This is a genomic window from Streptomyces sp. ERV7, assembly GCF_001653515.1.
Taxonomy (GTDB): Bacteria; Actinomycetota; Actinomycetes; order Streptomycetales; family Streptomycetaceae; genus Streptomyces.
In genome coordinates this window covers 840,338-952,306 of sequence record NZ_LYOY01000051.1, presented here as the reverse complement: position 1 = coordinate 952,306, position 111,969 = coordinate 840,338, and the positions used below count along the sequence as shown (strand labels likewise).

The 111,969-nt window shown below is 71.4% G+C and carries 103 protein-coding genes, 1 tRNA gene and 3 pseudogenes (1 of these 107 running past the window's edge); 29 read left to right on the top strand and 78 right to left on the bottom strand.

Annotation, left to right across the window (positions count from 1 at the left end):
- Positions 1-1,544: 1,544 nt before the first annotated feature.
- The 4 genes from A8W25_RS27210 to A8W25_RS27195 all read right to left on the bottom strand — a co-directional run bounded on the left by A8W25_RS27210 (position 1,545) and on the right by A8W25_RS27195 (position 6,570).
- Positions 1,545-2,588 (bottom strand): trypsin-like peptidase domain-containing protein, encoded by a 1,044-nt coding sequence (locus A8W25_RS27210; RefSeq protein ID WP_067166140.1) that lies wholly within the window; start codon positions 2,586-2,588, stop codon positions 1,545-1,547.
- Positions 2,589-2,796: 208 nt separating this feature from the next.
- Positions 2,797-5,019 carry an NADP-dependent isocitrate dehydrogenase gene (locus A8W25_RS27205; protein WP_067167301.1) on the bottom strand — a complete coding sequence of 741 codons (2,223 nt, stop codon included), beginning with the start codon at positions 5,017-5,019 and terminating at the stop codon, positions 2,797-2,799.
- Positions 5,020-5,199: 180 nt separating this feature from the next.
- Positions 5,200-5,276, bottom strand: a tRNA-Pro gene (locus tag A8W25_RS27200).
- A 109-nt stretch (positions 5,277-5,385) separates the two neighbouring features.
- Positions 5,386-6,570 carry a Gfo/Idh/MocA family protein gene (locus tag A8W25_RS27195; protein WP_067166138.1) on the bottom strand — a complete coding sequence of 395 codons (1,185 nt, stop codon included), beginning with the start codon at positions 6,568-6,570 and terminating at the stop codon, positions 5,386-5,388.
- Positions 6,571-7,179: 609 nt separating this feature from the next.
- On the opposite strand from A8W25_RS27195, the gene A8W25_RS27190 reads away from it, so the two are divergent.
- Entirely contained in the window at positions 7,180-8,385 is a 1,206-nt protein-coding gene (locus A8W25_RS27190; RefSeq protein ID WP_067166135.1) for an acyl-CoA dehydrogenase family protein, read from the top strand.
- 26 nt (positions 8,386-8,411) lie between these two features.
- Here A8W25_RS27190 and A8W25_RS27185 read toward each other — a convergent pair whose 3' ends face one another.
- The 11 genes and pseudogenes from A8W25_RS27185 to A8W25_RS35195 all read right to left on the bottom strand — a co-directional run.
- Entirely contained in the window at positions 8,412-8,981 is a 570-nt protein-coding gene (locus A8W25_RS27185; RefSeq protein WP_067166131.1) for a GAF domain-containing protein, read from the bottom strand.
- Positions 8,978-9,592 (bottom strand): GTP-binding protein, encoded by a 615-nt coding sequence (locus A8W25_RS27180; RefSeq protein ID WP_067166128.1) that lies wholly within the window; start codon positions 9,590-9,592, stop codon positions 8,978-8,980. Before A8W25_RS27180 ends, A8W25_RS27185 begins: the two co-directional genes overlap by 4 nt.
- Entirely contained in the window at positions 9,570-9,941 is a 372-nt protein-coding gene (locus A8W25_RS27175) for a DUF742 domain-containing protein (RefSeq protein WP_067166125.1), read from the bottom strand. The genes A8W25_RS27180 and A8W25_RS27175 overlap by 23 nt, the downstream gene beginning before the upstream one ends.
- Positions 9,942-9,943: 2 nt before the next feature.
- Positions 9,944-10,378 (bottom strand): roadblock/LC7 domain-containing protein, encoded by a 435-nt coding sequence (locus A8W25_RS27170; protein WP_067166122.1) that lies wholly within the window; start codon positions 10,376-10,378, stop codon positions 9,944-9,946.
- A gap of 147 nt (positions 10,379-10,525) precedes the next feature.
- Entirely contained in the window at positions 10,526-11,524 is a 999-nt protein-coding gene (locus A8W25_RS27165; RefSeq protein ID WP_067166119.1) for a TIGR03842 family LLM class F420-dependent oxidoreductase, read from the bottom strand.
- Between the two features lie 19 nt (positions 11,525-11,543).
- Positions 11,544-12,947 (bottom strand): dihydropyrimidinase, encoded by a 1,404-nt coding sequence (gene hydA, locus A8W25_RS27160; RefSeq protein WP_067166117.1) that lies wholly within the window; start codon positions 12,945-12,947, stop codon positions 11,544-11,546.
- Positions 12,948-13,073: 126 nt separating this feature from the next.
- Positions 13,074-14,354, bottom strand: a complete 1,281-nt coding sequence (locus A8W25_RS27155; RefSeq protein ID WP_067166114.1) for an aspartate aminotransferase family protein — start codon at positions 14,352-14,354, stop codon at positions 13,074-13,076.
- On the bottom strand, positions 14,351-15,193 hold the full coding sequence (locus A8W25_RS27150; RefSeq protein ID WP_067166111.1) for a nitrilase-related carbon-nitrogen hydrolase: 843 nt from the start codon (positions 15,191-15,193) through the stop codon (positions 14,351-14,353). The genes A8W25_RS27155 and A8W25_RS27150 overlap by 4 nt, the downstream gene beginning before the upstream one ends.
- A 118-nt stretch (positions 15,194-15,311) precedes the next feature.
- Positions 15,312-15,803 (bottom strand): haloacid dehalogenase-like hydrolase, encoded by a 492-nt coding sequence (locus A8W25_RS27145; protein WP_067166109.1) that lies wholly within the window; start codon positions 15,801-15,803, stop codon positions 15,312-15,314.
- Positions 15,804-15,849: 46 nt separating this feature from the next.
- Positions 15,850-16,299, bottom strand: coding sequence for a hypothetical protein (locus A8W25_RS35200; protein ID WP_067166107.1), 450 nt, complete (start codon positions 16,297-16,299; stop codon positions 15,850-15,852).
- Positions 16,226-16,735 (bottom strand): annotated as a pseudogene (locus A8W25_RS35195) (peptidoglycan bridge formation glycyltransferase FemA/FemB family protein); the annotation flags it as partial. The gene A8W25_RS35200 and the pseudogene A8W25_RS35195, both read right to left, overlap by 74 nt.
- Positions 16,736-16,957: 222 nt before the next feature.
- On the opposite strand from A8W25_RS35195, the gene A8W25_RS27135 reads away from it, so the two are divergent.
- Complete coding sequence (locus A8W25_RS27135; RefSeq protein ID WP_067161749.1) at positions 16,958-18,181, top strand: L,D-transpeptidase; 1,224 nt, start codon at positions 16,958-16,960, stop codon at positions 18,179-18,181.
- 17 nt (positions 18,182-18,198) lie between these two features.
- Positions 18,199-18,403: pseudogene (locus A8W25_RS33020) on the top strand (acyl esterase); the annotation flags it as partial.
- A 34-nt stretch (positions 18,404-18,437) separates the two neighbouring features.
- On the opposite strand, the gene A8W25_RS27130 reads toward A8W25_RS33020, so the two are convergent.
- From A8W25_RS27130 to A8W25_RS27050, 17 genes are all read right to left on the bottom strand, one after another.
- Positions 18,438-19,310: an amino acid ABC transporter permease gene (locus A8W25_RS27130; protein ID WP_067161751.1), complete on the bottom strand. Its 873-nt coding sequence runs from the start codon at positions 19,308-19,310 to the stop codon at positions 18,438-18,440.
- Positions 19,307-19,951 carry an amino acid ABC transporter permease gene (locus tag A8W25_RS27125; RefSeq protein ID WP_067161754.1) on the bottom strand — a complete coding sequence of 215 codons (645 nt, stop codon included), beginning with the start codon at positions 19,949-19,951 and terminating at the stop codon, positions 19,307-19,309. Before A8W25_RS27125 ends, A8W25_RS27130 begins: the two co-directional genes overlap by 4 nt.
- Before the next feature lie 8 nt (positions 19,952-19,959).
- Positions 19,960-20,865 carry a glutamate ABC transporter substrate-binding protein gene (locus tag A8W25_RS27120; protein ID WP_067161755.1) on the bottom strand — a complete coding sequence of 302 codons (906 nt, stop codon included), beginning with the start codon at positions 20,863-20,865 and terminating at the stop codon, positions 19,960-19,962.
- A 19-nt stretch (positions 20,866-20,884) separates the two neighbouring features.
- Positions 20,885-21,628: an amino acid ABC transporter ATP-binding protein gene (locus A8W25_RS27115; protein ID WP_067161758.1), complete on the bottom strand. Its 744-nt coding sequence runs from the start codon at positions 21,626-21,628 to the stop codon at positions 20,885-20,887.
- 156 nt (positions 21,629-21,784) lie between these two features.
- The gene (locus tag A8W25_RS27110) at positions 21,785-22,219 is read right to left on the bottom strand and encodes a DUF6278 family protein (protein ID WP_067161761.1); all 435 of its coding nucleotides are present in this window, start codon (positions 22,217-22,219) and stop codon (positions 21,785-21,787) included.
- A 73-nt stretch (positions 22,220-22,292) separates the two neighbouring features.
- Positions 22,293-23,072 carry an exodeoxyribonuclease III gene (locus tag A8W25_RS27105; RefSeq protein WP_067161764.1) on the bottom strand — a complete coding sequence of 260 codons (780 nt, stop codon included), beginning with the start codon at positions 23,070-23,072 and terminating at the stop codon, positions 22,293-22,295.
- Between the two features lie 39 nt (positions 23,073-23,111).
- The gene (locus tag A8W25_RS27100) at positions 23,112-23,750 is read right to left on the bottom strand and encodes an MBL fold metallo-hydrolase (RefSeq protein WP_067166104.1); all 639 of its coding nucleotides are present in this window, start codon (positions 23,748-23,750) and stop codon (positions 23,112-23,114) included.
- Positions 23,751-23,802: 52 nt separating this feature from the next.
- A complete protein-coding gene (locus tag A8W25_RS27095; RefSeq protein ID WP_067167300.1) occupies positions 23,803-25,107 on the bottom strand; it encodes an alpha/beta fold hydrolase in 1,305 nt (434 codons plus the stop codon).
- A 243-nt stretch (positions 25,108-25,350) separates the two neighbouring features.
- Positions 25,351-25,566 carry a DUF6243 family protein gene (locus A8W25_RS27090; protein ID WP_067166101.1) on the bottom strand — a complete coding sequence of 72 codons (216 nt, stop codon included), beginning with the start codon at positions 25,564-25,566 and terminating at the stop codon, positions 25,351-25,353.
- Between the two features lie 242 nt (positions 25,567-25,808).
- Complete coding sequence (locus tag A8W25_RS27085) at positions 25,809-26,621, bottom strand: class I SAM-dependent methyltransferase (RefSeq protein WP_067166099.1); 813 nt, start codon at positions 26,619-26,621, stop codon at positions 25,809-25,811.
- 35 nt (positions 26,622-26,656) lie between these two features.
- On the bottom strand, positions 26,657-27,385 hold the full coding sequence (locus A8W25_RS27080) for an FAD-dependent monooxygenase (protein WP_234386626.1): 729 nt from the start codon (positions 27,383-27,385) through the stop codon (positions 26,657-26,659).
- A complete protein-coding gene (locus A8W25_RS27075; RefSeq protein WP_079126423.1) occupies positions 27,358-28,452 on the bottom strand; it encodes an ROK family glucokinase in 1,095 nt (364 codons plus the stop codon). The genes A8W25_RS27080 and A8W25_RS27075 overlap by 28 nt, the downstream gene beginning before the upstream one ends.
- 172 nt (positions 28,453-28,624) lie before the next feature.
- Complete coding sequence (locus A8W25_RS27070; protein ID WP_067166093.1) at positions 28,625-29,461, bottom strand: ATP-binding cassette domain-containing protein; 837 nt, start codon at positions 29,459-29,461, stop codon at positions 28,625-28,627.
- On the bottom strand, positions 29,458-30,507 hold the full coding sequence (locus A8W25_RS27065) for an ABC transporter permease (protein WP_067166091.1): 1,050 nt from the start codon (positions 30,505-30,507) through the stop codon (positions 29,458-29,460). The genes A8W25_RS27070 and A8W25_RS27065 overlap by 4 nt, the downstream gene beginning before the upstream one ends.
- Positions 30,504-31,517, bottom strand: a complete 1,014-nt coding sequence (locus A8W25_RS27060) for a sugar ABC transporter substrate-binding protein (RefSeq protein WP_067166088.1) — start codon at positions 31,515-31,517, stop codon at positions 30,504-30,506. Before A8W25_RS27060 ends, A8W25_RS27065 begins: the two co-directional genes overlap by 4 nt.
- Before the next feature lie 98 nt (positions 31,518-31,615).
- Positions 31,616-32,629 carry a sugar ABC transporter substrate-binding protein gene (locus A8W25_RS27055; protein WP_067166085.1) on the bottom strand — a complete coding sequence of 338 codons (1,014 nt, stop codon included), beginning with the start codon at positions 32,627-32,629 and terminating at the stop codon, positions 31,616-31,618.
- A gap of 137 nt (positions 32,630-32,766) precedes the next feature.
- Entirely contained in the window at positions 32,767-33,486 is a 720-nt protein-coding gene (locus A8W25_RS27050; protein ID WP_067167297.1) for a GntR family transcriptional regulator, read from the bottom strand.
- Positions 33,487-33,641: 155 nt separating this feature from the next.
- On the opposite strand from A8W25_RS27050, the gene A8W25_RS27045 reads away from it, so the two are divergent.
- Complete coding sequence (locus A8W25_RS27045; protein WP_067166083.1) at positions 33,642-34,640, top strand: Gfo/Idh/MocA family oxidoreductase; 999 nt, start codon at positions 33,642-33,644, stop codon at positions 34,638-34,640.
- A gap of 31 nt (positions 34,641-34,671) precedes the next feature.
- On the opposite strand, the gene A8W25_RS27040 is transcribed toward A8W25_RS27045, so the two are convergent.
- On the bottom strand, positions 34,672-35,883 hold the full coding sequence (locus A8W25_RS27040) for a cytochrome P450 family protein (protein ID WP_067166081.1): 1,212 nt from the start codon (positions 35,881-35,883) through the stop codon (positions 34,672-34,674).
- A gap of 94 nt (positions 35,884-35,977) precedes the next feature.
- Here A8W25_RS27040 and A8W25_RS27035 point away from each other — a divergent pair, with 94 nt between their 5' ends.
- Complete coding sequence (locus A8W25_RS27035; RefSeq protein ID WP_067166077.1) at positions 35,978-36,754, top strand: hypothetical protein; 777 nt, start codon at positions 35,978-35,980, stop codon at positions 36,752-36,754.
- A gap of 10 nt (positions 36,755-36,764) precedes the next feature.
- Here A8W25_RS27035 and A8W25_RS27030 read toward each other — a convergent pair whose 3' ends face one another.
- The 3 genes from A8W25_RS27030 to A8W25_RS27020 are packed head-to-tail and all read right to left on the bottom strand — an operon-like array spanning position 36,765 to position 39,886.
- The gene (locus tag A8W25_RS27030) at positions 36,765-37,949 is read right to left on the bottom strand and encodes a cytochrome P450 family protein (RefSeq protein ID WP_067166075.1); all 1,185 of its coding nucleotides are present in this window, start codon (positions 37,947-37,949) and stop codon (positions 36,765-36,767) included.
- Between the two features lie 27 nt (positions 37,950-37,976).
- The gene (locus tag A8W25_RS27025; RefSeq protein WP_199831838.1) at positions 37,977-38,657 is read right to left on the bottom strand and encodes a response regulator; all 681 of its coding nucleotides are present in this window, start codon (positions 38,655-38,657) and stop codon (positions 37,977-37,979) included.
- Positions 38,654-39,886, bottom strand: coding sequence for a sensor histidine kinase (locus A8W25_RS27020; protein WP_067166071.1), 1,233 nt, complete (start codon positions 39,884-39,886; stop codon positions 38,654-38,656). Before A8W25_RS27020 ends, A8W25_RS27025 begins: the two co-directional genes overlap by 4 nt.
- A gap of 159 nt (positions 39,887-40,045) precedes the next feature.
- Here A8W25_RS27020 and A8W25_RS27015 point away from each other — a divergent pair.
- A pseudogene (locus A8W25_RS27015) lies at positions 40,046-40,327 on the top strand (TIGR03086 family protein); the annotation flags it as partial.
- 53 nt (positions 40,328-40,380) lie between these two features.
- On the opposite strand, the gene A8W25_RS27010 reads toward A8W25_RS27015, so the two are convergent.
- A complete protein-coding gene (locus tag A8W25_RS27010) occupies positions 40,381-40,989 on the bottom strand; it encodes a TMEM175 family protein (protein ID WP_079126422.1) in 609 nt (202 codons plus the stop codon).
- A gap of 174 nt (positions 40,990-41,163) precedes the next feature.
- Here A8W25_RS27010 and A8W25_RS27005 point away from each other — a divergent pair, with 174 nt between their 5' ends.
- Positions 41,164-41,970 (top strand): chitosanase, encoded by an 807-nt coding sequence (locus A8W25_RS27005; RefSeq protein WP_420708534.1) that lies wholly within the window; start codon positions 41,164-41,166, stop codon positions 41,968-41,970.
- Between the two features lie 117 nt (positions 41,971-42,087).
- On the opposite strand, the gene A8W25_RS27000 is transcribed toward A8W25_RS27005, so the two are convergent.
- The 4 genes from A8W25_RS27000 to A8W25_RS34165 form a co-directional block, all read right to left on the bottom strand.
- A complete protein-coding gene (locus tag A8W25_RS27000; RefSeq protein ID WP_234386595.1) occupies positions 42,088-43,494 on the bottom strand; it encodes a nucleobase:cation symporter-2 family protein in 1,407 nt (468 codons plus the stop codon).
- Positions 43,495-43,814: 320 nt separating this feature from the next.
- The gene (locus A8W25_RS26995) at positions 43,815-45,200 is read right to left on the bottom strand and encodes an 8-oxoguanine deaminase (protein WP_067166062.1); all 1,386 of its coding nucleotides are present in this window, start codon (positions 45,198-45,200) and stop codon (positions 43,815-43,817) included.
- 168 nt (positions 45,201-45,368) lie between these two features.
- A complete protein-coding gene (pucL, locus tag A8W25_RS26990; RefSeq protein WP_067166060.1) occupies positions 45,369-46,286 on the bottom strand; it encodes a factor-independent urate hydroxylase in 918 nt (305 codons plus the stop codon).
- Complete coding sequence (locus A8W25_RS34165) at positions 46,171-47,577, bottom strand: hypothetical protein (protein ID WP_158942750.1); 1,407 nt, start codon at positions 47,575-47,577, stop codon at positions 46,171-46,173. Before A8W25_RS34165 ends, pucL begins: the two co-directional genes overlap by 116 nt.
- Before the next feature lie 242 nt (positions 47,578-47,819).
- On the opposite strand from A8W25_RS34165, the gene A8W25_RS26985 reads away from it, so the two are divergent.
- Both A8W25_RS26985 and A8W25_RS26980 read left to right on the top strand, forming a co-directional pair.
- Complete coding sequence (locus tag A8W25_RS26985) at positions 47,820-48,737, top strand: MurR/RpiR family transcriptional regulator (protein WP_067166057.1); 918 nt, start codon at positions 47,820-47,822, stop codon at positions 48,735-48,737.
- Positions 48,738-49,072: 335 nt separating this feature from the next.
- Positions 49,073-49,462, top strand: a complete 390-nt coding sequence (locus A8W25_RS26980; RefSeq protein ID WP_067166055.1) for a hypothetical protein — start codon at positions 49,073-49,075, stop codon at positions 49,460-49,462.
- Positions 49,463-49,487: 25 nt separating this feature from the next.
- Here the strand turns inward: A8W25_RS26980 and A8W25_RS26975 are convergent, their stop codons facing one another.
- The 5 genes from A8W25_RS26975 to A8W25_RS26955 all read right to left on the bottom strand — a co-directional run bounded on the left by A8W25_RS26975 (position 49,488) and on the right by A8W25_RS26955 (position 52,794).
- Complete coding sequence (locus A8W25_RS26975; protein WP_079126419.1) at positions 49,488-51,092, bottom strand: YfcC family protein; 1,605 nt, start codon at positions 51,090-51,092, stop codon at positions 49,488-49,490.
- Between the two features lie 5 nt (positions 51,093-51,097).
- A complete protein-coding gene (gene uraH / locus A8W25_RS26970) occupies positions 51,098-51,487 on the bottom strand; it encodes a hydroxyisourate hydrolase (protein WP_067166052.1) in 390 nt (129 codons plus the stop codon).
- Complete coding sequence (gene uraD / locus A8W25_RS26965) at positions 51,487-52,011, bottom strand: 2-oxo-4-hydroxy-4-carboxy-5-ureidoimidazoline decarboxylase (protein ID WP_067166050.1); 525 nt, start codon at positions 52,009-52,011, stop codon at positions 51,487-51,489. Before uraD ends, uraH begins: the two co-directional genes overlap by 1 nt.
- Before the next feature lie 157 nt (positions 52,012-52,168).
- Positions 52,169-52,546, bottom strand: a complete 378-nt coding sequence (locus A8W25_RS26960) for a helix-turn-helix domain-containing protein (RefSeq protein WP_067166047.1) — start codon at positions 52,544-52,546, stop codon at positions 52,169-52,171.
- The gene (locus tag A8W25_RS26955; RefSeq protein ID WP_079126491.1) at positions 52,543-52,794 is read right to left on the bottom strand and encodes a hypothetical protein; all 252 of its coding nucleotides are present in this window, start codon (positions 52,792-52,794) and stop codon (positions 52,543-52,545) included. The genes A8W25_RS26960 and A8W25_RS26955 overlap by 4 nt, the downstream gene beginning before the upstream one ends.
- 136 nt (positions 52,795-52,930) lie before the next feature.
- Between A8W25_RS26955 and A8W25_RS26950 the strand changes: the two genes are divergently transcribed.
- The 4 genes from A8W25_RS26950 (at position 52,931) to A8W25_RS26935 (ending at position 57,425) form a co-directional block, all read left to right on the top strand.
- Complete coding sequence (locus A8W25_RS26950; protein ID WP_067166042.1) at positions 52,931-53,764, top strand: TIM barrel protein; 834 nt, start codon at positions 52,931-52,933, stop codon at positions 53,762-53,764.
- 57 nt (positions 53,765-53,821) lie between these two features.
- Entirely contained in the window at positions 53,822-54,736 is a 915-nt protein-coding gene (locus tag A8W25_RS26945) for a 2-hydroxy-3-oxopropionate reductase (RefSeq protein ID WP_067166039.1), read from the top strand.
- A 207-nt stretch (positions 54,737-54,943) separates the two neighbouring features.
- Complete coding sequence (locus A8W25_RS26940; protein ID WP_067166036.1) at positions 54,944-56,401, top strand: catalase; 1,458 nt, start codon at positions 54,944-54,946, stop codon at positions 56,399-56,401.
- A gap of 676 nt (positions 56,402-57,077) precedes the next feature.
- The gene (locus tag A8W25_RS26935; protein ID WP_067166035.1) at positions 57,078-57,425 is read left to right on the top strand and encodes a hypothetical protein; all 348 of its coding nucleotides are present in this window, start codon (positions 57,078-57,080) and stop codon (positions 57,423-57,425) included.
- A 110-nt stretch (positions 57,426-57,535) separates the two neighbouring features.
- Here A8W25_RS26935 and A8W25_RS26930 read toward each other — a convergent pair whose 3' ends face one another.
- Positions 57,536-57,757, bottom strand: coding sequence for a hypothetical protein (locus A8W25_RS26930; RefSeq protein WP_067166032.1), 222 nt, complete (start codon positions 57,755-57,757; stop codon positions 57,536-57,538).
- 241 nt (positions 57,758-57,998) lie between these two features.
- On the bottom strand, positions 57,999-59,780 hold the full coding sequence (gene gcl, locus A8W25_RS26925) for a glyoxylate carboligase (RefSeq protein WP_067166030.1): 1,782 nt from the start codon (positions 59,778-59,780) through the stop codon (positions 57,999-58,001).
- Between the two features lie 457 nt (positions 59,781-60,237).
- Here gcl and A8W25_RS26920 point away from each other — a divergent pair, with 457 nt between their 5' ends.
- Positions 60,238-60,921: a hypothetical protein gene (locus A8W25_RS26920; protein WP_067166028.1), complete on the top strand. Its 684-nt coding sequence runs from the start codon at positions 60,238-60,240 to the stop codon at positions 60,919-60,921.
- A 36-nt stretch (positions 60,922-60,957) separates the two neighbouring features.
- On the opposite strand, the gene A8W25_RS26915 is transcribed toward A8W25_RS26920, so the two are convergent.
- From A8W25_RS26915 to A8W25_RS26890, 6 genes are all read right to left on the bottom strand, one after another.
- Positions 60,958-62,565 (bottom strand): AMP-binding protein, encoded by a 1,608-nt coding sequence (locus A8W25_RS26915; RefSeq protein ID WP_067166025.1) that lies wholly within the window; start codon positions 62,563-62,565, stop codon positions 60,958-60,960.
- Complete coding sequence (locus A8W25_RS26910; RefSeq protein WP_067166023.1) at positions 62,562-64,250, bottom strand: AMP-binding protein; 1,689 nt, start codon at positions 64,248-64,250, stop codon at positions 62,562-62,564. Before A8W25_RS26910 ends, A8W25_RS26915 begins: the two co-directional genes overlap by 4 nt.
- A gap of 142 nt (positions 64,251-64,392) precedes the next feature.
- The gene (gene dmpI / locus A8W25_RS26905) at positions 64,393-64,575 is read right to left on the bottom strand and encodes a 4-oxalocrotonate tautomerase DmpI (protein ID WP_067166020.1); all 183 of its coding nucleotides are present in this window, start codon (positions 64,573-64,575) and stop codon (positions 64,393-64,395) included.
- Between the two features lie 117 nt (positions 64,576-64,692).
- Positions 64,693-65,592, bottom strand: a complete 900-nt coding sequence (locus tag A8W25_RS26900) for a LysR family transcriptional regulator (protein WP_067166018.1) — start codon at positions 65,590-65,592, stop codon at positions 64,693-64,695.
- 85 nt (positions 65,593-65,677) lie between these two features.
- Positions 65,678-67,525, bottom strand: coding sequence for a cation acetate symporter (locus tag A8W25_RS26895; protein WP_079126418.1), 1,848 nt, complete (start codon positions 67,523-67,525; stop codon positions 65,678-65,680).
- A gap of 34 nt (positions 67,526-67,559) precedes the next feature.
- Positions 67,560-67,916 carry a hypothetical protein gene (locus tag A8W25_RS26890; protein WP_067166015.1) on the bottom strand — a complete coding sequence of 119 codons (357 nt, stop codon included), beginning with the start codon at positions 67,914-67,916 and terminating at the stop codon, positions 67,560-67,562.
- Positions 67,917-68,110: 194 nt separating this feature from the next.
- On the opposite strand from A8W25_RS26890, the gene A8W25_RS26885 reads away from it, so the two are divergent.
- The 3 genes from A8W25_RS26885 (at position 68,111) to A8W25_RS26875 (ending at position 71,991) form a co-directional block, all read left to right on the top strand.
- Positions 68,111-68,704 carry a TetR/AcrR family transcriptional regulator gene (locus A8W25_RS26885; RefSeq protein ID WP_067166012.1) on the top strand — a complete coding sequence of 198 codons (594 nt, stop codon included), beginning with the start codon at positions 68,111-68,113 and terminating at the stop codon, positions 68,702-68,704.
- Positions 68,697-69,554 (top strand): alpha/beta fold hydrolase, encoded by an 858-nt coding sequence (locus A8W25_RS26880; protein WP_067166010.1) that lies wholly within the window; start codon positions 68,697-68,699, stop codon positions 69,552-69,554. Before A8W25_RS26885 ends, A8W25_RS26880 begins: the two co-directional genes overlap by 8 nt.
- Positions 69,555-69,675: 121 nt before the next feature.
- Entirely contained in the window at positions 69,676-71,991 is a 2,316-nt protein-coding gene (locus A8W25_RS26875; RefSeq protein WP_067166008.1) for a glycosyl hydrolase family 18 protein, read from the top strand.
- 95 nt (positions 71,992-72,086) lie between these two features.
- Here the strand turns inward: A8W25_RS26875 and A8W25_RS26870 are convergent, their stop codons facing one another.
- Positions 72,087-73,625, bottom strand: a complete 1,539-nt coding sequence (locus A8W25_RS26870) for a beta-ketoacyl-[acyl-carrier-protein] synthase family protein (protein WP_079126417.1) — start codon at positions 73,623-73,625, stop codon at positions 72,087-72,089.
- A 191-nt stretch (positions 73,626-73,816) separates the two neighbouring features.
- Between A8W25_RS26870 and A8W25_RS26865 the strand changes: the two genes are divergently transcribed.
- Entirely contained in the window at positions 73,817-74,983 is a 1,167-nt protein-coding gene (locus A8W25_RS26865; protein WP_067167286.1) for a serine hydrolase domain-containing protein, read from the top strand.
- A gap of 12 nt (positions 74,984-74,995) precedes the next feature.
- Here A8W25_RS26865 and A8W25_RS26860 read toward each other — a convergent pair whose 3' ends face one another.
- The 3 genes from A8W25_RS26860 to A8W25_RS26850 form a co-directional block, all read right to left on the bottom strand.
- Positions 74,996-76,045, bottom strand: a complete 1,050-nt coding sequence (locus A8W25_RS26860) for a glutathione S-transferase family protein (RefSeq protein WP_234386594.1) — start codon at positions 76,043-76,045, stop codon at positions 74,996-74,998.
- A gap of 123 nt (positions 76,046-76,168) precedes the next feature.
- A complete protein-coding gene (locus tag A8W25_RS26855; protein ID WP_107470797.1) occupies positions 76,169-77,365 on the bottom strand; it encodes a glycoside hydrolase family 64 protein in 1,197 nt (398 codons plus the stop codon).
- Between the two features lie 215 nt (positions 77,366-77,580).
- Positions 77,581-79,131, bottom strand: a complete 1,551-nt coding sequence (locus A8W25_RS26850; RefSeq protein WP_067166003.1) for an FG-GAP-like repeat-containing protein — start codon at positions 79,129-79,131, stop codon at positions 77,581-77,583.
- 282 nt (positions 79,132-79,413) lie between these two features.
- Between A8W25_RS26850 and A8W25_RS26845 the strand changes: the two genes are divergently transcribed.
- Positions 79,414-79,923, top strand: coding sequence for an Asp23/Gls24 family envelope stress response protein (locus A8W25_RS26845; protein WP_067166001.1), 510 nt, complete (start codon positions 79,414-79,416; stop codon positions 79,921-79,923).
- A gap of 109 nt (positions 79,924-80,032) precedes the next feature.
- Complete coding sequence (locus A8W25_RS26840) at positions 80,033-80,749, top strand: flavodoxin family protein (protein WP_067165998.1); 717 nt, start codon at positions 80,033-80,035, stop codon at positions 80,747-80,749.
- Between the two features lie 112 nt (positions 80,750-80,861).
- Here A8W25_RS26840 and A8W25_RS26835 read toward each other — a convergent pair whose 3' ends face one another.
- The 3 genes from A8W25_RS26835 to A8W25_RS26825 are packed head-to-tail and all read right to left on the bottom strand — an operon-like array spanning position 80,862 to position 84,660.
- Complete coding sequence (locus A8W25_RS26835; RefSeq protein ID WP_067165995.1) at positions 80,862-82,091, bottom strand: cytochrome P450 family protein; 1,230 nt, start codon at positions 82,089-82,091, stop codon at positions 80,862-80,864.
- Entirely contained in the window at positions 82,088-83,347 is a 1,260-nt protein-coding gene (locus A8W25_RS26830) for a cytochrome P450 (RefSeq protein WP_067165993.1), read from the bottom strand. The genes A8W25_RS26835 and A8W25_RS26830 overlap by 4 nt, the downstream gene beginning before the upstream one ends.
- The gene (locus A8W25_RS26825; protein WP_067165990.1) at positions 83,344-84,660 is read right to left on the bottom strand and encodes a cation:proton antiporter; all 1,317 of its coding nucleotides are present in this window, start codon (positions 84,658-84,660) and stop codon (positions 83,344-83,346) included. The genes A8W25_RS26830 and A8W25_RS26825 overlap by 4 nt, the downstream gene beginning before the upstream one ends.
- Positions 84,661-84,871: 211 nt before the next feature.
- Here A8W25_RS26825 and A8W25_RS26820 point away from each other — a divergent pair, with 211 nt between their 5' ends.
- A complete protein-coding gene (locus tag A8W25_RS26820) occupies positions 84,872-86,026 on the top strand; it encodes an aromatic ring-hydroxylating oxygenase subunit alpha (RefSeq protein ID WP_067165987.1) in 1,155 nt (384 codons plus the stop codon).
- A gap of 12 nt (positions 86,027-86,038) precedes the next feature.
- Here A8W25_RS26820 and A8W25_RS26815 read toward each other — a convergent pair whose 3' ends face one another.
- The 6 genes from A8W25_RS26815 to A8W25_RS26790 are packed head-to-tail and all read right to left on the bottom strand — an operon-like array spanning position 86,039 to position 92,183.
- Entirely contained in the window at positions 86,039-87,280 is a 1,242-nt protein-coding gene (locus A8W25_RS26815) for a benzoate/H(+) symporter BenE family transporter (RefSeq protein WP_234386593.1), read from the bottom strand.
- Positions 87,277-88,455, bottom strand: a complete 1,179-nt coding sequence (locus tag A8W25_RS26810) for an acyl-CoA dehydrogenase family protein (RefSeq protein ID WP_067165984.1) — start codon at positions 88,453-88,455, stop codon at positions 87,277-87,279. The genes A8W25_RS26815 and A8W25_RS26810 overlap by 4 nt, the downstream gene beginning before the upstream one ends.
- Complete coding sequence (locus tag A8W25_RS26805) at positions 88,452-89,240, bottom strand: thioesterase II family protein (RefSeq protein WP_079126416.1); 789 nt, start codon at positions 89,238-89,240, stop codon at positions 88,452-88,454. The genes A8W25_RS26810 and A8W25_RS26805 overlap by 4 nt, the downstream gene beginning before the upstream one ends.
- Before the next feature lie 7 nt (positions 89,241-89,247).
- A complete protein-coding gene (locus tag A8W25_RS26800) occupies positions 89,248-89,520 on the bottom strand; it encodes a phosphopantetheine-binding protein (protein ID WP_067165981.1) in 273 nt (90 codons plus the stop codon).
- Between the two features lie 19 nt (positions 89,521-89,539).
- The gene (locus A8W25_RS26795; protein ID WP_067165978.1) at positions 89,540-91,174 is read right to left on the bottom strand and encodes an amino acid adenylation domain-containing protein; all 1,635 of its coding nucleotides are present in this window, start codon (positions 91,172-91,174) and stop codon (positions 89,540-89,542) included.
- A gap of 46 nt (positions 91,175-91,220) precedes the next feature.
- A complete protein-coding gene (locus A8W25_RS26790) occupies positions 91,221-92,183 on the bottom strand; it encodes a chlorinating enzyme (RefSeq protein WP_067165976.1) in 963 nt (320 codons plus the stop codon).
- A 516-nt stretch (positions 92,184-92,699) separates the two neighbouring features.
- Between A8W25_RS26790 and A8W25_RS26785 the strand changes: the two genes are divergently transcribed.
- From A8W25_RS26785 to A8W25_RS26775, 3 genes are read left to right on the top strand one after another with little or no spacing between them, the layout of a single operon-like run.
- On the top strand, positions 92,700-93,743 hold the full coding sequence (locus tag A8W25_RS26785) for a 3-oxoacyl-[acyl-carrier-protein] synthase III C-terminal domain-containing protein (RefSeq protein ID WP_234386592.1): 1,044 nt from the start codon (positions 92,700-92,702) through the stop codon (positions 93,741-93,743).
- An 11-nt stretch (positions 93,744-93,754) separates the two neighbouring features.
- The gene (locus A8W25_RS26780; RefSeq protein ID WP_067165973.1) at positions 93,755-94,987 is read left to right on the top strand and encodes an MFS transporter; all 1,233 of its coding nucleotides are present in this window, start codon (positions 93,755-93,757) and stop codon (positions 94,985-94,987) included.
- 13 nt (positions 94,988-95,000) lie between these two features.
- A complete protein-coding gene (locus tag A8W25_RS26775; RefSeq protein ID WP_067165970.1) occupies positions 95,001-95,300 on the top strand; it encodes a muconolactone Delta-isomerase family protein in 300 nt (99 codons plus the stop codon).
- On the opposite strand, the gene A8W25_RS26770 is transcribed toward A8W25_RS26775, so the two are convergent.
- The 4 genes from A8W25_RS26770 to A8W25_RS26755 form a co-directional block, all read right to left on the bottom strand.
- Positions 95,254-95,532, bottom strand: coding sequence for a phosphopantetheine-binding protein (locus A8W25_RS26770; protein ID WP_234386591.1), 279 nt, complete (start codon positions 95,530-95,532; stop codon positions 95,254-95,256). The genes A8W25_RS26775 and A8W25_RS26770 overlap by 47 nt on opposite strands.
- Positions 95,529-96,392, bottom strand: coding sequence for a hypothetical protein (locus A8W25_RS26765; protein WP_067165967.1), 864 nt, complete (start codon positions 96,390-96,392; stop codon positions 95,529-95,531). The genes A8W25_RS26770 and A8W25_RS26765 overlap by 4 nt, the downstream gene beginning before the upstream one ends.
- Positions 96,389-97,390 (bottom strand): FAD-dependent oxidoreductase, encoded by a 1,002-nt coding sequence (locus A8W25_RS26760; RefSeq protein ID WP_067165964.1) that lies wholly within the window; start codon positions 97,388-97,390, stop codon positions 96,389-96,391. The genes A8W25_RS26765 and A8W25_RS26760 overlap by 4 nt, the downstream gene beginning before the upstream one ends.
- 99 nt (positions 97,391-97,489) lie before the next feature.
- Complete coding sequence (locus A8W25_RS26755; RefSeq protein WP_199831837.1) at positions 97,490-98,530, bottom strand: ketoacyl-ACP synthase III family protein; 1,041 nt, start codon at positions 98,528-98,530, stop codon at positions 97,490-97,492.
- A gap of 215 nt (positions 98,531-98,745) precedes the next feature.
- Here A8W25_RS26755 and tsaA point away from each other — a divergent pair, with 215 nt between their 5' ends.
- Entirely contained in the window at positions 98,746-99,213 is a 468-nt protein-coding gene (tsaA, locus tag A8W25_RS26750; RefSeq protein ID WP_158942748.1) for a tRNA (N6-threonylcarbamoyladenosine(37)-N6)-methyltransferase TrmO, read from the top strand.
- Positions 99,214-99,228: 15 nt separating this feature from the next.
- Here tsaA and A8W25_RS26745 read toward each other — a convergent pair whose 3' ends face one another.
- Complete coding sequence (locus tag A8W25_RS26745) at positions 99,229-100,491, bottom strand: GNAT family N-acetyltransferase (protein ID WP_067165962.1); 1,263 nt, start codon at positions 100,489-100,491, stop codon at positions 99,229-99,231.
- Between the two features lie 54 nt (positions 100,492-100,545).
- Positions 100,546-101,808, bottom strand: a complete 1,263-nt coding sequence (locus A8W25_RS26740; RefSeq protein WP_067165959.1) for an MFS transporter — start codon at positions 101,806-101,808, stop codon at positions 100,546-100,548.
- A 55-nt stretch (positions 101,809-101,863) separates the two neighbouring features.
- On the opposite strand from A8W25_RS26740, the gene A8W25_RS26735 reads away from it, so the two are divergent.
- The 4 genes from A8W25_RS26735 to A8W25_RS26720 all read left to right on the top strand — a co-directional run bounded on the left by A8W25_RS26735 (position 101,864) and on the right by A8W25_RS26720 (position 104,834).
- Positions 101,864-102,850, top strand: a complete 987-nt coding sequence (locus A8W25_RS26735; RefSeq protein ID WP_067165956.1) for an ArsR/SmtB family transcription factor — start codon at positions 101,864-101,866, stop codon at positions 102,848-102,850.
- Between the two features lie 263 nt (positions 102,851-103,113).
- Complete coding sequence (locus A8W25_RS35190; RefSeq protein WP_234386590.1) at positions 103,114-103,671, top strand: DUF6879 family protein; 558 nt, start codon at positions 103,114-103,116, stop codon at positions 103,669-103,671.
- A 6-nt stretch (positions 103,672-103,677) separates the two neighbouring features.
- Positions 103,678-104,523 carry a helix-turn-helix domain-containing protein gene (locus A8W25_RS26725; protein WP_067165954.1) on the top strand — a complete coding sequence of 282 codons (846 nt, stop codon included), beginning with the start codon at positions 103,678-103,680 and terminating at the stop codon, positions 104,521-104,523.
- An 89-nt stretch (positions 104,524-104,612) separates the two neighbouring features.
- On the top strand, positions 104,613-104,834 hold the full coding sequence (locus A8W25_RS26720) for a hypothetical protein (RefSeq protein ID WP_234386589.1): 222 nt from the start codon (positions 104,613-104,615) through the stop codon (positions 104,832-104,834).
- A gap of 470 nt (positions 104,835-105,304) precedes the next feature.
- On the opposite strand, the gene A8W25_RS26715 is transcribed toward A8W25_RS26720, so the two are convergent.
- From A8W25_RS26715 to A8W25_RS26695, 5 genes are all read right to left on the bottom strand, one after another.
- Positions 105,305-106,456 carry an XdhC family protein gene (locus tag A8W25_RS26715; protein ID WP_067165951.1) on the bottom strand — a complete coding sequence of 384 codons (1,152 nt, stop codon included), beginning with the start codon at positions 106,454-106,456 and terminating at the stop codon, positions 105,305-105,307.
- Positions 106,457-106,517: 61 nt separating this feature from the next.
- Positions 106,518-107,975, bottom strand: coding sequence for an NCS2 family permease (locus A8W25_RS26710; RefSeq protein WP_067165949.1), 1,458 nt, complete (start codon positions 107,973-107,975; stop codon positions 106,518-106,520).
- A gap of 335 nt (positions 107,976-108,310) precedes the next feature.
- Positions 108,311-110,704, bottom strand: coding sequence for a xanthine dehydrogenase family protein molybdopterin-binding subunit (locus A8W25_RS26705; protein WP_067165947.1), 2,394 nt, complete (start codon positions 110,702-110,704; stop codon positions 108,311-108,313).
- A 5-nt stretch (positions 110,705-110,709) separates the two neighbouring features.
- Positions 110,710-111,303 (bottom strand): (2Fe-2S)-binding protein, encoded by a 594-nt coding sequence (locus A8W25_RS26700; protein WP_067165945.1) that lies wholly within the window; start codon positions 111,301-111,303, stop codon positions 110,710-110,712.
- Between the two features lie 2 nt (positions 111,304-111,305).
- Positions 111,306-111,969: the 3' portion of an FAD binding domain-containing protein gene (locus A8W25_RS26695; RefSeq protein ID WP_067165942.1), read on the bottom strand. The gene runs 227 nt beyond the window's last position; only the last 664 of its 891 coding nucleotides appear in the window; the start codon falls outside the window, past its right edge — the gene reads right to left on this strand; the stop codon is at positions 111,306-111,308.

Here is a 111,969-nt window from a genome sequence, read left to right as displayed (position 1 = left end):
GCTCCTGGGCCATCAGGACGAGCGCGTCGGCGGCGATGTCGTCGGGGTGCTTGGCCTCCCAGGCCTGGTCCACGTAGAGGCTCAGCGCCAGGACGTACTCCGCGAACCGGTCGTAGATGAAGACGACATTGCGGACGCCGATCTCCTCGTCGATGCTCTCCTCAAGGATGATCTCCTCGTCGATGACCCGGCTGTAGAGCGAGTCGCTGCTGTCGAGCTCGGCGGCGGTGGCCCGCAGGGTCGCGGCGACGGCGCTGCGCGGCACCGAGGTCGAACGGCTCTGCCGCATCAACCGGGCAACCTCCAGGACGAGTTCGGCCACCGCGCCCTTCCCCTTGAGCGAGGTGGCGTACGCGACCTGCGCGACCTTGCGCTCCCAGAACAGCTTGAAGAGGCGGAAGAGCCGGAAGTCCTCGACGACGCCGATGTCGCGGTCGCGGTACGCCTCGCACAGGATGCGCAGCACCAGCGCGTGCCGGCAGCGCTCGGCGGCCTCGCCGCGCAGCCGCCCCCGGATACCGAAGGCGCCGAAGTAGGCGGCGGCGACCTCGGGGAAGGAGTCGAGGGGGAAGAGCGGCACGTCCTCGACCCGGGTCGCGGGCGTGGCTCTCGGGCCGTGCTGCACCGGCTCGCGCTGCCAGACGTAGCTGGCCCAGAACGGGGCGCGGTAGAACTGCCAGAAGTCGGTGCGGCAGGTGACCACCACCTTCACCCCGGCGCTCTCGGCCTGCCGCAGCAGCTCGTGCAGCGCCGCCTTCATCGCCTCCGGCTTGGCCGGGGACTCGTTGATCGCGTCGAGGAGCAGCAGCGGCGGACGGCCGGGGGCGGCGGTGCGGGCGAGGTCGGCGAAGCAGCCGGGCCAGTCGGCGCCGTAGCCGAGGCGGGTGGCGACCAGGCTGAGCAGCCCGTGCGGCTCGGAGACCGGCACGCGCGCCGACATCAGCAGGACCAGCGAGTCCTCCAGGCGGCGCTCGGCGAGGGAGCAGAGCAGATTGGTCTTGCCCCGGCCGGGCTTGGAGACGACCAGCAGACAGGTGCTGTCGTTGGCCAGGAACTCCTCGACGCGGTCCTCCAGTTCGCGGTGGCGGAAGTAGAGCTCGCGCAGGTACTTGGAGCCGATCTCGGAGATCTCCCGCAGGGTGGTGCGCCGGGCCCGCTCGCGCAGTCCGGCGAAGGGGGTGCCGGTGGCGGTGAGCGCGTCGAGGTCGGCGGGGTCGAGCCCGGCGACCTCGTCGGCGAGCCGGGCCATCGCCTCCTGGCGGTCCACCCCGACGACCGCCACCGCGGCGAGCGCGCGGACGAAGTCCGCGAGGGCGCGCGGGCCTTCCCCGGCGACCAGGGCGATGACCGAGGTGAAGAAGGAGACGGTGGTGGTGTGGGAGGGGACGCGCTGGAGCATCTCGCCGTATCCGGCGCTTTCCAGGAGGAACGCCCGCTGCCCGGGCTCGTTCATACCGGGCAGCGTGGCGAAGCTCTGGATGAGTCTGCCGCGCAGCCCGGCGCGGTCCGAATCGGGCATGGCCCTCTCTCCGGGGTGCAATGGCTCAGCCGAGGCGGGAGCGGACGTCGGGCGGGAGTTCGCGCAGGATCCGGCTCAGCAGGATCCCCTCGTTGCGGTAGTAGTAGCTGCCGGTGGCGGGTTCCTGGAGATTGCCGCCGGCGTGGTGGACCGCGCAGACCCGCCAGTCGTCGGTGAGCACGGGGGCGCCGGAGGAGCCGGGCAGGGTGGCCGTGACGTACTGGACGACATCGGCGTCGGCGTACTCCACGAAGTTGCTCTGGAGCGCGATCTGCTTGGGCCGCCCGGCCGGGTGCTGCACGATGTTGACGCGGTCGCCCTGCCGGGGCGGCTCACCGGACATCTCCAGATGCCCCCACTCGCTGCCGGGGCTCTCCGCGAGCTCGACGAGCGCGAAGTCGTGGCGCTCGTCGGCCAGATGGAGCCGCCCGGTGGCGCGCACCTCGTGCACCGGGCGCGGCCGCCCCGACGAGTCGTCCTCGTAGTTGAAGAGGAAGCGGGCGCCGCCGAGCAGGTTCGCGTGCGGCAGTACGTGATGGTTGGTCAGCAGCAGGTCGTCCGCGATCAGGAAGCCCGTGCCGGTCCAGCGGCCGGCGCCGTGCTCCACCACGATCTGGCAGACCGGCCGGGCGGCGGCCAGGGCGAGCTCCAGGAAGTGGACCGGCCGCAGCGTATTGGCGGCGATGATCTTCTCCTCGACCCCGCCGGGGCTGGTGGCACCCTTCCAGACGGTGACCGCCGGGGCCGGGGAGACCGGGACCATCATGCGGTGGCGCAGCAGCAGGGCGGCGAGGAAGTCCTGCTGCTCCTTGCCGGTGAGGGTGGCGATCACGTTGAGGAGCAGACCGAGGGCCTCGTGGTCGTAGGAGACCCTGCCGTACGCGGAGAGGTGCGTGACGATGCGGCTGACCGCCACCAGCGTGGGACCTTCGAGGTCGATGTGCGGGACGAGGCCGCCCAGACCGGCCAGGGCCAGGATCTCGGCGCGCCCGGACGGGGAGCCGAGGACCGGCACGGCGGTCAGCAGGGTGACGAGCCGCTGACGCTCTTCCACGGACAGTTCGACCATCGCTCCCCCTGAAGCACCGCCGGAATTTCCCCATGGTGCCAGCGCGGGGGCGCTTTCGCGGCAGGTCGGCGAAGGTCGGCCGCGGAAACCTTCCGGGAGCGCGGGGAGAACCGGAAAAGCTCGGCGCGGCGACGGGAAAAGCCGGGGAAAAGGCGACCGCCCCGGCCGGGCGTGATGCCGGCCGGGGCGGTGGGGGTGCCGCCGCGGATCAGGCCAGGGTGGCGATGGCCTGGTTGAAGGTCGCCGACGGGCGCATGACCGCCGCCGCCTTCGCCGGGTCGGGCTGGTAGTAGCCGCCGATCTCGGCCGGGGAGCCCTGGACCGCGATCAGCTCGCCGACGATGGTCTCCTCCTGCTCGGCCAGCGTCTTGGCCAGCGGCGCGAAGGCCTCCGCGAGCGCCGCGTCGTCGGTCTGCTTGGCCAGCTCCTGGGCCCAGTACAGGGCCAGGTAGAAGTGGCTGCCGCGGTTGTCGATGCCGCCGAGCTTGCGGCTCGGGGACTTGTCCTCGTTGAGGAAGGCACCGGTGGCGCGGTCGAGCGTGTCGGCCAGGACCTGGGCGCGCGCGTTGCCCTTGGTCGTGGCGAGGTGCTCGAAGCTGACCGCGAGGGCCAGGAACTCGCCCAGGCTGTCCCAGCGCAGGTAGTTCTCCTTGACCAGCTGCTGGACGTGCTTGGGCGCGGAGCCGCCGGCGCCCGTCTCGAAGAGGCCGCCGCCGTTCATCAGCGGGACCACCGAGAGCATCTTGGCGCTGGTGCCCAGCTCCAGGATCGGGAACAGGTCGGTCAGGTAGTCGCGCAGCACGTTGCCGGTGACGGAGATCGTGTCCTCGCCGCGGCGGATGCGCTCCAGGGAGAACGCGGTCGCCTCGACCGGGGACAGGATCTTGATCTCAAGACCGTCGGTGTCGTGCTCCGCGAGGTAGGTCTTGACCTTCTCGATGAGCACGGCGTCGTGGGCGCGCTCGGCGTCCAGCCAGAAGACGGCCGGGTCGCCGGTGGCGCGGGCGCGGGTGACGGCGAGCTTGACCCAGTCCTGGATCGGCAGGTCCTTGGTCTGGCACATCCGGAAGATGTCACCGGCGGCGACCGGCTGCTCCAGGACGACGTTGCCCTCGGCGTCGACGACGCGGACGGTGCCCTCGGCGGCGATCTCGAAGGTCTTGTCGTGGCTGCCGTACTCCTCGGCCTTCTGCGCCATCAGACCGACGTTCGGGACCGAGCCCATGGTCGCCGGGTCGAAGGCGCCGTTGGCGCGGCAGTCGTCGATGACGACCTGGTACACGCCGGAGTAGCTGCTGTCCGGCAGGACCGCGAGGGTGTCGGCCTCCTGGCCGTCGGGGCCCCACATGTGGCCGGAGGTGCGGATCATGGCCGGCATGGAGGCGTCGACGATGACATCGCTGGGGACGTGCAGGTTGGTGATGCCCTTGTCGGAGTCGACCATGGCGAGAGCCGGGCCCTCGGCGAGCTCGGCCTCGAAGGACGCCTTGATCTCGGCGCCGAGGTGCGGCACGGAGTCCAGGCCCTTGAGGATGGTGCCGAGGCCGTCGTTCGGGGACAGACCGGCGGCGACCAGCGCCTGGCCGTACTTCGCGAAGGTCGCCGGGAAGAAGGCGCGCACCACGTGACCGAAGACGATCGGGTCGGAGACCTTCATCATCGTGGCCTTGAGGTGCACCGAGAACAGCACGCCCTCGGCCTTGGCGCGGGCGATCTGCTCGGTGAGGAACTCGCGCAGCGCGGCGACGCGCATCACGGAGGCGTCGACGACCTCGCCCGCCAGGACCGGTACGGACTCGCGCAGCACGGTGGTGGTGCCGTCCTGGGCCGCCAGCTCGATACGGAGCGAGCCGGCCGCGGAGACGACCGCGGACTTCTCCGTGGAGCGGAAGTCGTTCTCGCCCATGGTCGCCACGTTCGTCTTGGACTCGGCGGTCCAGGCGCCCATGCGGTGCGGGTGGGCCTTGGCGTAGTTCTTGACCGAGCCGGGGGCGCGGCGGTCGGAGTTGCCCTCGCGCAGCACCGGGTTCACGGCGCTGCCCTTGACCTTGTCGTAGCGGGCGCGGACGTCGCGCTCCTCGTCGGTCTGCGGGTCGTCCGGGTAGGCCGGCAGCGCGTAGCCCTGCGCCTGCAGCTCGGCGACGGCGGCCTTGAGCTGCGGGATCGAGGCCGAGATGTTCGGCAGCTTGATGATGTTGGCGTCGGGCGTCTTCGCCAGCTCGCCGAGCTCGGCGAGGGCGTCGTCGATGCGCTGCCCCTCCTGGAGGTACTCCGGGAAGTGGGCGATGATCCGCCCGGCCAGCGAGATGTCCCGCGTCTCCACAGTGACCCCGGCCGTCGAGGCATACGCCTGGACCACAGGCAGGAACGAGTACGTCGCCAGCGCGGGCGCCTCGTCAGTGTGGGTGTAGATGATGGTCGAGTCAGTCACCGGGTGCTCCACTCCACGTATGCAACATTGCTCGACATCAAGATATCTCGTGACGGGCCCGGGCCGGACAGGGCCCTGCCGTGGAGCGGCGGGCCGTGGAGCGGGCCGCGAAACGGGGTGAAAACGCACGGAAAGCCGCCTTCTCCGATGGAGAAGACGGCTTCCGACCTGCGAAAACGCTGGTCGGGACGACAGGATTTGAACCTGCGACCCCTTGACCCCCAGTCAAGTGCGCTACCAAGCTGCGCCACGTCCCGATGCCCCTCTGACCTGCGGGTTTCCCCCGGCCGAAGGTGCACGAGAACAATACCGCACTTCGACCGGTGGTCACGAACCCCTTTCGGCCGACGGGCCCGGCGGACCGTCTCAGCGAAGCTGACCCGCCGCGAAATAGGCCGCGAGCTCCGGATCGAGGGGTTCGACCCGGCGGGGCGTGCCGCCGTCGCGCAGGGACATGGTCGCCTCGTACCCCGCCGCCACCGCCATCCGCGCGGCCACCGGCGAGGTGTCCGTGCGGCCGCCCTCGCGCACGAAGCGCAGGAACTCGTCGATCAGGAGCGGGTCCGCCCCGCCGTGGCCGGAGTCGTCCCGGGCGGGCGGCACCTCGTGGACCTCGTCGGGCTCCTCCCGGAAGTGGGAGCGCCGGGCGTTCCACACCTTGACCCGGCTGCCCGGCCCGTCGCCGAAGTTCTCCAGCCGGCCCGCGTCCCCGATGACCGTGTAGTTGCGCCAGTAGTCGGGGGTGAAGTGGCACTGCTGGTAGGCGGCGAGCACACCGTTGTCCAGGCGCATGTTCAGCAGCGAGACGTCCTCGATGTCGATCACCGGGTTGAGGGCGCGCTGGGTGTGCGGCGGCCAGTGGCCGTCCTTGGTGTACCAGTCGTCCGCCTTGGGCTCGCCCTGAGCGCGCCGGTGCGGATTGTCCCCGTAGACCATGAGGTCGCCCATCGCCTGGACATCGCGCGCGTAGCCGCCGGCCAGCCAGTGCAGTACGTCGATGTCATGGGCGGCCTTCTGGAGCAGCAGACCGGTGGTGCGGGCGCGCTCGGCGTGCCAGTCCTTGAAGTACCAGTCGCCGCCGTAGCCGACGAAGTGGCGGATCCAGACCGTCTTGACCGTGCCGATCGCCCCGCGCTCGACGAGGTCGCGCATCAGGCGTACCACCGGCATATGGCGCATGTTGTGGCCGACGTACAGCCGCGACCCGGTCTCCTGCGCCGTGCGCAGGATGGTGTCGCAGCGCTCGACCGAGATGTCCAGGGGCTTCTCCACGAAGACGGGCTTGCCGCCGCGCAGGGCCTCGCAGGCGAGGTCGGCGTGGGTGTGGTCGGGAGTGAGGATGAGCAGCGCGTCGATCTCGGGGTCCTCGACGACCTTGCGGTGCTCGCCCGTCATGGCGGCGTCGGGGAAGGCCTCGGCGGCCCGCGCGCGGGCCCGGGGGTCGGGGTCGGCGAGCGCGGTGACGACGGAGCCTCGGCCGGGGCGGTGGGCGACGCGGGCGAGGCTGCCGCGCAGGCCGAAGCCGAGGACGCCGATACGGAGGTCGGTCATGGTCAACTTCCTTACGGTCTGGGCGGGGTGGCCCGGCACGCCGGAGCGGTCCGGTGCCCGATGATGACAGCGGCGCCCGGTCCGGTGCCGCACGCCGGAGTCCGCACCTGGGCCCGCTCTTTCGCGCTGCCACCACCTGGCCCACTCCAACGCGCCGGTCCGGAACAGCGCTTGGCCGTCGCATCGTGAAACGATCAGGTTCGCACAGGCGGAGGCCGTACGACGGGCGGCCTGCGGGCTTCCGAATGCGTTCACGCCCGGCGCCCAATCGCGCCCCGGGGTGCTCCTGGATGCCGTCCCTGTGCACATCCGGGACCGAAAGCTGTCCCTCAGTGCCGTATGCCCACGAAACCTTTGCCGTTGGCATGTGGCAAAAAGTGGGGACCGGGGAATGCCAACCGAGTGGAACCGAGGAGGCCAACCTCACAGAACACACCAGTAGTCAAACGTCAACACGCCGCCTTTCGGCCAAAGTTGACAAGTGCGTTGAAGCGCCACCGAATGATCAACAACATGATGAGGTCGGCCTCTTCGGGACGGGGACCACTGCCGATGCACCACCTGCTCGAACACCGTTACGAGCAGGCGTTTCGCGGAGGAGGGCTCGCCATGGACGGATACTTCAGCAGCCGCCCGCATCACCAACTGCGGGAGTGTGTACGGCAGTTCGCGGAATGCGAGATCCGGCCCCGGATAGCGGCGATGGAGGCGGCACGTTCCGTCCAGTACGACCTGTCCCGGCTGATCGCCCGGCAGGGCTGGATAGGCGCGACCGTCAGCCCGTCGTACGGGGGAATGGGCGTCGGACACCTCGGGAAGACCATCATCATCGAGGAGTTGTCCCGGGTCAGCGGCGCCATGGGCGCCATGGCGCAGGCCTCCCAGCTGGGGGTGGCCAAGATAGTCCACTTCGGCAGCGAGGAGCAGAAGAAGCACTGGCTCCCCGCCATCTCCGCCGGTGACTGCCTCCCGACGATCGCCGTGACCGAGCCCGAGTCCGGCGGTCATGTCCTGGGGATGACGGCGAGCGCGGTCCGCGACGGCGACGACTACGTCCTCAACGGCCGCAAAGTGTACGTCGGAAACAGTCATGTAGGAGATGTGCACGGCGTGGTCGTCCGCACCGGCCCCGGCTCGCGGGGGCTGACCGCGTTCCTCGTCGAGTCCGACCGGCCCGGGTTCTCGGTCGGCGCCGAGCGCGACACGATGGGGCTGCACGGCTTCAGCTTCGGCGAGCTCCACTTCGACAACTGCCGGGTGCCGGTGGAGAGCCGCCTCGGCGAGGAGGGCGACGGGCTCGCCGTGGCCTACTCCTCCAGCGTCCTGTACGGCCGGGCCAATCTCACGGCCGTCTCGCTCGGGATCCACCGGGCGATCCTGGAGGAGACCACCACGTTCTGCACGGAGCGGATCCGCTACGGCAAGCCGCTGTACGAACTGCCCAACATCAAGATTAAGCTGGGCCGGCTGCAGTCCCGGCTGATGACGGCCCGGCTCGCCGCGTACCACGCGGTGCATCTGCTCGACCAGGGCCTGCCGTGCGACGCCGAGCTGATGAACGCCAAGGTGGTCAATGTGGAGTCCACGCTCGACTCGGCGCGCAGCGCCATGGAGATCCACGCGGCGGCCGGTCTCTTCACCGACCGTCCGATCGAGCGCTATCTGCGCGACGCGCACCACATTTTCGCCCCGGCCGGCACCACGGACGTCCAGCTGCTGCGGCTGGCCGAAGTGGCACTGGGCACGACGAAGGGCCAGTGGTCACAGCGGCTCTCCGATGCCGTACGCATGGAGGAGTTCGCGGCGGCCCACTGACCGCGCGGGAGCCGGTGGGGCGGCGGTCAGAAGCCGCCGTCCTCCCGGCGATGGATCTGCTCGATCAGCTCGGCCGCCATCGACTTGATCGTCTCCAGGCCCGCCCGGCCCCACGGCCGCGGCTCGGTGTCGACGACGCAGATGGTGCCGAGCGCGATCCCGGTCCGGTCGATCAGCGGGGCGCCGAGATAGGAGCGGATGCCGATCTCGTCGACCACCGGGTTGCCCGCGAAGCGCGGGTAGTCGCAGACGTCCTCCAGGACCAGGGCTTTTCGGCGCACCACCACATGCGGGCAGTAGCCGTGGTCGCGGGCCATGAACCGGCTCACCCCGCCGGACGCGGCCACCGCGTTCAGATCGGTGTCCGCGTGCGCCCCCTCCGGGGTGTGCAGCCCGGCGAAGAACTGCTGGTTCTCGTCGATGAAGTTGACCATCGAATAGGGCGCCGCGGTGACCTCCGCGAGTTTATGGGCGAACTCGTCGAACGCCGGATCGGGATGCTCCCCCATACCGAGCTGGCGCAGCCGCTGCACGCGGACCGGTGCCTCCCGGTCGACCGGGGTGAGCAGCAGATGGCCGGTGGGGTCGTACGTCATGTGTGGGCTCCATGGCTGGTGGCGGCCGGAAAGGTGGACAGCAGATGCTGGACCAGGGTGACCAGGGTGCCGATCCCGGAGCTGCCGATACGGGCGTCGCACAGCACGACGGGAACCTCCGGCTTGAGGTCTATGGCGGACCGGACCTCGTCCGGGGTGTACCGGAAGGCCCCGTCGAACTCGTTGACCGCGACGAGGAAGCCGATCCCGCGCCGCTCGAAGAAGTCCACGGCGGAGAAGCAGTCCTCCAGGCGCCGGGTGTCCGCCAGGATCACCGCGCCGAGCGCACCCTCGGAGAGCTCGTCCCACATGAACCAGAACCGCTCCTGCCCGGGCGTGCCGAACAGGTACAGCACATGCTGCTCGTCGAGCGTGATGCGCCCGAAGTCCATGGCGACCGTGGTGGTGGTCTTGGACTCCACCCCTTCGAGGCTGTCGTGCGCCACGCTGACCGTGGTGAGCAACTCCTCGGTGGAGAGCGGTTCGATCTCGCTGACCGCGCCCACGAAGGTCGTCTTGCCGACCCCGAAGCCGCCGGCGACGAGGATCTTCAGCGCGGTGGGGAAGAGATCCACGGCAAGGCTGACGTCAGAGCCGTCGTCGTAGGCCATCGAGCACTGCCTCCAGCAGAGAACGGTCGGTCGGGGTGTGGTGAAAGCGGGGCGCACGGGCCGTCACCGCCCCGCAGTCCACCAGGTCGGACAGCAGGACCTTGGTGACGACGGCGGGCAGCCGCAGATGGGCCGCGATCTCCGCCACCGAGGTGGGCCCCTCGCACAGCCCGAGCGCCTGCGAGTGCTCGGGCCCGAGATGTGTCTGGGGCGGCTGCCCGGTCGCCATCACCTGGGAGAGCAGGTCCAGCGTGGCGGTCGGCCGGGTGCGGCCGTTGCTCACGGTGTACGGGCGGATCAGCCGCCCGGCCGCGTCGTCGAGCCACGGTCCGTCCTGCGGGGCCGGCACGCTCAGCGCCTCGTGCCGCTCGGTGTACCGGCACCTTGCCGGGCCGGTGTCACGAGGTAGGGCCGTACGCTCTTCACCAGCATCGCCATCTCGTACCCGAGCACCGCCGCGTCCGCCTCGCGCCCGGCGAGCACGGCGAGACAGGTGCCCGAGCCGGCCGTGGAGACGAACAGCAGCGTGGAGTCGAGCTCCACCACCACCTGGCGGACCTCGCCGCCGTCGCCGAAGCGCGCGCCCGCGCTGCGGCCCAGCGAGTAGAGCCCGGAGGCGAGGGCCGCCATGTGGTCGGCGCTGTCGACGTCGAGACCGTGAACGGACTTCACCAGCCCGTCGGAGGAGAGCAGGACCGCGTTGCGTGTGTAGGGCACCCGCTGGACAAGGCCGCTGAGCAGCCAGTCGAGGTCCGAGACGTGTCCGGTCGGCGCATCGCTCGCCATGGTGCATCTACTCCTTGGAGTGTTCGGCGTCAGTTTCTGCCTGGGGGTGGTGTAACGGCTGTGCGGGGTGGGGCGGGGCCGTGCGGGGCGGGGAGTTCCCCGGGTCGGGAGCGGGGCGCCCGCGGAGTCCGGGCGCCCCTGGACTCCTCAGCTCAGCGCCGGGATCACCCGCTCCCCGTACGCGTCGATGACCGACTCGCGCGCGTCGTGCATCGCGTACACCGCGAACTGGTCGACGCCCAGGTCGCGCAGCGCCTTCAGCTTCTCGATGTGCGCCTCGACGGGGCCCAGGAGGCAGAAGCGGTCGACGATCTCGTCGGGGACGAAGGCGGTGTCCGGGTTGTCGGTGCGGCCGTGGTGGCTGTAGTCGTAGCCTTGGCGCGCCTTGATGTAGTCGGTGAGCGCCTCGGGCACCAGGCCCGAGTGCTCGCCGTACCGGGCCACCAGGTCCGCGACGTGGTTGCCGACCATGCCGCCGAACCAGCGGCACTGCTCGCGGGCGTGGGCGAGGTCGTCGCCGACGTACGCCGGGGCGGCGACGCAGATGGTCACCGAGGCGGGGTCGCGCCCGGCCTCCACGGCGGCCGTGCGGACCGCCTTGACCATCCACTCCGTCAGGAACGGGTCCGCGAGCTGGAGGATGAAGCCGTCGGCCTGCCGACCGGCCAGGGCCAGCGCCTTCGGACCGTACGCCGCCATCCAGACGGGCAGTTTGCCGTCCCTGACCCAGGGCAGCTTCAGGCGCTGTCCGTCGACCTCGGCCTCGCGGCCCTCCGCGAGGTCGCGGATCACGCCGATGGCCTCGCCCAGGCGGGCCAGCGTGTTGGGCTTGCGCCCGGCGACGCGCATCGCGGAGTCGCCGCGGCCGATGCCGCAGACGGTGCGGTTGCCGTACATGTCGTTGAGGGTGGCGAAGGTGGAGGCGGTGACCTCCCAGGTCCTGGTGCCCGGGTTGGTCACCATCGGGCCGACGTGCATCTGCCGCGTGTGCTCCAGGATGCGGCTGTAGATGACGAACGGCTCCTGCCACAGGACCGCCGAGTCGAAGGTCCAGCCGTAGCGGAAGCCGTTGCGTTCCGCGCGGCGCATGAGGCCGACGACGGTCGAGGCGGGCGGGTCGGTCTGCAGGACGAGTCCGAAGTCCATGTGGTGCTGCTCCTGGTGACTAGCGGAGGTACTGGGAGGTGGCCCGCGGGGTGTAGACGCCGTGTCCGGCCCGTCCGGTGAACCGGCGCTCGTCGACGACGAGTTCGCCGCGCGAGAGGACCGTCTCGACCCGGCCGGTGATCCGCCTGCCCTCGTACGCCGAGTAGTCGACGTTCATGTGGTGGGTCTCGGCGGAGATGGTCTGCTCGGCGTGCGGGTCGTAGATGACCACGTCCGCGTCGGCGCCCGGCGCGATGGTGCCCTTCTTCGGGTAGAGCCCGAACATCCGGGCCGGACTCGCGCAGGCGATCTCGATCCAGCGGCGCCGGGTGAGGTGGCCGTCGAGCACGGCCTGATGGAGGAGGTCCATCCGGTTCTCCACGCCCGGCAGCCCGTTGGGGATCTTGGAGAAGTCGCCCCGGCCGAGCTCCTTCTGCCCCACGAAGCAGAACGGGCAGTGGTCGGTGGAGACCACCTGGAGGTCGTTGGTGCGCAGCCCCCGCCAGAGCGCGGCCTGGTGCTCCTTGGGCCGCAGCGGCGTCGAGCAGACGTACTTGGCGCCCTCGAAGCCGGGCTCGGCCAGGTTGTCCGTGGAGAGGAAGAGGTACTGCGGGCAGGTCTCGCCGAAGACGGGAAGTCCCTTGTCCCGGGCGGCGGCCAGTTCGGCGACCGCCTCCTCGGCCGACACGTGCACGACGTAGAGCGGGGCCCCGGCGACCCGGGCCAGCTGGATCGCGCGGTGGGTGGCCTCGGCTTCGAGCAGGGCGCGGCGCACCTCGCCGTGATGGCGCGGGTCGGTGCGGCCGGCGGCGAGCGCCTGCTCGACGAGGACGTCGATCGCGATGCCGTTCTCGGCGTGCATCATGATCAGCCCGCCGTTGGAGGCCGAGCGCTGCATCGCCCGCAGGATCTGGCCGTCGTCGCTGTAGAAGACGCCCGGATACGCCATGAACAGCTTGAAGGAGGTGATGCCCTCCTCCACCAGGAGGTCCATCTCCTTGAGCGAGTGCTCGTTCACATCGGAGAGGATCATGTGGAAGGCGTAGTCGATCGCGCACCGGCCGTCCGCCTTGGCGTACCAGGCGTCCAGGCCCTCGCGCACGGCGTGGCCCGGTGACTGCACGGCGAAGTCCACGATGGTGGTGGTGCCGCCCCAGGCGGCGGCCCGGGTCCCGGTCTCGAAGGTGTCGGAGGCGAAGGTCCCGCCGAACGGGAGCTCCATATGGGTGTGGGCGTCGACGCCGCCCGGGATGACGTACTTGTCCGTCGCGTCGATCGTCCGCTCGGCGCTCCAGCTCTGCGCCGCGCTCGACCCGTGCGCGGCGAGGGCGGCGACACGGCCGTCCTCGATCAGTACGTCGGCGTGGATTTCGTCGGCGGCGGTGATCACCAGGCCGCCGCGGATCAGTGTGCGGGTACTCATGGGTGGTGCCCTTTCGTACACGGCCGTTCTCGCTCCGCTCGGGAGCGTCGACTCTCGACTGCGGGCCGTCCCGGGCTCGTCGCGCGGTTCCCCGCGCCCCTTGACGGCACCTCCTGCGCGCGGGGGCTACACGCCCCTCAGTGCTCGTTCCAGGATTGCCGCGCCCTCCTCCGCCTCCGCGACCGTGAGGCTCAGGGGCGGGGCGACGCGCAGCACGCTGGTGTTGTGGCCGCCGCCCTTGCCGATCAGCAGGCCGCCTTCACGGGCCGCTTCGAGCACGGCGGCCGCGGCCTCCGGATGGGCTTCGTCGGTACCCGGCTTCACCAGCTCGATGCCCGCCATCAGGCCCCGGCCGCGCACCTCCCGTACGAGGGGGAGCTGGGCGGCGACGGCCCGCAGCCGCTCGATGAGCAGTCCGCCGACGCGGCGCGCGTTGCCCTGGAGGTCGTGTTCGAGCAGATACGAGAGGTTGGCGAGGCCCGCGGCCATGGTGACCGGGGAGCCGCCGAAGGTCGAGATCGAGTTGGCGTCCAGGCAGTTCATGACGCGGGCGCTCGCCACCACACCGCCGATCGACATGCCGTTGCCGATGCCCTTGGCGAAGGTGAGGATGTCCGGCGGGCCGTTCTCGGCGTGCGCCTGCCAGCCCCAGAAGTGGTCGCCGGTGCGGCCCCAGCCGGTCTGCACCTCGTCGCTGATCCACAGGATGCCGTGCCGGTCGAGGACTTCGCGGAAGGCGGCGTAGAGCCCGTCCGGGGGTGAGGTGAAGCCGCCGACGCCCTGGATGGGCTCGGCGATGAGCGCGGCGACCTCGCGGGTGTGCCCGAGCAGGTCCTCCAGGTCGGCCACACAGGCGTTGATGAACTGACGGTCACTCAACTCCGCGTAGGGGCCTCGGGACCGGACGCCGCCGTGCACGTACAGCGTCTGCAGCGGCGACAGGCTCGTCGGGGACCAGGCGTGGTTGCCGGTGATGCCGACCGCGCTGAACGAGCGGCCGTGGTAGCTGTTGCGCATCGCCAGGATCTGGTTGGAGCCGCGGTGGGCGGTGGCGAGCAGCAGCGCGGTGTCGTTCGCCTCGGTGCCGGAGGTGGTGAAGAAGACGCGGGCGTCCGGGATGCCGGAGAGGTGGGCGATCCGCTCGGCGAGCTCCACCATCGGGCGGTTGAGGTAGAGGGTGGAGGAGTGGATGATGCGGCCGGCCTGGTCGGAGACGGCCTTGGTGACCTCGGGCAGGGCGTGGGCGGTCATCGTGGTGAGGATGCCGCCGAAGAAGTCGAGGTAGCGGTTGCCCTCGGCGTCCCAGACGTGGCGGCCCTCACCGTGGGTGATCTCGATCGGGTGCCGGTAGTAGAGCGCGAGCCACTCGGGCAGGACCGCGCGGTGGCGGTCGAAGAGCGAGGTCACGGCTTCACCAGCCCTTCGTAGGCGTCGGGCCGCCGGTCGCGGTAGAACGCCCACTGCTGGCGCACCTCGTCGATGAGCCCGAAGTCGAGGTCCCTGACGAGGAGTTCCTCCTCCTTGTCGCTCGCGGTCTCGCCGACGAACTGGCCGCGCGGGTCCACGAAGTAGCTGGTGCCGTAGAAGTCGTTGTCGCCGTACTCCTCGCGGCCGACCCGGTTGATGGCGGCCACGAAGTACTCGTTGGCGACCGCGGAGGCGGGCTGTTCCAGCTGCCACAGATAGGCCGAAAGTCCACGCGAGGTGGCGGACGGGTTGTAGACGAGCTGGGCGCCGTTGAGACCCAACTGCCGCCAGCCTTCGGGGAAGTGCCGGTCGTAGCAGATATAGACGCCGACCCTGCCCACGGCGGTGTCGAAGACCGGCCATCCCAGGTTGCCCGGTTTGAAGTAGTACTTCTCCCAGAACCCCTTCACCTGGGGGATGTGGTGCTTGCGGTACTTGCCGAGGTAGCTGCCGTCGGCGTCGATCACGGCCGCGGTGTTGTAGTAGAAACCGGAGCCCTCGCTCTCGAAGACCGGGACGACGATCACCATCCCGGTCTCGCGGGCGAGCTCCCGCATCCGCTGCACGGTCGGCCCGTCCGGCACGGGCTCCGCCCACCGGTAGTGCTCGGGCTCCTGCACCTGGCAGAAGTACGGGGCGTTGAAGACCTCCTGGAAACCGATGATCTTCGCACCCTGCCGGGCCGCCTCGCGGGCGTGTTCCTCATGTTTGGCGATCATGGATTCGGTATCGCCGGTCCAACTGGCCTGGACCAGTGCGGCGCGGACAACAGTGGCCATGAGCTGCTCCTTAGACGGGCCGTCAGCCAGGCATCCACACGCGTAGATTGCGTGTGGAGAGACGGTAAAGCCCGTCACGCACCGTGGCAAGACCATCTCCATTACGCCACGAAGTCGATCACATTTCCCTCGGTACGGGGCCGGGCAGCCGGGCCCAGTTGCCCCGCCGGGCGTGCCTCAGCAGCACCGGGTCGTCGCCGACGACCACCGGGTTGCCCACCTCGGCGAGCAGCGGGAGATCGGCCGCCTCGTCCGCGTACGCGTAGCAGTCCGCGGCGAGCAGGGCGTGCTCGCGCAGCAGGGCGCGGGCCGCGTACCCCTTGCCCTGGCCGGCCATCGGGGCGCGCGGCCGGGCGCAGAGCACCGCGCCCGCGCCCAGCTCGCGGGCGACGGGCGCGACGGCCCCGGCCGACGACGGCGTCACCAGGACCACCAGGTGCCCCCGGGCGGCGTGGCCGTGCAGGGCCGCGAGGACGGGCGGGTGCCAGAGGCGGCCGAGCGGCGGCCCGGGGCCGCCGGGGGGCAGCTCGGGCAGCGCCAGGAGCGTGCCCTCGACATCGAAGAACGCGGCGACGGGGGGCCGGGATATATGGGCGTCGTTGTCCATCATCACTACGGACCCTGCCCAGCCGCGCCCTCACCTCAATCCAGCGACTTCAACGTTCTGTTGCAATTCTGGCCACCCGGAAGGCGTGGACGACGTCCCGCCGCCGCCCCTCGGAGACCGCCCCGGCGGCGGCGAGCAGCTGCGGGCCGAGGCGTGCCGGGGCGTGCGCGGCCAGATGCGCCGCGTCCTCCGGCGTGCGGACCCGGACGAAGGCGTTGAGGAGCGCGTCCGCCTCGCGCTCGCGCCCGGCGTCGCCCAGCGCGAGCACCGCGTCCGCGATCTGCTCGGCGGGCCGGGTCACGCCCTGGCGCAGCAGCCGGTGGCAGTCGGCGCTCTGCCCGGCGCCGGCGAGTGCGGCGGCCGCGGCGGCGAGCCGGTCGGGCGGCAGCGAGGCAGCCTCCCACAGCAGGGTGGCCCAGTCGGCGCCGCCGCCAGCCGCGCGCCCGCAGCCGCTCGGCGACGGCGCTGCCCAGCGAGTCCACCTCGGTGGCGAGCACATCGCCGACCCTGCGGCCGGTACCGGTCGCGGACTTCAGCAGGGCCGCGTCCCAGCGCCGGTAGGCGGGCGAGGGCCCGATGCGTACGGCGAAGGCGCCGGCCCGGCGCAGATGGCGCAGCAACGGCCCCATCCAGCGGTCGATTTCGGGGTCCGCCCAGTCCGCGACCGGCCCCTCGGGAAGATAGGCGAAGTACTTCCGGGTGCCCGGGAACTGCCGGTAGAGCACGAGCGCCGCGCCCTTCAGCTCACCCGTGTCAAGGTGCCAGCCGACCCGTTCCGCAGACCACTGGTCCTTCACCTCGGCCCATGAGGGGTGCTGCAGAAAACTCGCGCCGGAGCGGCCCGCGAGGAAGGACCGGTACTCGGCGACGGAGAGACCGCGCACCCGCAGGTCCTGGTCGCGGTCGCGATCGCCGGTCACTAGCAGTGCGGACACGTGGGTGACCTCCAAGTACGCCCCGTCATCGGTTCCACGGGGATGCACAGGATGCTCACAGCGGACCATGACCGGGCCGCGCGACGGATGTGACCGGACGGTGACAGTTCCTCTGCGGTCGTCGTCACAATCGAATCCCGGAGATTTCCCGCGCTTTGTGCAACCTAGAGTCGAGTGACCGACTCTCTCCTACGGAGAAGCATTGCTACGGAGGTTTTCCAGTTGAGCCGCATACGCCGTCACACCCCGCTCCGCCGCCGCCCGGTCCGTAACGCCGTCATCGCCGGCACCGCGGTCCTCGCCGCGGCGCTCACCGCCTGCTCCGGTGGCTCGGGCGGCTCCGGTGACGGCAAGGGGGGCGCCGACATCGCATCCGCCAAGAAGGCCGAGATCTCGGTGAACCTGACGGGGCAGCAGGCGAAGGCCGGCGAGCCCGTGAAGGTGACCCTGGCCGGGGGCAAGCTCCAGCAGGTCACGGTCACCGACGCCAAGGGCGGGAAGCTGGCGGGGAAGATAGCCGCCGACGGCAGGACCTGGACCTCGGACCGCAACGCCGCGCCCGGCACCACGTACGCCGTGGAGGCGAAGGACGACAAGGGCTCCACCGCCAAGGCCGGCTTCGCGACCGCCGCCGCGGACAAGGTGAACAAGCTGACCCTGGTCCCCGGCAAGAACTCCACGGTCGGCGTCGGCCAGCCGCTGTCGATCGTCTTCGACCACCCGGTCAAGGACAAGGCGGCGGTGGAGAAGCAGCTCAAGGTGACCACCTCGAACAACACCGAGGGGTCCTGGGGCTGGATGGAGGACTACTCGGGCAAGTCCCGTGTCGACTGGCGGCCCAAGGAGTACTGGAAGAGCGGGACCAAGGTCACGCTCAACGCGGACCTCAACGGCGTCGACTCGGGCAGCGGCTGGTTCGTGCGCGACTACACGACCAACGTGACCATCGGCAAGAACCAGGTCGTCAAGGTCAGCCTCGACAACCACCACCTCAAGCTGTACCGCGACGGCGCCGTGGTCAAGGACATCCCGGTGTCGGGGGGCACGCCCGGCGGCGACAAGGCGTCCTGGCGCGGCAAGGCCGTCCTGATGGCGAAGGAGGGCACGATCAACATGAACTCCGAGACGGTCGGGCTCGGCGACGCCTACAACAAGATGGTCGACTACTCGATGCGCCTCACCTGGTCCGGGATGTACGCGCACGCCGCGCCCTGGAACGCCGACTACTTCGGCAACACCAACCACAGCTCCGGCTGCATCGGCATGAGCGACGCCAACGCCAAGGAGCTGTACGGCATGGTGCAGCCCGGCGACCCGTTCGAGATCACCGGCGACGACGCCAAGGGCACCCAGGCGCTCAACAACGGCTACGGCGAGTGGAACCTCAGCTGGCAGCAGTGGCAGGCCAAGAGCGCCCTGAGCGGGGCTTCCACCACCGCGGGCTAGAGCCCCACCGGTGCACCACCAAGGAGAGCGGCACCCTCGTCGCATATCTGTACGACGAGGGCCCGCTCGGCCTCGGCAAGCCGGTCAGCAACGCCCCCTACACCTTCCGTGGACACCGTCGACCCGCTCTACAACGAGCGCAACCCGACCGGCGCGCAGCTGACCTTCTCCTCGCCCGCGTCAGACCCGTCGTATCTGACGGTCCCTCTCCGCGAGGAGTGATCACCGGCTGCTGCCGGGAGGGCTTGCCCCCTTGCTACTGCACTCCAGGCAGCAGCGTCCCTGGTTCGGCCGGGGCGACGTCCACGGCCTCCGTCTTGGGATTGCGCTTCTGTCTCCTGGCCATCCAGGTGGCGAACCAGGAGAGCAGCATGCACATCCCGATGTAGATCGGCGAGATCACCATCACCACGGGGATGAACGGCAAATCGTAGTCGAGATTCGAAGCGATGAGCTTCCCCGCGTGCAGGAACTCCTCATAGGTGATCAGATAGCCCAGCGAGGTGTCCTTCAGCGCGACCACCAGCTGGCTGATGATGGTCGGCAGCATCGCCCGGATCCCCTGGGGGACCAGCACGTACGTCATGACCTGCGTCTTGCGCATCCCGAGCGAGAATGCCGCCTCCTTCTGGCCGCGTTCCACGGAGTTGACGCCGGAGCGGAACACCTCGGCGAGCACCGAGCCGTTGTAGAGCGTCAGTCCGGCCACCAGCGCCGGCAACGGCTGCACCTTCAGCGCCACGAAGATGAAGAAGATCATGACCAGGACGGGCATGGCGCGGAAGAACTCGACCACCAGCGTGGCGAGCCAGCGGACCGCCCGGTGGTCCGAGAGCCGCCCGGTCGCCAGGACCGCGCCGAGCACCAGCGAGAACAGAGCCGCGAACCCGAAGGCCTTGAGCGTGTTGCCGAGCCCGCGCAGCAGCAGCCGCTGGATCCCCTCGTACTCGAAGGGCCGCCACTTGGTGACGGTGAACTGGTCGGTGTCGAACAGCAGATAGATGATCCAGCCCAGCAGGGCGAGGATCAGAAACGTGGAGCCGACCCCGTAGAGCAGATGCCGCTGCCGGGTCTTCGGGCCGGGGATGTCGTAGAGGGCGGTGGCCTCTCTGGCCAGTTGTGCGGTCATCGGGCGACTCCCCAGTACTTCTCCAGGAGGTTGAAGACGGCGCTGATGGTGAGCGTGATGATCAGATAGCCGACGGCGATCCAGATGAAGGTCCAGACGATGTCGTAGCCGAGCTCGTTGAGCGTCTTGTACGTGCCGAGCAGCTCGGTGACGCTGAACGCGCCCGCGATGGCGGAGTTCTTGGCCAGCGCGATGAGGGTGGAGCCGACCGGCGGGATGACCGAGCGGAAGGCCTGCGGCAGCACCACGCCGGACAGCGTCTGGCCGAAGGTCATCCCCAGGCTGCGGGCCGCCTCGCCCTGGCCGGTGGGCACGGTGTTGATGCCCGAGCGCAACGCCTCGCAGATGAACGCGGAGGTGTAGCAGCCCAGCGCGATCACCGCGAACAGCTTGAAGGGGAGCACCAGGCCGAAGCGCGGCAGCCCGAGCAGCACCGCGAAGAACAGCAGCGTGAGCGGGGTGTTGCGCAGCACGTTCACCCACACGGTGCCCAGCGCCCGGAACGAGCCCACCGGCGAGACCCGGAACGAGGCCATCAGGAAGCCGAGCACCAGGGCCACGGCCGAGGCGTAGACGGTGAGCTCGACGGTGCCGAGGAAGCCCTTGCCGTACAGCGAGAAGTTCTTGGTCAGTACGTCCATGCGGGGCCTCAGCTCGCCGGGTAGCGGTCGATGGGCGGAGCGGGCGCGGCCTTGCGTCCCGACAGACCGAGCGTCGCGTCGTACGCCTTCTGCCAGTCGCCGTTCTTCTCGTGGGTCTCGATGGCGTCGTCCAGGGCGAAGCGCAGGGCGTTGTCGCCGCGCGGCACACCGACGCCGTACGGCTCCTTGGAGAATGGCTTGCCGACGACCTTGAGCTCGTCGGGCACCTTGGCCGCGTACCCGCTGAGGATGGTGTCGTCGGTGGTGACGGCGGCCACCTGGAAGGTGAGCAGGTTGTCCACACAGACGGAGTACGTGTCGTACGCGACGAGTTCGGCCTTCGGGTAGTCCTTCTGGATGCGCTGGTACGGGGTGGAGCCCGCGGCCGAGCAGACGCGTTTGCCGTTCAGGTCCTGCGGCCCGTCGATGTCGTCCTCGTCGGTGCGCACGAGCAGGCCCTGGCCGGCCAGGTAGTAGGGCCCGGCGAAGCCGACCAGTTTCTTGCGGTTGTCGTTGATGGTGTAGGTGCCGACGTAGTAGTCGACCTGGCCGTTCTGCAGGGCGGTCTCGCGGTTGGCGGAGGCGATCGTCCTGAACTCGACGGACTTGGGGTCGAAGCCGAGCGAGGCGGACATCATCTTGGCGATCTCGATGTCGAAGCCGGAGTAGACGCCGGTGGCCGGGTCCTTCTCGCCCATGTAGGGCTGGTCCTCCTTGGCGCCGACGACCAGGTGGCCGCGGTTCTTCGCCCGCCGCCACACCGGTGAGTCGGGCAGCGTGAAGCCCGTCATGACCCGGTAGTGGGGCAGTTGGTCGGGCTGCGGGCCCTTGACCGGCGGGCTGCCCGACTTGCCGCACCCGGCGGCGGCCAGGAGCAGTGCGAGGGCGGCCAGCGCGCGTCGCGTACGCGTCATGGTTGCGTCCACTCCCCGTTCAGTGCTTGAGGATCTTGGAGAGGAAGTCCTTGGCACGCTCGCTGTGCGGGTTGGTGAAGAACTCGTCGGGAGTGCGGTCCTCGACGATCTTTCCGTCGGCCATGAACACGACGCGGTTGGCGGCGGAGCGGGCGAAGCCCATCTCATGGGTGACGACGACCATGGTCATACCGTCGCGCGCCAGCTGCTGCATGACTTCGAGCACCTCGTTGATCATCTCCGGGTCGAGCGCGGAGGTGGGCTCGTCGAAGAGCATGACCTTGGGGCTCATGGCGAGGGCGCGGGCGATGGCGACGCGCTGCTGCTGGCCGCCGGAGAGCTGTGCGGGCAGCTTGTCGGCCTGGGAGGCGAGGCCGACCCGGTCGAGGAGCTCGCGCGAGCGCTGGTCGGCCTCCTCCTTCTTGCGTCCCCGGACCTTGATCTGGGCGAGGGAGACGTTGGCGAGGACGGTCCGGTGAGCGAAGAGGTTGAAGGACTGGAAGACCATGCCGACTTCGGCGCGCAGCGCGGCGAGCCCCTTGCCCTCCTCCGGCAGCGGCCTGCCGTCGATGGAGATCGCGCCCGACTCGATCGTCTCCAGGCGGTTCATCGTCCGGCAGAGCGTCGACTTGCCCGAGCCGGACGGGCCGATGACGACCACCACCTCCCCGCGTCCGACGGTGAGGTTGATGTCCTGGAGGACGTGCAACTTCCCGTAGTACTTGTTGACGTCACGCAGCTCGATCAACGGATCGACGGCCATACGCTGTCCTGCCCACTCATCGCTGTGTCGAGGTCAGCGCAAACTATCCAGCCCGGAAAGGGACTTCACTTCGACACGCACGAACAGGACATAAACCGTATTTTGGGTTACCGGCGGGTTGGGTCAACGCCACGTTGACTTCCGTGTGCGCGACGGTCAGACCTCGGAGGCCTCCGCGTACACCTGCGAGAGCTCGGGCGTGCCGCTCGCCGCCCACTCGACGCCGGCGCCCACCACGTCGACTTCGCGCCCCGAGGCGAGCCGCACCACCGGCTGCCCGCCCGGCCACACCTGCCAGGAGGCGCCCTCGACCGTCCGCACCAGCACGGTGCCCAGATACAGGCCCGCGTCGTTGCCCAGCCAGGGCAGTTCCTCCGGGTCGTCCCGCCAGCGCGGCGGCAGCTGGTCGAGCGCCGCCAACGAGGCCGGGCTGTCGTCCAGTTCGAGCCCGGCCTGCTGCGCCCTGACCCGGAGCAGCTCGCACTCCGCCAGCAGCTCGCCCACACCCTCCGGATCGGTCTGCACCGCCTCGGCGAGGGCCGCCGTCCGCTGCGAGCCGTGCCGCTTGCGCCAGTTGTCCAGGATGTTCATGGCGTCAAGCGTCCCATTCGCACAGAGCCGCGCACCACAGGGCACGCGGGGTGCGATTCTCAGATCTCCCGTCTCAGATCTCCAGGTCGACGACGACCGGCGCGTGGTCGGAGGCGCCCTTGCCCTTGCGCTCCTCGCGGTCCACATAACTGTCCTTGACGGCCTTGGCGAACGGCTCGTTGCCGTACACCAGGTCGATGCGCATGCCCCGGTTCTTGGGGAAGGACAGCTGGCGGTAGTCCCAGTACGTATACGGCCGGTCGTACTTCAGGGGGCGGGGCACCACGTCGGAGAGGCCCGCCTCGCGCAGCGCGGCGAGCGCGGCCCGCTCGGCCGGGGTGACATGGGTCTGGCCCTCGAAGAACGCCACGTCGAACACGTCCTCGTCGGTCGGGGCGACGTTGAAGTCGCCGAGCACCGCGAACGGCCGCTCCCCCGCCGCGTCCTGGGCGACGGCCGCCTTCAACGCCTCGAACCAGGCCAGCTTGTACGCGTAGTGGCCGTGGCCGACCTCGCGGCCGTTCGGCACGTACACCGACCACAGGCGCACTCCGCCGCAGGTCGCCGAGACGGCGCGGGGCTCCAGGGTCTCCTCGAAGCCGGGGTCGCCGGGCAGACCGAGGACCACGTCCTCCAGGCCCACCCGGGAGACCAGCGCCACTCCGTTCCACCTCCCCGTCGCGTGGACCGCCGACTCGTAGCCCAGCTCGCGGAGCTCGGCGGCGGGGAAGCCCTCCAGGGTGGTCTTGGTCTCCTGGATGCACAGCACATCCGTGCCGGTGCTCTCCAGCCAGGCCAGGAGGCGGGGCAGCCGGGCGGTGATCGAGTTGACGTTCCAGGTCGCGATGCGCATGCGAGACAGCCTAACGGCGGGGTCCGACAGTCACCGGCGTCACAGGTCCGCCGAGTCCCCCGGGCTCAGCCGGGTGTGGTCGGCCCCGCCGAGATTGCCGAGGTGGGTGTCGTAGATCGGCCGGGCGAGGTCGGTCAGGAGCGCGTCGTGGATGTCGATGGCGCGGCGCGGCCCGACCTCCCGTACGTACTCGATCACCTCGGAGATCTTGCTCCACGGCGCCTGCACCGGAAGCATCAGGGTGTCCACCGGGTGGTCCGGGACGGTCAGCGCGTCGCCGGGGTGGAAGAGCGAACCGTCCACCAGGAAGCCGACGTTGGTGATCCGCGGCAGGTCCGGGTGGATCACCGCGTGCAGCTCGCCGTGGACCTGGACGTCGAACCCGGCCGCGCTGAAGGCGTCGCCGTGCCCGACGGTGTGGACGCGGCCGGGGAAGGCCGCCGAGACCTTCTCCGCGACGCTGCGCAGGGTCCAGATCTCGGCCGCCGGGTTGGCCTCCAGAGCGGCCCGCAGCCGGTCCTCGGCGAAGTGGTCCGGGTGCTCGTGGGTGACGAGGACGGCGTCGGCGCCGAGCGCGGCGTCTGCCTCGCTGAAGGCGCCGGGGTCGATGACCAGCGTCCGGCCGTCCTTCTCCAGCCGGACGCACGCATGGGTCTTCTTGGTCAGCTTCAGGCTCATGGCCCCATCCTGCTACGGCGGGCGCCGTGGCGCCCGGACGCACCCGGAGGGCTCAGGGCTGCGGGGTGGTCTCCTCGCGGATGACCGCGGCGGCCGCCCGGAAGGCCGCGCCCGCCGCCGGGAGGCCGCAGTAGACCGACGTCTGGAGCAGCACTTCCCTGATCTCGTCGGGGGTGAGCCCGGCCCGCAGCGCGGCGCGGGTGTGGGCCGCGACCTCGTCGAGGTGCCCGCCCGCCACCAGCGCGGCGAGCGCGACCACGGCCCGGGTGCGCCGGTCCAGCCCGTCGCGGGCCCACACCTCGCCCCAGGCGTAGCGGGTGGCGAGCTCCTGGAAGTCTCCGGTGAAGCCGTCCGCGTCGGCGGTCTCCTCGTCCACGCGCGCGTCCCCGAGGACCTCGCGGCGCAGCTTCATGCCCTGCTCGTACGGGTCGGGCCGCCCGGCGGGCGCGGGCGCCGGGGCCGGCGCGGGCTCGGCGGCCATGGGGACGGGCACGTGCAGGGTGTACGGGGCCTGCGGCGGCTGCGCGGCCGCGGCGACCGCGGGCGCGGCCGGTACCGGGATCGCCGGGAGCGTCTCGTGCCAGGCCGTCGAGAAGTGGTGGACGAGCAGGTCGGTGACGGCGGCGGGCTGCTCCACGGGCGCCAGGTGCGCGGCACCGGGCACCACCGCGAGCCGGGCGTCGGGCACCCCGGCGACCAGGGTGCGCGCGGCGCCGGGCCCGGTCACCCGGTCCTCGGCGCCGGCCAGCACCAGCGTCGGGACGCCGATACGGCCGAGGTCGGCGCGGATGTCGAAGGCGGCCAGCGCCTCGCAGGCGGCGATGTAGCAGCCGGGGTCGGTGGTGCGGACCATCTGGACGGCCCACTCCACGATGGCGGGCTGGGCCGCCGCGTAGGCGGGGGTGAACCAGCGCTCGGGCGCGCTGCGGGCCATCGGGTCCATCCCGTTGCTGCGGACGACCACACCCCGCTGGCGGAACTCGTCGGCGGTGCCGAACCGGGCGGAAGCGGCGACCAGCGCCAGCGAGGCGAGCCGCCCCGGGTGGCGCAGGGCCAGGTCCGCGCCGACGGCCGCGCCGATCGCGCTGCCCGCGTAGCCGAAGCGCTGCACACCCAGCTCGTCGAGGGTGGCGATCAGCCGGTCGGCGAGCTCGGACACCGAGGCCGCCGGGTGGGCCGGGGCGCCGCCGTGGCCAGGGAGGTCGAAGCGGACGATCCGCCAGCTCCCGGAGAGCTCGGGTATCTGGCGGTCCCACATGTGCCAGGTGGTACCAAGCGATGGGCCCATGACCAGAACCGGTGCGTCTTCTGGCCCGTCAGAGCGGTATTGCAGGGTGTTCGGCTTACTCTCACTCACCGGCTCACGCTCCCACATCTCGCCACAGGCCCTGGAGGCGGGGTCCTGGCCGTAGTGGTCCGGCCATGTGGCAGAGCTCCGGCTCCGTGGAGGGTCCGCGCGAGGCCGGATCGGGCGGGGAGTGCGGTGCTCGGCCGAAGAGCTGAGCGGGACCGGCCGCGCCCGGTACGGCAAGCGGGGCCCGGTCCGCGCCTCGCGGTCCGGGCCCCGCCCCGTGCGGTGCCGCCCTGCGGCGGCGGTGCGTCAGCTCTGTGCGGTGTCGTCGCCCGTCTGCCCGGCGCCCTTGGCCGCGGCCGCCTTCTCGCGCATCTTGCGCACCAGCTCCGCCTTCTTGTCGGCGGCACCCTGGCGGTCGAGGTTGCGGTACGGACCGTTGTTCTGCCGTTCGGCGCGGGACTGCTTCTTGCGCTGGCCGCCGCCCTGGCCCACGGGGTTGTTGACGTTCTTGCTGTCGGTCACGGGTTCTCCCGATGGTGATGTGTGGTGATGTGCGGATTCATCGGTGGGGGACGGGCGCGGCGACGTCAAAGGACGTCAGCGGGGGCCCGTCACGCTCTCACTCGTAAATCGGCGTCTGGAAGAACATGACAAAGACGTTACCCGCTTCCGTCGGCCCCACACACCAGGTTTTCCCCGTGCCGAGGGGCCCCACCGGAGATCTCCGACCGGTGGGGCCCCTGATTCGCAGTGGTGCGAGGGCGTCAGCTCAGCACGGCGGTGAACAGGAAGTTGCGCGGGACGTCCGTCACATGGCGCGGCAGGACGAGGTACGGCCACCGGCCGGACCCCTCCTCACCCGGCTGCTTGATCTCCTGGACGCTCCAGCCGCACTCGGCCAGCAGGTCCTCCGGGGTGTCGGTGCCGAAGAGCCACGGGGCCCCGTCCTCCTCCAGCGCCTTGATGAAGGGGCGGGCCACCGGGTTGCTGAGCGCGGCCGTGCTGATGAGGTCGCCCGCCACCAGCGCGCCGGGGCCGGAGAGCCTGGCCAGGGATTCGAGGAGCCCGCGCACCGCGCCCTCCTCCAGGTAGTACAGCAGGCCCTCGACGATCCACAGCGTGCGCGCCTCGGTGCTGAAGCCCGCGTCGAGCAGGGCCGACTGCCAGGAACCGGCGAGATCGACGCCGACGGTGGTGCGGGTCAGGCCCTCGGCCGGCTCCGCGTCCGCGAGGAGTTCGCTCTTGACGTCCAGCAGGGCGGACCGGTCGAGTTCGAACACGGACACCTTGCGGCCCCAGCTCAGCCGGTAGGGGCGGGTGTCCATGCCGGCGGCGACCAAGACCACCTGGTCGATCTCGTGCGCCTCCAGCGAGTTCAGCAGCACCTGGTCGAGATAGGCCGTGCGCAGCGCCAGGTACGCCACGGTGACCGGGCTCGCGTACCGCTCAAGGAGCTTGAAACCGGCCTCGCCGGCCACGGCGCGTGCGTAGGGGTCGCTGAACAACGCGTCGTCGCGCTCCGTTTCGAGGGCGCGGGCTGCGGCGGTCCACTGGGCGGTGTAGGAAACGGCTTCCATGACGGTGTGCTCCTCCGAAAGGGGCGTATCGGGTGTCACTGTGCACCACGGGTTCGTTCGAGGCCGGGGCGGTCGAGCACCGCCGAGAACACGTCGGACAGGGTCCGGCCGGGGTCGGCCGCGGCCTCCTCGGCACGCCAGGCGACGAAACCGTCGGGCCTGGCCAGCAGTGCGCCATCGGCACCGGTGCCGGCCGCTCGGGCCCAGTCGGCCGTCGGGTCGTCGATGTCCGCGCCGGCTCCGCCGATCCGGTGCACGGCGAGGTCGAGACCGGCCTCCGCGGCGATCTTGGCGGCCGTCTCGCACCAGACGGCGCCGTCCGGCCCTGCCAGCAGGGTCCAGCGGGCCGCCGCCAGGTCCAGGGTCGAGACGCGGTCGCCGGCCCGCGTCACCCAGTGGTGCGGCAGGCGCGAGCCGGGGGCGCCGTCGAGACTGGCGGCGACGTCCTCGGTGGAGGGGATCTCGGTCCTGGCGTCCACGACGGCGGCCGAGTCGTACCGGTATCCCAGGTGCACGACGGGGGTGTTGGCCATCCCCGCCTCCTGGCGCTGGGCCCCGGCGAACGGGTTCCAGTGCAGGCCCGGGTTCTTCAGCCGGAGCAGGGCCTGGCGCATGGTGAAGGCGGCGACGGGGTGGCGCTCGGCGTGGTATGTGTCGAGCAGCCCCTCGCCCGCCGTGCCGCGCAGCACCTGGGCGAGCTTCCAGGCGAGGTTGTGGGCGTCCGCGATGCCGGAGTTCATCCCGAAGGCGCCGAGCGGCGGGATGGTGTGGGCCGCGTCGCCCGCCCCGAAGACCCCGCCCCCCCCCAGGCGAGGTCCGCCGCGCCGACCATGCCCGCCTCCGGGCCCAGCTGCGCCTTGGCGATCCGGGCCTCGGGCCGGTAGCCGCGGCCGGTCAGCTGGCGCTTGAAGGCGTCCCTGGCCGGGCCGATCAGCAGGTCGTCGGCCGCGCTGACGCCACCGCCGATGACGAAGCAGGACGGGTCGAGGGCGGCCGCGAGGTTGGCGATGCCGACGCCGAGCCACTGGCCGATGTCCTGGAGCAGCTCGACGCACATGGCGTCGCCCTCGCGCGCGAGCTCGGTGATCAGCGGCCCGGTGATGTCCGGGATGTTGCCCTTGACCCGCTCCAGGATGTTGTACGCGACCGGCGAGTCCGCGACCGCCAGCTCGCGGGCCTCGCGGACCAGGGCGTTGCCCGAGCTGTACTGCTCCCAGCAGCCGCGGTTGCCGCACGGGCAGCGGTGGCCGCCGGGCACGACCTGCATATGGCCGAACTCGCCGGCCACGCCGTACTTGCCGCGCTTGACCCGGCCGTCCTCCAGGATCGCGCCGCCGATGCCGGTGCCGAGCGTGATCATGACGAGGTGGTCCTCGCCGCGGCCCGCGCCGAACCGCCACTCGGCCCAGGCGGCCGTGTTGGCGTCGTTGTCGACCATGACCGGGACGGCGAGCCGGGACTGCAGGGCGTCCCGCAGCGGCTCGTTGCGCCAGGCGAGGTGCGGGGCGAAGAGGATGGTGCTGCGGTCGGCGTCGACCCAGCCGGCCGCGCCGATGCCCACCGCGTGCACGTCGTGGCGGTCCGAGAGGTCGAGGACCAGCTCGGTGATGGTGTCCTCGACGACCTTGGGGCTCTTGGACTTGTCCGGCGTCTCGGTGCGGATCTTCTCCAGGATGGTGCCGTCGGCGTCGACGACGCCCGCCATCACCTTGGTGCCGCCGATGTCGATGCCGACGGTGGGGACACGGGGTGCGGTCAGGTGCGAGCGGCGCTCGCGGGTGCCGACGGTGCGCAGGACGGTGGCCCGGGCGGAGCCTCGGTAGGTGTTCATCGGGCCGCACCCCTTCGCGGAGGGAGGGGGGTGTCCTGGAGTGCTCGCACGACTGGTGTCGTCCCTGGAGGTCTCGGGGAGCCGGGGTGGCCGGCGGCGGACGGCGCCCGCCGTGCCCGATTCTGCCACCCCGGCCGGGACCCGACCTCGCGTGCCCGTACCGCCCCGGCCGTTACTTGCCGGTGTCGGCGGCCCGGCCGCCGAGGTGCGGCTCGGGGGCCCGCTGGAGCTCGTGGCTGAGCTCCTCCAGCTCGCTGCCGCCCGCCATCTGGCGGGTGAGCTCGTCCAAGGTGATCTGGGTGCGCAGATGGCTGCCGGTCATCGTGCCGCGCTTGAGCAGCACGAAGCGGTCGCCGACCAGATAGGCGTGGTGCGGGTTGTGCGTGATCAGGACCACGCCGAGGCCGGCGTCCCGGGCGGCCGCCACGTACTTGAGCACGACGCCGGACTGCTTGACGCCGAGCGCCGCCGTGGGCTCGTCCAGGACCAGCACCTTGGCGCCGAAGTAGACCGCCCGGGCGATCGCCACGCACTGGCGCTCGCCGCCCGACAGGGTGCCGATGGGCTGGTCCACGTCCCGCAGGTCGATGCCCATGCGCAGCAGCTCCGAGCGGGTGGTGCGGCGCATCAGGTCGACGTCGAGGCGCTTGAAGGGCCCCGCGCCCTTGGTCGGCTCGGAGCCGAGGAAGAAGTTGCGCCACACCGGCATCAGCGGGACGACCGCGAGGTCCTGGTAGACGGTGGCGATGCCCCGGTCGAGCGCCTCGCGCGGGTTGCTGAGCGAGACGTCCTCGCCCTCGATGCGGAAGGCCCCGGCGTCGTGCCGGTGCAGCCCCGCGATGATCTTGATGAGGGTGGACTTGCCGGCGCCGTTGTCACCGAGCACACAGGTGATCTCGCCGCCGTGGACCTCCAGGGAGACCCCTTCGAGGGCGCGGATGTTGCCGTAGTACTTACTGACGTCGTCGAGCTCCACGAGGGCGCTCTTGGTCAGGGTCACGTCCGTCATGCCGTCGCCTCCGCCCGCTTGCGCACCCACGCGTTGAGCAGGGTGGCCAGCAGGAGCATCGCTCCCAGGAAGAACTTGAACCAGTCCGGGTTCCACTCGGCGTAGACGATGCCCTTGCTGGTCATGCCGAAGATGAACGCGCCGACCGCGGAGCCGATCGCGGAGCCGTAGCCGCCGGTGATCAGACAGCCGCCGATGACGGCCGCGATGATGTAGATCAGCTCGTTGCCGACGCCCTCGCCGGACTGGACCACGTCGAACGAGAAGAGCAGGTGCTGGCCGGAGATCCAGGCGGCGAACGCCACGCCCATGTACAGGCCGATCTTGGTCTTGTAGACCGGCACGCCGACCGCGCGGGCCGCGTCGGCCTCGCCGCCGACCGCGAAGATCCAGTTGCCGAACCGGGTGCGCAGCAGGACCCAGGTGGCGACCGCGACCAGGCCGAACCACCACAGGATGGTCACCTTGAGGTTGACCGAGCCGAGGGTCAGCTGGGAGGCGAACACCTTCTTCGCGGAGGCGAAGCCCTCCATGTCGGCGATGGACTTGGTGGAGACCGTGCCGCTGATCAGCTTGGTGAAGCCGAGGTTGAGGCCCGTCAGCATCAGGAACGTGCCCAGCGTGATGATGAAGCTGGGCAGTTTGGTACGGGTCAGCATGAAGCCGTTGAAGGCGCCGAGGGCGAGCGTGGTCAGCAGCGAGACACCGATGCCCACCCAGATGTTCGCCGTCATCTGGTAGCTGAACATCGACGAGACGAGCGCCGACGTCGTCACCAGCACACCGGCCGACAGGTCGAACTCACCGCCGATCATCAGCAGCGCCACCGGCACCGCCATGATGCCGATGGTCGACGCCGCGTACAGGACGGTCGAGAGGCTGGAGGCGCGCAGGAAGCTGTCCGCGACGACGGAGAAGAAGACGAAGACGGCGATGGCGCCGACGACCGAGCCGAGCTCCGGGCGGCCGAGCAGCTTGCGCAGCACCGACCGCTGGATCAGCCGCTCGTCCTTCGCGGGCGCCGGCGCTGGTGCTGTGGCGGTCATCGGGTCCCCCGCTTCGTGTAGTCCTCCAGCTTTGCGGCCGCGTCCTTGGTGATGATCTGAGGTCCGGTCAGCACCGGCAGCCCGCCGCCGAGCACATCGCCGTTGTACTTGTAGAGCCAGAGCAGGTCCACGGCCTCGTACCCCTGGAGGTAGGGCTGCTGGTCGACCGCGAAGCCGAGGGTGCCGTCCTTGAGCTCGGCCGCGACCTTGGCGTTGAGGTCGAAGGTGTCGACCTCGGCGGAGCTGCCCGCGGAGTTCCTGGCCTTGACGGCGGTGTCCGCGAAGGGCGCGCCGAGGGTGACCACGGAGTCGATGGACTTGTCCGCCTGGAGCTTGGCCTCGATGGAGGACTGGACGTCGGGCATGTTGGTACCCGTGACGTAGAGGTTCTGCAGGTCGCCCTTGAAGGTCTTCTTGGTGCCCGCGCAGCGCTGCTCGTGGCCGACGTTGCCCTGCTCGTGCAGGACACAGAGCGCCTTCTTCTTGCCGCGCTTGTTGAGCTCCTCGCCGACGGCCTCGCCCGCGATGGTCTCGTCCTGGCCGATGTGGGTGAGCGCGCCGAAGTCCTTGGACTTCTCGGAGCCCGAGTTCACCGTGATCACCGGGATGCCGGCCTTGGCGGCCTTGGCGACGACGTCCTTCATCGCGTCCGGCTTCGCGAGCGTGACGACGATCCCGTCGACCCTCTGGTCGATGGCCGCCTGCACGAACTGCGCCTGCTGCTGGCCCTGGTCGCTGTGCGAGTACAGGAAGTCGATGTTGTCCTTGACGGCGGCCTGCTTGGCGCCGCTCTGGACGATGTCCCAGAAGGTGTCGCCGTCGCCCGAGTGGGTGATCATGGCGACCTTCCAGCGGGGGGTGTTCACCGCCGCCTTGCCCTGTGCCGAGGCGGCCTTGCGCGCGTCCTCGGCGCGCTTGCCCCCGGTACTGCTGCATCCCACCAGGGAAGCTCCGAGCACCGCCGCCAGCACCGCGCCCACCGCGCGTACCCCTGTCCGAACCCTTGCCACGACGCCGTGCTCCTCTTGCTGTACTCCCAGGTGCGACCGGGACTGGTGCGGACCTGCCCCGGCCGCCCAAGTATGGGTCACATCAGGTCGGCGGCGGATCATCGGGTACCGCGAGCGGTGTACTTCTCCAGCGCCGGCACGTCCTTCTCGGTGACGATCGCGGGCCCGGTGAGGACCGGCCTGCCGCCGCCGACGATGTTGCCGTTGGTCTTGTGGAGCCACAGTTCGTCGACCGCGAGATACCCCTGGAGATAGGGTTGCTGGTCGACCGCGAAGCCGATCTCCTCGGCCTTGAACTGCTTGATCACGGCGGCGTTGAGGTCGAAGGTGTCGACCTCGGCGGAGCTGCCCGCGTCGCCCTTGGCCTTGACCGCGGCGGCCGCCATCGGCGCGCCGAGGGTGACCACCGCGTCGATGGCCGTTCCCCCGGAGCCCGCCTGGAGTTTCGCCTCGATGGAGGACGTCGCTGCGGGCGTGTTGGTCCCGTCGACGTTCAGGTTCTCCACCGAGCCCTTGAAGGTCTTCTTCACCCCGGCACAGCGCTCTTCCAGCGACACGTTGCCCTGCTCGTGGATGACGCAGACGGCCTTCTTCCGGCCGCCCGCGTTCAGCTGCTCGCCGACCGCCTCGCCCGCGACGCCCTCGTCCTGGCCGATGTGGCCGAGCGCGCCGAGCTCCTTGGAGTACTGGGCGCCGGAGTTGACGGTGACGACCGGGATGCCCGCCGCGACCGCCTTCTTGACGACGTCCCGGACGGCCTCGGGCTTGGCCAGGGTGACCACGATCCCGTCGACCTTCTGGTCGATGGCCGCCTGGATCAGCTGCGACTGCTGCTGGCCCTCCTTGTTGGCCGAGTACAGGAAGTCGACGTTGTCCTTGGCCGCGGCCTGTTTCGCGCCGCTCTGGACGATGTCCCAGAAGGTGTCGCCCTCGCCCGAATGGGTGATCATCGCGACTTTCATCCGGGGAGTGGAGACGCCCTTGCCGCCCGAGGCGCTGTCGTCGCCCTTGTCCTCGGAGTCCTTGCCGCCCGAGCCGCTGCATCCGGCGACCGTGAGTGCGAGGGCCGCGGCGACCGCCGTCGCCGTGGCTGCCGTGCGGGGTATGCGCATGGGGTCCGCCTTCCGCCTGGGCCGCCGGATCGCGGCACGTGAGTTCTAGCGGCGTACGGACGGACGCGTCAATACTTTGTCCGAACATTCTTACGCGGCGATCGCGGCCGGGGGCGCGCCCGGGACCGCCGCGCGGATCACGGCCGTACGAGCAGCTGGAACTCGAAGGCGTACCGCGAGGCCCGGTAGATGTGGGTGCCGAACTCCACGGCCCGCCCGGTGTCGTCGAAGGTGGTGCGCTGCATGGTCAGCAGCGGCGCGCCCTCGGTCTCGGCGAGCAGCCCGGCCTCGGCGGCGGTGGCGGCCCGCGCCCCCACCGACTGCCGGGCGCTGTGCAGGGTGATCCCCGCGCCGCGCATCAGCCGGTACAGGCCGGTGGTCTCAAGCAGCGGCGTGTCGAGCGCCAGCAGCCCGGTGGGCAGGTAGTTGCGCAGCTCGGCCATCGGCTCGCCGTGCGCGTACCGCAGCCGCTCCACCAGGTGGACATCGTCGCCCTCGGCCACGCCGAGGGCCGCCGCCACCTCCGCGGTGGCCGGTTCCACGGTGTTGCGCAGCACCTTGGTGGCGGGCTTCTGCCCGGCCGCCTCCAGGTCGTCGTAGAGGCTGCTCAGCTCCAGCGGGCGCTTGACCTGGCTGTGCACCACCTGGGTGCCGACGCCTCTGCGCCGCACCAGCAGACCCTTGTCGACCAGGGCCTGGATGGCCTGGCGGACGGTGGGGCGGGACAGGCCGAGGCGGCCCGCGAGGTCGATCTCGTTGCCGAGGAGGCTGCCGGGCGTGAGGGTGCCGCGCTCGATGGCCGCCTCCAGCTGCTGGGACAGCTGGAAGTAGAGCGGGACCGGGCTGGTGCGGTCCACGCTGAGCTGGAGCGGCACGGCGGGATCCGGCACGGTTCTGGGCTGCTTGGACACGGGGTGAGCGTAGTGCGCGGGCCATGTTGACGGGAAGTCGTGAAGTCTGATTGTCAGGACAAACTCTTGACAGGACGATCCGGCACCGTCACCTTTTGGCCATGCGTATCGGACTCATCGGAACGGGACGTATCGGCACCTTCCACGCGGAGGTGCTGGCCGGCCACCCCTCGGTCACCGAGCTCGTCGTCGCCGACGCCGACCCCGAGCGGGCCGCCGTGGCGGCCGCGCGGACCGGGGCCGCGGCCGCCACGGTCGACCAGCTCTTCGCGGCCGGGCCGGACGCGGTGGTGATCGCCTCGGCGACCGCCGCGCACGCCGGCCTGATCGCCCGCGCGGCCCGGGCGGGCCTCCCCGCCTTCTGCGAGAAACCGATCGCCCTGGACCTGGCCGGCACACTGGCGGCCCTCGACGAGGTCGAGAGCGCGGGCACGGTCCTCCAGATCGGGTTCATGCGGCGCTTCGACGCCGGGTACGCGGCGGCCCGCGAGCGCGTGCGGTCCGGCGGGCTCGGGCGGCTGCACACCGTACGGGCCGTCACCTCGGACCCGGCGCCGCCGCCCGCCGCGTATCTGCCGCTCTCCGGCGGGCTCTACCGGGACTGCCTGGTCCATGACTTCGACAGTCTGCGGTGGGTGACCGGCCGCGAGGTCGTCGAGGTGTACGCGACCGGTTCGGACGCGGGGCCCGCGATGTTCCGCGAGGCCGGGGACGTCGCCACGGCCGCGGCCCTCCTCACCCTCGACGACGGCACCCTCGCCACGGCGACGGCGACCCGGTGCAACGGCGCCGGGTACGACGTACGGATGGAGCTGGCCGGGGACCTCGACCAGGTGGCCGTGGGGCTCGGCGAGCGCACCCCGCTGACCTCGGCCGAGCCGGGCGCGCCCGAGCCCCCCGCGAAGCCCTGGCCCGGCTTCCTGGAGCGGTTCGCCCCCGCCTACCGGGCCGAGCTCGACGCCTTCGTACGGGTCGTACGGGGCGAGCTGGCGAACCCCTGCGACGGCCGGGAGGCGCTGCACGCGCTGCGCGTCGCGGAGGCGTGCGAGCGCTCGCGGCACGAGCGCCGCCCGGTGGCCGTCGCGGAGTTCACCGGCTGAGGCTCATCCCCCGAGGTTCACCGACCCGGGCTCACCAGCGCACCGGCAGGCTCTGCGGGCCGCGCACCAGCAGCCCCGAACGCCAGGTCAGCGCCGCCGGATGGATGTCGAGCGCCAGGTCCGGGCAGCGGTCCAGGAGCGAGCGGATCGCGATGCGCGCCTCAAGGCGGGCCAGCGGCGCGCCCAGGCAGTAGTGGATGCCGTGCCCGAACGCCACATGGCCGCGCGCGTCGCGCCGGATGTCGAAGCGGGACGGCTCGGGGTAGCGGGCCGGGTCCCGGTTGGCGTCGGCCATGGCGACCAGGACCAGCTGTCCGCCGCCGGGCACGACCGTGCCGCCGAGGTCGACCGGTTCGGTGGTGAAGCGGTACGTCGGGGTCTCCACCGGGCCGTCGTAGCGCAGCATCTCCTCCACCGCGTTGTCGATGAGCCCGTCGAAGTCGGCCCGCAGCGCGGCCAGTTGCTCCGGATGGCCGAGCAGCGCGAGGACGCCGTTGGAGATCAGGTTGACCGTCGTCTCGTGGCCCGCGACCAGGAGCAGCCAGGCCATGCCGAGCAGTTCGGGGCCGGAGAGGCGGTCGCCGTCCTCGTCGGCGGTGGTGATGAGCGCGCTCATCAGGTCGTCGCCGGGCCGCTCGCGCTTGCTCTCCAGGAGCGCGGTCAGATACTCCCTCATGGCCCCGGCCGCGGCCATCCGGTCCGCCAGGGCGGGCGCGGAGACCGCGGTGTTGGACCACTGGCGGAAGCTGTCCCGGTCGAAGTCCGGCACGCCGAGCAGATCGCCGATGACGGTGATCGGCAGCGGGAAGGAGAGCGCCTCGACGAGGTCCGCCCGGCGGTCCGGCCGCTTGAGCATCGCGTCCAGCAGCGCGTCGGTCGTCCGCTGGACCCGCGGGGCGAGCAGCTCGACCCGGCGCGGGGTGAACTCCCTGCTCACCAGCTTGCGCAGCCGGGTGTGAGCGGGGGCGTCGGAGCTGAGCACGGTGGTGCCGGAGGCTATGTGCCGCACCCCGAGGCCGGGTGCGGCGTTGCGCCACTCCTTGGACAGGCGCGGGTCGGCGAGCGCGGCGCGGCCCGCCTCGTAGCCGACGACGAGCCAGGCGTCGGCGCCCTCGGGCATCCGGACGCGGTGCACCGGGCCGCGCTCGCGCAGCCCGGCGTAGACCGGGTAGGGGTCGCGGGTGAAGCCGTCACCGAGAGCGGCGAGGTCGACGACGGCGTCCTCTGTGGCATCGCTGGTCAACGAGGTTCCTTTCAGGGCGTCGTGACGGAGCGCTCACCCTGACTCTCCAGTAGCTTCAAGGGCTTCTACCCTGGTCGCGGCGAGGGGAGGCGCGGTGCTGAAGCGTTGGTGGTTCATGGGGGTGCTGCGTCCGGGCATGCCCGCACAGCGGGCGTGGGAACCGTCGAAGGAGGAGCAGCAGCGGATCCTCGACGAGTGGGAGACGGCCCGCGCGCGCCTCGAACGGCTCGTGGCGGCCCGTGTCACGGCCGTCGGCGACGTGCTGCGGGCGGCCGAACTCCCGGTCGGGGCGGGCGGTCCGGACGCGCCGGGGCCCGGCGGGGACGCACGGGACGAGCACGACTACACATGGGTGCTCGACGCCTTCCAGGCCGCGGGCAAGCTCCTGGACGAGGCGGCCGATCTGCCGGACCTGGCCGCCGCCGCGGTGCTGGCCGAGCGCGCCCTGGTCCGGTTCGCCGCGCTGCACGCCCGCCGCACGGGGCAGCCGGCGCCCAGGCCGCCCGAGCGCTGCTGGTACAACCCGCTGCACACGGCGGCCGAGAGCGGCGGGCCGCCCGCGCGCAAGCAGCACCGCGAACGGGCCCGGCGCCGCACCGGGCCGCGCGAGGCGGCGGCCGACCGCCGTCCCGCCTGCCCGTCCTGCCGCAAGGCGATCCTGGCGGGCGAGCGGCCGGACGTGCTGCCCGCGCTGGTCCCGGTGAAGGTGTCCCGGCGGCGCACCGCGCGGATGCTGGTGCCGTACTACTCGGTGCCGCAGCAGTGGTCGCTGTGGTCGGTCTCGGCGTGCGGCGCCCACGGGGACGAGTGGCCGGGCCTGGTGCTGCGCGGTGAGCACCGCCGCAGGGCGGCGGCGGCCCGCGAGGCGTGAGTGCCGCGCCTCACCAGCGCACGGGCAGATGGCGCACACCCCGGATGAGCATCCCGGGCAGCCACTCCAACGGCCCCTCGCCCCCGGCGAGTTCGAGACCGGGGGCCCGTTCCAGGAGCGTACGGACCGCGATGCGGCCCTCCATCCGGGCGAGCGGGGCGCCCAGGCAGTGGTGGATGCCGTGGCCGAAGCCGAGGTGGCTCTGCGGGGCGCGGCGGATGTCGAAGCGGTCCGGGTCGGGGTAGCGGGCCGGGTCGCGCCCGGCGGAGGCGAGGCCGACCAGGACGGGCGCCCCGGCCGGGATGACGGTTCCGCCGCATTCGACGTCCTCGCGCGCGAAGCGGTACGTGGCCGTCTCCACCGGGCCGTCGTAGCGCAGCATCTCCTCGATCGCCCCGTCGATGAGACCGTCGAAGTCGGCGCGCAGCGCGGCCAGTTGCTCCGGGTGGCCGAGCAGCGCCCGTACCCCGTTGGAGATGAGGTTGACGGTGGTCTCGTGGCCCGCGACGAGCAGCAGGAAGGCCATGCCGATGAGCTCGTCCGGGGACAGCTGGTCGCCGTCCTCGTGCCGGGTGCGGATGAGGGCGCTCATCAGGTCGCCGGCGGGGCGGGTGGCGCGCTTGTCCTCGATGAGCTCGACCAGATAGGCGCCCATCTCCAGGGCGGAGGCGTTGGTCCCGTCGTTCTCGGTGGGGGCGACGGCCTCGTTGGAGAGCCTGCGGAAGGTCTCCCGGTCCAGGTCCGGTACGCCGAGGAGTTCGCAGATGACCGTCATCGGCAGCGGGAAGGCGAACGAGTCGACCAGGTCGGCCGTGTGGCCGGGGGCGGCCAGCATGGTGTCGAGCAGACCGTCGGTGATCTCCTGGACGCGCGGGCGCAGCCCCTCGATCCGGCGCGCGGTGAACTCGCGCGCCACCAGCTTGCGCAGCCGGGTGTGCTGCGGCGGGTCCGAGTCCAGCATGTTGGCGCTGACCGCGGCGAACTCGTCGGGCTCTTCGGCGATCGCCCGCCAGTCCTTGGAGAAGCGGCCGTCGGCGAGCGCGGCCCGCGCCTCCTCGTGCCCGACGATCAGCCAGACCTCGTCGATCTCGGGGGTGCGGACGCGGTGCACCGGCCCCTCCGCGCGCAACTTCGCGTAGTACGGATACGGGTTGGCGGTGAAGTCCTCGTGGTCGCGCAGGTCGACGAGCGGCATGGCGGTGTTCCCCCTCCGGTGGTCCGGTCAGCCTATGTCGCCGTCCTCGTCGAGGAGTCCGGCGTCGTGGACGAGCAGGGCGATCTGGACACGGTTGTTGAGGCCCAGCTTGGCCAGCACCCGGGAGACATGGGTCTTCACCGTGGGCACGCTGAGGAAGAGGGCGGCGGAGATCTCCGCGTTCGACTGGCCCCGGCCGACGGCGACCGCCACCTCGCGCTCCCGCTCGGCGAGTTGGCCGATCCTCGCCCGGGCCCGGGCCGCCCGGTCGCCGGATCCCTCCGGGGCGCCCGCGACCTGGTGCATCAGCTGGCGGGTGACGGCCGGGGAGAGCACCGGCTCGCCCGCAGCCACCCGGCGTACGGCGGCGACGATCTCGGCGGGCGCGGTGTCCTTCAGGACGAACCCGGCGGCCCCCGCGCGCAGCGCCCGTACCACCTGCTCGTCGGCGTGGAAGGTGGTCAGGACGATGACCTCGGGGGCGTCGGGGCGGCCGCGCAGGGTCTCGGTGGCGGAGAGCCCGTCGACGACCGGCATCCGGATGTCCATCAGGACGACGTCCGGGCGCAGCCGGTCGGCGAGCTCCTCCACCTGGGAGCCGTCCGAGGCCTCCCCCACGATCTCCAGGTCGTCGGAGCCGCCGAGCATGAAGGCGAGTCCCGCGCGGACGAGGGGGTCGTCGTCGACGACCAGCAGCCGGATGGTCATGAGGGCCACGGTAGCCAGGCGCGGACCTCGAACCCGCCACCGGGCGTGCCTCCGTGCTCCAGGCGGCCGCCCGCGAGCGTGGCGCGCTCGGTCAGCCCGATCAGCCCCTGCCCCGACCCGGGCACCTCCGGTACGTCCCCGACGGGCGCCGGGTTGCGCACCTCGACGGTGAGCCCGTCGCCCGGGCACCCGGTGACGGTCACGGTGACCTCGGCGCCGGGGGCGTGCTTGCGGGCGTTGGTGAGGGCCTCCTGGGCGATGCGGTAGGCGTTGCGCCCGGTGGCCGCCGGGACGGTGGCGGGATCCCCGATCCGGCTGTCCAGGATGACCTTCGCCCCGGCCTCGCGGGACTCGGCGACCAGCGCGTCCAGGGTGGCGAGCGTGGGCTGGGGCCGGTCCTCGGCACCCTCGTCGGGGCTGCGCAGCACACCGATGATCTGGCGCAGGTCCTGGAGGGCCTCGTGGGCGCTGTCGCGGATGACCCCGGCGGCCCGGGCGACCTCGGCCGGGGGCGCGTCGGGGCGGAACTCCAGGGCGCCCGCGTGCACGCTGAGCAGGGTGAGCCGGTGGGCCAGCACGTCGTGCATCTCGCGGGCGATGGCCTCGCGGGCCAGCCGCTGGGCGTTCTCGGCCCGCAGCGCGGCCTCCTCCTCGGCGCGCACGGCCCGCTCGCGCAGCGCCACCACCAGCTGGCGCCGGGAGCGGACGAGCATGCCCCAGCCCATGACGAGGAGGACCATCACCGTCCCGGTGACCGCGTTGGCCAGCAGGCTGGTGTGCGGGTCGGGGCGGACGACCGGCTGCAGCACCGAGCTGACCACGGCGGCGGCGCCCACGACGGCGACGGCGGGCTTGAGGGGCCGGTGCACGGCCAGGCTGAACAGGGCGACGAGCAGCGCCCCGGAGGCGACCGGTGCGACCACGGTGACCACGACGAGCACCGAGGCGAGTCCCACGGGCCAGCGCCGGCGCAGCCAGACCGTGCAGCAGGCGAGGGCCCCGACCAGCTGGTCGGCCGCCTGGAGGATCTCGGAGTAGTCGGAGGCCTGGTTCATCGCGTCGGCGGCGAGCACGCCGATCAGGGCGGCGCCGACGAACGCGCAGGTGTCGACGACCCAGTCCCGTACGGTACGGCGCGGCCTGCTCCGGTCGGACCGGTCGCCCGGCAGCTCGGGGGCGACGACGGCGGACGGCAGCAGCCAGCGGTATTCGGGACCAGCGCGTGTCATACCGTCCAAGCTACGCAGGTCAGGGGTGGCGTGGCGGCTTCCGGACGGGGTGCGCTACCAAAGTCGTACGGTCCGAGACTTTCGCCGCGCCGGGTGAGCCCGAAGGCCGACGCGGGGGCCGGGGCGGGGGTACGGGCGATCCGCGCGGCCAGCAGGGGCGGCGACACCCAGGCGGGCGGCATCACCTTCCCCGCCGCGATCGCGGGTGTGGTCGCGCTCAACGAACTGGTCGTCCACGGCTGGGACCTGGCCCGGGCGACCGGCCAGCCGTACGACCCGGGCGCCGCGAGCCTGGAGGCCGTCCACGGCTTCTTCGACGCGAGCCGCGACGACGCGATGCGCGCCCCCGCGTTCGGGCCGGTCGTCGAGGTGCCCGAGGACGCTCCGCTGCTCGACCGGGTGGTCGGGCTGAGCGGGCGGGATCCCGGCTGGGCCGTCTGAGCCGAGCCGATGAGGAGGCCGCGGACCCGCTCGGGCCCGCGGGCTCGCGTACGTCAGACAGGCTCCCGCGTAGGGATCCTGAGCTGGTTGAAGCCGTAGTACAGCGCGAGCGCCCCGTGCGCGGCGAGCGTCAGCGGCGCCGAGACGAAGGCCAGCAGCACCGTCGCCGGATAGGCGAGCGAGCCGAGTGCGAAGCGGGCGCGGGTGGCCCGGGCGGCCGCGAAGTCGACGCGGTCGTCGAAGAGGTGGCCGGTGCGGGTCACATGCCACCACAGGGCCTGGAAGTTGAGGGCCATGACGACCATGAGCCCGCTGTAGACGGCGGCGGCCACATGTGACGCGTTGTCCTCCCTGAGGTATTCGGCCATCAGCCCGGCCGGCCAGGGGATCGCCGCGACGGTCATGAGCAGCATCAGATTGAGGAACATCAGTGTGCGGTCGACGCGCACCACGTAGCTGAACAGCGTGTGGTGGTTGACCCACATGATGCCGATGACCAGGAAGCTCACCACGTAGGCGGCGTACGAGGGCCACTGGTGGCCCAGGTCGCTCCAGAGGTGGTCGCCCGCGTGCGGGGGCACCTTGATTTCCAGGATCAGAAGGGTGATCGCGATGGCGAACACGCCGTCGCTGAACGCCTCGACCCGGCTCGATTCATTCACCGGGTGAACTGAACCCGACGCGGCCGAAATCTTCAACTTCCTTTTGCCACAAGGGTGTACGCCTCCCGCGCGCTAGTGGTAGGAAAGTTTCCTAACAAAACAGTGAACGACGAACTCCCCCCAGGAGGTCAGGTGCTCACCCCCCACCACAGCGCCCTCGCACGTCGTCTGAGGATCACCGCGTCCGCCGTGCTCGGCGCCGCCGTGATCGCCCTACCCGCGGCCACGGCCACCGCCGCGACCAGCCACAATGCCCCCATGGCAGCAGCGGCGGCCGGGCTCGACGACCCGGCGAAGAAGGAAATAGCGATGGAGCTCGTCTCCAGCGCGGAGAACTCCTCACTGAACTGGAAGGCCCAGTACAAGTACATCGAGGACATCGACGACGGCCGGGGCTACACGGCCGGGATCATCGGCTTCTGCTCCGGCACCGGCGACATGCTCGACCTGGTCGAGCTCTACTCCGCCCGCGAGCCGGGGAACGTACTGGAGAAGTACCTGCCCGCGCTGCGCAAGGTGGACGGGAGCGACTCGCACGCCGGGCTCGACCCCAACTTCACCAGGGACTGGAAGACGGCCGCCTCGGAGACCGCCTTCAAGAACGCCCAGAACGACGAGCGGGACCGGGTCTACTTCAACCCGTCCGTCAAGCAGGGCAAGTCCGACGGAGTGGGCACGCTCGGGCAGTTCATCTACTACGACGCCATCGTCATGCACGGCGACGGCGGCGACCCGACCAGCTTCAGCAGCATCCGCAAGAAGGCCCTGGCCAAGGCGAAGCCGCCGTCCCAGGGCGGCGACGAGACGAAGTACCTCAACGCCTTCCTCGACGCCCGCGTCTGGGCGATGAAGCAGGAGGAGGCGCACAGCGACACCAGCCGTGTCGACACCGAGCAGCGGGTGTTCCTGAAGAAGGGCAACCTCAACCTGAACACGCCGCTGGACTGGAAGGTCTACGGCGACTCGTACCACATCGGCTGATCCGGCCACGAGTCTGACCCGGCCACGAGGCTGACACGGCCGGCAAGAAGAGCGGCGCGTACGACACGGGGTAGGTGTCGTACGCGCCGCTCGCGTGCGGGCCGGGCGACGGCGGGCTCAGTGCGCGGCCACCACGGGCTCCGCGAGCACCCCCGCCTCGTCCGGTGAACTCTCCTTCTGGCCAAGGTGGTTGAAGGCGAGATTGAGCACGATCGCGACCACGCAGCCGGTGGAGATACCGGAGTCGAGCACCACCCGGACGTTCTCCGGGAAGGCGTCGTAGAAGGTCGGCGCGGCGATGGGGATCAGCCCGATGCCGAGCGCGGCAGCCACGATCAGGGCGTTCTCGCCCTTCTCCAGGGCCGCCGTGGACAGCGTCTGGATGCCGCTGGCCGCGACCGACCCGAAGAGCACGATGCCCGCGCCGCCGAGCACCGGCAGCGGCACGAGCGCGATCACGGAGGCGGCCACCGGGCACAGGCCGAGCAGGACGAGGATGCCTCCGCCGGTGGCGACCACGAAGCGGCTGCGCACCTTGGTCATCGCGACCAGACCGATGTTCTGGGCGAAGGCGCTGGCCATGAAGCCGTTGAAGAGCGGGCTCACCGCGCTGCCGAGGGTGTCGGCGCGCAGTCCGCCCTCGATGGTCCGCTCGTCGGCCGGCCGCCCGACGATCTTGCCGAGCGCCAGCATGTCGGCGGTCGACTCGGTCATACAGACCAGCATCACGATGCACATCGAGACGATGGCGGCGGCCTCGAAGTGCGGGGCGCCGAAGTGGAACGGGGTGGGGAAGCCGACCGCGTCCGCGCCGCGGAGCGCGTCCAGGCTGGTCATCCCGAAGGGCACGGCGACCAGGGTGCCCACGACCAGGCCGAGCAGGATCGCGATCTGCTGCAGGAACCCGCGCAGCAGCCTGCGCAGCGCGAGCACGATCACCAGGGTCAGCGCGGCCATGCCGATGTTCTTCATCGAACCGTAGTCGTGGGCGGTGGCGTTGCCGCCCTGCGCCCAGCGGAAGGCGACCGGGAGCAGCGAGACACCTATCAGGGTGATCACGGTGCCGGTGACGACGGGCGGGAAGAAGCGGAGCAGCCTGCTGAAGTACGGGGCGAGCACGAAGCCGAGCACACTGGCGACGATCACCGCCCCGAAGATGACGGCCATCCCCTCGTGGCCGCGGTCCTTGCCGATGGCGATCATCGGGGTGACCCCGGCGAACGAGACGCCGTTGACGAACGGGAGGCGGGCGCCGACCTTCCAGAACCCGAGGGTCTGGAGCAGGGTGGCGAGCCCGGCGGTGAAGAGGCTCGCGCCGATCAGGAACGCGGTCTCCTTGGGGGTGAGCCCTACGGCGGGCCCGACGACCATGGGCGGGGCCACCACGCCCGCGTACATCGCGGCCACGTGCTGGAGGCCGCTGGTGAACATCTTCAGTGGGGGCAGGGTCTCGTCGACCGGGTGTTTCTCACTGGCGGGGTCGGGAGTGACTGCATCGTTGCGAAACCTGGGCTGCGGGGCCACGGGCGGTTCCTCCGGTCGGTTACGCGTCGGCGGCGACGCGGGTGTCAGGGAGGTGGTGCAGGATGACGCGTGTGTGATGCGGCGGTGTTACGTACGGCGTACGGCAGGGTCTCGTACGGGGTACGGGTGTTACGGCGTGCGGCGTGGAGCGGCGGTGCCTCGTGCGGGGATGGGCACGGGTCACCGTCCCGGGGGGTGCGCACGTTCATGTGGTGCGCACCCCCCGGGCGCGGCTGCCGCGGACCCCGCTCGGGTCCACGGCGACCGGCCGAGGGCCGTCCCCCTCGGCCGGACTCCTGGGCGGGAATCCCGGGCCGGGATCAGCCCTGCGCGGCGATCCGCGCGAGGCGCTGCGCCTCGTCCCGCGTGGCGCGGGCGATGGCGTCCTCGTCGACCGTGAGGAGGTGGTTGTCCTCGACGATCTGCTTGCCGTTGACGAACGACGCCGTCACCGGGGCGGCGGCGCCGAAGACCAGGGCGGTGACCGGGTCGGCGATGGAGGCGTGGGCGAGGGTGTCGAGCTTCCAGAGCACGAAGTCGGCGAGCTTGCCGGCTTCGAGGGAGCCGATCTCGGCCGCGCGGCCCAGCACCTGGGCGCCGCCGTACGTTCCGAGCCGCAGCGCCTGGCGGGCGTTGAGAGCGGCCTCGCGGTGGGCGCCGAGACGGTTGATCAGGAGCGCGTTGCGCAGTTCCGTGTGGAGTTCGCCGGACTCGTTGGAGGCGGTGCCGTCGACACCGAGACCGACCGGGACACCCGCCTTCAGCATGTCGGGGACGCGGGCGATACCGGCCGCGAGGCGCGCGTTGGAGGACGGGCAGTGGGCGACGCCGGTGCCGGTGCGGGCGAAGGCGGCGATGTCCGAGTCGTTCATGTGGACGCAGTGCGCCATCCACACGTCCTGGCCGAGCCAGCCGGTCGACTCGAAGTAGTCGGTGGGGCCCATGCCGAACAGCTCCTTGCAGAACTGCTCCTCCTCCACGGTCTCCGAACCGTGGGTGTGCAGCCGTACGCCCTTGCGGCGGGCCAGTTCCGCGCCCTGCTTCATGAGTTCGGTGGAGACCGAGAACGGCGAGCAGGGGGCGACCGCGACCTGGGTCATCGCGCCGAACGAGGCGTCGTGGAAGCGGTCGACGGTCTCCTCGGTCCCGGCGAGCGCGCCCTCCAGGGTCTCGACGGCGAAGTCCGGGGGCAGGCCGCCGTCCTTCTTGCTGCGGTCCATGGAGCCACGGGCCAGCGTGAAGCGGACGCCCATCTCGGAGGCCGCGCCGATGATCGCGCCGGACAGGTCCCCGGCGTTCCGCGGGTACACGTAGTGGTGGTCCATCGCGGTGGTGACACCGCCGCGGGCCATCATGGCGAGCGAGCCCTGCGCGGCGACGCGGCCCATCTGCTCGTCGATGCGCGCCCAGGTGGGGTAGAGCGCCACCAGCCAGTTGAAGAGGTTGTGGTCGGTGGCCAGGCCGCGCGTGATCCACTGGTAGAAGTGGTGGTGCGTGTTGACCAGGCCGGGGGTCACCAGGTGGCCGGTGCCGTCGATGCGGCGGACCACGTTCTCCAGGCCCTGCGGGGCACTGCCCGCCCCGATCGACTCGATCCTGTTGTCGGCGACGACGAGGTACCCCGAGGCGTACTCGGTGTCGTCGGCGTCTACGGTCGCGATCGCACAGTTCTCGATGACGATGCGCTGGGCTGCCGATGGTGCCATCGTGCTTCCTCTTTTTCTGCGACTGAACGTGGGGGTCCCCCCTGCTCCTTGAGAGCTTGGGGGAGGGCACGGCAGGACCCTAGAGGATTTGAGTGCCGGGGCCGGGTGACCCACGGGTGCCGAGTGAGGAACGCGCCCCCGGGCGGCGGAGTCCGGGGGCGCTCCGCGTCAGAGGATGGTCATGTCGACCGGGATGCGCGGCTCGACGCCGTCCCGCAGGATGGTGGCCTCGATCAGACCGTAGGGCCGGTCGGCCGCGAAGTAGACCTCGTTGTCGTTCTTGAGCCCGAACGGCTCCAGGTCGACCAGGAAGTGGTGGTTGTTCGGCAGCGAGAAGCGGATCTCGTCGATCTCGCTGCGGCTGTTGATGACCCGCGAGCCCATCTGGTACAGGGTCTGCTGGAGGGAGAGCGAGTACGTCTCGGCGAAGGCCTGCAGGATGTGCTTCTTGGCCTGCTCGTACGACTTCTCCCAGTGGGGCATCCGGTCTTCGTCGCTGGTCCAGTTGTAACGCCAGGCGGCGCAGACGTCGGTGCACAGGATGCGGTCGTACGCCTCCTTCAGCGTCGTGTACTTGTCCTTGACGTAGCCCCAGAACTCCGAGTTGGTGGAGTTCATGACCGTCAGGTCCTTCAGGCCGGAGATGACCTCCCAGTTCTCACCGTCGAAGGTGATCTGGGTGGTGCGCAGCTCCTGGCCCTTGCGGGCGAAGGAGTGGCGTACCTCGTCCGAGCCGATGAACTTGGAGTTGGCGTCGGAGGTGGCGATCCGCTCCCAGGCGTACTCCTCGATGCGGATGCGCGCCCGGTGGATCGGCTCCTGCGACGTTACGAAGTGACGGGCGAGGTGGATGCCGAACTGCTCGGCGGACTCGATGCCGTGCTCCTTGGCGAAGGCGAACACCGTGTTCTTGGTGGTGTCCGTCGGCAGGACGTTCGCGTTCGAGCCGGAGTAGTGGACGTCCTCCATGTCACCGGAGAGGGCGACCGAGACGTTCAGGTCCTTGATGTGGTGCGTGTCGCCGTCCCGCGTGATCTTGACGACGCGGTTCTCTGCTTTGCCGTACTGGTTCTGGCCGAGGATCACGGGGCGGGTGGGGCGGGAAACGTCGGGCGGAGGTGCGACCGGTGCCGGGCGAGGGTGTCGACGCGGACGGCGACGGCGACGCGGACGGCGACGGACTCGCCGTGCCGGGCCCACCGCTGGGCGCCGGGAGGAGGGCGCCGGGGCCCTCCTGGTAGACCGTCGTCCCGGGCGCGGCCGAGGTGTGGTGCCGCCCGAGGACGACCCCGGCCAGGGTGGCCGCGGCGAGCAGGGCGAGGGCGGTGACCGTCCCCAGGAGGGCGAGCGTTCTTCTGGCGCCCCGCCCGGGCCGCGGGTCGGGCACGGCAGGGAGGGCGGGCGCCCGCGAGGCGGGCACGGCGACGGACCTGTCCAGCCGTTCCAGGACCACGCCCTCGACGACGTACGGACGGAAGGAGACCGGCCCGGTCAGAGAGCCGGACGGAAGGCGGCGAACCCGCTTCCACAACCACCGTGCGTCGGCGCGCTGTTGCGCCAGGGCGTTCCCGATGCGGACCAACTGGACGCAGAGCGCGGCGTCGGCGACGGCCGGGACCCGGCGGACGCCGCCCGGGACGGCCGACAGGCCGGGGGCGCTCCGCTCGGGATCCGTGTGCGGCGCGCCCTCGCCTTCGCTCAACTCCCGGGTATCCGGCTGGATTTCGACTGCTTCCCGCGCCGCCGTGTCCCGCTGGGCCTCGGCGTCCGCGACGGCTCGTCGTGCCGCCGCCTCCACGGACCGTGCCGCCGCCAACTGGTCGACGGCCTGGTCCAGGCGCAGCCGCACCTCCTGGGTCGCGGTGGATTCCGCTTGCTCGGGTACCGCGTCCGGTGACCTCGCCTCCTCGGGCGCGGGGGAGGCGCTCGGCCGTCCGGCGGCGGCGCTCGCGTACCCGGCCCCGCCGTCGTCGACGCGTTCGCGGAGCAGTGTCACCATCGCCAGCAGGTTCTCCACCAGTCGGCCCGACTCGGCGAGGTCGGTGCGTGCCTGACGGAGTGCCTCCTCCACGCTCGGCGCGGGGCGGCCCGACGCCTCGGCCGTGAGCGCCCGGTCGTGCAGCCGGCGGGCCTCGGCGAGGAGCCCCTGGCGGCGGGGCTCGCGGATCTGGTCCTTGAGTACGGTGTTGAGGCGCCCGAGCGCGATGATCCGGGCCCCCGAGCGGTATTCGCTCCAGGCCGTCTTGCCGCCGCCGTACCGGTGTGCGAGCTCCCGCACCGTCAGGCCGCGGGTCACCTCGCGCAGAAAGCGCGCGAGGTCGTTGGCGGCTTCCGTTCTGCCCTTCGGAGTCCCCTGCGGACGTCCTGCTCTGGCCATGTGTCCCCCCTGATCCCACGAACCGGCCACCCGGTCCGTGCGTTGACGGCGCGCGTGCGGCCCCCCGGCCGCTTCCCCCGCGCGAGCGCGGCACAGGGAACACCCTCCGGCTCGTCACGTCCAGCACACCAAGCCACCGGTGTCTCGAATACGTGCCTGTCGCCACCGGTGGAACGGGCGCCGGGCCACCACGGCGGTGAGCTATGTTTTGAACACACATGGCACGAGAAGGAGGCCCGCCGGTGTCATCGGGGCAGAAGGCGCGCGCCCAGGCGGCCGCGATCACGCCGAGCGGGCAGGCGTCGGACCACGAGCGCCCCGCGGCGGACCGGGTCCGGGCCCTCTTCGACGGCCACCGCCTCTCCCCGGGGCAGCGGCGCATCGCCCAGTACCTGATCGACCACCTGACCGAGGCCGTGTTCCTCTCGATCACCGAGCTCGCGGAGCGGGCCGGGGTGAGCCAGCCGTCCGTGACGCGCTTCGCCGTGTCCCTCGGCTACAGCGGCTATCCCGCACTGCGGGACGTGCTCCAGCCGATCGCCCTCAGCGCGGTCGCGGTCGCGCCCGAGACCCGTGAGGAGATCCGGCACAACGAGCTCCAGGCGGCGGTGGACGCGGAGATCGAGAACCTGGAGAACGTGCGCAGGCTGGTGGCCAACACCAACCAGGTCCTGGAGATCGGCCGCGAGCTGGCCGGCTCGGTGCCGCTGACCGTCCTCGGACTGCGGATCTCGGTGTCCCTGGCGGAGTACTTCGCGTACGCGGCCCGGCGTATCCACCCCGATGTGCGGCTGGTGACGCGCGGCGGCAGCGTCGCCTACGACGCCCTGCTGCAGTCCCGCTCGGCGGGCGGCACCTGGGTGCTCGCCTTCGCCATGCCCCGGCACGCCAAGGAGAGCCTGGCGGCGCTGCGGGCGGCCCGCAGCGCGGGGCTGCGCATCGCGCTGATCACGGACACGACCCTTGGCCCGCTGGTCGACGAGGCCGATGTGGCCCTGACCGCCGGGACCGGGTCACGGCTGGTCTTCGACTCGTACGCGGCACCGGGCGTGCTCGCGGCGGCCCTGCTCCAGGCGATGGCGGACGCCGATCCGGAGCGGACGCAGGCGCGGCTGGAAGAGTACGAGCAGGCCGCCGACCAGCACGGTTTCTTCCTCTAGGCCCCGATTAGGACCCGATTCGCCCGCCCGGCTCCTTGGGATCTTCACACCGTACGAGTGCATGAATTTTTTCATACCCTTGTTTACTCAACGGTATATATGTTTACTGAGGCGGTGGCGATCCCCCGATCCCCCAGATGCCAAGGAAGGCGCTTCCCCACGCCTTCCCAGAGCGGACAGCCGACGTGACGCCCCCCTCCTCGCGTCAGCCGGAAGTCCGATCGAGGCTTTCGGATCCGGGCGGACGCCCACGGGCGGCCTCGGCCAACCCCTAGGCCGGGGCCGCCCCCCTCCCACCTCTCGATCAGAGTTCGACAACTTCGGAAGCGACGAGAATGCCCCACACGGCCCCCACCATCGCGCTCAGCCCGGACTGGCCCTGTCAGGTCAAGGAACCCGGGACGCGGGACTGGGAACGCACGGCCACCCGCTGGCTGCGCGACCTGCTGCCGGCCCGCTACGCCGGCTACTCACCGCTCACCCGCCACCACGTCATCCTCGCCCGGCACGCGCAGCTCCAGCTCCAGCACGAGATGCGCGCGGTCCGGGTGGCCCTCCAGACCAGCCGGGCCGAGCTGCCCACGCTGGGCGTGGCGGAGGCGGTCATCGAGAACACCATCCGGATGTACGCGACGGAGCTGGACCAGCTGGGCCGCCTCGCCCGCGGGGTGCGCCTGGTGACGGACGCGCTGGCGGGCGACCATCCGGGTCACCGCAGGCCCTAGGCCCGGGCGGCCCGGGGCCCCGCCCTCACGTCAGCGCCGCCCCCAGCGCCACGAAGCCGCAGATCAGCACGAACAGGATGGCCAGCAGCGGCCAGACGAAACGCAGGTACTTGTCGTAGCCGACCTTGGCGAGGGCGACGCCGCCGATCGTCACGGCCGTCGTCGGCACCCACAGGTTCATCCACCCGCTGGCCGCCTGCCAGGCGGTGACGACCACCGCGCGCGAGACGCCCGCGAAGTCGGCCAGCGGGGCGAGGATCGGCATGGCGAGGGTGGCATGGCCGGAGGTGGAGGGGATCAGGAAGGCGAGCGGCAGGTTCACCACGAAGACGATGATGGCGAACAGGCCCGACGAGGTCCCTTTCACCACGCCTTCGATGGAGTGCAGGACCGTGTCCGTGATCCGGGAGTTGTTCATGATCACGGTGACACCGCGGGCCAGCATGATGACGAGGGCGGGGGAGATGAAGTCCCCCGCGCCCTGGATGATCGTCGAGCTGGTCTTCTGCTCGCCCAGCCGGGCCACCAGGCCGACCAGCACCGCCGCGCACAGGAAGAGCGCCGCCAACTGCGGGAAGGACCAGCCCAGTTCGAAGGAGTACGGAGTGGCGTCGGCCTTGCCGGTCAGCGCGCTCGACCACGGCACCACCGAGAAGATCATGAAGGCGAAGACGAGGCCGAGCACCACGAGCACGGCCTTGTGCGTGCCGGTGAGCTCGGGAGCCTCGCCCGCGTCCGTCGCGTTCAGTTCGCGGTCCCCGGGCAGGAAGCCGCTCAGCGAACGCGCCGGAACCTTCTGTACGCGCCGGGCGTAGCGGACGACATACGCGATGGTCACCGCCGTCAGCACCAGCCACATCACGAAGCGCAGCGCGATGCCGTCGCCCAGCGAGATGTCGGCGGCGGAGGAGGCGACGCCCGTCGCGAAGGGGTTGACGGTCGAGCACAGCACGCCCACCCCCGCGCCCAGGATGGCGGTGCCCACCGCCACCATCCGGTCGTAGCCGAGCGCGAGCATCATCGGCACGAGCAGCCCGTAGAAGCCGAGCGTCTCCTCGGCGAAACCCTCCACCGTGCCCAGGACCGAGAAGACCACCATCACCCCCGCGATCAGCAGGGTCCCGCGCTCGCGCAGCCGGTGGGCCAGGCGCTCGATGCCCCGGTCCAGGGCGCCGGTGGCGAAGACGACGGTGATGAACGCGCCGATCGCCAGGACGAAGAGGAACACTCCCGCGCTTCCGTACAGATCGCCGGTGAGGCTGGGGCCGACCTCGCCGGAGGCGGTGTCGCGGATGCCGTACAGACCGTTGACCGGCGCCAGGAAGAGGTCGTTGAGACGGTCGACGAAGCTCTGGCCCGACGACACGCGGTGGTAGGTGCCCTGGACCGGTGCCCCCTTGTCGTTGCGGTCGTACTGGCCGGAGGGAATGAGGAAGGCGAGCAGCCACACCGCGACGGTGACGATCGCGAGAACGGTCAGCGCACTCGGAAACGCGAGCTTCCGCTTCTGTGGCGGGCCGGGCGGCTCGGTCGAGGCGGTCTCCCCGGGCCCCACGGGCCCGCCCGGCTCGCCGGGGCCGACCGGTTCCAGCGGCTCGTCCGGCTCCCCGGTCCTCCCGGGGCCGGTCATGTCTGCTAGCTCCCTCGGTAAACGGAGTAGCCGAACGGGTTGAGCAGCAGCGGTACGTGGAAGTGCTCGCCCGGCACGACGGCGAACGTGATCGCCACCTCCGGGAAGAACGCACCGCTGTCCCTTACGCGGGGGGCGTCCTGCTGCGCCTCGGCTTGCTTCTTTTCGAAGTAGGACTCGACCTCGAAGTCGAGTCGCACATGGGTCGTGCCCTCCGGCAGCGCCGGGAGGTCCTTGCAGCGCCCGTCCGCGTCGGTCGCGGAGCCGCCGAGCGTCACCCACCCGGCGTCGCGGCCCGAACGGGCGGCGAGCGAGATGGCGACGCCCTCGGCGGGGCGTCCGATGCTGGTGTCCAGGATGTGCGTGGACACCGAAGCGGTGGTCGCGGTGCTCATCAGTCCCTGTCCTCTTCTTCTGCTGTTTCCACGAGACGGGTCAGCCGGATTCGGTTGATCTTCCCGAGTTCGGCGCGCACGATCTCGCGCTCCGCCTCGGCGGTGTTGCCGATCCTGGCCTTCATCGCGTCGCGCATCTGCTCACCGGTGGCCCCGGTGGCGCAGATCAGGAAGACATGGCCGAACCTGTCCTGGTACGCCAGGTTGAGTTCGAGCATCTCGGCCCTGAGCTCCTCGGTGGCGCCGGCCATCCCCCGCTGCTCACGGGCGGAGGTCGGGTCGCCGGGCTTCGGCCGCCCGATCGGCGCGTGCCCCGCCATCGCCTCTTCGAGGTCCTTCACGTCCAGCTCGGCCATGGCGGCGTCGCTGGCGGTGAAGAGCTCGTCGGCGGTGGTGTACGGGCGCCGGGCGAGCAGCTTGCTCCCCCATACCGAGCTGGCGCACACCTCGTGGAGCGCGGCGAGCGCCGTGCTGTCGTCGGAGGTGTTGAACCGGGCGAGGCCCGGCGTCGAGGTCGAAGTCACGAACGGCCTCCGTGGCCTTGGTGCTGGACGGGCTGCGGATAGCTAACGCCCTCGGAAACATCACGTCAACACTTTGTTGAAAACTTGGAGCAACAAAAAGCCGCCGCCCGGGATTCCGGACGGCGGCTCGGCGAGCACGGCTCGCGGGCGGGCGTTCTTACTCGCCTCTGGCCGCGTTTTCCCTGTTCAGGTAGTTGTACACGGTGAAGCGGCTCACCCCGAGGGCGGACGCGACGGTCTCCACCCCATGGCGTACGGAGAAGGCTCCGCGCGCCTCCAGGGTCCGTACGACCGACTGCTTGGCCTTGCGGTCGAGCTCGGCCAGCGGCTTGCCGTGGCGGCGCTCCATGGCGGCCAGGATGTGATCGAGGGAGTCCGACAGCTGCGGCAGCCGCACCGCGATGACGTCCTCGCCCTCCCAGCTGAGCACCACATCGTCGGGCTGGGCCTGGTCGGGCCCCAGTATCTCCGCCCCCATGGCGTCCACCAGCGGCTTGACCGCCGTGACCAGCGGGTGGTCGGCAGGCTCGGTCACTTCTCGCCCTCCCCGACCACGTTGACCTGGAGCGACACCCGGGTGGCGCCGGCCGCCAGGGATCTGCGCAGCAGCGCGTCGACGGCGGTGAGCACCTGGTCGGCGCCGCCCTCGGCGGTGTTGCCGAAGGGGCCCACGTCCACGGCGTCGAGCGCCGCCGTCAGCAGGACCTCGCGGGCGGCCACCGCATGCGGGGGCGCCTCGTCCAGGTCGAAGGGCTCGGTCGTGAACTCCACTCTCAATCGCACGCGCACAACCTACTGCCCGGATTCCGGAATCCGGGAGGCCAATCGGACAGGCCCCCTTGACAAGCTCACCGCTCTCCCTGCAACCTTCCATCAAGCAGAAAGTAACTTCCGCAATACGGAAGGAGCGCCGACCCTCATGGGATACTCGGACCAGCGCTTCGATGTGAACCTCTCGATCCTCTTCACCGAGCTCCCGCTCCTGGAGCGCCCCGCGGCAGCCGCCGCGGCGGGCTTCACGGCGGTCGAGCTGTGGTGGCCCTGGATCGAAACCCCCACTCCGGCGCAGGCCGAGCTCGACGCCCTGAAGAAGGCGCTCGACGACGCCGGCACCCAGCTGGTGGGGCTGAACTTCTACGCGGGCGCCCTGCCGGGCCCCGACCGCGGAGCCCTCTCCGTACCCGGCGAGGAGTCGGACCGCTTCCGCGCCAACATCGAGGTCGCGGCCGACTTCGCCGCCTCGGTGGGCTGCAAGGCGCTCAACGCGCTGTACGGCAACCGGGTGGAGGGCGTGGACCCGCAGATCCAGGACGCGCTCGCACTGGAGAACCTGGTGCTCGCCGCCCGCGCGGCCGACCGGGTCGGCGCGATCCTCCTGGTCGAGGCCCTCAACAAGCCGGAGTCGCCGCTCTACCCGCTGGTGAGCGCCCCGTCCGCGATCGAGGTCGTCGACAAGGTGAACGCGGCGACCGGCCTCGGCAACGCCAAGTTCCTCCTCGACATCTACCACCTGTCGATGAACGGCGAGGACGTCTCCCAGGTCATCGAGGCCTACACGGACAAGACCGGCCATGTGCAGATCGCCGACAACCCGGGCCGCGGCGCGCCGGGCACCGGCTCGCTGCCCCTGGAGGCGCTGCTCGACCAGCTCGCCAAGGCCGGTTACGACGGCTGGGTCGGCCTGGAGTACAAGGCCGCCGACGCCGCCGCCTCCTTCGCGTGGCTGCCGGCCGAGGCCCGCGCGGCGCGCTGAGGCTTCGCCGCCCCACGAACTTCCTGACGCAACACAGCAGTTGAGAGAGGCCCCCCAATGAGCACGCTTGCAGACTCCTCCCGGCCCGCCCGCCCGGCGATCGCATGGATCGGCCTCGGCATCATGGGCTCCCCCATGGCCGAGAACCTGATCAAGGCGGGTTACTCCGTCACCGGCTTCACCCTGGAGCAGGACAAGCTGGACCGCCTGACCGCCGCCGGTGGCACCGCCGCCGCCTCGATCGCCGAGGCGGTCAAGGACGCGGACGTGATCATCACCATGGTCCCGGCGTCCCCGCAGGTCGAGGCGATCGCCTATGGCGAGGCCGGCATCCTGGCGCACGCCCGGTCGGGCGCCCTGCTGATCGACATGTCCTCGATCACCCCGCAGACCTCGGTCGACCTGGCGAAGAACGCCAAGGAGGTGGGCGTCCGCGTGCTCGACGCCCCGGTCTCCGGCGGCGAGGCCGGCGCCATCGAGGCCGTGCTCTCCATCATGGTCGGCGGCGACAAGGCCGACTTCGACGAGGCCAAGGGCATCTTCGACGCGCTGGGCAAGACCATCGTGCTCTGCGGCCCGCACGGCTCCGGCCAGACGGTGAAGGCCGCCAACCAGCTCATCGTGGCGGTCAACATCCAGGCGTGCGCCGAGGCCGTGGTCTTCCTGGAGAAGTCCGGCGTGGACCTCGCGGCGGCTCTGGACGTCCTGAACGGCGGTCTGGCCGGCTCGACCGTGCTGACCCGCAAGAAGGACAACTTCCTCAACCGGAACTTCGCGCCGGGCTTCCGCATCGACCTGCACCACAAGGACATGGGCATCGTCACCGACGCCGCCCGCAACGTCGGTGCGGCGCTCCCGGTCGGCGCGGTCGTGGCCCAGCTGGTCGCCTCGCTGCGCGCCCAGGGCGACGGCGGCCTCGACCACTCCGCGCTGCTGCGCGCGGTCGAGCGCCTCTCGGGCGCCCAGATCTGAGCCCTCGGGCTCCTCGGCCCGCCGGTGCGGGCCCCCAGACTTCCGGGCGGCGGTGGCGCTGACACCTGTCCTGTCGCGCCCAGGCGTCGCCGCCGCCCGGAACACCCACTTCATTTTCAACAGACTGTTGACGTTCGCTTCGGGGCGTACCTACGCTCCTGACACCGCAGACCGTTCAGCAGTGCAGCTCCCGTACGGAAGGTCACGATGTCGAAGCGCGTGCTTACGACCGAGTCCGGCGCCCCCGTCGCCGACAACCAGAACTCCGCCACCGCCGGCGTCGGTGGCCCCATCCTCCTCCAGGACCAGCACCTGCTGGAGAAGCTCGCGCGCTTCAACCGTGAGCGGATCCCGGAGCGCGTGGTCCACGCCCGCGGCTCCGGCGCGTACGGCTACTTCGAGGTGACCGACGACGTCACCGGCTTCACCAAGGCCGACTTCCTCTCGCAGGTCGGCAGGCGCACCGAGACGTTCATCCGCTTCTCCACGGTGGCGGACTCGCTCGGCGGCGCGGACGCGGTCCGCGACCCGCGCGGCTTCGCGCTGAAGTTCTACACGGAGGACGGCAACTACGACCTCGTAGGCAACAACACGCCGGTCTTCTTCATCAAGGACCCGATCAAGTTCCCCGACTTCATCCACTCCCAGAAGCGCGACCCGTTCACGGGCAAGCAGGAGCCGGACAACGTCTGGGACTTCTGGGCGTACGCCCCCGAGGCGACGCACCAGGTCACCTGGCTGATGGGCGACCGCGGCATCCCGGCGTCGTACCGCCACATGAACGGCTACGGCTCGCACACGTACCAGTGGACGAACGAGGCGGGCGAGGCGTTCTTCGTCAAGTACCACTTCAAGACCAACCAGGGCGTCCGCAGCCTGTCGTCCGAGCAGGCGGCGGAGCTGGTCGGCAAGGACGCGAACTCGCACCAGACCGATCTCCTCCAGGCGATCGAGCGGGGCGTGAACCCGTCCTGGACGCTGTACGTGCAGGTCATGCCGGCGGCCGAGGCGGCCGACTACCGCTTCAACCCCTTCGACCTGACGAAGGTGTGGCCGCACGCCGACTACCCGCTCCAGCGGGTGGGCCGGCTGGTCCTGGACCGCAACCCCGACAACGTCTTCGCCGAGGTCGAGCAGGCCGCCTTCTCCCCGAACAACTTCGTTCCCGGCATCGGCCCCTCCCCCGACAAGATGCTCCAGGGCCGCCTCTTCGCCTACGCGGACGCGCACCGCTACCGCCTGGGCGTCAACCACACCCAGCTGCCGGTGAACGCGCCGAAGGCGACGACCGCCGACAACTACGGCCGCGACGGCCTGATGGCGACCCGCTACGGCTCCCGCCACGACAAGAACTACGAGCCCAACTCCTACGCGGGCCCGTCCCAGACGGACGCGGCGCTCTCCGCCCCGCTCGCGATCGCGGGCTGGACCGGCACCCACGCGGCCCCGGCCCACGTCAAGGACGACGACTTCTTCCAGGCGGGCGAGCTGTACCGCCTGATGTCGGACGACGAGAAGTCCCGCCTGGTGGCGAACATCGCCGGGGGCCTGTCCCAGGTCACCCGCGACGACGTCATCGAGAAGAACCTGGCCCACTTCCACGCCGCGGACGCCGAGTACGGCAAGCGCGTGGAGGAGGCGGTCCGCGCCCTGCGCGAGGACTGAGCCCTTCCCCCGTAACAACTCCCAGACCGCGTACGAATTCTGACGGGAGGTCAGATCTCGTACGCAGTCCGAACCACCGGCCCGGATGAGGGGTGGTCGGTGACTTCGGACGACTCGGTGATCGCGGCGGCGTGTCGATGCCAGTGCGGTGGTCAAGGTCTGGCCCGACCCCTTCCTGACCTGAAGGAGGGCGTCCGGGCCACACCAATCGCCCCGCCGCCGCGATCCCGCACCACGGGCTTCGGAAAGCCCGCACCTCCCCCACTCGACTCCGCCCGGCGGTGCGAACGTCCTGTCGCGCCAGCCTCGCCCCGTCGGGCGGTCACCACTTCAGAGCCCGGGTGCTGGGTTCGGTTTACGGTCCCGAATCGAGCGCTCGACGATCAAGGCTTCACCTGCACTTTTGGGTGGAGCCTTGATCCTTTTTTCGCCCAGGTGGCGCTCCTGCGGAAGCCGGCCGCGCCGACGGCCTCGGGGAGCGGGACGCGTCCCGCGTATCCCGCGTCAACAATCCCTTTACGGCCACAGAATGTGGCGGTATCGGACATTCAGCCGAACAGCGATCAACGAGCCTACTGATATTCAGCGGAATGAGGTACCAAACGGGGAAACACCGGCCACCAGAAACGGGGGAATGATCCATATGAAAGCTGGGAAAAGGAGTCGGTTCGCCGCTTTGAGCGGGGCTCTGACCGTAATCGTCAGCGCGGGGCTGTGGCTGGCGCCGGGGGCCGCCGCCGACAGTGACAGCCAGCTCGGCGGGTGCGGGTTCCTCGGGCGCAAGATCTGCGGCCACGGCGGCGTCAACGGCGGCAACCAGCGGGTCTACGCATGCGACACCTATGCGAACGGCGAGGGGTTCCTCACCCGCTGGTGGACCATCGACGGGCGCGAGGGGTACGTCGGCGACGGGAATGGCGCCGACGATCCCTGCGGTGACGTATGGCCGGGGAACTACATATCCAAGTACCAGGTGTGCAGGAATACCAGCCCCTGGATCTGCCGCCCCATCGTCTATTTGTAGTCGGCTTGCAGTCAGCCGATTTCTCCGCACCAGAACGTCGTCAAGGCCCCGTCCGCGAATCAAGTGATCACGGGCGGGGCCTTGCCGGGTAGTGCGGGGCCGCTCTGAGGTCAGAGGCGGTGCATGCGGGTGTAGGGGCTCAGGATGCGTGCGCGTCGGGAGCCGAAGTCGACGAGCATGGCGACTCCGTCCTCGACGCCCACGATCGTGCCCAGGCCGAACTGGTCGTGGGAGACCCGGTCGCCCAGGGCGAAGGTCTTGGCCTGCGGCTCGACCGGAGCTTTGAAGGGACTGGTGGGCAGGTGGCGCCTCGGCGCGGACGGCTGCGTCATGGTCCTACCAGTATGCGCCGTCCGGGCCCTTCCCACCGGCCTCCACTCGTCTCGGATTCGACACGATTGGCTCGGGAGCCCCTTGGAACGCCGCCGGAACACCGTCAGGTGAACTCGAACGAGTGAACGGCGACGGAGTAAACGCAAGAGAAAAACGGCGACGGCCCCGGTGCCACCCCCCACGGGAAGCACCGGAGCCGTCGGTCCGGCAGGCGGGCTCGCTCAGCCGCCTTGTACGGTCCTACGAGGTCTGCAGCGGGCGGATCGCCGTCGGGGCGTGGCCCGGCTCCGTCGCCAGCTCCTCGAACTCGTTGATCGCGTCGATCTTGACGCCCATCGAGATGTTGGTGATCCGCTCCAGGATCGCCTCGACGACGACCGGGACGCGGTACTCCGCGGCCAGCTTCTTGGCCTCCTCGAAGGCCGGCAGCAGCTGGTCCGGCTCGGTGACGCGGATCGCCTTGCAGCCCAGGCCCTCGACGACCTTGACGTGGTCGACGCCGTAGACACCGAGCTCCGGGGAGTTGATGTTCTCGAACTCCAGGTTGACCTGGAAGTTGATGTCCAGGCCGCGCTGGGCCTGGCGGATCAGGCCCAGGTAGGAGTTGTTCACGAGGACGTGGACGTACGGGATGTTGTGCTGCGCGCCGACCGCCAGCTCCTCCAGCATGAACTGGAAGTCGTAGTCGCCGGAGAGGGCGACGACCGGGGTCTGCGGGTCGGCCGTCGCGACGCCCAGCGCGGCCGGGATGGTCCAGCCGAGCGGGCCCGCCTGGCCGCAGTTGATCCAGTGGCGCGGCTTGTAGACGTGCAGCATCTGCGCGCCGGCGATCTGGGAGAGGCCGATGGTGGTGACGTACCGCGTCTCGGGGCCGAAGGCGCGGTTCATCTCCTCGTACACGCGCTGCGGCTTCAGCGGGACGTTGTCGAAGTGCGTACGGCGCTGGAGCTGCGCCTTGCGCTCCTGGGTCGAGGCCGCCCACGCGCCGCGGTCGGGCAGCTTGCCCGCGGCCTTCAGCTCCTTCGCCACCTCGACGAAGAGGGTGAGCGCGGCCTTGGCGTCGGAGGCGATGCCGTAGTCCGGTGCGAAGATCTTGCCGATCTGGGTCGGCTCGATGTCGACGTGGACGAACTTGCGGCCCTTGGTGTAGACGTCCAGCTCGCCGGTGTGGCGGTTGGCCCAGCGGTTGCCGATGCCGAGGACGAAGTCGGAGTCCAGGAAGTTCGCGTTGCCGTAGCGGTGCGAGGTCTGCAGGCCGACCATGCCGGCGTTCAGCTCGTGGTCGTCGGCGAGGATGCCCCAGCCCATCAGGGTCGGGACGACCGGAGTGCCGGTCAGCTCGGCGAACTCGACGAGCAGCTCGGACGCGTCGGCGTTGATGATGCCGCCGCCCGCGACGATCAGCGGCCGCTCCGCGTCGAGCAGGAACTGGAGCGCCTTCTCGATCTGCGCGCGGGTCGCCGACGGCTTGTAGACCGGCAGCGGCTCGTACGTCTCCGGGTCGAATTCGATCTCGGTGAGCTGGACGTCGATCGGCAGGTCGATGAGGACCGGGCCGGGGCGGCCGGAGCGCATCAGGTGGAACGCCTGCTGGAACACACCGGGGACCTGCGCGGCCTCCAGGACGGTGGTCGCCGCCTTGGTGACCGGCTTCGCGATGCTCGCGATGTCGACCGCCTGGAAGTCCTCCTTGTGGAGCTTGGCGACCGGCGCCTGGCCCGTGATGCAGAGGATCGGGATCGAGTCGGCGATCGCCGAGTACAGGCCGGTGATCATGTCGGTGCCGGCCGGGCCGGACGTGCCGATGCAGACGCCGATGTTCCCGGCGTTGCTCCGGGTGTAGCCCTCGGCCATGTGGGACGCGCCCTCGACGTGGCGGGCCAGCGTGTGCTGGATGCCGCCGCCGGCCTTGAGGGCCGCGTAGAAGGGGTTGATCGCCGCGCCCGGCACGCCGAACGCGTTGGTGACGCCTTCGCGCTTGAGGATCTCAACTGCCGCTCGGGCAGCGGTCATACGAGGCATGGAGTGCTCCTGCTTCGGCCTGGCGGATCGGGCTCTGTCGCGCCACCTGAGAGCCGTGATTCCGTAATGCGGAAGTTTAGTTCTGCTATATGGAAGAAACATAGGGGGCGTACGCAGGCGCGTCAAGGGATCGCCGCGTTCGCCTCCCGGCCGGGCGCAGGTGGAGGACGATGGACCGCACGGCGGCGAGTACGGCGGGGTGGACGACATGGGCATCGACGGAATCGGCGACGGGGCCGGCGGAACCGGCAGGTACGGCGGGCTCCAGGGACCCGGCGGGTCGCCTGGCGGCGGGCGCGGGGGATCGCCCGGCGGCGGCCGTGGCGGGGCACCCGAGGGTGCGCCCGGGACCCGACGCGCGGGCGGCAGCGGTGGCCCCGGCGGAGCCGATGGTCCCGGGCACGGGCGCCCCTCCGGAGGGCAGCCCCGAGGCGGTCTCGGGCGGGAGACCCTCGGCGTGCGGTGTCCTCTCTGTCGGCGTGAGCACCGGTACGCCGCGACCACCTACCCCTGCCCCTGCGGCGCCCCGCTCGCGCCGCCGCTGCAGCGCGGGGGCTCGCCCGAGCCGATCACCCATCGCACCTGGACCGAGGACTGGGTCGTCGTGCGCTGCGACGCCTGCGGGCGGCAGGACCAGTGGCCGCAGCCGGAGCTGGGGTGCTCGTGCGGCGCCGTGCTGCGGATCCCGGTCCGGCCGGTCACCGCGCCGCCCGTCCCGCTGCCGGTCCACATCCCGGTCCCGCCGACCGCCGCACCCCCGCGCCCGGCGTTCCGGCCGGTGACCATCCGTACCGCCAGGGACGCGGTGACGGCGGCGGCGCTCTATCTGAGGTGGCTCGGCTTCCGCGATGTGCTGCAGTCCGAGGCGCGCCCGGCCTCCGGGATCGATCTGCGCGGGCCGGGCCTGGTCGCCCAGGTCGACCCGACGACGCGCCCGGCCTCGCTGCGCGCGGTGGAGTGCCTGTGGCTGAACGCGCTCAGCGGCTCGGCCACCGGCGTCTACTTCTCGCTCGCCGGGTACACCAAGGACGCCAGGGCCCGCGGCGACGAGTTGTCCCTGCCGCTGTTCGTGATGGACCTGACGGGCACGCCCCAGCCGGTCAACGACGCGGCGGACGAGCTGGTGGCGACGGGCCCCTGAGCCGGGCGGGGGAGTCGGGGGCCCGCACCGGACGCGCTACTCCCCGTACCCCTCCCTCAGCTCCACCTTCCGCACCTTCCCGCTCACCGTCATCGGGAACGCGGTGAGGATCCGCAGCCGCCTCGGCACCTTGTAGTGCGCGAGGCGGTCGCGGCAGAACTCCGCGATGTCCTCCCGCGTGGGCGGGTCCGCCGGGTCGCGGGGGATGACGCAGGCGAGGATCTCCTCGCCGTACTTCTCGTCGGGGACGCCCACCACCTGGACGTCCGCGATCTTCGGGTGGGCGTAGAGGAACTCCTCGATCTCGCGCGGATAGACGTTCTCGCCACCCCGGATGATCATGTCCTTGATCCGGCCGACGATCTGCACGTAACCGTCCTCGCGCAGCACCGCCAGATCACCCGTGTGCATCCAGCGCCCCGCGTCGATCGCCTCGGCGGTCCGCTCCGGCTCGTCCCAGTAGCCGAGCATCACGCTGTAGCCCCGGGTGCACAGCTCGCCCGCCGTGCCGCGCGGCAGGGTGACCCCGGTCGCCGGGTCCACCACCTTCACCTCGATGTGCGGCATCACCCGCCCCACCGTGCCGGTCCTGCGCTCCAGATCGTCCTCGACGCGCGTCTGGGTGGAGACCGGGGACGTCTCCGTCATGCCGTAGCAGATGGACACCTCGGCCATGTTCATCTCGGCGACGACCCGCTTCATCACCTCGACCGGGCACGGCGACCCCGCCATGATTCCCGTACGCAGCGAGGACAGGTCGTACGAGGCGAAGTCCGCCAGGTTCAGCTCCGCGATGAACATCGTCGGCACCCCGTACAGCGAGGTGCACCGCTCCCGCTCCACCGCCCGCAGGGTCGCCGCCGGGTCGAAGGACGGCGCCGGGATCACCACGCAGGCGCCGTGCGAGGTGGCCGCGAGGTTGCCCATCACCATGCCGAAGCAGTGGTAGAACGGCACCGGCACACAGATCCGGTCCTGCTCGGTGTAGGAGATCATCTCCCCCACGAAATAGCCGTTGTTGAGGATGTTGTGGTGGGAGAGCGTGGCCCCCTTGGGGAAGCCGGTGGTGCCCGAGGTGTACTGGATGTTGATGGGGTCGTCGCACGACAACTCGGCGCCACGGGCGGCCAGTTCGTCCGGGGTCACCGACGCGCCCGCCGCCAGGAGCCCGTCCCACGACGCGTCCCCGATGTAGTGCACGGCTCGCAGCTCCGGACACCGCGGACGCGCCTCCTCCACCAGCGCCCGGTAGTCACTCGTCCTGTGCGCCTGCGAGGCGACGAGCAGCGAGATCCCGGCCTGCTTCAGTACGTACGCGAGCTCGTGCGCCCGGTACGCCGGGTTGATGTTCACCATGACGGCGCCGATCCGGGCCGTGGCGTACTGCACGAGCACCCACTCCGGGCAGTTGACCGCCCAGATGCCGACCCGGTCGCCCTTGCCGACGCCGCTGCCGAGCAGTCCGCGCGCGAGCTCGTCGACGGCCGAGGCGAACCGTGCGTACGTCCAGCGCCGCCCGGACTCCACGTCGACCAGCGCCTCGCGGTCCGGCCAGGCGGCGACCGCCCGGTCCAGACTGGCCCCGATGGTGTCGCCGAGCAGCGGCGTGCCGCTGGTGCCGTGGGCGTACGAGAGGTCCGTCATCGCAGGTCCCCCTCGGCGTACTCGGCCGACGAGCCCGCCGCCGTCGCCTCGCGCAGCTCGATGCGGCGGATCTTCCCGGAGACCGTCTTGGGCAGCTCGCCGAACTCGATCCGGCGGATGCGCTTGTACGGGGCGAGGACCGCGCGCGAGTGCTCGAAGAGCACCTTCGCGGTGTCCGGGCCCGGCTCCCAGCCCGCCGCGAGCACGATGTACGCCTTGGGCACGGCGAGCCGCAGCGGGTCGGGCGCGGGCACGACGGCCGCCTCGGCCACCGCCTCGTGCTCCAGGAGCGCGCTCTCCAGCTCGAACGGCGAGATCTTGTAGTCGGAGGCCTTGAACACGTCGTCGGCGCGGCCGACATAGGTGATGTAGCCGTCCTCGTCGCGGGAGCCGATGTCGCCGGTGCGGTAGTAGCCGCCCGCCATGGACTCGGCCGTACGCTCGGGGTCGCCGTGGTAGCCGGTCATCAGGCCGACCGGGCGGGCCGAGAGGTCGAGGGCGATCTCTCCCTCGACCGCGCCGGGCTCGCCCGTCACCGGATCCAGGAGCTCCACCCGGTAGCCGGGGCTCGGCCGGCCCATCGAGCCGGTCTTGAGCAACTGGCCCGGGGTGTTGGCCACTTGGACGGCCGTCTCGGTCTGCCCGAAGCCGTCCCTGATGACCCGGCCCCACGCGCGCCGGACCGTTTCGATGACCTCCGGGTTGAGCGGTTCGCCCGCCGCCACGACCTCGCGGGGCGGGGTCTTCAGCGCGCTCAGGTCCGCCTGGATCAGCATCCGCCACACGGTGGGCGGCGCGCAGAAACTGGTGACGCCCGCCGCGTCCATCGCCGCCATCAGCCTGGCCGCGTCGAAGCGTGTGTAGTTGTGGATGAAGACGGTGGCCTCGGCGTTCCACGGGGCGAAGAGGTTCGACCAGGCGTGCTTGGCCCAGCCGGGCGAGGAGATGTTCAGATGTACGTCGCCGGGCTTCAGCCCGATCCAGTACATCGTCGCCAAGTGCCCGACGGGGTACGAGACATGGGTGTGCTCGACGAGCTTGGGGCGGGCCGTGGTGCCGGAGGTGAAGTAGAGCATCAGCGGGTCGGCGGCCCGGGTGACACCGTCCGGCTCGAACCGCGCCTCCGCGCCGAACGCCCCGTCGAAGTCCAGCCACCCGGGAACGGGGTCGGCGCCGCGCGGCTTGACGGCGATCCGGGTGTAACCGCCGGGCACGTCCGCGAACTTGGCCGCGTCCTCGGCCCGCACGATGACATGCCGGGCGCGCCCCCGCTCGATCCGGTCCCGCAGATCGGCAGGTCCGAGCAGCGGAGTCGCGGGGATGACGACCGCCCGCAGCTTCATCGCGGCCAGCGCGGTCATCCACAGTTCCTGCTGGTTGCCGAGCATGACGAGGACGCGGTCCCCGGCCCGTACCCCCTGGGCGCGCAGCCAGTTGGCGACCTGGTCCGAGCGCAGGGACATCTCGGCGTACGAGAGGGTGATCTCGCTGCCGTCCTCCTCGACGATGTGCAGCGCGGTGGCGCTGTTGCCCTCGGCGATGACGTCGAACCAGTCGAGCGCCCAGTTGAACCGCTCGGGGCGCGGCCAGGTGAACCCCTGGCAGGCCGTCGCGTAGTCCTCCCGGTGCTCCAGCAGGAAGTCCCGTCCGGCCCGGAACTCCTCCGTGGCGCCACGTGCGTCCATATGCCCTCCTCGTTGCCTGGCCACTCTCTACCACCTCGCGGTGTGTGACCAGGCCTCTTTACCCCCGTAGGGGGGTGCGGGGGAAGCCCGCGCGGCGGATTCCCCCGCCCCCTCGGAGCACGTCCGGGCGGACAGCGGGGCCCTACTTGTCCGCGGTGAGCTTCCCCGCGGCGCCCCAGCTGTCGGCGGGGGTCTCGTGGATCCACACCTGTACGGTCTCCGCCGGGATCCGGTACGCGTCGACGAACGCGTCCGTGACCCGCTTCACCAGCTCCCGCTTGAGCTCGATGTCGCGCGGACCCTGCTGAATGGTGACGATCGGCATGACGGTCAACTCCCTTGCCGGCGGCGGCTTCCCGGTCCTTCCGGGCCGCTCACCGGCGTGACCCCAGTCCATCCCCTCCGGGTGCGCCGACCAAGGAGCAGACCACGACCACAGCGATCAGTTTTCGTGATCGTCACTGGTCAGAGCAGGTTTGGGCGACTCGCACGCCGTCAACAGCAGATCGAGGTCCGGCGGCGGTGTGCGCGTGTGCACGGCGAGGCCGGTCGGCAGGGCGAGGCCCGGGGCGCGGAACGGCAGGAAGGCGACCCGGGGGCTGTGCAGCACGCGCGCGTGGGCGGCGTACACCACCGTCCACAGCGGCCGGGCGCCCGTGCCGATGGTGGCGAGCGTGTCCTGGAGCGAGCCGCTCACCGGCCCCGGCAGCGGCTCGAACCCGGCGGCGTGGCAGGCGCCGACCACCAGGTCGACGAGCGCCGGGTTGTTGCGGCGGGCCGTGATGCACAGCCCGAGCCCGGCGAGCTCGCCGACCGCGATGTCCGCCGCCCGGGCCAGCGGATGCGCCGCCGGGACCGCCGCGACCAGCGGGTCCTCCCACAGCGGCAGGATCCGCACCCCCGCCTCGGGCGCGGTGGACCGTACGAAGGCCGCGTCCAGGCGGCCGTCCGCGACCTGTTCCAGACGGTCCCGGGTCGCCGCCGACACCAGCTCGACCGGGGTTTTGGGGGCGAGCTCCCCGAACCGCGCGAGCACCCGGTCGAGGTGGGCCCCGAGCCCCGTACTGGTGCCCAGGCGCAGCCCGGTGCGACCGCGCACGGCGGCCCGGGCCCGTTCCGCCGCCGCCAGCACCGTCCGGGCCTCGGGCAGCAGCCGCTCACCGGCGCCGGTGAGCCGGACGTGCCGGGGCGAGCGGTCGAAGAGCTCCGCGCCCAGCTCGCGCTCAAGGCGGCGCACCTGCTGACTCACCGCCGACTGCACGATGTGCAACCGCTCCGCGGCCCGCCCGAAATGCAGTTCCTCGGCGACGGTGACGAAATAGCTGAGCTGCCGCAGTTCCATGCGGTGACTCTAACGAGGGAGACGCAGAGGCCACCGGGGGCGCTAGGGGGCCGTCAAAGTCGGGCGGAACGGGGTCAACACGGCGTCAGGAGGCGGCTCCGGGCCCCGCGGGCGGGCATAACGTCGACGCGGTCGCACCCAGCGGCGCCACGACGGAACGGCAGCCCTGCCAAAGGCCGGTTCCGCACTCACCCATCAGAACGCGCCCATCGAATCGGGCGGGTCCGCCGCGCTGCCCCGCGTACAGCGCTTCCGGCAGATGGAAGCGGGCCAGTATCGCGGCCGTGCCCGCCGGGATCCGGGCGGGCGTCGCCAGGGACACCAGGATCATCGTGAGGAAGCCGAGCGGCACCGACCACAGGGCGGGCCAGGCGAGCAGCGCGTGCAGCGGTCCGCCGCCCGGGAGTCCGGCCATGGTGGCGGTGACCGCGAGCAGTGCCGAGCCGCCGCCCGCCACCATCCCCGCGACCGCGCCCGGCGGGGTGAGCCCGCGCCACCAGATGCCGAGCACCAGCAGCGGGCAGAACGAGGACGCGGAGACCGCGAACGCCAGGCCCACCGCGTCGGCGACCGGGAGTCCGCCCACCAGGGCGCTGGCCGCCAGCGGTACCGCGACCGCGAGCAGGGTGGCGAGGCGGAAGTGCCGGACGCCCCGGGTCGGCAGCACGTCCTGGGTGAGGACGCCCGCGACCGCCAGGGTCAGCCCGGACGCGGTGGACAGGAACGCCGCGAAGGCGCCGCCCGCGAGGAGTGCGCCGAGCAGGTTGCCGCCGACTCCGCCGATGACCAGGTGCGGCAGGACGAGCACGGCGGCGTCGGCCTGTCCGGTGAGGGCGAGTTCGGGCGCGTACAGCCTGCCGAAGGCTCCGTAGACGGGCGGCAGCAGATAGAAGGCGCCGATCAGGCCGAGGACGACGACCGTGGTGCGGCGGGCGGCGACGCCGTGCGGGCTGGTGTAGAAGCGGACGACCACGTGCGGCAGGCCCATGGTGCCGAGGAAGGTGGCGACGATCAGCCCGTACGTGGCGTACAGCGGGCGTTCCTGGCGGGCGTGGGCGAGGGGCGTGGACATGCCCGCGCCGCCCGCGTCGCTGCCGGGGACGGGGTCGCCGGGGGCGAAGACGAGCCGGGTGCCGCGCTCGACGCGGTGGGTGCCGCCGGGCAGCAGGAGGCGTGCGTCCTGGTGGCGGGTGCCGTCGACGGTTCCGGTCGCGGTGACGGTGAGCGGGGCGGCGAGCTTGATGTCGAGGGTGTCGTCGACGCGTACGGCCCGCTGCTCGCGGAAGGCGGCGGGCTCGTCGAAGGCGTCGCGCGGGGCGCCGTCGCCGCGCCAGGCGAGCACCAGGAAGAGCGCGGGCACCAGGAGGGCGGTGAGTTTCAGCCAGTACTGGAAGGCCTGGACGAAGGTGATGCTGCGCATGCCGCCCGCGGCGACGGTGGCGACGACGACCACGGCGACCAGGACGCCGCCGAACCAGCGCGGCGCCCCGGTGAGCACATGGAGCGTGAGGCCCGCGCCCTGGAGCTGCGGCAGCAGATAGAGCCAGCCCACCCCGACGACCAGGGCGGCTGCCAGCCGCCGCACGGAGCGCGACTCCAGGCGCGCCTCGGCGAAGTCGGGCAGGGTGTACGCGCCGGAGCGGCGCAGCGGGGCCGCGACGAACACCAGCAGGACGAGATAGCCCGCGGTGTAGCCCACCGGGTACCAGAGCATGTCGGGCCCGTGGACGAGGACGAGTCCGGCGATGCCGAGGAAGGAGGCGGCGGAGAGGTACTCGCCGCTGATCGCGGCGGCGTTGAGCCGGGGGCCCACCGTGCGCGAGGCCACGTAGAAGTCGGAGGTGGTCCGGGATATGCGCAGGCCGAGCGCGCCGACGAGGACCGTGGCGAGGACCACGAGGGCCACGGCCGGTACGGCGTAGTTCTGGTTCACGTTCTCACGTTCCTCGGCGGCGCCGGGCGGGCGGTCAGCGGTCCTCGACGAGGCGGGCGAAGTCCTGTTCGTTGCGCTCGGCCCGCTTCACGTACCACCGGGCGAGCAGCACGAGCGGCGGGTAGACGCCGAAGCCGAGCACGCCCCAGACGAGCCCGGGGTTCTGCGGCCGCACCGCGAACACCAGCGGCAGCGGCCCGACCAGCAGCACCAGGAAGGCGAACACGGTGAGCCCGGCGAGCAGCTGACTGCGCATGAGGGAGCGCACATAGGTGTGGCCGAGGGTGGTCTGCTCGTCGATCTCGGTCCGGGGGCGGGAGCCGCTGAGCCCGCGGGTGCGCCGGGGCACCCCGGTGACGACGACACGGCGTTCCGTCGGTTCCTGCGGCACGGCTGCCTCCCCAAGGCTGTGTGTCGCCAGAGACTAGTCGCGATGGCGCGGCAGGAGCATGGCGGCGTCGCCATGCCCGCCCACGACGCGGATGGTGCGCGCAGACGTACCTATGTATCCTAGGTTTTACCCTAGAAGCCCTAGGAACGGTTCCGTTCCGGGCGTCCATCACCGACTACGGAGGTACGGGGCGCATGGCGCGTGCGGGACTCACGGCGGACCGGATCACGGCGGCGGCCGCCGATCTGGCGGACGAGACGGGCTTCGACAACGTCACCCTCTCGGCTCTGGCGCGGCACTTCGGTGTGAAGGACGCGAGCCTGTACTCGCACGTCAAGAACGTGCGGGACCTGCGTACCCGGGTGGCGCTGCTGGCCGGCGGCGAGCTCATCGACGGGATCGCCGTCGCCGTGGCGGGCCGGTCGGGGCGAGATGCCCTGATGGCGTTCGCCGACGCCTACCGGGCGTACGCGATCGCCCACCCGGGCCGGTACGCGGCGACCCAGATCCGGATCGACCCGGCGCTCGCCGCCGACTCGCCCGCGATGCGGCGGACCGGGGAGATCACCTACGGGATGCTGCGCGGCTACGGGCTCGCCGAGCCGGACCTGACCGACGCGGTGCGGCTGCTGCGCAGCACCTTCCACGGCTTTCTCGGTATCGAGGCCCAGGGCGGCTTCCACCACGTACGCGACGTGGACGCCTCATGGCGGCAGGTCGTCGCGGCCCTGCACGTCGCCCTCGAACACTGGCCGGCCCCCTCCGCAGAGGAAGCGAACCATGCCTGAACTGCGCGCACCCGGCGCGATCCTGCACTACGAGAAGCGCGGCACCGGTCCGGTCCTGCTGATGATCCCGGGCGGGGGCGGGGACGCCTCCTCCTTCGACCTGGTGGGGGCGGACCTGGCCGACCGGTTCACCGTCGTCGCCGTCGACCCGCGCGGCAAGTCCCGCAGCGCCGCCGGTGAGCGGGGCCGCGACCAGCGGGTCGAGGTGCACAGCGACGACATGCACCGACTGCTCGCCGAGGTGTCGCCCGCCGAGCCCGCCTTCGTCTTCGGCGCCAGCTCGGGAGCGGTCATCGCGCTCGACCTGCTGGCCCGGCACCCGGAGCGGCTGCGTCTGGTGGTGGCCCACGAGCCGCCGGTGCTGGGGCTGCTGCCCGACGCGGACCGCCGGCGGGCGGCCTTCGCGGGCGTCGCCGAGGCGTTCGGCCGCGACGGCCTGGAGGCGGCGATGGCCGCGCTGGGCGCCGCGGTGGGCCCGGAGGGCGCCGACGGGCCCGACGACGAACGGGACGGGGCCGCCGGGCCGGACGGCACACCCGCCGACGCGGAGCGCTTCCGGCGTATGCGCGAGAACATGCCGCAGTTCCTGGTGCGCGAACTGCGCCAGTTCAGCGGCCACATGCCGGACCTGGACGCGCTGGCGGCGCACTCCGGGCGGCTGGTCCCGGCGTGCGGGCGCGCCTCGCGGGAGCAACTGCTCGCCCGCCCCGCGAGGGTGCTGGCCGAGCGGTTCGCCACCGGGCTCGTCGAGTTCCCGGGCGGCCACGTCGGTCTGAGCACGCATCCGGTGCGGTTCGCCAAGGTGCTGCGGCGGACGCTGGCGGCGGCCATGGCCGAGGACGCGGTGTAGCGGCCGGAACAGGGCGTCGCAAAAAAGGTCTGGACCAGGCGGTTGACCGACTGGTCCAGACCTTCTACGTTGCGCAGCGATCCGCCCTGTCCCATCCCCCACGGCACCGCAGGGAGGAACGATGTCCTCGCCTTCGCCGGCCTCGCCCTCAGCCGGCTCGTCGCCCCACCGAAGACTCCTCGCACTGCTGGGCGCGCTGCTGCTCCCCGTCGCCCTGCTCACCGGTCTCGCCGCCACCCCCGCCCACGCGGCGAGCGGCCTCACCGCCTCCTTCAGCAGCCAGGACAACGGCTCCTGGTGGAAGGGGACGTATGTCATCCGCAACACCACCTCCGCCCCCGTCACCGGCTGGAGCCTGGAGTTCGACCTCCCGGCCGGGGTCTCCATCAGCGGCCACTACCACGGCGACGCCACCGTCAGCGGCCGCCATGTGACGGTGAAGAACGCCTACTACAACGCCACCGTCCCGGCCAACTCGACCACCGAACCGTACAGTTACTGGTTCGTCGCCAACGGCCCGATCGCCGCGCCCGGCGCCTGCACGGTCAACGGCGACAAGTGCGACGGCACCCCGGACACGCCGCCGTCCGCGCCCGGCACCCCCAGGGCCACCTCGGTCACCGCCCACAGCGTGTCGCTCGCCTGGGCCGCCGCGACCGGCGGCGACTACCCGGTGGCCTCGTACGACGTACTGAGCGGCACCGCGGTCGTGGCCACCGCGACCACCCCGTCCGCCACGGTTGCCGGCCTCACCCCGGCCACCGCCTACAGCTTCACGGTCCGGGCCAGGGACACCCGGGGCAACCCCGGTCCGCGGAGCGCGGCGGTCACCGTGACGACCACCGACCCGGCCTCCGACCCGACCCCGCCGACCGCGCCCACCGGGCTGCGCTCCACCGGCCGGACGTCGACGAGCGTGGGCCTGGCCTGGAACGCGTCGAGCGACAACGTCGGCGTGGCCGCGTACGACGTGTACCGCGACGGGGCGCTCTCCCAGACGCTCCCCGCCACCACGCTCGCCGCGACGGTGGCCGGGCTGACCCCGGCCACCAGGTACACCTTCACGGTGAAGGCACGGGACGCGGCCGACAACGCCTCGCCCGCCTCCGACGCCCTGGACGTCACCACCGACGACCAGGCGGGCCCCGGCAAGTACCTGAAGGTCGGCTACTTCGCCCAGTGGGGCATCTACGGCCGCCAGTACTTCGTCAAGAACCTCGACACCTCGGGCTCGGCCGCCAAGCTGGATGTCGTCAACTACGCCTTCGAGAACATCGATCCCGTCAACCTGACGTGTCTGGCCGGGGTCACCAAGGGCGTGGGCGCCAACCCGCAGGACCCCGACCAGGGCACCGGTGCGGGCGACGCGGACGCCGACTACGCCCGGCCGTTCGCCGCCGCCCAGTCGGTCGACGGCGTCGCCGACGACGGTTACGCCAAACTCCGCGGCAACTTCAACCAGATCAAGAAGCTCAAGGCCAAGTACCCCCATCTCAAGGCCGTCGTCTCGCTCGGCGGCTGGACGTACTCGAAGTTCTTCACGGACGCCGCCGCCACCGACGCCTCGCGCAAGAAGTTCGTCTCGTCCTGCGTCGACGTGTGGATCAAGGGCAATCTGCCCGCCTACAACGGCGCGGGCGGCCCGGGCACCGGCGCCGGGGTCTTCGACGGCATCGACCTGGACTGGGAGTGGCCCGGCTCGCCCGACGGCCACGCGGGCAACCACTACTCCACGGCCGACAAGGCCGATCTCACCCTGCTGCTCGCCGAGTTCCGCAAGCAGCTCGACGCGCTCGGCGGCCCGCACCGGCTGCTCACCGCGTTCACTCCCGCCGACCCGGCGAAGATCCAGCAGGGCTGGGATCTGAGCAGGATCTTCTCGTCCCTCGACTTCGCCAATGTGCAGGGGTACGACTTCCACGGCGCCGGCAGCGACAACTCCTGGGAGCCCGACCGCACCGGCCACCAGGCCAACCTGTACACCGACGCCCAGGACCCCTACAGCACCCACTTCAGCGTGGACGGGGCCGTGCGGACCTATCTGGACGCCGGGGTCAACCCGCGCAAGCTCACCGTCGGCTTCCCGTTCTACGGGCGCGGCTGGCAGAGCGTCACCGACGGCGGGGCGCACGGCGAGTGGCAGGCGGCCAAGGGGGCCGCGCCCGGCCAGTTCCCGGAGGAGGCGGGGGTGCGCGGCTACAGCAACATGATCGGCGGTGTGCCGGGTCTGACCGTGTTCCATGACGAGCAGTCGGTCTCCACCTACGGCTACACCGGGTCGGACGGGCAGTGGTGGACCTTCGACGACACCTGGTCGATCGGCAAGAAGACGGCCTACCTGAAATCGAAGGGGCTGCTGGGTGCCATGGTCTGGGAGATGTCGGGCGACACACCCGGCGGCACCCTGATGAGCGCCCTGGCGGGAGGGCTCGGCTGACCGGCTCTCAGAGCCTGTCTTTGAACCCCCGCCTGCGCAGCGGCGGTCGGTGCGCCCGCCCTCCGGGCGGACAACGGGGGTTCAAAGACAGGCTCTCAGGACGCAGCGGGCCAGCCGATGCTCCGGAAGGCCAGCACCGCGTTGTGGCCGCCGAAGCCGAACGAGTCGCTGAGCGCGATGTCGCCGTCCAGCGGCAGCGAGCGCGGGCTGCGGCGCACGACGTCGAGGGCGATCCCGTCCTCGATGTCGTCGCACCCGGCCGTCGGCGGGATCAGTCCGTCCCGCAGCGCCAGGACGGCGGCGATGGCCTCCACGCCGCCCGCGCCGCCCTGGAGGTGGCCGAGCGCGCCCTTGTTCGCGGTGACCGGGACGTCCGGCGTATGGGCGCCCAGGACCCGGCCCAGGGCCCGTGCCTCGGCCCGGTCGCCCTCGACCGTGGCGGTGGCGTGGGCGTTGACGTGGACCACGTCCGCCGCCGTGGCGTCCGCGTCCGCGAGGGCCGCCCGCAGCGCGGCCTCGATGCCGCGTCCGCCGGGTTCGGGGGCCGCCATGTGGAAGGCGTCGGCCGACAGGCCCCAGCCCGCGGCCTCGCAGTAGATGCGCGCGCCGCGGGCCCGGGCGTGCTCCTCGGCCTCCAGGACCAGGACGCCCGCGCCCTCGCCGAGGACGAACCCATCCCGCTTCTTGTCGAACGGGCGGGAGGCGGACGCCGGTTCGTCGTTGCGGGTGGAAACTGCTCTCATCGCGGCGAAGGAGGCCAGGATCGCGGGCGTGATCACGGCCTCGGTGCCGCCCGCCACCACCAGGTCGAGGTGCCCGTCGCGAATGCGGTCCACCGCGCGCCCGATGGCCTCGGTGCCGGAGGCGCAGGCCGACACCACGGTGCTCGCCTCGCCCAGGATGCCGAGGTCGATGGAGATCTGGGCGGCGGCCGAGGACGGCACCAGCATCGGCGCGGTGTGCGGCGAGACCGCGCGCGGGCCCCGCTGCTCCAGCCGCCGCTGGGCCTCGACGAGCACCGGCGCACCGCCGATGATCGACCCCATCGACACCCCGGCACGGGCGGGCAGCAGCCCGCTCTGGCGGGCGCCCTCCAGGTCGAGGCCCGCATCCCGCCAGGCCTCTCGGGCGGCGAGCACGGCCAGTTGTGCGGACCGGTTCATCCGCCGCGCCAGGGGCCGGGGCAGCAGGTCCGCCGGGTCCACCGCGGCCCGGGCGGCGAGCCGCACCGGCAGCCCGTCGAACTCCTCCCCCTCCAGCAGCACGACCGCCGAGCGCCCCGAGAGCAGCCCCTGCCAGAGCCCGGACACATCGGGGCCGAGCGGGGTCAGCGCGCCGAGCCCCGTCACCACGACCCGGCGCCGGCCCGTCCCGGGGCCCTCGGGTGTCCCGGCGCCGGCGGGGTCGACCCGGCCCACCCGCACCACCTGGCGCTCGCGCCGGTCGAGCAGGCGCTCCTGGTCGGGGCCGCCGCCCACCGGGCGCAGCACGAGCCGGGTCCTGGCCTCGCTGGCGGGGGCGGTGCGCACCACGACGTGCCAGCGGTCCACACCGGTCGCGACCACGTCGCCCGGTACGAGCTCTCCGGTGGTCAGGAGCAGGCACGCCCCGCCCATGACCGACTCTTCGCTCATCGCCGCTTCCTGGTTCGCACGTGTGAACGGCTCCAGGGCATCACTTCAGCCCTACGAAGTCGATAAAGCGATCTGGGAACATCTTGCCCGGCCCACCTCGTACGAGCACCTCGGGAGGCCGGTGCCCGCGCCGGGCGCCCGGCCCTCTTCCGCACTGTCCGACCAGTCGGTACGGTCCGGCCATGCCCTCCATGACTGAGCCCGTGCCGCCGGTCCACGGCCACTGCGACCCTGGCTTCGAGGCCGTCCGCACCGCCTTCGAGGAGAACTTCCGCGACCGCGCGGAGCTGGGCGCCGCCGTCAGCGTCCTCGTCGACGGCATCGGCGTCGTCGACCTGTGGGCGGGCTGGGCCGACGGCGCCCGCACCCGCCCGTGGGAGCGGGACACCCTGGTCAACGTGTGGTCGACGACCAAGGGCGCGACCGCCCTGTGCGCCCATCTGCTCACCGACCGCGGCCTGCTCGACCTGGACGCTCCGGTCGCCGCGTACTGGCCCGAGTTCGCGGCCGCGGGCAAGGAGTCCGTACGCGTACGCCATCTGCTGGCGCACCGCGCCGGGCTCGCCGGGCTGCGCGAGCCGCACACGGTGGCCGACCTCTACGACTGGGAGACCACCGTCGCGCGCCTGGCCGCGACCGAGCCGTGGTGGGAGCCGGGCACCCGCTCCGGCTACCACGCGCTCACCTACGGCTATCTGGTGGGAGAGGTGGTCCGGCGGGTCACCGGGGTGCTGCCCGGTGAGTTCCTGCACCGGGAGGTGACCGGGCCGCTGGGCCTGGACTTCACCATCGGCCTGGACGCCAAGGAGGCCGGGCGCGCCGCCGAGCTGGTGCATCCGCCGGCCGCCGACAGCAGCGAACTGGCCGCGCTCTTCGCCCGGTTGGAGCCGGTGGCGACCGCCGCGCTCACCAACCCGCTCGCCGGGGCCGCCGACGCCAACACCCCCGAGTGGCGGGCCGCCGAGATCCCGGCGGCCAACGGCCACGGCACCGCCCGCGCGATCGCCGCGCTCTACGGGATCTTCGCCCGGCGGGGCCGCTGCGGCGACCGCCGCATCCTGTCGCCCGAGGCCGCCGAGCGGGTCCGCGAGGGCCAGGGCGCCTGCCGCGACCTGGTGATCGGCGCGGGCTTCGCCCACGAGAGCGAACTCGGCCTCGGACTGTGGCTGAGCGGCCCCAACGGCTCGTACGGCCCCAATCCGCGCGCGGTCGGCCACGACGGCTTCGGCGGCTCCTGCGGCCTGGCCGACCCGGAGGCGGGGCTCTCCCTCGGCTACGTCATGAACCGCATGGGCTCCAACATCGTGGACGACCCGCGCAAGATGGCACTCGTGGAGGCCGTCTACGGCGCGCTGTGAACCCCGGGCCGCTCACGGGCGGCCCGCCTCCGGGACCGCCTCGCCGCGCCGCACCGGCTCCGGCGGGGTGCCGTCCCCGAACGGCCGGCCGCCGAGCTCCTCGCGGTGATGGGGCGTCAGCCAGCCGGACAGATCCGGGCCGACGGGCACGATGCCGGTCGGGTTGATGCCGGAGTGCACCAGGTAGTAGTGCCGCTTGATGTGGTCGAAGTCGACGGTGTCGCCGAAGCCCGGGGTCTGGAAGAGGTCCCGGGCGTAGGCCCAGAGCACCGGGTCCTCGGCCAGCTTGTTCCGGTTGCACTTGAAGTGCCCGTGGTAGACGGCGTCGAAGCGCACCAGCGTGGTGAAGAGGCGGATGTCCGCCTCGGTGATGGTGTCCCCGACCAGGAAGCGGCGGTCCGCGAGGCGCCCGGAGAGCAGGTCGAGCCGGCGGAACACATCGCGGTGGGCCTCCTCGTACTCACGCTGCCCGGTGGCGAAGCCCGCCCGGTACACGCCGTTGTTGAGGTCGCGGTAGACGCCCTCCATGACCTCGTCGATCTCGTCCCGCAGCTCCTCGGGGTAGAGGTCGGGCGCGCCCGCCCGGTGCAGCTCGCGCCACTCGGTGGCGAAGTCGAGGGTGATCTGCTGGAAGTCGTTGGTGACCAGCTCCCCGCTGGGCACGTCCACGATCGCCGGGACGCTGACGCCGCCCGAGTAGCCGTGCTTGCGCGCCTCGTACGCCTCACCGAGATAGCGGATGCCGAGCACCGGGTCGCGCCCGTCCGGCTGGAGGGTGAAGCGCCAGCTGCGGTCGTCCTGGATCGGGTCGGCCACCGCGAGCGAGAGCGCGTCGTCCAGGCCGAGCAGCCGCCGGGAGACCAGTGCGCGGCTCGCCCAGGGGCAGGCCCGGCTGACGACCAGCCGGTAGCGGCCGTACTCGACGGGCCAGCCGTCGCGGCCGTCCCGCGTGACGCGGTCGACGAAGTGGCTGTGCGAGCGCTTGAACGGCCTGCTCCCGTACCCGGCGTTGCCGCCGGTGCCCTCCATGCCCGCCGTGTCGCTCTCCTCGGGGCGGCTCATCCCCGTCTCCTTCCCGCTGGACTCGCGTACTGGCGTACTGACTGCGAGCCTTCCCCCGCGACGGGAGATCTCCCACGGGATGAGCCGCCCGGTCGAACTTCTGTCCCTCGTCGGGGGCGGGCCCTAGCTGAACGGGTCGAGCGTCAGATACGCCTGCTTCGGATCCCCGTCGTGCACCAGCGACTCGTGGTTGCCCACGTCGTCGAAGGCGAAGGCGTACGCCTTGCCGTCGGCCATCCGGGCGTGGATCTCACGGGCGTACTGGTTGGTCACCGCGTCCTGGTAGAAGGCGCCGGACCCGGTGTCCGGCTGGTTGGGGTTGACCAGCAGCGTGGAGCGGTTGTAGCCCGCGCAGAGCGTGCGCGAGATCGGGCCGCGCACCAGGTCGTTCGGGGCGTCGAGCAGCTTGTAGCAGCCGAACACGCTGTCGGAGTCGGGCTTCTGGAAGCGGGTGACGACCGCGCCCGCGCTGTTGGTGAAGTTCATCGTGGAGCCGGAGACCCGGCCGAAGTACTTGGTGTCCGGCCGGTCCGCGAACGGCGTGACGGTCAGCGCCGAGGTGCTGTACTTCTGCCACACCCGGTTGATGTAGTCGTCGAGGACGGTCTTCGCCAGTGCCCCGGACTCGATGCCGTGGCCGGGGGCGAGCGCACGCAGCACCGATCCGTCGGGGCGGGTCTGGACGAGGCCGGCCCAGCCGCCCGGCTTGCCCCTGAGCGCGCCGAAGAACCCGTTGTAGCCGCCGGGCTTGAGGTGCCCGGTCGACTTGACGCCGCCGTCGGCCGCCTTCACTCCGACCGCGTACGGCGCCGAGACCATGTCGACCTGGGTGCTGTTGATCCACAGTCCGGCGTCGTTGAGGGTGTACTCGGACCAGTTGAAGAGAATGTTCCGGTTCGGGTCGCCCGGGTTCTGCACGGCGGGCTGCACCAGACCGCCCGTGGTGAGCTTGAAGACGAGCTTCTGCCCGTACGAGAAGTAGACGCGGCCGGAGAACTTGGGCATCCGGATGGTCGTCGACTGCCCGTTCGCCGGTCCCGCTATCGAGGCGTCGGGCGCCGGGGTGGGCGGGTTGCCCCCGGCCGGCCAGGGGTGGAAGGTGCCGTTGGCGTCGGCCCAGCCCTGCTGGCCGGTCGAGAGCAGCGTTCCGAGGTTGTAGACGTAGAGGGGTTCACCGCGCCCGGAGTTGTTGGTCACGGTGAGCGGGATGGTCGAGGGCACGGCGGCGGTGGCGGGGGTGGCCGCACCGGTGGCCGTGAACCCCGTTGCCACGAGCAACGCGGCGACCAGGGGCGCCAGCGGCTTTCCTTGGGCAGACACGCTCCAACTCCTCATCGGATCCGGTGGTTCACGTGGGGGGCGCCGCAAGGAGGAATCATCTCTTCCACCTCGTGAGAGCGCTCTCAGAATCGTGGCCCGGACCAGATGTGTCAATGAGGGTGCGTCAACTTCCTTGAAGGATCAGGGGTGTTGACGGGGCCGGACCGTTCACTTGATGTCGTGGCCCCGCCGCCCACCCCCGTGCCCGCGCGGCCCTAAGAGCCTGTTGCCGCCGAGACCACCGGGCCCCGGGCGACCCAGCCGCCGTGACCGTCGCCGCCCGCCCAGGTGTACACGGACGCCGCCGTGGCCGAGGGGCCCGCCAGGACGTAGTCGGCGTTGCCGTCCCCGTTGAAGTCGGCCAGGGACACCCGCGCGGCGTCCTCGGTGAAGCCGGTGGTGGTGTTGCCGAGGTCGACCCAGCTGCCCCGGCCGTCGCCGCCCCGGTTGAGGAAGGAGCGGACCGCGCCGCCCGCCGCCACCACGCTGTAGTCGGGGCGGCCGTCGTCGTCGAGGTCGGCGAAGCGCACCCGGCTCGCGTCGGCGGTCACGCCGGTGGCGACCCGGCCCCAGTCGGTCCAGCCGCCGCGGTCGTCGCCGCCCCGGTTGAGCCGTACCCGTACCTCGCCGGTGGAGCCGAGGGTGACGTAGTCGGTCCGGCCGTCGCCGTCGAAGTCCGCGAACACCACCTGGCCCGCGTCCGCCGTGCTGCCCCCGGTGACGTGTCCGAGCAGCTGCCAGCCGCCGTGACCGTCGCCGCCCCGGTAGAGGCGGACGGAGACGGCGCCGCTCTCGTCCAGGGTGACGCAGTCGGCACGGCTGTCGCCGTCGAAGTCCGCGAACCGCACCCGGGCCGGGTCGGCGGGCAGACCCCCCAGCACCCGGCCGAGCGGCTTCCAGCCGCCGTGTCCTGCGCCGCCCCGGTTGAGGTGCACGAAGACACCGCCGTGCCCGTCGAGCGTGAACCGGTCCATGCGGCGGTCGCCGTCGAGGTCCGCCCAGCGCACCGGGCCCGCACCGCCCGCCTCGGTGCCCGCGCCGAGCGCGGGGCCGCCGGGCTCCCAGCCGCCGCGCCACACCGCGTCCAGGGGCCTGAAGAAGGACCAGGCCATCCGCCGGAATCCGGCGTCGTTGGGGTGCAGCTGGTCGACGAACTCGGCCGGGGTCAGCGCGGGCGGCTCCACATAGCGGAACTTCTGCCCGGCCTCGGTCTCGGTCTCCTCCAGCTCCTTGACCCGTACGTTGAACGCCTTGGCGGGCTCCTCCAGTCCGCTCGTGGTGGGGATGAGGCCCATCACGAGGACGGTGACGCCCGGCTTGTCCGCGTAGATCCGGTCGACCAGGGCGGCGAGGCGGTCGGGGGCGTGCGGCAGGTCGATGCCCCTGGCGATGTCGTTGATCCCGACGTGGAGCAGGACGACGTCGGGCCGGGCGCCGGCCATCCAGCCGTCGATGCCGGCGGTCAGCTGGTCGATGACATAGCCGCTGTGGCCCTCGTTGGAGAAGTCGGCGAAGCTGCCGGAGGCCTTGGAGCCCACGAACCGTACGGTGTAGCGGCTTTCGTGCCGCATGATCTGCCAGAGCGGGCGCCGGTACGAGGAGAGGGTGGGGCTGCCGCCGCCCCAGGTGATCGAGTCGCCAAGCGGCATCACCCGCAGGACCGGGGTGCCCTTGTGGTCGGCGGCCGAGGGGCTCGCGGGCAGCGTCGCCAGGGAGAGAGCGCCCGCGAGGGCGAGGAGACAGCGGGTCAACCGGATACGTCTCATGATCTTCCTCCAGCCGAAAAGGCGCCGGTGACGCCTTGTCTTGACGGGGCATCAGTTGCCACGGCAGTCATGGGATCACTCCCGACCACCGTCTCGCGTGTTCTTGTACAGCAGGAGAACCCGGCCGGAGCAGTGGACGGCGCCCGTGTTGACGCGCGCTGGACAAGGAACAAGAGGCGGGGAACGCCCCCTTGCCCGCATGACGAGCCGCGCGCACGGTACTCGCAGGACGAGAACGCGCGGACCCCGCGCACCGACCCCGACCCCAGGAGGTGGCTTCGGATGACGGAGCCGATCAGCTCTGCCGTGGAGAAGCCCGAGACCCCCGACACCGACGAATACCGCAGCGGTACTTCGGGCACCACCCTGCAGACCGCGCGGAGCGGTGCCGGTCAGCCACCCGCGACCCGGGGCCGCACGACGATCGCCGGGGGCGTGGTGGAGAAGATCGCCGGCCTCGCCGCGCGCGAGGTTCCGGGCATCCACGCGCTGGGCGGCGGGTTCGCCCGTACCATCGGCGCGATGCGCGACCGGGTGCCGAGGGCGCGCGGCGCGGCCGTCAGCCGGGGCGTGAAGGTCGAGGTCGGCGAGCGGCAGACCGCCATCGACCTGGACGTGGTGGTGGAGTACGGGGTGAGCATCACGGCGGTCGCCGCCGAGGTGCGCGAGAACGTGATCGCGGCGGTGGAGCGGATGACCGGTCTGGAGGTCGTGGAGGTCAACATCTCGGTCGACGACGTCCACCTGCCGGACGACGGCTCCTCCGACGCCTCCGAGGTGCGCGTGCAGTAGCGGGAGCGGGCCGCCGGGGCCCGGCTCATTCGTTCGGGGCCGCCGAGGTGGCCCGGCGGCCCCCGACCCGGGAGGCTGGGGAGGACTCCCACCGCCCCGAGGAGAGCCGATGGCCCCGACGCCGTACCGCTATGACGACCTGCGCGCCCTCTACGTCAACTGCACGCTCAAACGCTCCCCCGAGGTCAGCAACACCGAGGGGCTGATCGACCGCAGCCGCGCGGTGATGGAGGGGAACGGGGTGGCCACGGAGGTGGTCCGCGCCGTGGACCACGACATCGCGACCGGGGTCTGGCCGGACATGACCGCGCACGGCTGGGCGAGCGACGCCTGGCCGGAGCTGTACGAGAAGGTGATGGCGGCCGACATCCTGGTGCTGTGCGGGCCCATCTGGCTGGGCGACAACAGCTCGGTGGCCAAGCGGGTGGTGGAGCGGCTCTACGCCTGCTCCAGCCTGCTCAACGAGCAGGGCCAGTACGCGTACTACGGCCGGGTCGGCGGCTGTCTGATCACCGGCAACGAGGACGGCGTCAAGCACTGCGCCATGAACCTCCTCTACAGCCTCCAGCACCTCGGCTACACCATCGCCCCGCAGGCCGACGCGGGGTGGATCGGTGAGGCGGGGCCCGGCCCGTCGTATCTGGACCCGGGCTCGGGCGGCCCCGAGAACGACTTCACCAACCGCAACACGTCGTTCATGAGCTGGAACCTGATGCACCTGGCCGCGCTGCTCAAGCGGGCGGGCGGCATCCCCGCGCACGGCAACCAGCGCTCCGCCTGGGACGCGGGCTGCCGGGACGACTTCGCCAACCCCGAGCACCGGTGACCGCGCGGCCCCGGCCGGCCACCGGCGCCGGGACCGCTCAGATCGTCCGAAACGCAGCGGTACGGCGCCGCCGGACCGGGGGTCCGGACCGCCGCCCGCCGCCGCTGTCCGCTCAGCCGAGGTCGACCGGGATCTCCTGGTAGCCGAAGGCGATGAACGACGGCACCTGGCTCAACTCGTCCGGCCGCGCGGCCAGTCGCAGGTCCGGGAAGCGGTCGAAGAGGGCGGGCAGCGCGGTGAGCGCCTCCATCCGGGCCAGCGGTGCGCCGATGCAGCGGTGCACGCCGATGCCGAAGGCCAGGTGGTCGTCGGCGGCGCGGGTGGCGTCGAAGGCTCCGGCGTTCTCGCCGTAGTGGGCCGGGTCGTGGCCGGCCGCCGCGTAGGTGGTGACGATGGCGTCACCCGCCGGGATGGTGACCCCGTCGACCGTGATGTCGCTGACGGCGAAGCGCAGCGGCAGGGTGGCGATCGACGGGTGGACCCGCAGGACCTCGTCGATCACGTTGTCCCAGCTGATCTCGCCGGAGCGGACGGCGGCGAGCTGGTCGGGGTGGTGGAGCAGGTCGACGACGGCGTTGCCGATCAGGTTGACCGTCGTCTCGAAGCCGGCGCCGATGACGAGCAGCAGCGTGTAGACGAGCTCCTCGTTGCTGAGCCGGTCGCCGTCCTCGTCCCGGACCTTGATCAGCTCGGTGGTCATGTCGTCGCCCGGCACCTCGCTCTTGAACGCGATGAGGGCGGGCAGCACATAGGCGATCTGCTTCTGGACGGACTCGGCGTGCTCGGGGCTCGGGTCCGAGGTGTCCATGATGGCCGCGATCAGCCGGGCCATGTCCTTGACCAAGTAGCCCGGTACGCCGAACAGTTCGCAGATCAGCCGCATCGGCAGCGGGTGCGCGTAGGCCGCCTTCAGATCGGCCGGCTCGCCGGAGGCGGCCGCCTCGGCCAGCTCGTCGAGCAGCTCCGCGGTGATCTCCTCCACCCGGGTGCGCATCGCCTCGGTGCGCCGGGCGGTGAAGCTGGGGGCGACGAGCTTGCGCAGCCGGGTGTGGTCGGCCCCGTAGGTGGAGAGCATGTTGATCACGCCGACCCAGCCCAGGATCCAGCCCCAGTCGGGGTGCTCGCCGAGCTCGGACCACAGCCCCCAGTGCTGACGGGGGTCCTTGCTGACCCGGGGGTCGAGGATCAGCGACTTGAGGGTGTCGTAACCGGTGGGCGCCCAGGCGGGGATGCCCCCTGGCAGCTCGACGGGCACCACCGTGCCGAGCGCGCGCAGCCTGGCGCTCTCGGCGGGGATGTCGGCGCCGAACGGGTCGAGGGGCACTCGCGTGGACGGGGTCATGCTCGTTCTCCTGGCTGGTCGGGGGTGCGCGGGGTGAAGCGGACGGGCAGCGACGTGAGCGAACGGTGGAACGGGCCGGGGCGCCAGGTCAGACGCCCGCGCTCGGTGGTGGGGCCGAGGTCGGGCAGCCACTGGGTGAGCCGCTCGATGGCCTCGGTGGCGATCAGCAGGGTGTGCTGCTTGACCGGGCAGCCGTGGTTGCCGGCCGACCAGGACAGATGGGAGGCGTCGTGCGGGTGGTGCGCCCCGGCGAAGTCGTGCTCCGCGAAGTGGCCGATGGCGCCGTAGGAGACGACCACCGGCACGGCGGCCTGGATCCACACCCCGTGGAAGCTCAGCGACTGCCGGGCGAAGTGGATGCCGTAGTTGGAGAGCGGCGTCTCGTACCGCAGCACCTCCGCGACGGCGTCCGCGACCGGGCGCGAGCCGCTGGTCAGGGTGGAGTAGTAGGCGGGGTTGCCGAGGATGCGCGACAGGGCGTTGGAGACGAGGTTGGCGGTGGGCTCGTGGCCCGCGCCGAGGGTCAGGAACACCTGCCAGGTGACCTCCTCGGGGGTGAGCCCCGCCGGGTGGTCCAGGAGCCGGCTGGTGAGGTCGTCGCCGCGCCGCTCGCTCTTGGCGGCGACGAGTTCGAGGACGTAGCGGCCGTACTCGGCCTCGCCCTGCGCCGCCTGCTCGCCGCCCTCCATCATCTGGCCGAGCGAGTCGTTGAGGCGGCCGCTCTCGCTGTCGGGCAGGCCGAACAGGTTGTTGAAGACCAGCGCCATCAGGGGCCGGGCGAACTCCGTGACGAGGTCCGCCCGCCCGGCCGGTCCGAACCGGCCCACCAGGATGTCCACCGCCCGGTGCACCCGCTCGCGCAGGTCGTGCGGCTCGACCAGGTCGAAGGCGTCCAGCAGGGTGCGCCGGTAGCGGATGTGGGCGTCGCCGTCCGCGAACAGGGCGTTGGGCCGCCAGCGCATCATGCCGAGGATCGGCGAGTCCGAGGCGACCGTGGCCTCCCAGGGCCTCGGGTCGTGCGACCAGGTGTCGCTGTCGTGCAGCAGGTCGAGCGCGGCCCGCCGGTCGGTGACGACGTACGCGGGGACGCCCGGGGCGAGTTCGGCCCAGCCGACGGGGCCCTGGGCGCGCAGCGCCGCGTAGTAGGCGTGCGGGTCGGCGGCGAAGCCGTCCTCCCACAGCCGCACCGGCGCGGAGAGCGAGAAGGCGGCTGCGGGGGCGGGGTAGGCCTCCCGAAACGCCCCGCCGCCCCTCATCCGGCCTCCAGCGCGGGCCGCACCTCCGACGGCCGTCCGGGGGCCGGTGGCCGCGCCGGACGGACCCGCTCAAGCAGCGGCCCCGTCATCATCGTCGTGACCACCGCCATCAGCACCATCGCCGTGAACAGGCGGGTGTCGATGACGCCGAGGCCCAGGCCCACGTTGAGGATGACCAGTTCGGTCAGGCCCCGGCAGTTCAGGAGCACCCCGAGGGCCGTCGCCTCGCGGGGCGTCGCACCGGTGAGGCGGGCCGCGCCGAAGGCGCCGGTGAACTTGCCCGCGCAGGCGGCCACCAGCACGGCCGCCGTCATGACCAGGCCCCGGCCGCCGAGGCCGGAGACGTCCACGGACATGCCGGTGACGGTGAAGAACACCGGCAGGAGCAGCAGGCTGGTCTGCTCGATGCGCTCGGGGACCTGCGGGGCCGTCTCGTCGATGCGGCGGTGCGGGGCGACGGCGCCGAAGGCGAACGCGCCGAAGACGGCGTGCAGACCGATCTCCTCGGTCGCGACGGCGCTCAGCAGGACGCCGACGACGAGGACGGCGTGGGTGAGCGCGGTGCCGCCCGCCCAGGGTCTCGCCGGGTCGAGCAGCCAGTCGAGGCCCGGCCGTACCAGCAGGACGAGCGCGGCCAGCAGCAGCGCCGACTCCAGGGCCATCCGGGCCAGCGGCCACGGCCCGCTCGCGCGGACCACCACGACCACCGCCGCCAGGATGCACCACGCGAGGAAGTCCTGGACGGCCGCGCAGGCGAGCGAGATCGCACCCAACGGGTCTTTGTACAGACCGCGTTCGGCCAGAATGCGGGCGAGGACCGGGAAGGCGGTGATGGACATCGCCGCGCCGAGGAAGAGCGCCGGGCCCAGCGGTCCGTCCGTCTTCAGCTCGGACTTGCTGAGCCAGGAGTAGAGCCCGTACGCGAGGCCCACGCCCAGCGCGAACGGCAGCGCCACCGACGTCAGCGACACCGCCGCCACCTGCCGTTTCGCGGTGGGGGTGCGCAGATGCCCGATGTCGAACTGATAGCCCACGCCGAACATGAAGAGCACCAGGCCCAGTTGGGACAGCAGCTGGAGGTAGGACAGGGTCGAGGGCGGGACCAGCCGGGTCTCCAGGTCGCCCGGGAAGAGGGAGAGCAGGCTCGGGCCCAGCAGGATGCCGCCGACGATCTCCCCCATCACCGCGGGCTGCCGCACGCGTTGGGCGAGGCGGGCCAGCGCGAAGGCCACCGCGAGGATGACGGCGAGGGCGAGGAGGAACCGTCCGGTGGAGGGCGCGGCGGGTGCGGCGAGTAGGAAATGCGTCTGCACGTCGGGTCACTCCTGTCGGGCCGCAGGGTGTTCCGCTGTCGCGCTGTTCTACCGGTGATATACGGAATGGCACAACTCCCGTTCAACCGCGTATTTTTTGACATTGAACAGCCCTCGTCACCACAAAGGAACCCCTATAGAATTGCGGCGCACCCGAACCTCAACCCGATGATCACCTTTGTGTCCTGCAGGACTTGGAGGGAGTTGGCGGATGGATCGCGACGAGGAACTCCGGATCCTTGACCGTGCCCTGGAGCATCTTCGTGACAAGCGACTCCCGCTGACCGACACGGACACCCGGGTCAGCGTCGACCGCTATCGGTCACCGCAGTGGTACCAGGCGGAACTCGACCGCATTTTCGCGAAGTTGCCCTCCATGCTGGTGCACAGTTCCGAGATTCCCTCCCCCGGCACCTTCGCGACCCTGGAGCATTTCGGCAGGCCGTTGATCGTCAGCCGCGACCAGGACGGCGTGGCGCATGTCTTCCTCAACGCCTGCCGGCATCGCGGAGCCCGCCTGGAAAAGGAGCCGTCAGGCGAGCGCAAGCAGTTCACCTGCGGCTATCACGCCTGGCGCTACGACCTGGACGGCACCCTCGCCGCGATTCCGAGCCCGCACTGCTTCCCCGGCGTCGAGCGGGGGAAACGCAATCTGGTGGCGCTCCCCGCGGTGGAGGCGTACGGGTTCGTCTGGCTGATGCCCGAGGAGAATCCGGGCCGCGCCGACCTCGACGCGTTCCTGGGTGACTTCCGGCCCGACATCGCGGATCTGGATCTCTCCTCGTACGAGATCTACGGAGCCGAGAGCCAGGAGTGGGAGATCAATTGGAAGCTGGTCGTCGAAGGGACCCTTGAGGGGTACCACTTCCCGTTTCTGCATGCGAAGAGCGCCAACCCGCTCTTCGAGAACAGCACTTTCTTCTTCGATGCGTTTGGGCCGCATCTGCGGTCGATCCTGCCGAAGCGCTCGATAAACTTCATCACCAGGACGGAACGTAGCGAACGGCGTCTTCTGTCGGTGGCGAACGTGATCCACACGATCTTTCCCAACGAGACGGTGCTGCACCAGTCGGACCACTTCCTGTGGATTACCAGTCACCCACTCGGCCCGACCCGGACGCTCGTGAAGCTGCGCCTCATCGTGCCGAAGGGATCGGTGCGGGAAGGCAGTGCCGAGCAGTGGGAGGAGAACCGTCAGCTGACCTATCAGGTGCAGTACGAGGACCTGGAGATCTACCGGGAGATCCAGATCGGGCTGACGAGCGGGGCCAACGAGGAACACTGCTTCGGTACGCAGGAGTTCGCGCTCCAGAAGTACAACGAGGCGATCGAGGCGCAGCTTTTCGGAGAAGCCGCGGACCGGTGACAACCTCGCAGCTCACTTCGCCGGCAGTCGCCTCTTCGCCGCGTACAGCGCGCCCCCGGCCAGCAGCCCCCAGAACGCGCCGCTGATCCCGAAGAACTGCACCCCCGACACCGTCACCACCAGCGTGACCACCGCAGCCTCGCGGTCGCCGGGGTCGGTCACCGCTCCCACCAGGGAGTTGCCGAGCGCGCCGAGCAGCGCCAGGCCCGCCACCGCCTCGATCAGGGTGGGCGGGGCCGCGCCGACGAACGCGACGGCCGCACCGGCGCCCAGGCCGAGCAGGATGTAGGCGCCGCCGCCGATCGCGGCCGCCCGGTAGCGCTTGCGCGGGTCGGGGCCCGCGTTCTCGTCGGCGCACAGGGCGGCGGTGATCGCGGCGAGGTTGACCGCGTGGCCGCCGAAGGGCGTCGAGGCCAGGCCGAAGGCGCCGGTCCAGCCGAACAGCGGGCCCGGCTCGGGCTCGTACCCGTTGACGTTCAGGACCGCGATGCCCGGGATGTTCTGCGACGCCATCGTCACCACATACAGCGGCAGCGCGATGCCGATCACGGCCGCCGCCGTGAAGTCGGGGGTGACCAGGACCGGCTTGGGCCACAGCGGTCCGAGGTCGGCGGCGGAGATATGGGTGGTCGCGGTGATCAGGACCACGGCGACGACGACCGCGGCCGGTACCGCGTACAACTTCCTGAAGGTGCCGACCAGCGCCCAGACGCCGACGATCGCGAGGCCCACCGCCGGCTTCTCCTGGACCGCCTTGGCGGGGGCCAGACACAGTGGCAGCAGGATCCCCGCGAGCATGGCGTTGGCCAGCGGCTTCGGGATGGCCGAGACCCAGCGGCCGAGCGGCTTCCACAGCCCGGTGACCACGATCAGCGCGGCGGTCACCAGGAACGCGCCGACGGCCGCGGCGAATCCGCCGTCGACCGAGGCCGCGCCGGCCAGCAGCGCGGCCCCCGGCGTCGACCAGGCGACGCTGATCGGCATCCGCAGCCGCAGACTGAGGAAGATCGCGCAGGCGCCCATCGAGACCGAGAGCGCCATCAGTCCGGAGGCCGCCTCGGCGCGGCTCGCGCCGACCTTGGTGAGTCCTTCGAGGACGATGGCGAACGAGCTGGAGAACCCCACGAACGCGGCGATCAGCCCGACCGTCCCGGCCCTTACCAGGTCGGACATCGGGCCCGGCGCCTGCTTCGGGCCCGGCGCGGGACCCGGTGGGCCGCCGGGGCCGGTCGCCTCCGTCTCGGACGTGGTCACGGCAACTCCTCGTATCCGCTCTGTACGACGATGTCGCGCATGACCTCGCTCGCTCCGGCGGCGACGGTGGCGGCTTGGGCGTCATGCACGGTCTGGACGATCGGCGCGCCCTCCCGGAAGCCCTCGGAGCCGTGCAGATGGCGGCATTCCTCGGCAACGGTCCGGGCCACTTCGGTGGCCTTGAGCTTAGCCATCGAACAGGCCGTGATCGACAGCGGGTCGCGGGCGTAGCTCCAGGCCGCGTGGTGGGCCAGCAGCCGGACCGCCTCGACCTCGGTGAGCAGATCGGCCATCTTGTGGCGGACCGCCTGCTTGGCGCTGAGCGTCGACTCGAACATGGCGCGGCTCTTGAGGTATCTCCAGGTGACATCAAGGCAGTTGGCGGCGTCCCCGACCGCCGAGATGCCCGCCGCCAGCCGCTCCAGTTGCATGTTCTTCATGATCTGGACGAAGCCCGAGTTGCGCCGGCCGATCACGTTCTCCCTGGGCACCCGCACCCCGCGCATGCTGACGTCGGCCATGGCCGAGGCCCGCCAGGCGATGGAGTCGTTGGGGCGTACGTGGACGCCCTCGGCGGTGCGGTCCACCACCAGCAGGGTCAGCTCGCCCTGGCTGGAGCGGCGTCGGCCGGGCCCGGTACGGACCGCCGTGACGAAGAAGTCCGCGAAGCCGCCGTTGACGACGAACCGCTTCTCGGCGTCGACCACCAGATGGTCGCCGTCCTCGACGGCCGTCGCCTCCAGGCGCCCGAGGTCCGAGCCCGCCTGCGGTTCGGTGATCGCGAGACCGGCGATCAGATCGCCCGCGACGGCAGGGCGCAGATAGCGCTGCTGGAGCTCGGCCGAGCCGTTGGTGGCGAGGTAGCTGGTGCCCATATACGCGTGCAGCGCCACCGCGAAGCGCACTCCCCCGAAGCCGGTGCGGCCCAGCTCCTCCAGGAAGACCACCGAGTGGAAGAAGTCGAGGCCGGCGCCGCCCACGGACGTGGGGTGGTTGAGGCCGAGGAGCCCCTCGGCGGCGAAGGCGTGCCAGGCCGAGCGGGGCATCGCCCGCCGCCGCTCCCACTCCGCCGCGTAGGGGACGACCTCCTTGCGGAAGAACGTACGGACCGAGGAGCGGAACTCCTCGTGCACCGGCGTGAGATGGGGCGACGGGCTGCTCAGCGGGTCCGTCACCGCGCACCCCCGGTCCCCAGCCGCCCGGAGATCGTCGCGAGCACGGCCTCCTCCTCGTCGCGCAGGAAGAAGTGCCCGGCGGGAAAGGCCCGGATGGTGAACTCCGCCGCGGTGTGGTGCTTCCAGGCCACCATGTCCTCGTACGGGTCGATGTCGTCGTCCTCCCCGCAGAGCGCCAGGATGGGCGCCGCGATCCGCCCGGGCGAGGGCTGCCAGGTCTCGGCGAGCCGCAGATCGGCCCGGAGCACCGGCTCCAGGAGCGTCATCAGGGCGCGGCTGGCGAGGACTTCGGGCGGCACGCCGTTCATCTCGCGCAGCCGTCGGTGCAGGGTGGGCCCGTCCATGGTGTGCATGGGCGGGGTGCGCGGTGGCACGCCCGGCGCGCGGCACGCCGAGACGACCAGCAGCTCGGGCGGGCGGTGGCCGTCCGCGGTGAGCCGGTGGGTGAGCTCGTACGCCAGCCGGGCGCCCAGGCTGTGGCCGAAGAAGGCGTACGGCCCGCGTGCGGTCTCCGGGGCCAGGGCCTCGGCCAGCGCGCCGAGCGCCTGTGGCCAGGCGTCGAAGGGCCGCTCCCGGAAGCGCTGTTCGCGCCCGGGCAGCCGGATGCCGGTCACCCCGACGCCCGGCGGCACCCGCTCCTGCCAGCCGCGGAAGACCTGGGTGCCGCCGCCCGCGTACGGGAAGCAGTACAGCCGGGTGGTGGCCGCGCCGTCGTCGCCGAACCGGGCGAAGGGGTCGCCCGTCGCGGTCCTCGGCGGCGCGGCGGCGCGGGGTGGGGGGCGCACGGCGGGCCTACGCCATCGCCTCGTCGACGGCCTTGGCCAGACTGCTCAGCCTGGCGTCCTCGTAGAGCGTCTCGGGCAGCAGCACGTCGACGGCGAAGCGCTCCTCGACCCGGGACAGGAACTTGATGGCGGTCAGCGAGTTGCCGCCGAGCTCGAAGAAGTCGTCGCCGACGGCCACGTCGGTGATACCGAACAGGCCGCGCCAGATCTCGGCGATCGCCTCCTCGGTCGTGGTCATGGGCGGCGTGCCGAGCGCCGCCCGGGAGTCCTGGGAAGTCATGGTCCTCTCCTCCGTACGGTCAGTCCCGCGAGGCCACCGGCTGTGCGGCCGGGGCGGCGGGGGGTGGGGTGTGGGTGTCGTGCGCGGCGAGCAGCGCGCGGCCGTCGACCTTGCCGGTCGGCGTCAGCGGCAGCGCCTCGCACAGATGGATGCGGGCCGGGACCAGATACGCGGGGAGCCGGGTCCGCAGATGGTGGCGCAGCGAGGTGGGTGTGACGGACTGGCCGTCCGCCACCACGAAGGCCACCAGGGCCCGTTCACCGCGTTCGCTGCTCACGGTGACATGGCTGCGCCGTACCTCGGGGTGGCGGTCGAGGTGGTGGGCGACCTCGCCCAGCTCGATGCGGAAGCCGTTGATCTTGACCTGATCGTCCTCGCGGCCCTGGAAGACCAGCGAGCCGTCGGGGAGCAGGGTGCCGTGGTCGCCGGTGCGGTAGAGCCGTTCGGTGACGCCGTCGACCACCCGGTCCACGAAGCGCTCCGCGGTGAGCTCCGGCATGCCGAGGTAGCCGGGTGAGAGCCCGTCGCCCGCCAGACAGATCTCGCCGGTCCTGCCCGGCTCGCACAGGGTGTCGCCGTCGGTCACATACAGCCGGGTGTTCTGGATCGGTGTGCCGATCGGCAGCAGCCCCGAGTCGGGGATCAGCCGGTCGACGGGGTGGTGGGTGGCGAAGGTGGTGGCCTCGGTGGGACCGTACACATGGACGAGGCGGCCCGGCCCGTACCGCCGCAGCGCCGCCGCCACGTGCGGAATCGAGTGGAGTTCGCCGCCCATCAGTACGGTCTCGGTCCCGTCGAGGGCGTCGGGCGCCTCGTCGACCACGGCGTTGAACAGCGCCGTGGTGAGGAAGACGACCGTGACGCGGTGTTCGTCGATGACCCGCCCGAGCCGGGAGAGCCGGACCAGGCCGTCCGGGTAGAGCACACACGTACCGCCGTTGAGCAGCGCGCCCCAGATCTCGAAGGTCGCGGCGTCGAAGGTGACCGGCGCGAGCTGGAGCAGCCGGCTGTCCGCGTCCAGCCGGGCGAAGCGGGCGCCGAGGACCAGCCGCGCGATGCTGCGGTGCCGGACGGCCACGCCCTTGGGGCGGCCGGTGGAGCCCGAGGTGAAGTTGACGTACGCGAGGGAGCCGCCGTCCACGTCGACCACCGGGGTGGCGTCGGATCCCCCCAACTCTCCCTCAACACCGAGCACTTGGCACTCTCCGAGTCGCCGGGAGAGCTGTTCATGGCGGTCGGTCAGCACCCATCGGCAGTCGGCGTCCGTGAACAGGCCGTGCAGCCGCTCGTCGGGCCAGCCCACGTCGAAGGGCAGATACGCGCCCCCGCACTTCAGCACCGCGAGCAGCGCCACGATCAGCTCGGGCGAGCGCGCCAGGCAGACCCCGACGGTCGAGCCCGGGGTGAAGCCCTCGGCGAGCAGACGGTGGGCGAGGCCGTTGGAGAGCCGGTCGAGCTCCTGGTAGGTGTACGCGCGCTCTCCCTGCACCACCGCGAGCGCGTCCGGGGCGCGGGCGGCGGTCGCGGTGAAGAGCGCGGGCACGGAGCTGTCCCGCGGATAGTCGGTGGCGGTCCGGTTGATCCGGCGGTGGAGGGCGAAGGCCTCGTCGGTGCCGGTGAGTCGGGTCCCCGTTTGTCTTTCCAGCGCAGACACCCCTCGGGATGTGGCGGCGTTCTCAGTGGAGGTGGGCGAGCGGGGGTCAGCGGTCCGACCGGAAGGGCGTGCCGTTGACGGTCCGCTCGACGAAGCGGTTGTGCCGGTAGGCGTCCTCGCCGGAGACCATCACACAGCCGAACTTGTCGAGGCTGGCTTCTCCGCCGAACTCCTGGAGGGCGTCCGAGAACGGGTAGACCTGCACCTGGGTCGGCAGATAGCGGGCCGCGTACCCCAGTCGCATGTTGTCGGTCAGTCCGGCGTGCGGGTGCGAGGCGTGCATCAGGGTCGACCAGAAGACGATGAACTGGCCCTGCTTGAGCACCATCGACTTGGCCCGGGACTCGTCCGGGCTCCAGTTCGGGTCCTTCTGGAGCTGGCGGTAGTCGTAGCCGAAGAAGCCGCGCCGTACGCCGTCCTTCTCCACCTTGCCGATGGAGTCCGCGTCGTACGTCATGACCTTGGACTCGTCGTAGTTCATGGTCCGGTGCGAGCCGGGGATGAACTGGAGGCAGCCCATCTCCACGCTGGCGTCGGTGAACGCCGACCAGACGGTGATGGTGCCGCCGAACTCGGAGTCCTCGGGCCAGACGATCTGGGGGTGCTTGGAGCCGGCGACGTTGGAGAAGTTGTCGGCCTGGTGCCAGTCCGTGCCCTCGTCGCCGGGGTACTTGGGGAAGAACTCGGTGCGCCAGCAGAGCACGTCGGGGCCCAGCAGACTGGCGACCCGCTGGACGATCTCGGGGCGGGTGATGTGGTCGGCGAGGAAGTCGACGTCGAGGTGGCGGTCGTAGTTGGCGAGGTTGGTGACGCCGGAGACCGCCTTCTCCTGCCCGTAGATCGCCCGCTTGGTGTTGAGCAGCTTGGGGCGCAGGGCGCGGAGGTTCTTCTCCATCTCGTCGGGCTCGTACATGTCGAACGGGCCGATGTATCCGTCCCGGTGGAACTGCTCGATCTCCCGCGCGCTCAGGGAGAAGTCGGTGCTCGTGGTGCCGGCCAGGTCGTCCATGCATCACCTCTGTGTAAGCGACACTCCGCTGTGGCAGCGGACGGGTAAATGCGTGCTGTTCCGGTCAACTCTCGCCAGTCGAGGGCGAGTTGTGCTCTGTTTAACACACGACCTCCTCCGGACGCTTCTATTCCCCGGAGTTGCACAGTCGATCGCACACGGCGGACATCGTGCGGGTGGCGGGGCATGGGAGGCCGCTGGACCGCCGTACGGATCAGCCGCGGCCCGGTACGGGGGCGGGCGGCGCGGCCCGCCGGGACCGCGCACAATCGGCCGTGCGCGGGAGATACCGGCATAGGCTGGCATAGGCGTACAGAAGGTGCGGGCGCCGGGCGGCCGGAGGCGATGGCCGCTCGCGCTGCGCACACGGCGGGTCCCGCCGGGGCGCGCGACGGCCCACGAGGGCGCGCGACTTGCGCCTTTCGGCCCTTGACGCGGCATCCCGAGGTGGAGAAGACTCTCGCTGATAATCCGCATCACTGACGATGCCCTCCGGGGCCCTTCCGGGAGGACCCAGTGCGTCTGTCCCCGCCCTTGACCACGCCGCTGCGGATCGCGGCCGCGACCCTCTGGCTCCCGGACCGGCGCGACACCACCGAGGCCGCGCTCGCGGCCGGCCGGGTCGACGAGGAGACGGCGACCCGCCTCGGCTACCGCGAGGTCACCGTGAGCCCCGACCGCGCGGCACCGGAGATGGCGGTCCTCGCCGCCACCGACGCGCTCGCGGCGGCCGGGTGGGACGGGGCGGAGCTCGGCATGGTGGCGCATGCCTGGACCTACCACCAGGGCCATGACTTCTGGGCGCCCGCCAACTACGTCGCCCACCACATCGGCGCCTCGACCGCCACCGCCGTGGGCGTCCAGCAGATGTGCAACGGCGGAGCCGCCGCACTCGAAGTCGCCGCCGCCCGGATGATCGCGGACCCGGGAGTGGCGCGCGCCGCGGTCACCACCGGCGACCGCTTCCTGCCGCCCGCCTTCGACCGCTGGCTCGGCGACTACGAACTCGTCTACGGCGACGCCGGCACCGCCCTGCTCCTGGACCGCGACCAGGGCCCGTACGAGCTGCTGTCGGTGGCCACCGTGGTCCGCTCCGAGTACGAGACGATGCACCGCGGCGACGACGAGTTCAGCTCGATGCCGCGCACCCTGCCCCAGGTCGACGTGCGCCGCACCAAACGGGCGTTCGTCGCCTCCGGGGCCGAGCCCGGGTTCGACGCGGCGCTCATCGAGGCCGTGGTCGACGTGGTGAACACCGCGCTCACCGAGGCGGGGCTCGCCCCCGACGACCCACGCGTGCGGTTCCTGACGCTCCCCCGGCTCGGCGCCGGACCGCTCCAGGAGTTCTTCCACCCGGCCGTCGAACGCCTCGGGCTGCGCCACGCCGAGATCCTCAACCTGGGCGGCGGGACCGGGCACCTGGGCGCCGGGGACTCCGCCGCCAACCTGGCCGCCCTGCACTCCGGGAAGCGGCTCGCCGGGGGCGAGGTGGCGCTGCTGCTCAGCCTGGGAGGCGGGTTCAGCTGGTCGTGCGTCGCGGTCCGGGCGGTGACCCGATGAGAGCGCGGCCCATGGCCGACAAGCTCGGCGACCGCGGGATCGTGGCCGTCCTGTGCACCGGGTTCTTCCTGCTCGACTTCGACCTCGTCGTCATCAACCCGCTCATGGTCCCCGTCTCCAAGGACTTCGATGTCAGCCTGGGCACCATCACGCTGGCCCTCACCGGCTATCTGGCGATGGTCGGCATCATGCAGCCGGTGCACGGCACGGTCTCGGACCGGGTGGGCCGGGTGCGGGTGCTGCGCACCGCGCTCCTCGGACTCGGCGTCGCGGACCTGGCGGCGGCGCTCGCGCCCAACGCCGCCCTGCTGATCGCGGGGCGCGCGATCGCCGGCGGCTTCGCCGCCGCGCTCATCCCGGTGACCGTCGCGTATGTGGGCGACCACATCCCGATGGAGCGCCGCCAGCGCACGATGGCGGCGCTGATGTCCTCCAGCGCGGTCGGCGCCGCCTTGGCGACCGTCGTCGCGGGCGCGCTCACCGAGCTGCTGAACTGGCGCTCCGCGCTGCTCATCCCGGCCGTCGCGGCGCCGCTGCTCGCCCTCGTCTACACCCGGCTGCCGGAGGCGCCCCGGCCCAAGGCCGTCGCGGGGCCGAGTGTGCGGCAGCGCTTCGCCCAGGTGCTCGGGGACGGCTGGTTCCGCTTCTTCATCCCGTTCACCTTCGTCGAGGGCGCGGCGATGATGGGCCTCTTCAACTTCTTCAACGCGGCCCTCCAGAAGCACGGCAGCAGCGTCCTGATGTCGGGCCTGGTGACCAGTGCGTACGGGGTGGCGGCGATCGGCGGCAGCGTGGTCGTCCGAGCCGTCGACGCCCGGGCGACCGGCGCGGGCATGTTCGGCTGGGGCACCGGTCTGCTCTTCACCGGCTATCTCACGGCCGCGCTCACCCAGTCGGTCGCGGGCATCCTGATCGCCAGCGCGCTGGCCGGACTCGCCCTCGCCGTCGGCCAGTCGGCGCTCCAGGCGTGGATCCTGGAGGCGGCCGCGCCCGAGGTGCGCGGCAGCGCCACCGCGCTCATCGCCTGCTCGGTCTTCACCGGCGCCGCCATCAGCACGGCCGCCGTGGGCCCGCTCGCGGGGCGCGGCGACTTCGGGCTGCTGTTCGGCATCGCGGCCGCCGCGACCGTACCGGTGTCGATCGTCGGCACGTTCGCGCGGGCGCGCTTCGCCCGCTCCGACCGCGCCCTGCGGATGCCCGCCGGGCCGCCCGTGGACCAGGAAGCCCCGAACCCACTCAACTGAAGGAGAGACGTCCATGGCGCTGTTCGCGGTGATAGCCAAGCGGGCCCCGGTCGGCATCAGCATCGAGGAGTTCCAGGAGAAGCTCGCCGAGGGCTTCCGGTACACCCAGGAGCTTCAGGAGAAGGGCCTGATCAGGGACCGCTGGATCCTGGTCGGTGCCTCGGCGGGGCTCAACATCTACGACGTCGAGTCGCACGAGCAGCTGATGCAGCTGCTGTACCGCAGCCCCGCCGGACTGCACCTGGACTTCGAGGTGTACCCGCTGATCAGCCCGCCGAGCTACGATCCGACGGCCGAGGGTCCGGCCCACTGAAGAACGCCCGCTCGATCCGGCTCAGCGAGCGGAAGTCGTCGAGGTCGAGGTTCTCGACGTCGACCGGCCGCCCGCTGAGCCGCTCGATCAGCACGATGAACTCCAGAAAGCCCAGCGAGTCGATGAGCCGGCTCTCGATCAGATCGTCCTCCGGGCCGATCCCGGGCGCCTCCGGGTGGCGCCCGGCGATCCAGGCGACCACCTCCGCCAGCTCGGCGGCGGCCGCCCTCACCGCTCGGCCCCGCCGGTCCGGTCCGCCCCGCCGAGTGCCGCGGCCGCCTTCTCCACGGCCCGCGTCGCCGCCTCCCAGCTTCCGTACCGTGTGTGAAGGACCGAGAGCCAGCGCTCCAGGCCGAAGGCCGCGCAACTGGTGTGGACGGCCTGCCCGGTGGCGTCCAGGGTGATCCCGCACCGCTCGCCGAAGAAGTTGCGGTGGACGTTGAGCGAGGCGATCGCGAGGCCGTCGACGAGGAACTCGTGCTTGACCGGCGCGAGCCGCTGGAGCAGCGCCCGCTGTCCGCCCCGGTCGTAGAAGGGGTCGGTCGCGGCCTCCTTGCGCAGCGCGAGGCCGAGGGCGTCCGCGAGGGCGGTGACACGCTCCTCGAACCGGCGCAGATGCTCCTGGGTGAACTCGTACGAGCCGAGCGCCACGATCTCGCGCATATGGAAGCCGAGCAGCCGCCGCAGCCCGTCGTAGTGGTCCTCGCGGCGGAAGCAGCGCCCGAGCACGGTCACCGTAGTCCCGTCGGGCAGGGCGCGGCCCTCGTGGTGGAGGTAGACGGCGAAGCAGGCGGCCGAGGGAAGCCCGAGGAGCGCGGGTTCCAGGGCGCCGGGCGCGAACTCCTCGTAGGGCACGCCCTGTTGATGCCGGGTCAGGTCCAGCGTGGTCACCACGAGCGCCTGGTGCGGGAAGTTGTCGTACACGTCGAGGCGGGAGAGGTCGGCGACCGGGAGCAGCGGAGGCATGATCATGGGGGCCGCTCCGACGGCGGTCCCCCAGCCCTCCAGGAGCGCGTCGAGCCGCTTCAGCAGGACGGTCGGACCGGCCGGGAGGGTCTGCAGACCCGGGCCGGCCGCCGGGGCCGCTGTCATGACACGACTTCGGCGGCGGCGCCGCCGAGCGCGAGGCGCAGTACGTCCTGGGCGCAGCCCCAGGAGAGGCCGACCGCGATGCCGCCGTGACCGTAGTTGTGGATCACCCGCGCCGAGCCGACCGGCTCCACTTCCAGGCGGGTCTGCGGCCGCGAGGCCCGCAGGCCGACCTCGACGCCGGTGACCTTCGCCCCGGCGATCCGGGGCTCCACGGCGATGCAGCGCGCCAGGATCTCCTCGGTCTTGGCCGGGTCCGGGTCCATGCTCCACACCCCGCGCTCGGCGGTGCCGCCGCACACCAGACGGCGCCCGTGCGGGAAGTAACTCGTCGAGTCCGGGCCGGGGTTCTGCTCGAAGAAGAACTCGTCGATGCCCGGGTTCTCCACGATCACGTGCTGGCCGCGGACCGGGAAGACCTTCGGGTCGTCGGCCAGGGTGCGCGCGCCCACTCCCGTGCAGTTGACGACGAGCGGCGCCTGGGCGGCCGCCGCCTCCAGCGAGTCCACCGCACCCACCTCGACGGTGCCCCCGGCGGCGGTCACCCGGGCTGCCAGGTACTCCAGGTACACGGGCATGTCCACGGTCGGCAGGTCGACCCGGAACGCCACCGGGAACCCGCCGCTCTCCTCCTCCCCGCACGGCGTGTAGCCGGGCAGATGGGCGGCCCACTCGTGGCCGCCCGTGGCCTGCCGGTTGACCAGCCGGCCACGGGTCAGCCGGACGCCGCTGTCGGGCTGCTTGGCGAGCGCGGTGAACTCGGCCAGGCTCGCCTGGTGCCAGGGCCGGGTGATCGCGGTCGGCGCGAACTTGGCCTCCGCCTCGGTCTCGTCGGCGATCGCCGGGCCGCCGACGATCGCCCCGGCCACGGCCGACGTGGTCTGCCGTGGCGCGCGCTCGGCGACGACCCGGACCGTGAAGCCGCGCTCGGCCAGACACACCGCCGTGGTCAGACCGGCCACACCGGCACCGATGACCAGGGCCTCGTTACGCTCTGTCATTCGACTGCACCTCTCACTGTGGAAGCTGTACGAAAGAGCCGTGCGGGAATGCCTCACGGGGAAGACGTTCCGCGCCCGCCAGGTGTGACGCCCGCCGGTCTATTCGTGGGATATCGCGACGCAGGACCAGGTGAAGCCGTTGCCCGCGCTCAGGAACAGCGCGACCTCGCCCGGCGCGAGCCGGTCGTCGGCCTGGAGGGTGGCGAGGTTGGCCACGGGGTCCCCGGCACCGAGGTGCCCGGTGTCGCGGCCGAGGTCCAGGATCTCGGTGTGGGGCAGGGCCAGTTCGTGCACGGACGGCCCGTAGAACTGGGTGAGCGCGCCGGTGCTGAGGCGCGGCAGGACGAGGTAGCGCAGCCGGGGGTCGGCCGGGGTGAGTCCGGCGTCGGCGATGGCGTCGAGCACCACGCGCTGCACCGAGCGGCGCAGTACGGCGACGAACTTGGGCCAGCCGCCGCCCGCCCGGAAGAACAGCTTGGTGCGCCGGGCACTGATCGTCTCGTACGCGCTGCGCGGCGCGGGGGTGAAGGCGTCGTCGCCCCGGTAGAGCACCTCGTACTCGGGGACGCTCACCGAGGCGATGGCCAGCAGCCGGTAGGGGCCCGCGTCGCGGTCGAGGAGCAGCGCGGTGGCCGCGTCCCCGTACGCCACGTCGATGTCGCCGGACCAGCGGTCGAAGCCGGGTTCCACGAACCGGTCGGCGGTGGTCACCAGGCACCGGTTGACCGTGGGGTCCAGGGCGAGGCGGGCGGCGGCGGTCTCCAGGGCGGCGACGCCTCCGTTGGAGGTCTGCTGCACCCCGAGCGGGGTCGCGTGGCGGGCTCCGATGCCGTGGGCCACGTAGTGCGGCGGGGACCAGAAGTCATGGCCCTGGTGGTAGATCCACGCGTGGACGACGAGACGGAGGTCGTCGGCGGACCAGCCCGCGTCGGCGAGCGCCTTCTGGGCCGCGAGCACGGCCATCTCGGGGGCCGCCCGGTCGGGGCTCTCGCTCAGCGCGCGGTAGCCGAGCCGGTCGGCGGTCTCCTGGTCGAGCCGCCCGGCGGCCACCGCGTCCGCGGTGTCCAGGCGGCGGGACGGGAGCCAGAGCACGGCGGCGGCTATGCCCGGCGGTTCGGGTAACGGCGGACTCAGTCTCACGGGGCTGCCTCCTCGGACCGGCCCGACGACTCGGGCCGTACCTCCCGGCTGCCCACTATATTGTCAGCGTTATTGATTGTCAGGCATCTGTCTCTCGACTTCGCGCACGACCGGCGCGTTTCAGGCAGCGCGCGCCGGGCTTGCGCGGAGTGTCGTTCGGGATGTGCTGTCGTTCTGCTTGGTTGTCGTGGTTCCGGAGTGTGAGGAGATACGTGGTGTCCCATCCGCCCGCCCCTCTCGGCGCCGACGCGGTCGTGCCGCTGTCGCCGATCGGCTATGTCGTGACGGAGTACGCCCGGCCCCAACAGGCGCCGCCCCAGGCGACCTTGGCCTACGGGGACCAGGGCCGGGTCGTGCTCTACGACCCCTACGCCGCAGGCCTCGACGGCATCGCCGAGGGCTGGTACGTCTGGCTGCTGACCTGGCTGCACGACCAGACCGACGAGGAGACCGCGCCGCTCCAGGTGGTGCCGCGCGGCTGGGAGAAGAGCGGGCGTACGACCGGCGTCTACGCCACCCGTACGCCCAACCGGCACAACCGCATCGGCCTGAGCCTGGTCCGCGTCCGCGAAGTGAAGGGCAACGTCCTGCACTTCGACGGCGTGGACCTCGTCAACGGCACTCCGGTGCTCGACATCAAGCCGTATTCGCCGACGTCCGACACCCCGCCCGAGAACGAGTAGGGCGGGGGTCAGGGGTCAGAACTCGTCGGCGGTGTGCGGCAGTCGGCCGGTGCGCAGCGCCGCGCCCAGGACCGCCGCCGCTCCCGGGGTGTGCTCGGTGACCAGACCCGCCGCCACGAGGTGGCGCGGGTCGGTGCCGCCGAGATAGCAGGCGCCGAGCTCACGCACGTCCAGGGCCAGGTCGGGGCGGGCGTCGGTCGGTTCGTACGAGGCGGTGTACGCGTCGGTGCCCGCCGCGTCCGGTTCCGGCGCGACCGTGAGCCGGAAGCGGCCCGTGTTGGCCGGTACGCGCTCGTCGCGCACCTCGACCACCAGATCGGCCGGGGCCGCCCAGGAGCGCGCGGTGAGCGCGGCGCGCACATCGAGCAGGCGCAGCCACAGCGCCGGGAAGATCTGGGTGACGCGGACCTGGTCGCGGTCGGCGGCGAAGTGGTGCAGCGGGTCGTCCGGGGCGCCGCCCCAGTGGCGCACCCGGCCGGTCAGGTCGATGGCGGCCAGATAGCGCCAGAGCGCGGCCGCGCCGGCCGGGGTGTCGGCCTCCAGCTCGTCGACGCGGACCAGACCGGGCGTACCGGCGTCGTCGTCGCCGCCCTTGGTGCGGTACACCGCGTACCCGCCCAGCGGCTCGTCCGGCGCGCCGAGCGCGACGATCCTCGGCGGGCTCAGCTCTTCGTCGTCCTCGTCCTTGTCGGCCAGCCACTCCTTGCGCCAGCGGACCTCGTCGCGGGCGATCCGGCCGGGTGTGCGGGCGCGGGTCGCGTCGTAGTAGGGGCCGAGGAGTGCGGGGGCGTCCGACGGGTCGACCAGGCGCAGCGGGCGCTCGTCGGGGGCGATGCGCAGGGCGAGCGGGCGGCTGGAGTCGATCTCCACGGTGGCGCCGTGGGTGGCGGAACCGAAGCCGAAGCGGCCGTAGATGGCCGCCTCGGAGGCCCACAGCGCGGCGACCGCGCGCCCCTCGCGCGCGCTGCGGCGGAAGAACTCCCCGATCATGCCGGTGAGCACACCCCGGCGGCGGTGGGTGGGCGCCACCGCGACGAACGTGAGCCCCGGGCACGGGAGTTCACCGCCGGGGACGGAGATCGTGAAGCGGAAGGCGGCGAGGAATCCGACGAGTGTGTCACCGTCGTAGGCACCGACGCGGTCGCAGTCGAGGAGTGCCTCGCGGTGGTACTTGCGGATCTCCTCGTCCTCGGGGCGCTCGTGGAAGACGAGGTAGCCGAGTTCGAGGGCGCGGTCGACATGGGCTTCGGGAACATCGCGAAAGCGCAGCTGATCCATCCCTCGACACTAACCCGACCGAATCGGACAGTCATCCGTATTTCGGGGGGCCGGTCAGCCGGACACGGGCGCGGCGGCCCGGCCATGGTCGACGGCCGCGCGTTCGGCGCGCGCCGCCAGCGGCCCGGTGACCGTTCCCGCCGCCAGGAACAGGGTGCCCAGGAGCAGCCAGCCGGAGACGCCCCCATGGGTGACCAGGGCCGCGACCAGCAGCGGCCCGCCCGCCCGCGCCAGGTCGGAGCCGAGGCTCCAGGCACCCAGGAACTCGCCCTGGCGGTGCGGGTCGGCGAGGCCGTACGAGATGCCCCAGCCGCTCGCCGAGGAGAGCAGCTCCCCCGCCGTCAGCAGGGCCACTCCGACCGCGAGCACCAGCACGGCGGCCACCGGCGGGAGGGCTGCCGTGGTGGCCGTCACCGCGCAGGCGGCGAGCAGCGCCCACCCGGCGCGCCGGCCCGCGACCGCCGCCCCGGCGACGGTGTCGCTGCCGCGCGCGGCCCGTACCTGGAGCAGGATCGCCAGCGCGGTGTTGAGCAGCATCAGCACCGCGACCGACCAGGTGGGCGCGTGCGTACGGGACGAAATCCACAGCGGGAGACCGAGGTTGAGGACGTCGGCGTTGATGTAGAGCAGCCCGGAGAGCGCGGCGAGGGCGAGGAAGCGGCGGTCGCGCAGGGCGCCGAGGCGGTGCGCGGGCCGCTCGGCGGCGGCCGGCGCGGGCCGCGGGCCGTCGTCCGGCATCCGGGCCACGACGGCGGCCACGATCGCGTACGAAGCGCAGTTGCCCAGCACGAGGACCGCGTATCCGGTACGGGAGTCGACGGCCAGGGCGGCGCCCGCGCCCAGACTGCCCAGCGAGAAGCCGATGTTGAGCATCACCCGGGTGTACGCGCTGGCCGCGACCAGCGCCGAGTCGTCCGCGATACGGGCGAGGTAGGCGCCGCGGACCGGCCGTGACGCGCTCTCGGCCAGGGCGATGACGCAGACGACGGCGAGGAAGCCGGCGAACCCGTCGACCAGCAGATAGCCGGCGAAGGCGACGGCCCGTACGGCCACGGTGGCCAGATAGACCCGGCGGTGGCCGAACCGGTCCCCGAGCCGCCCGGCCGGGACGGCGACGGCGGGTCCGAGCAGAGCGGCGATCGTCAGACCGAGGCCGACCTGGGTGGCGGCGAGCCCGACGACCCGGGTGAAGAAGAGGGCCGCGCCGGTGTGGAAGAGGCCGTTGCCGATCCAGTCGACGAGGGTGCTGAGGGCGTACGCGCGCATGGGGCCGCGGGGTGGCAGCAGGGCTGCCACCCCGGTGGAGGTGGAGGACATGCCCCCAGCCAACGGCCTTCCGCCGCGCAGTGACAGACATTTAGGCTGGGGCTCAATGCTCAGCTACCGCCTCGGCGTCGACGACCTCGCCGACATGCGCTTCGCCTGCTCCCCGCTCCTGGAGGCCGCGACCAGCCTGTGGGCGCTGCGGCGCGCCGACAAGTACGCGCTGCACCTGCCGTGGGTGCGGCGGACGCGGGCGGCGCTGGAGGAGGCCCCCGGTCTGGACACCGCGCTGCTCGACGAACTGGTCGTGCGCGGCAGCGGCTGGATCCCGGACTTCCTCACGCCGCGCCCCGACTCCCCGCTGCCGGAGGTACGGGACGAGCTGCGCCGGGTCCGGGCGACGGCGCCGTCGAAGGCCCTGGCGGACGTCCGCACGGCGTACGCGGGCCGCGCCCTGCCCCCGCGCCTGACCCAACTGGCCGCCGACCCGCTCCGGCTGCGGGACGCGATGGCGGACGTACTGGAGGCGTACTGGGAGTTGGCGATGGCGCCGCACTGGCCTCGGATGCGGGGCGTCCTGGAGGCGGACATGGTGTGGCGGGCGCGGCTGCTGACCCACGAGGGCGCGGCGGCGGTGCTCACATCGCTCGATCCGACGGCGGTGTGGCGGGGCGGCGAGCTCACGCTGTTCGTCCACCGGGACCTGGAGCTGGGGGCGGCGGTGGACGGGCGGGGCCTGTGGCTGGTGCCGACGCTGTTCGCGCAGCACGCGATCAGTCCGGTGGGTCCTGAGGAGCCTCCGACGATCGCGTACCCCGCGCGGGGCGTGGGAACCCTGTGGGAGTCCCGCCCGCCGCGCCCGCCCGGGGCCCTCGCCTCCCTGGTGGGCGCGCCCAAGGCGACGCTGCTGCTGTCCCTGGACGGCCCCGCGTCCACGACGGAACTGGCCCGCCGCCTGTCGGTGACGCCGAGCGCGGTCTCCCACCACTTGGCCGTACTGCACCGGACGGGCCTGGTGAGCCGGGCTCGGGCGGGGAGGGTGGTGCTGTACGCGCGAACGGGGTTGGGCGAGGCGCTGGCGTCGCCGGGGGCGTGAGGTTGCCCCGCCCCTTCCCGCTGCGCGCCTGTCTGCGGGCCGGTGGGAGCCGCTCGCGCAGTTCTCCGCGCCCCCTAAAGGCTTGCGGCTGAGCTGAGTTCTTTTCTTCGGGGCGGTGAGCGCGGGGACTTTGGCGTGTCCGTGGCCCTGGCGATAGGTCGGGAGTCCACCACCACGCGCATCCCGATGCGCCCTTGACGGGTGCGCCAGCAGGGGTGACGCTCAGGCAATCGGCCGCAATCGGATCGACGCAGGGAGAGGTCATGCACTTGCGTTTCCTCGGGATCATCCCGAACACGCCCGTTGACGACTCGCCGACGATCTGGCTGGACGAGACCAGCGGGGACCTGCTGATCCAGTCCTACCGGGCTACCGAGGAGGATGTGATCCCCGAGTTCGCCCGCTGGCGTGCTGGTCACCGGTACAACTGTGACCCTGCGAACCTGCCCGACTGGTGGGGGACGTGGCGGGACCTCGTGCAGGAGACGACAGCGCGTGGTGTCGTGATGCGGCGGGCGCGGATCGTGTCGGAGCCGATGACGGCCTACATCCGATATGAGCACGACATGACGTTCGCCAACGTGGCGGCGGGTGAGCTTGTGCGCTGGCTGCCCCGGCGTCGGGCGGCTGATATCCCGCTACCGGGAACGGATCTGTGGATGTTCGACAGCGAGTCGGTGCTCTTCACGTACTTTTCCGGCCTCGGGGAGGTCGTGGACCGCGAGTTGCGGACTGAGCCGGGGGTCATCCAACTGGTCTCATCGGCGTTTGAGTCGGTGTGGCAGCGGGCTACACCGCACGAGGAGTACATCCCGGTCTAATAGGTCATGCCCGAATCATCATCCAGCGTCCAGCGAGCCCGGCAGCTCCTTGCCGATCGCCTACGCGAGTTGGTCACGGACTCCGGGCTGGAAGGCAAGGAGGTAGCCGCTCGCTGTGGCTGGTACCCGTCCAAGGTCTCCCGGATCGCGACGGGGAGGCAGAAGCCCAGTGAGAACGACATTCGCGCGTGGTGCCAGGCGTGCGGCGCCGAGAGTCAGACAGCGGACCTGATTGCCTCGCTGCGGGCTGTTGAGGGCATGTGGGTGGAATGGCGCCGCATGGAGCGGGCGGGGCTGCGACGGGCACAGGAAGCCGTGCTGCCTCTGTTCGAGCGTACGCACTGGTTCCGCGCCTACTCCTCATGGTTCGTGCCCGGTTTGCTCCAGACCCACGGCTACACAGCCGATGTGCTGCGCGCCGTCCAGCGACGCCGGGTGTCGGTTGATGATGTGGCTGACGCTGTGGCCGTTCGTATGGAGCGCCAACGGGTACTCCACGATGTTCCGCGTCGCTTCGCGTTCCTTGTCGAAGAGTCCGTGTTGAGCAACGGGCTTGGAGATGCTGACACCCAGGCTGAACAGCTTGAGCGACTGCTCACGGTCGGGGCGCTGCCCAACATCAGCGTAGGAGTGGTCCCCACCCGTCTTGGCCGGACCCACATGCCGGTGGAGGGGTTCTGGATCTTCGACACGCTTCAGGTCAACGTGGAGCTTGTGTCCGGGCACCTCACACTGACCCAGCCCAGCGAGGTGGGCATGTACGCCGATACGTTCGCCACGCTGTCCGATATGGCGGTCTACGGCGCCAAGGCTCGCGCGCTGATCATCAAGGCTCTTGAGTCGCTCGCGTAATCCACACGCAATCAGGCGCAATCGACTGTGAGTTGGTATTCCGGTCTCCCTAGCGTGGTTGTCATCGGACCATGCGAGGGGACAGCGACATGACGATGACCAACCCACAGACGTACCCGCAACCAGCGGTCGAGCTCGCCGGGTTTGTCGATGACCACCTGTACGGCTGTGAGCCCGTGGCCGACTGCGGGGTCTGCGGCGCATTGGCAAGGGAGCTTGCCGAGGCACGCGACGCCAGGGAACACGGCAAGGCGTACGACGCTGCGGCAGAGATCAGGAATCACCCCCACCCTGCGAAGCGGAAGCCGTGAGCGCTCCCGCACGGGTTCACAGACAGTGCACGGCGGAGTTACCGGCCCCGAAGTCGGTTGCGTTGATCGACGCTCCTGACGGCCCGTACGCAGACTCTCCCAAGGGCTGGTGGACCGAGTACGGCGGGGCGCTCGATGTGCGGTCCGGGGTGGTCCACATCCCGCGGGGGGTGTCGCGTGCCTCGCTTCCGAAGTGTCCCTTCCCGTGCGCGCGTTGCGGGACGGCATAAGCCGGCGACGGCCCTGGCGGTGCCGACCGGTGCGGTCCTCTGGAGCAGCGTGCTCGTGCTGATGGCCGTCCGCCTGTGATCTCCCGCTCTCTGTCGGCCGGTTCCCCTTGGCAGTGGTCCCCAGCAGAGAGCGGGGCGAGCCGCCCGATCGCACGCCCCTGTACAGCCATCGCAGCGGGCGCAGTGGGACGAGCTGCCCGTGAAACGCTGGTCAGCAGCGAAGCAGTAGGCCCTTCAAAGCTACGCCACCGAACCTATCCGCCCCACCGCCCCGTCAGGGCCCTCGTGGTGGATCGGGGTGTGCGCGCCCGTCAACGACACCCCCGTACCACCCCGCCGATTCGCCACGATCTCCGCCGCGATCGACAGCGCCGTCTCCTCCGGCGTACGCGCGCCGAGGTCGAGGCCGATCGGGGAGCGCAGGCGGGCCAGTTCCAGTTCCGTGACGCCGACCTCGCGCAGGCGCGCGTTGCGGTCCTCGTGCGTGCGGCGCGACCCCATCGCCCCGACGTACGCCACCGGCAGCCGCAGCGCCAGCTCAAGGAGCGGTACGTCGAACTTGGCGTCGTGGGTGAGGACGCAGAGCACCGTACGGGAGTCGACCTCCGTCGACTCCAGATAGCGGTGCGGCCACTCCACCACGATCTCGTCCGCCTCCGGGAAGCGGGCCGGCGTGGCGAACACGGGCCGGGCGTCGCACACCGTGACGCGGTAGCCGAGGAACTTCCCCACCCGTACCAGCGCGGAGGCGAAGTCGATGGCCCCGAAGACGATCATCCGCGGGGGCGGGACGCTCGACTCGACCAGGACCGTGAGCGGCTGCCCGCACAGACGGCCGTCGGCGCCCAGGGTGAGCGTGCCCGTGCGGCCCGCGTCCAGCATGGCCCGCGCCTCGCCCGCCACCGCCCGGTCCAGCTCGGGGTGGCCGCCGAGGGCGCCCTCGTACGTACCGTCGGGGCGGATCAGGAGGGGGCGGCCGACCAGTTCGGACGGGCCCTCGGTGATGCGCGCGAGCGCCGCCGCCTCGTCCTGCGCCGCGGCCGCCAGGGCCGTGGCGAAGACCGCCCGGGAAGGGGAGTCGGCGGGCACCGGGGTCACCAGGATGTCGATGATTCCGCCGCAGGTCAGGCCGACCGCGAAGGCGTCCTCGTCGCTGTAGCCGAAGCGTTCGAGGACGGGCTCGCCGTCCGCCAGCGCCTGCTGGCACAGTTCGTAGACCGCGCCCTCCACGCATCCGCCCGAGACCGAACCGATCGCCGTGCCCTCGCTGTCGACGGCGAGGGCCGCGCCCGGCTGCCGGGGCGCGCTGCCGCCGACCGCCACCACGGTGGCGACGGCGAAGGTGCGGCCCTGCTCGACCCACCGGTTGAGCTGTTCGGCGATGTCCAGCATGTTCGGTCTCCTTATACGAACGGATGATGGAGGGCGTCGGGTCGTACGCCCTGTTCGTGGCCTACTTGACGCCCAGCCAGCTCTCGATGGGGCTGAGCGCGAAGTAGACGAGGAAGATGCCGGACAGGGCCCACATGAACCCGCCGATCTCCCGCCACTTGCCCTGCGCCGCCTTGATGACGGTGTAGGAGATGACACCCGCGCCGACACCGGCGGTGATGTTGTACGTGAACGGCATCAGGGCCACGGTGAGGAACACCGGGATCGACACCGAGCGGTCGTTCCAGTCCACGTGCCGCGCCGCGCTCATCATCATCGAGCCGATCACGACCAGCGCGGCGGCGGCCACCTGGGCCGGAACCAGCTGGGTGAGCGGGGTGAAGAAGAGACAGGCCGCGAAGAAGAGGCCGGTGACGACCGAGGAGAGGCCGGTGCGGGCGCCCTCGCCGGCGCCGGTCGCGGACTCGATGAAGACGGTCTGGCCGGAGGCTCCGGAGACGCCGCCGATCGCACCGCCCGCGCCGTCGATGAACAGCGCCTTGGACAGGCCCGGCATCCGGCCCTTGTCGTCGGCGAGCTTGGCCTCCTGGCCGACGCCGATGATGGTGGCCATCGCGTCGAAGAAGCCGGCCAGCACCAGGGTGAAGACGATCATGCCGACGCTGATGGCGCCGATCTCGCCCCAGCCGCCGAACTCGACGTCGCCGAAGAGGCCGAAGTCGGGCTTGGCCACCGCGCTGCCGTCCAGGCCGGGGGCGAGGCCGCCCCAGTCCTTGTCGTTCAGCCCGGCGATCTTGGTGACCACGAGCGAGAGGACCGTGCCGGTCACGATGCCGATCAGGATCGCGCCGGGGATGTTGCGCGCCTGGAGGGCGAAGATCAGGAGCAGGGTCACCGCGAAGAAGAAGACCGGCCAGCCGACCAGTTCGCCCGTGGCGCCGAGGGTGACGGGGCCACCCTGGCCCTTGCCCACGAATCCGGCCTTCACCAGGCCGAGCAGGGCGACGAACATACCGATGCCCATGGTGATCGCGTGCTTGAGCGGCAGTGGGATGGCGTTCATGATCATCTCGCGGAGGCCGGTGACGACCAGCAGCATGATGACCACGCCGTACATGACGCACATGCCCATGGCCTGCGGCCAGGTCATGTTGGGGACCACCTGGGTGGTCAGGGCCGCGGAGACGTTCAGTCCGGCGGCCAGCGCGAGCGGGACCTTGCCGAAGAAGCCCATCAGCAGGGTGCTGGCCGCGGCCGCGAGGGCGGTGGCCGTCACCAGGCCCGCATGGCCCAGCGTGTGCTTGTCGACGTCGGGCGTCGAGAGGATCAGCGGGTTGAGCAGGAGGATGTAGCACATCGCCATGAAGGTGGTGATGCCGCCGCGCACCTCTTGCGCGACCGTGGATCCTCTGTCCGTTATGTGAAAGTACCGGTCGAGCCAAGACCTGCCGGCGGGAACGCGCGAGCCGGAGCCCGCCTCCTCGGCGGTGGTCTTGGGCTCCACAGACTGCTGGGTCATGGTGCCTACTCCCAAGGTTCAAAGGGGCACCCGCATAAGACTGGGGGAACTCAGTCAGACAAGCTGCGGGATTTGGGATGGTGCGTGGGCTGCACGACCCGGGGGACGGCCCGAGACGAACGTTTCCTCGTACGGCGGGGGTACCGGTTCCGGTACCGCGGTACGGGGTGGTGCTGAGTCATTCGGGTACTGCCTTGTGGTGCCGGTGCTGCTGGTGTTGCTGGTGCGGGGTGAAGGACCGCGAGCGGTGCGGTACTTCTGTGCTCCGGGCGGTGCGGGCGGTAGGGAAGTGTGACGTTCCTGGGTGGCACGCACCGCCCGGAGGGTTCAGGGGGTCAGGACGACTCGGTGCCCGTGAGGTGCTCGGGGCGGACCGGGGTCCTGTTCAGCTCCAGACCCGTCGCGTTCCGGATCGCCGCGAGGACGGCCGGGGTGGACGACAGGGTCGGGGCCTCGCCGATGCCGCGCAGCCCGTACGGGGCGTGCTCGTCGGCGAGTTCGAGCACGTCGACCGGGATGGTCGGCGTGTCGAGGATCGTGGGGATGAGGTAGTCCGTGAAGGAGGGGTTGCGCACCTTCGCGGTCTTCGGGTCGACGATGATCTCCTCCATGACCGCCACGCCCAGGCCCTGGGTGGTACCACCCTGGATCTGGCCGACGACGGACAGCGGGTTGAGCGCCTTGCCGACGTCCTGGGCGACCGCGAGCTCGACGACCTTGACGAGGCCGAGCTCGGTGTCCACCTCGACGACCGCGCGGTGTGCGGCGAACGAGTACTGGACGTGGCCGTTGCCCTGGCCGGTGCGCAGGTCGAACGCCTCGGTGGGCCGGTGGCGCCACTCCAGCTCCAGCTCGACCGCCTCGTCCTCCAGGACGTCCGCGAGGTCCGCGAGGACCTCGCCGCCGTCGGTGACGACCTTGCCGCCCTCCAGGAGGAGTTCGGCCGTCGCCCAGGCCGGGTGGTAGGAGCCGAACTTGCGGCGGCCGATCTCCAGAACGGCCTCGCGGACGTGCTCGCAGGTGTTCTTGACGGCGCCGCCGGTGACGTACGTCTGGCGCGAGGCCGACGTGGAACCGGCCGAGCCGACCTGGGTGTCGGCCGGGTGGATGGTCACCTGGGTGACACCGAGCTCGGTGCGGGCGATCTGCGCGTGGACGGTGACACCGCCCTGGCCGACCTCCGCCATCGCGGTGTGCACGGTCGCGACCGGCTCGCCGCCCACGACCTCCATGCGCACCTTGGCGGTGGAGTAGTCGTCGAAGCCCTCGGAGAAGCCGACGTTCTTGATGCCGACCGCGTAGCCCACACCCCGGACGACACCCTCGCCGTGCGTGGTGTTGGACAGACCGCCGGGCAGCGCGCGGACGTCGGCCTGCTCGCCGGCGGTCGCCCACTGCTGCTCGGGCGGCAGCGGGCGGGCCTTGATGCGGCGCAGCAGCTCGGCGACCGGGGCCGGGGAGTCGACCGGCTGGCCGGTCGGCATGATCGTGCCCTGCTCCATCGCGTTCATCTGGCGGAACTCGACCGGGTCGATGCCCAGCTTCGCCGCCAGCTTGTCCATCTGCGCCTCGTACGCGAAGCACGCCTGGACCGCGCCGAAGCCGCGCATGGCGCCGCAGGGCGGGTTGTTGCTGTAGAGCGCGATGGCCTCGATGTCGACGTCGTCGATCACATACGGGCCGACGCTCAGCGAGGAGGCGTTGCCGACGACCGCCGGGGAGGCCGACGCGTAGGCACCGCCGTCCAGGACGATCTTGCACTTCATGTGCGTCAGCTTGCCGTCCTTGGTGGCGCCGTGCTCGTAGTAGAGCTTCGCCGGGTGGCGGTGGACGTGACCGAAGAAGGACTCGAACCGGTTGTAGACGATCTTGACCGGCTTGCCGGTGCGCAGCGCGAGGAGGCAGGCGTGGATCTGCATCGAGATGTCCTCGCGGCCGCCGAAGGCACCGCCGACGCCGGAGAGCGTCATCCGCACCTTCTCCTCGGGCAGGCCGAGGACGGGGGCGATCTGCTTGAGGTCCGAGTGCAGCCACTGGGTGGCGACGTACAGCTCGACGCCGCCGTCCTCGGACGGCACGGCGAGGCCGGACTCGGGGCCGAGGAAGGCCTGGTCCTGCATGCCGAAGGTGTACTCGCCCTTGACGATGACGTCGGCGCGCTTGGCGGCCTCGTCGGCGTCGCCGCGCACGATCGGCTGGCGGTGCACGATGTTCGGGTGCGGGACGTGGCCGATGTGGTGGTCGTCGCGGCCCTCGTGGACCAGGACCGCGCCGGGGGCGGTCGCGGACGCCTCGTCCGTGATGACCGGCAGCTCGACGTACTCGATCTTGATCTTGGCGGCGGCGCGGCGCGCGGTCTCCGGGTGGTCGGCGGCGACCAGGGCCACCGGCTCGCCGTGGTGGCGGACCTTGCCGTGCGCCAGGACCGGGGTGTCCTGGATCTCCAGGCCGTAGTTCTTGACGTCGGTCGGCAGGTCGTCGTAGGTCAGCACGGCGTAGACGCCGGGCATCGCGACGGCCTCGGAGATGTCGATCGACTTGATCTCGGCGTGGGCGACCGTGGAGCGCAGGGTCTGACCCCAGAGCATGTCCTCGTGCCACATGTCCGAGGAGTACGCGAACTCACCGGTGACCTTGAGGGTGCCGTCGGGGCGCAGCGTCGACTCGCCGATGCCGCCCTTGGTCTTGGAACCCTGGGTGATGTTGGTGGGAGTACCAGTGGTGGCCATGATCGTCAGACCGCCTCTTCCTGACGGGCGGCCGCGAGGCGGACCGCGTCGAGGATCTTCTCGTAACCGGTGCAGCGGCAGAGGTTGCCGGAGAGGGCCTCGCGGATGTCCTGGTCGGACGGGGAGGCGTTGCGCTCCAGGAGCTCGTCGGCGGCGACCAGCAGGCCCGGGGTGCAGAAACCGCACTGGACGGCGCCGGCGTCGATGAACGCCTGCTGGATCGGGGACAGGGCGCCCGCCTCTCCAGTCTGGCCGTCGGTGGGCTTGGCCTGCCAGCGCTGGGCGGCGTCGATGGAGGTGCCACAGGCGCCGGAGGCGCAGGCGCCGCCCGGGTGGACATCCTCTCGGTGCTGGGCGTAGTCGGCCAGGCCCTCGACGGTGACGACCTCGCGGCCCTCGACCTGACCGGCCGCGACCAGGCAGGAACAGACCGGCACGCCGTCCAGGCGGACCGTGCACGAACCGCATTCGCCCTGCTCGCAGGCGTTCTTCGAACCCGGAAGACCCATGCGCTCGCGCAGGACGTACAGAAGGCTCTCGCCCTCCCATACGTCGTCGGCTTCCTGCTGACGGCCGTTGACCGTGAAATTGACGCGCATGGTTATGCAGCTCCTTCAAGCGAGCGGCCGGTGCCGCGGTACTGCTCCCAGGTCCAGCCGAGCGTGCGGCGGGCCATGATGCCCACGGCGTGCCGGCGGTACTTGGCAGTGCCTCGTACGTCGTCGATCGGGTTGCAGGAGGCGGAGGCGAGCTCCGCGAACTGCTTGGCGATCGAGGGGGTGATGATCTTGCCGCTCTCCCAGAACCCGCCCTCGTCGAGCGCGGCGTTCAGGAACTCCTCGGCGGCCTTGGCCCGGACCGGGGTCGGGGCGGCCGAGCCGATGCCGGTGCGGACCGTCCGGGTCTCGGGGTGCAGCGCCAGGCCGAAGGCGCAGACCGCGATGACCATCGCGTTGCGGGTGCCGACCTTGGAGTACTGCTGGGGGCCGTCCGCCTTCTTGATGTGGACGGTCTTGATGAGCTCGTCCGGCGCCATCGCGTTGCGCTTCACCCCGGTGTAGAACTCGTCGATCGGGATCAGCCGGGAGCCGCGCACCGACTCCACCTCGACCTCGGCGCCCGCGGCGAGCAGCGCCGGGTGGGCGTCACCGGCCGGGGAGGCGGTGCCGAGGTTGCCGCCGACGCCGCCGCGGTTGCGGATCTGCGGGGAGGCGACGGTGTGCGAGGCGAGCGCCAGGCCCGGCAGCTCGGCCCGCAGGTTCTCC

Excerpts from the sequence above, each read along its gene's own strand:
- A8W25_RS27210 (WP_067166140.1), bottom strand. The coding sequence starts at position 2,588 with ATGGTCGAACTGTCCGTGGAAGAGCGTCAGCGGCTCGTCACCCTGCTG.
- A8W25_RS27195 (WP_067166138.1), bottom strand. The coding sequence starts at position 6,570 with ATGACCGACCTCCGTATCGGCGTCCTCGGCTTCGGCCTGCGCGGCAGC.
- A8W25_RS27190 (WP_067166135.1), top strand. The coding sequence starts at position 7,180 with ATGGACGGATACTTCAGCAGCCGCCCGCATCACCAACTGCGGGAGTGT.
- A8W25_RS27185 (WP_067166131.1), bottom strand. The coding sequence starts at position 8,981 with ATGACGTACGACCCCACCGGCCATCTGCTGCTCACCCCGGTCGACCGG.
- A8W25_RS27180 (WP_067166128.1), bottom strand. The coding sequence starts at position 9,592 with ATGGCCTACGACGACGGCTCTGACGTCAGCCTTGCCGTGGATCTCTTC.
- A8W25_RS27170 (WP_067166122.1), bottom strand. The coding sequence starts at position 10,378 with ATGGCGAGCGATGCGCCGACCGGACACGTCTCGGACCTCGACTGGCTG.
- A8W25_RS27165 (WP_067166119.1), bottom strand. The coding sequence starts at position 11,524 with ATGGACTTCGGACTCGTCCTGCAGACCGACCCGCCCGCCTCGACCGTC.
- hydA (WP_067166117.1), bottom strand. The coding sequence starts at position 12,947 with ATGAGTACCCGCACACTGATCCGCGGCGGCCTGGTGATCACCGCCGCC.
- A8W25_RS27150 (WP_067166111.1), bottom strand. The coding sequence starts at position 15,193 with ATGGCCACTGTTGTCCGCGCCGCACTGGTCCAGGCCAGTTGGACCGGC.
- A8W25_RS27145 (WP_067166109.1), bottom strand. The coding sequence starts at position 15,803 with ATGATGGACAACGACGCCCATATATCCCGGCCCCCCGTCGCCGCGTTC.
- A8W25_RS35200 (WP_067166107.1), bottom strand. The coding sequence starts at position 16,299 with ATGTGCTCGCCACCGAGGTGGACTCGCTGGGCAGCGCCGTCGCCGAGC.
- A8W25_RS27130 (WP_067161751.1), bottom strand. The coding sequence starts at position 19,310 with ATGACCGCACAACTGGCCAGAGAGGCCACCGCCCTCTACGACATCCCC.
- A8W25_RS27125 (WP_067161754.1), bottom strand. The coding sequence starts at position 19,951 with ATGGACGTACTGACCAAGAACTTCTCGCTGTACGGCAAGGGCTTCCTC.
- A8W25_RS27120 (WP_067161755.1), bottom strand. The coding sequence starts at position 20,865 with ATGACGCGTACGCGACGCGCGCTGGCCGCCCTCGCACTGCTCCTGGCC.
- A8W25_RS27115 (WP_067161758.1), bottom strand. The coding sequence starts at position 21,628 with ATGGCCGTCGATCCGTTGATCGAGCTGCGTGACGTCAACAAGTACTAC.
- A8W25_RS27110 (WP_067161761.1), bottom strand. The coding sequence starts at position 22,219 with ATGAACATCCTGGACAACTGGCGCAAGCGGCACGGCTCGCAGCGGACG.
- A8W25_RS27105 (WP_067161764.1), bottom strand. The coding sequence starts at position 23,072 with ATGCGCATCGCGACCTGGAACGTCAACTCGATCACCGCCCGGCTGCCC.
- A8W25_RS27100 (WP_067166104.1), bottom strand. The coding sequence starts at position 23,750 with ATGAGCCTGAAGCTGACCAAGAAGACCCATGCGTGCGTCCGGCTGGAG.
- A8W25_RS27085 (WP_067166099.1), bottom strand. The coding sequence starts at position 26,621 with ATGGAAGCCGTTTCCTACACCGCCCAGTGGACCGCCGCAGCCCGCGCC.
- A8W25_RS27075 (WP_079126423.1), bottom strand. The coding sequence starts at position 28,452 with ATGAACACCTACCGAGGCTCCGCCCGGGCCACCGTCCTGCGCACCGTC.
- A8W25_RS27070 (WP_067166093.1), bottom strand. The coding sequence starts at position 29,461 with ATGACGGACGTGACCCTGACCAAGAGCGCCCTCGTGGAGCTCGACGAC.
- A8W25_RS27065 (WP_067166091.1), bottom strand. The coding sequence starts at position 30,507 with ATGACCGCCACAGCACCAGCGCCGGCGCCCGCGAAGGACGAGCGGCTG.
- A8W25_RS27055 (WP_067166085.1), bottom strand. The coding sequence starts at position 32,629 with ATGCGCATACCCCGCACGGCAGCCACGGCGACGGCGGTCGCCGCGGCC.
- A8W25_RS27045 (WP_067166083.1), top strand. The coding sequence starts at position 33,642 with ATGCGTATCGGACTCATCGGAACGGGACGTATCGGCACCTTCCACGCG.
- A8W25_RS27030 (WP_067166075.1), bottom strand. The coding sequence starts at position 37,949 with ATGCCGCTCGTCGACCTGCGCGACCACGAGGACTTCACCGCCAACCCG.
- A8W25_RS27025 (WP_199831838.1), bottom strand. The coding sequence starts at position 38,657 with ATGACCATCCGGCTGCTGGTCGTCGACGACGACCCCCTCGTCCGCGCG.
- A8W25_RS27020 (WP_067166071.1), bottom strand. The coding sequence starts at position 39,886 with ATGACACGCGCTGGTCCCGAATACCGCTGGCTGCTGCCGTCCGCCGTC.
- A8W25_RS26995 (WP_067166062.1), bottom strand. The coding sequence starts at position 45,200 with ATGGCACCATCGGCAGCCCAGCGCATCGTCATCGAGAACTGTGCGATC.
- A8W25_RS34165 (WP_158942750.1), bottom strand. The coding sequence starts at position 47,577 with ATGGCCAGAGCAGGACGTCCGCAGGGGACTCCGAAGGGCAGAACGGAA.
- A8W25_RS26980 (WP_067166055.1), top strand. The coding sequence starts at position 49,073 with ATGCCCCACACGGCCCCCACCATCGCGCTCAGCCCGGACTGGCCCTGT.
- A8W25_RS26975 (WP_079126419.1), bottom strand. The coding sequence starts at position 51,092 with ATGACCGGCCCCGGGAGGACCGGGGAGCCGGACGAGCCGCTGGAACCG.
- uraH (WP_067166052.1), bottom strand. The coding sequence starts at position 51,487 with ATGAGCACCGCGACCACCGCTTCGGTGTCCACGCACATCCTGGACACC.
- A8W25_RS26950 (WP_067166042.1), top strand. The coding sequence starts at position 52,931 with ATGGGATACTCGGACCAGCGCTTCGATGTGAACCTCTCGATCCTCTTC.
- A8W25_RS26945 (WP_067166039.1), top strand. The coding sequence starts at position 53,822 with ATGAGCACGCTTGCAGACTCCTCCCGGCCCGCCCGCCCGGCGATCGCA.
- A8W25_RS26940 (WP_067166036.1), top strand. The coding sequence starts at position 54,944 with ATGTCGAAGCGCGTGCTTACGACCGAGTCCGGCGCCCCCGTCGCCGAC.
- A8W25_RS26930 (WP_067166032.1), bottom strand. The coding sequence starts at position 57,757 with ATGACGCAGCCGTCCGCGCCGAGGCGCCACCTGCCCACCAGTCCCTTC.
- gcl (WP_067166030.1), bottom strand. The coding sequence starts at position 59,780 with ATGCCTCGTATGACCGCTGCCCGAGCGGCAGTTGAGATCCTCAAGCGC.
- A8W25_RS26915 (WP_067166025.1), bottom strand. The coding sequence starts at position 62,565 with ATGACGGACCTCTCGTACGCCCACGGCACCAGCGGCACGCCGCTGCTC.
- A8W25_RS26910 (WP_067166023.1), bottom strand. The coding sequence starts at position 64,250 with ATGGACGCACGTGGCGCCACGGAGGAGTTCCGGGCCGGACGGGACTTC.
- dmpI (WP_067166020.1), bottom strand. The coding sequence starts at position 64,575 with ATGCCGATCGTCACCATTCAGCAGGGTCCGCGCGACATCGAGCTCAAG.
- A8W25_RS26900 (WP_067166018.1), bottom strand. The coding sequence starts at position 65,592 with ATGGAACTGCGGCAGCTCAGCTATTTCGTCACCGTCGCCGAGGAACTG.
- A8W25_RS26885 (WP_067166012.1), top strand. The coding sequence starts at position 68,111 with ATGGCGCGTGCGGGACTCACGGCGGACCGGATCACGGCGGCGGCCGCC.
- A8W25_RS26880 (WP_067166010.1), top strand. The coding sequence starts at position 68,697 with ATGCCTGAACTGCGCGCACCCGGCGCGATCCTGCACTACGAGAAGCGC.
- A8W25_RS26875 (WP_067166008.1), top strand. The coding sequence starts at position 69,676 with ATGTCCTCGCCTTCGCCGGCCTCGCCCTCAGCCGGCTCGTCGCCCCAC.
- A8W25_RS26870 (WP_079126417.1), bottom strand. The coding sequence starts at position 73,625 with ATGAGCGAAGAGTCGGTCATGGGCGGGGCGTGCCTGCTCCTGACCACC.
- A8W25_RS26865 (WP_067167286.1), top strand. The coding sequence starts at position 73,817 with ATGACTGAGCCCGTGCCGCCGGTCCACGGCCACTGCGACCCTGGCTTC.
- A8W25_RS26860 (WP_234386594.1), bottom strand. The coding sequence starts at position 76,045 with ATGAGCCGCCCCGAGGAGAGCGACACGGCGGGCATGGAGGGCACCGGC.
- A8W25_RS26850 (WP_067166003.1), bottom strand. The coding sequence starts at position 79,131 with ATGAGACGTATCCGGTTGACCCGCTGTCTCCTCGCCCTCGCGGGCGCT.
- A8W25_RS26845 (WP_067166001.1), top strand. The coding sequence starts at position 79,414 with ATGACGGAGCCGATCAGCTCTGCCGTGGAGAAGCCCGAGACCCCCGAC.
- A8W25_RS26840 (WP_067165998.1), top strand. The coding sequence starts at position 80,033 with ATGGCCCCGACGCCGTACCGCTATGACGACCTGCGCGCCCTCTACGTC.
- A8W25_RS26835 (WP_067165995.1), bottom strand. The coding sequence starts at position 82,091 with ATGACCCCGTCCACGCGAGTGCCCCTCGACCCGTTCGGCGCCGACATC.
- A8W25_RS26830 (WP_067165993.1), bottom strand. The coding sequence starts at position 83,347 with ATGAGGGGCGGCGGGGCGTTTCGGGAGGCCTACCCCGCCCCCGCAGCC.
- A8W25_RS26820 (WP_067165987.1), top strand. The coding sequence starts at position 84,872 with ATGGATCGCGACGAGGAACTCCGGATCCTTGACCGTGCCCTGGAGCAT.
- A8W25_RS26800 (WP_067165981.1), bottom strand. The coding sequence starts at position 89,520 with ATGACTTCCCAGGACTCCCGGGCGGCGCTCGGCACGCCGCCCATGACC.
- A8W25_RS26790 (WP_067165976.1), bottom strand. The coding sequence starts at position 92,183 with ATGGACGACCTGGCCGGCACCACGAGCACCGACTTCTCCCTGAGCGCG.
- A8W25_RS26780 (WP_067165973.1), top strand. The coding sequence starts at position 93,755 with ATGGCCGACAAGCTCGGCGACCGCGGGATCGTGGCCGTCCTGTGCACC.
- A8W25_RS26775 (WP_067165970.1), top strand. The coding sequence starts at position 95,001 with ATGGCGCTGTTCGCGGTGATAGCCAAGCGGGCCCCGGTCGGCATCAGC.
- A8W25_RS26765 (WP_067165967.1), bottom strand. The coding sequence starts at position 96,392 with ATGACAGCGGCCCCGGCGGCCGGCCCGGGTCTGCAGACCCTCCCGGCC.
- A8W25_RS26760 (WP_067165964.1), bottom strand. The coding sequence starts at position 97,390 with ATGACAGAGCGTAACGAGGCCCTGGTCATCGGTGCCGGTGTGGCCGGT.
- A8W25_RS26745 (WP_067165962.1), bottom strand. The coding sequence starts at position 100,491 with ATGGATCAGCTGCGCTTTCGCGATGTTCCCGAAGCCCATGTCGACCGC.
- A8W25_RS26740 (WP_067165959.1), bottom strand. The coding sequence starts at position 101,808 with ATGTCCTCCACCTCCACCGGGGTGGCAGCCCTGCTGCCACCCCGCGGC.
- A8W25_RS26735 (WP_067165956.1), top strand. The coding sequence starts at position 101,864 with ATGCTCAGCTACCGCCTCGGCGTCGACGACCTCGCCGACATGCGCTTC.
- A8W25_RS35190 (WP_234386590.1), top strand. The coding sequence starts at position 103,114 with ATGCACTTGCGTTTCCTCGGGATCATCCCGAACACGCCCGTTGACGAC.
- A8W25_RS26725 (WP_067165954.1), top strand. The coding sequence starts at position 103,678 with ATGCCCGAATCATCATCCAGCGTCCAGCGAGCCCGGCAGCTCCTTGCC.
- A8W25_RS26720 (WP_234386589.1), top strand. The coding sequence starts at position 104,613 with ATGACGATGACCAACCCACAGACGTACCCGCAACCAGCGGTCGAGCTC.
- A8W25_RS26715 (WP_067165951.1), bottom strand. The coding sequence starts at position 106,456 with ATGCTGGACATCGCCGAACAGCTCAACCGGTGGGTCGAGCAGGGCCGC.
- A8W25_RS26710 (WP_067165949.1), bottom strand. The coding sequence starts at position 107,975 with ATGACCCAGCAGTCTGTGGAGCCCAAGACCACCGCCGAGGAGGCGGGC.
- A8W25_RS26705 (WP_067165947.1), bottom strand. The coding sequence starts at position 110,704 with ATGGCCACCACTGGTACTCCCACCAACATCACCCAGGGTTCCAAGACC.
- A8W25_RS26700 (WP_067165945.1), bottom strand. The coding sequence starts at position 111,303 with ATGCGCGTCAATTTCACGGTCAACGGCCGTCAGCAGGAAGCCGACGAC.